The sequence below is a fragment of the Micromonospora nigra genome, from assembly GCF_900091585.1.
Lineage (GTDB): Bacteria > Actinomycetota > Actinomycetes > Mycobacteriales > Micromonosporaceae > Micromonospora > Micromonospora nigra.
The window spans coordinates 1-115343 of record NZ_FMHT01000003.1; the positions used below are offsets into that span (position 1 = coordinate 1).

Genomic DNA, 115343 nt, shown 5'->3' on the forward strand with positions numbered 1-115343 from the left:
GGTCGGCGAGCCGCCGCCAGAACAGCCGCCCGACCTCACGGGGATCGATGTCGGCGGCGGCGAGGTCGGCCAGGGCGGCGCGCTGCTGGGCCTCGACGCGGCCGACGACGGCGGCGAGCAGGCCCTCGCGGCTGCCGAAGTGGTAGAGGAGCATGCGGTGGCTGGTGCCTGCGGCGGCGGCGATCTCGCGCAGGCTGAGCTGGCTGAATCCCGCGTCGGTGAGGGCGTCGACGCACCGGTCGAGCAGCGCTTCGCGCGGGTCGGTCACCGGTGGGGGTGCCGGGCTTCGGCTGCAGCCTTCAGGCCGGCGGCCTCCATGCGCACGTAGCGGCGGGTCTTCGCGCCGACGAGCAGGGCGAGCAGCCCGGCGAGAGGGCCGCGCTGGCGCAGGCCGATGCGGATGCGGGTGGTGCCGTCGGCCTGCGGTTCCACGTGGTGGTAGGCGACGGTACGCACGCCGGGAGCGGCGTTGACCCAGGTGAAGCTGACGCCGGGGTGCACCTCGTCGACCTGCCAGACGGTCGTCGGCAGGCCGGGTTGCCGGATCCGGAACCGCGCGCCCGCGTCGAGTCGGGGGCCGTCGAGGGGTTCCACCGACGTCATCGAGGCCGTCCAGCGGGGGTACGCGGTCACGTCGGCCAGCGCCGACCAGGCGTGCGCGGCGTCCGCGCTGGTGCTGATGGTCCGCTCCACGTCCATGTACCAGATGGTACATGGACCGCCGTGCAGGCCACTCTCCCCTCCGCCCGCGGGGGCACGGGTTAGCGGACGACAGCCCTCGGCGGTTGCCGAGGAGCCGTCGGGTGACCGTGCCCACCCCGCGCGGCGGCCCCTCGGTCCGGGGTTTGACCTGCGGGCACACTGGAGAACAAGAGCGTCAAGCTCGAACCGAGGGAGATCTCGCGTGTCCGAAACAGCCGCCAGCCGGCCCAGCCGCACCGCCGACCGTCCCGACGAGGTCACCGACCCACTGCTGTGGGGCCTCGCGCTGGACGTCGCCGACGCCCACGCGCCGGCCGAGGACGGCACCTGCACCCACCTGCTCTGCGCCGGGCAGGAGTGGCCCTGCGGGCCGTGGAACAACGCCCAGCGGGCCCTGATGCTGGCCCGGGGCGGCGCGAGCCGATCGTCGTCGACGCCTCAGCAGCAGCGTCCGCAGTCCGGTCCGGTGCTGCACGGCTGGACCCCGGCGGCCGAGCAGTCCCGCCGCGAGTCCAGGGCGGCCTGACCGACGGGTTCGGCAACCCGACCGACGGCACGCGGGCGGGCTCCGGCACCCGCGCACCGTCGCGGTCCGGTCACCGACCGCAGGTCACCGAGACGGCGTCGGGTGGCACGCTGGCTGCGGCGAGCAGGCCGAACGTCGTCGAGCCCTCCACGGACACGGTCCCGTTGTACGCAGCGTTACGCACCGTCACGTCGGTACCGGTAACCTCCACCACTCCGCCCCAGACCGACTGGACGCGCTCGTCACCGGACCAGCGCCAGGAGACCCGCCACCCGTCGAGCGGTTCGTCGCCGGTGTTGCGGACGGTGACCGTGGCGACGAAGCCACCGCTCCACCCGGCGTCTACCACCGCCGTCGCGTCACAGGCCGACTGCGGCAGGGTCCGCGCCGGCCCGCCGAACACGTACGGGTCGCGGTTGCCCTCGGGGTCGCTGAACCGGAACCAGTACGCCGTGTCCGGGGTCAGCCCTTCGACGGTGATGGTCCCGTGGCGGTCCCGCCCGGAAACCCCCTCGGCCACCGGATCCCGCCACTGCTCGGAGTCCTCCTGGCTGGTGAACAGACTGACCGTGATCGGCGGGTCGTAGCCGCAGGGCGGGGAGAGGGTGATCCAGTAGCTGAAGGTGAGGCTCGTGGTGGTGGCCCCCGTCGCCCGACCGCCCATCGGCAACGCCGGTGGGCACGGAAACGGAGTCAACGACGCCGTCGGGGACGCGACGAACGCGGGCTCGACCGCGCTGGCCGCTGTCAGCCCACCGGTGAGGGCGACGGTCGCGGCGGTCAACACCACGCCGAACGTGCGGAACATGGACAACACCTCCGGATCGCAGACGGTGGTCGGCAGGAGGCTCGCCGAAGAAGGGGCTGCCCGACGCGGGCGACACTGCCCGCGCTTCCCCTGCCTGAGCAAGCCGCACCGGCTCCCGAACACGACCTGCGGCACAGTCTTCCAGTCGACGATGGTCGATGCAATCCGTCGACCCGGGCGGCACCCGGCGTGCCGCGCCGCCCGCTCTTCCCGCACCCGGCACCCGGCACCCGGCACCCGGCACCCGGTCAGGGTGACGCGTCGACGCCCTCGCCGCTGTCCCCCTCGGGACAGCAGACGGTCAGCGCGGCGGGCACCACCCGTACCTTCAGCTTCCTGGTTGCGACACGGGCACCGCCGTCCAGCTCGTAGGTCTTCGACTCGGCGAAGCGGACCTTGATCCTGCGTCCCCGGGTGATCCGTACGAAGGGTGAGTTCTCGGAGCGGCCGGCCGCCATCCTGCCGAGGGTGCGTGCCCAGTCGATGGCACCGCTGGCGGTGGACACGCCGACCTGAAGCGCCCCGTCGTCGGGGCGGGCGTCGTCGAAGGCGGGAATGCCGCCGGTGATGGTGCCGACGTTACCGAACAGGACGCAGCTCGCCGCATCGTCGAACCAGTCGCTGCCGTCGACGGTGATCTGGGTGCGGGTCGCCTCCCCCTGGACGTGCCGCAGCCCCGTCCACACATAGGCGAGCCGACCCAGGCGGCCCTTCATGTCACGGTCGGCCTCGCGGATCAGGTCACCGTCGAAACCGGCCCCGGCCATCACCGCGAAGTGTTCACCGTTGAGCTTGCCCAGGTCCAGACGCCGGCGGCGGCCGTGCAGACCGATGCGGACGGCCTCGGGCAGGTCCTCGGGGATGCCGAGGTTGCCGGCGAACAGGTTGGCGGTGCCGGCGGGCAGGATCGCCATCGGCACGTCGGACTTGGCGAGGGTGTCAGCGCAGCGCTGCACCATGCCGTCGCCGCCCCAGACGAAGACCAGCTCGGCACCCTTGTCGAGCGCCTTGCGCAGTTTCTTCGGCGCCTTGCGGCTCTTGGGCACCTCGTACCACAGCAGCTTGTCGACCCCCGCGCCGACGAGCGCGGCGCGCAGTTCGTCGAGCCCACCACCGAGGACCTTCTTCCGATGGGCGACCACGGCCACCTTACCCGGGCCGGTCGTCGCCACAGTCGTGGCGGACCGCGTCGTATCCGTGCTCATGGCCGACGGTGTTACCCACTCCCCGGCCCCCGCACGCCCGCAGACACCGGCGCCTGCGGCCACCCGCCGACGGGACCACGCGCCACGGATCGTGCCCGGCGCCGGGTCGGGGTGGCCTCGGCGTGGCGGCGGGGCCACCCCGACCCGGAATCACCGGGGGCGGGGCGTCAGAGGGTACGGGCGAGCCGGTCGGCGAGAATCCGGGTGAACCGGGACGGGTCGGCGAGGTCGCCGCCCTCGGCGAGCAGCGCCATGCCGTACAGCAGCTCGGTGGCCTCCGTCAGCGACTCCTCGGTGCCGCCGGACTCCTTGGCCTTGCGCAGCCCCGCCACGAGCGGGTGCCCGGGGTTGAGCTCCAGGATCCGCTTGACCTGCGGCACCTCGTGCCCCATCGCCCGGTACATCTTCTCCAGGGTGGGCGTGATGTCGTGGGCGTCGCCGACGACGCAGGCCGGCGAGGTGGTCAGCCGGGACGACAGGCGAACCTCCTTGACGGAGTCGGCCAGCACTCCGCCCATCCAGGTGAGCAGGTCGGCGTACTCGGCGCGCTGCCGCTCCCGTTCCGCCTCGGCCTCGGCCTTCTCCTCGGCGGTGTCGAGGTCGACCTGCCCCTTGGCGACCGAGCGCAGCGGCTTGCCGTCGTAGCTGCCGACGCGCTCCACCCAGACCTCGTCGACCGGGTCGGTGAGCAGCAGCACCTCGTAGCCCCTGGCGCGGAACGCCTCCATGTGCGGGGAGTTCTCGATGGTGGCGCGGTTCTCGCCGGTGGCGTAGTAGATGTCGGCCTGCCCGTCCTTCATCCGGCTGACGTAGCCGGCGAGGTCCGTGGGCTCGGACGGATCGTGGGTGGACGCGGCCGAGACGATCTCCAGCAGGGCGTCCCGGTTGTCGGTGTCGTCGACCAGCCCCTCCTTGACCACCCCGCCGAACTCGGTCCAGAAGGTGCGGTACTTCTCCGGCTGATTGACCTTGAGGTCCCTGACCGTGGCGAGCACCTTCTTGACCAGGCGGCGACGCACGGCGCTGATCTGCCGGTCCTGCTGGAGGATCTCCCGGGAGATGTTCAGTGACAGGTCGTGGGCGTCCACGACACCCTTGACGAAGCGCAGGTAGTTGGGCATGAGCGCGTCACAGTCGTCCATGATGAAGACGCGCTTGACGTAGAGCTGCACGCCGCGGTGACCCTGCGGGGAGAACAGGTCCAGCGGCGCGTGGGAGGGGACGAACAGCAGCGCCTCGTACTCGAAGGTGCCCTCGCCACGCATGTGGACGGTCTCGAGGGGGTCCGCCCAGTCGTGGCTGACGTGCTTGTAGAACTCGTGGTACTCGGCCGGCTCGACCTCGTCGCGGGGGCGGGCCCACAGCGCCTTCATCGAGTTCAGCGTCACCGTCTCGGTGGTGGCGTCGGCGTCCCCCTCGCCCGGGCGCTCCACGGTCATCCGGATCGGGTGGGCGATGAAGTCGGAGTACCGCTTGACGATCTGGCGGACCGTCCACTCGGCGGTGTAGTCGTGCAGCTCGTCCTCGGCATCGGCGGGCTTGAGGTGCAGGGTGACCGAGGTGCCCTGCGGAGCGTCGTCGAGCGCGGCCACGGTGTAGGTGCCCTCGCCGCTGGACTCCCAGCGGGTGCCGCCGGTCTCGCCGGCCCGACGGGTGACCAGCTCCACCCGGTCGGCGACCATGAAGGCGGCGTAGAAGCCGACGCCGAACTGGCCGATCAGCTCCTGGGAGGCACCGGCGTCCTTGGCTTCGCGCAGCTGACGCAGCAGCTCGGCGGTGCCGGACTTGGCGATGGTGCCGATCACCGAGACGACCTCGTCGCGGGTCATGCCGATGCCGTTGTCCCGCACGGTCAGGGTGCGGGCCTCCCGGTCGATGTCGATGGCGATGTGCAGGTCGTCGGCGTCGACGGCAAGATCCTTGTCTACCAGCGACGCCAGCCGAAGCTTGTCCAACGCGTCAGAGGCGTTGGAGATCAACTCGCGGAGGAAGACGTCCTTGTTCGAGTAGATCGAGTGGACCATCAGCTGGAGCAGCTGACGCGCCTCGGCCTGGAACTCCAACGTCTCGGCCCGGTCGTTCACACCGTGTCCCTTCTCGTGGCTCAGCCCACAGCGGTTCGCGGAAAGGATACGAGCTGTCGCCGCCCGCGCGCGGGGGTGGGTGGGTGTGGCGCGACGGGCGTCGGGGTACTGACGGAGTGGTCGGCCCGGGTGCGGGGCGGACAAGGGGCGGGATCGGGGCAGGCCAGGGGTGCGGCCGCGCCCGGAATGTGAGGCGACGATGGTGTTCGGTCGCATGGGGCGACAGATGAGAGTCAGTCGCGTGGGGCGACACATGCGAGCCGGTCGCGTGGGGCGACGGATGAGAGCCGGTCGCGCGTGAGCGCCGGGCCGGGCCGGTCGAAGGCTGCGCGGGTGACCACCGGGTGGACGTACCCGGCGCTGCCGGTGTCCGCGGCGCGGATGCGCCAGGACGTGCGCGCCGCCCTCGCCGCCCTGGACGCCGACCCCGATGCGGTCGACGACCTACTGGTCGCCACCTCCGAGGCGATCAACAACGCGGTCGAGCACGCCCAGCGCCCGTCGCGGCCGGAGGTCCGCGTCGGGCTGCGGGTGGTCGGGGACACCGCCTGCGTCTCGGTCCGCGACTTCGGCACCTGGCGGGAGGGCAGCCCGTCGCGCGACCGGGGTCGCGGGGTGGCGCTGATGCAGGCGTACGGGCGGGTGCGCACGGAGTGCACGGCGCAGGGCACGACGGTGACGATCGAACGTCGCCTCCACGACCGGCCGCGCTGAGACCGGCACCGTCGCACTGGGCCCGGCACGGACCGGCACCGTCGCACTGGACCCCGCACAAGTCGTGCGGGCCGGGCAGGACCAGACAGCCAGGCAGGCAGGCAGGCAGGCAGGCAGGCAGGCAGGCACAGCGTGACCTTTTCATCCAGTTAAGTCCGGTTTGTGCATAATTGCGGTGAGGATGGTCACGGCCGCGGCGGACATGACCCGGCGCCACCCGTCGTTGTACGGGGCATGACCCAGGTGAGCCCCTCGCCGGCGCACCGGCCACTCCCGTGAACCGTGCGTTCGCCCCGTGACGCGATCGGGGCGACGAGGTGATCGAGGCTCGGCCGCCCCCGGGACGCCGCGCCCCGGTGCTGGCGGGAGCCGGGGAATGGCTCTGCGGCCAGCCTGGTTACATCTGCCGGGACACGGGCCACGGCCCTGCCGCAAGGGTGGGACGGTTCGTCGCGTCCCCACGAGGATCCGGGCTGGTCCTCCCCCGCCCGTGCGTGCTCCTTCAACCTGCTCGCGGCACTCCCCCGGTGTCGTGCACCCCCGACAGGAAGGCGTGACCGATCATGACTGCTCTGATCCGTAAGGCCGCCCTGAGCGCCGCCGGTGCCGTCTTCGCCGGCGGGATGATCGCCGGACCGGCCGCCGCGATCGCGGCCCCCGAGAGCCCCACCACCACGTCGGTGGCGGTCGCGGAGCGTGCCGGCAACAACGAACGGCAGCTGCCCGTGCGCTACGAGGCCCAGCCGAACTTCTACTACTGCGGCCCCGCCGCGGCCCGAAACGCCCTGACCACCATGGACAAGCACGTCACCCAGGACGAGCTGGCCAAGATCATGGGCACTACCGAGAACGGCACCGACTCCGCCCACCTGATCACCAAGGCGCTGAACACCACCGCCGGCACGGACCTCTACCGCACCGTGGAACTCCCCGACGCCAGCGCTGACGACGCGCAGACCGACAGGCTACGTACCGACCTCACCCGGGCCATCGACAACGGTCGCGCCATCGTGGCCAACATCGCCGGCACCGCCACCGACACCGACGGCGACACGCACTCCTTCGAAGGCGGCCACTACATCTCCGTGACCGGCTACCGGGACCACGGCAACCAGGCCAAGATCGCCGACTCGGCCGACCCCGACAAGGCCGAGTACTGGATCACCACCGAGGACCTCGCCGACTGGATCGCCACCCGCGGCTACTCCGCCTGACACCCATCCACCACTGAGGGCCGGCCCCCACACAGGGGGCCGGCCCTCAGCCCGTCACCACCAAAACCCCCGTCCCTCTTACCCCAACCACACCCCACCTATTCGAGCCCGTTCCGGAACCGACCACGCGCCGATCGTTGACGGCCCGCCCGTCCGCCGGGCCGGCCGGGTGGCTGGGCCGGCCGGCCCCGAACTGGATCGACGCGCCCGGCAGCAGCCTCCGCTGGTGACGGCGCGGCCTCAGCTGCTGACGGCCGGAGGGAGGATGCCGCGCCGGTCCCGGCGGAGCCGGCGGATCAACTCGTTGGCCTCGACCATCGGCAGGCCGGTTGCCCGCAGGACGTCGGTGGCCATGGTGCGCAGGTCACCGACGATGATGGTGCCCGAGAAACCCAGCCCCGCGTCGACGGCCTCGGTCGACAGGGCGACCGAGCGCAGCACGATCCGGCGGGTGCGGTCCGGGGGCCGCAGGAAAGCGAACTCGACCTGCAACAGATCGACCGCCTCGGCCATGCTGCGAACAGCCGCCGGCAGGGCCTCCGGGATGGGCTCCTCGTCGTCGATCGCGGTGATGGCCCGGCGGATCAACCCGCGGCTGGCGCGGACGGCCCGGTTCATCTGTTCCACGCCGTGCTCGTAGAGCACGATCGCCTGCCGACGGCGGCGGCGCAACGGGGACAGGTTGACCACCTCCCGGGCACCGCCGAGCGCGTCGCGCAGCCGCTCCAGGTCGGGTTCCATCGAGCGCAGGTCGTGCAGCGCCTGCCAGGCCCCGTCGCTGTCGCGGTCGGACAGCGCGTCGGCGGTCGCCATGAGCTGCCGGTTGAGGTTCTCCAGTGCGGGCGCGGCGGCTCGCCGGACCGTTCGGGTCGGGTTGAGCGGCAGCAGCACGATCACCACGAGCAGGCCGGCGAAGCCGCCGGCCAGGGCGTCGATGAACCGGGGAGCCTCGAGGTCGCGGACCGTCGGCGACAGGGTCGCGACCAGCACGGCCGTGCTGGCGGCCTGGGCCACCAGCGCGCCCTGTCCGCTCACCCCGATCGCCAGGGTCACCGCCAGCGTCACGACCGCTCCGGTCTGCCAGGCCCCGGTGCCGGCGAGGGCGATGAAAAGGTCGCCGATCGCGATGCCCACGGCCACCCCGAAGATCAGTTCGACGGTACGCCGCAGCCGCTGCCCGACCGACGACACGATCGTGCCCACCGCCGCCACCGGGGCGAAGACCGGCCGCTCGTTGCCGATCACCGTGAAGGCCAGTTCCCAGGCCAGCGCGGCGGCGACACCCGCCTGCACGGCCACGATGAGGCCGGCCTGCAACTGTCGCAGCCGGTCCCGGGCCGTGGCCCGCCCCCGTTCGCGCAGCCCTTCGAGAGCCCGGTTGACCCGCTCGGTGCACGGGTCGGGCCTTCCCTGCGGCGGTGCGCGGAACGCCTTCCACGGTGGCGGCACGACCGGCTGTACCCGTCTGGCGTCGGCTCACACCGACCACCCCCGCGCGGCTGCGTGCGTCCCGCAGTCAGCGGCGGCTGACCAACTCGGCGTAGTCGGCTGCGGTCAGTGGCTGCGCCGACAGCGCGCCGTCGGCGCGGGGCACGGCCAGCGCCGCCCCGTCGCGCAGGAACGTGACGGCGTCGACGTCGGCTCGGGCGGTGAGGGTGCACACGATCTGCCCGTACGCCAGGACCTCGTCGCTGCGCCCGGCCTCCGCACCGGCCGGGGCGACGGCGACCCGCGCCAGGCCGCCGCTGATCTCCACTCCGACGGCGCTGACCGCTCCCGGCAGGGCGCTGGTCAGTCCGTCGTCGCGCTCACTGGCGGTCGGGCCGGCGAGCAGGTCGCGCAGCAGCGCCCCGGCCGCGGGAACGCTGTCGACCCGGCGCGTCACCGGCACCAGCCGTGCGTCGCGCACCAGGTAGAGGGTCTCGACGACCCGGCCGGTCTCCGGGGTGGGGGCGGCCGTGGCCGTGTAGGGGAACGGCCCCGGCGGCGGGGTGACCGCGCGGGGAACGTCCTCGGCGGGCACCCCGCAGCCGGCGAGCACCACCGCCAGCGCCACCACGGCCCCCGCCCGGCGGCTCACGACAGGCTCCCCGGCAGGGTGACGCGGAACCGGGCGCCGCCGCCGGGCCGGTCGGTCACATCCGCCGTGCCGCCGTGCGCGGCGGCGTGCTGGGCGACGAGGGCCAGCCCCAGGCCGGTGCCGTCGCCCCCGCCCCGGTAGTTGGCGGCCCGACCTCTGACGAACCGGTCGAAAATCGCTTCCCGGTCTTCCACGGGCACCCCCGGCCCCTCGTCGTCGACCTCGATGACGCCGGTGCCCCCGTCGTCGGCCAGTCGCACCGCCACCGGGCCCGCGCCGTACCGTACGGCGTTGTCGAGCAGGTTGGCCAGCACCTGTGCCACCCGACGCCGGTCCACCTGCCAGGTGGGCGGGGCGTCCGGGGCGACGACCACCAGGGACTCGGGCAGGTTCCGGTACCGGCACGCCTGGCGGGCCAACGCCGCCACGTCGACCGGAGCCCGCAGCGCCGGCTGGTCGCTGCGGGCCAGGTCGATCAGGTCGTTGACCAGCTGCTGGAACCGTTCGATCTCGTCGGCGACCAGCCGGGTGGCGGTGGCCGTGCGCTCGTCCTGGTTGTCGCGGCGGCGGGCCAGGACGCTCGCGGCCGCGGCGAGGGTCTGCAACGGCGAGCGCAGCTCGTGGGCGACGTCGGCGGCGAACCGGCGGTCCCGTTCGATGCGCTGGGCGAGCTGGTCGACCATCCGGTTGAACGAGGTCGACAGGCGGGCCAGGTCCGGGTCGGTGGTCGGGTCGAGGCGGATGGTGAAGTCACCGGCGGAGATCCGCTCGGCGGCGTCGGTGACGGCCGTCAGCGGGCGCAGCCCGTTGCGGGTGGCGTACCAGCCCAGGGCCGCGCCGGAGCCACCGATCATGATCGCCACGGCGGTCAGTGCCAACGCGAGGACACGGAAGGTCTCCTCCAGTTCCCGCAGCGAGGTGATCTCGTAGAAGCTCGCCGAGTCCGACAACGGCACCCCGACCAGCACCGCGGGCTGCCCGTCGACGTGCACCCGCTGCACCGCCGGTTCGCCGCCGCTCACCAGTTCCCGCAGCCGGTCGGGGATGGCCGCGGTCAGCCCGACGTCGGCGGTGCGGGCGTACCAGTCGCCGTCGATCTCGATGACGGCCCGGCGGGCGGTGCCGGTGTCCAGCGAGCGCAGCACCTCCACCACGTCGGGGGTTTCGGTGTCCAGGCCGGCGCGTACGACGGCGGCGTCGTAGTAGGTGGCCCGCAGGGCCGTGCGTTCCCGCTCGTCGAGCAGGGAACGCCGGGTCAGCTCGTACGACACCAGCGCCATCGAGGCGGCCAGCAGCAGCGCTCCGACGGCGAAGGCCGTGGTGACCCGGGCCCGAAGTCCGAGGCGTCTCATCGTTGCAGCTTGTAGCCGAGTCCCCGGAGGGTGACGAGGTGCTTCGGGTTCGCCGGGTCGGCCTCGATCTTCTGCCGCAGCCGGCCCACGTGGACGTCCACCAGTCGCTCGTCGCCGGTGTCGTAACCCCAGACGCGGCTGAGCAGCTGCTGGCGCGACAGCACCCGGCCGGCGTGCTCGGCGAGTTCGCACAGCAGCCGGAACTCGGTGCGGGTGACCGACACCAGCTCCCCGTCGCGGCGCACCTCCCCGGCCTCGGGGCTGACCTCCAGCGCGCCGAACGTCAGGACGGGCACCGGCGCGGCCGGGGCGACGGTGCGTGCCCGCCGACGCAGCGCCCGCAGGCGTGCGGTCAGTTCCTTGATCGCCACCGGCTTCACCACGTAGTCGTCGGCACCGGCCTCCAGCGCGGCGACGATGTCGTGGGTGTCGTCGCGGGCGCTGACCACCACGATCGGCACGTCGTCGTCGCGGCGCAGCTGGCGGATGCACTCGAAGCCGTCCAGGCCGGGCAGCATCAGGTCGACCAGGACGTAGTCGGCCGGGTCCCGGCGCTGCGACCGCAGCCCCTCCTCGGCGGTGGCCGCACCCCGGGCGTCGTACCCCTCGTCCTCCAGGGCGAGCAGCAGCGCCAACCGGATGCGGTCGTCGTCCTCGATCACCAGTACGGCCGTCATACCCGCATCATCCCCAAGGCCGGTCCGGGCGGCCAACCACGCCGACGGTACCGGGTATTTGTCACTGAACTGTCATACGTCCGCGCGGTGGCCGCCAAGGCTGCTCGGCAGGGTGGGTCCGACCGTTGACGCGACCAGGAGGGGGTCACCGACGTGACCGCACCACCACGCCCCGAGTGCACGGTGCCGCTGGTCGAGGTGTGCATCACCGAGTTCGACCTGGCCTGCCTGCCGGAGACCGGCGCGGTCTTCGACCGGCTGCTCGCCCTGCATCCCGGCCAGGTGGTGGTGGATCTGTCCGGCTGCCGACACATCGACGCCGCCGCGATCGGCATGCTGCTCGACGTGCACCGTCGTCTCGTGCGCGTCGGTGGTGTCCTGGCCGTGCGCAACCCCAACCCACGCATCGCGCGGATCCTGCAGACCGCCCGACTCGACCAGGTCCTGCCGGTGCGCACCGAGCCGGCCGGCCCGCCGGCCGCCCCCGGCCCGGTCACGCCGCGCCCCGCCGCCGTGTACGGCCGGGCGGCGGTCAGCACCGGCGGCTGACGGCGGGAGGAGGAGCATGACCCTGGCAGGAATCGTCACCGCGCTCGTCATCGGTCTCGTCGTCGGCGCGCTCGGTCGACTCGTGCTCACCGGTCGGGCCCGCGTCCCGCTCTGGCTCACCCTGACCATCGGAGGTGTCGCCGCCCTGCTCGGCGCCATCACAGCGCGTCTCGCCGGGGTCGACGGGCTGACCCTGCGGGGGATGATCGTCCAGGTCACCTTCGCCGGCACGGCCGTCGCGCTGGTCGTTGCCACCACCGGTCGGGAACGCTCCGGCTCCGTCTGACCCGTCCGAGCCCGGCGCGGGCCACGCCCGCCGCCACCGCCCAGGTCCCGACCCACCGGTCCCGGCACCGGAGAGGAACAGCAGGATGACCGTCGTACCGGACGACAACCTGATGACGTTGATCTGTGACAGCTGCGGCGAGACCACCACCAGCACCGCGTGCGTACTGCCGGACGCGGAGGTCGTCTGGACCCTGGTCTCCGAACACGGCTGGAGCGGATCGCCGTTCGCCACCGGCCCGCACCGCTGCCCCCGGTGCAGCCTGCTGCCGATCGGCGCACGGCTGACCGATGCCGGCCCGCAGGCGGACGGCGGCGGGCTCCTCGCCGTCGACCACGTCGACGACGTGGCCGTCCTCGCTGCCGCCGGGCACGTCGCCCCGGACACGGGCGAGGCGCTGCGGGCCGCGCTGGACGACGTGGTCGAGGTCGCCGGCACCATCGTGGTCGACCTGTCCCAGGTGCAGGTGATCGATCCGGTCGGGCTGGGAATGCTGGTCCGCGCCCACCGCGACGCCCGCGAGCGCGGCGCGGGACTGTGCCTCGCCGCCCCGTCGCGGTTCGTCCGCACCGTCCTGCACACCATGAAGCTCGACGGCGTCTTCCCCACCTACGACAGCCTCGACGAGGCCCTCGCCGACCTCGGTCCGGCGAGCCCGCACCGCACCGTGCCGCAGGCCCGCCAGCCGGCCGCCAGCGTCCCGGTCTGACCACACCGCCCTCCCCCGGAGCCGCGCCCGTCCCCCGAGCGGCTCCGCCGACCCGCACGCCCTGGCCGGTGGCACCCCGGCCGGGGCGTGCGGGTCGGCTCACCCGACCGGGTCCCGCACCCCCGCCCGGCGGCGGAGCAGGTGTTCGCGTGCCACGTCGTTGGTGGTCAGCGCGAGCGCCGCGTCGTACGCGGCACCCGCCTCGGCGGCCCGGCCCGCCCGGGTCAGCAGTTCGGCGCGTACGACGTGGTACGGCTGGTAGCCGGGAGGGTGAGCAGGTGGTCGTAGGGCGAACGGCCCGTCGGTGGTCAGCACCGTGCCGTCGTCACCGACACGACGGTGGCGGTCTCCGGCGGTCAGAGTCCGCCGGCGAACACCCCGGCGCCCGCGTCCTGCAGGCGCGTGTCGAACGCCTCGACCGTCATCGTCATGCCTCCACGGTGCCGAACGCAGGCTCACCGGCGCTGTCGTAGGTCACCATCACCCGACCGGATCGTCGAAGTGCGGTGGCAGCCAACCACCCGGGTCGAACCCGCCGCTACGGTCCTCGTCCGGGGCGCCGGGCCCCTGCACGACGCCGTCCAGGGTCAGGAACGTGGTGAGCGTGAGTCGCACGTGGTGCCTCCCTCGGTAGCCGGTCTCGTGCCGCCTCTCACCATGTCCACGGCGCCGCCGCCTCCGGATTCGACACCACGACCGGTCCGGTACTGTGATCCAGGTCACTCCGCTGTCGGCTCGTCCTGCCGTGACCCGGCCGAACCGGCGGAGACGCCCACCGGCAGGGGGCGGTACGCCTCGGCGGGCGCGATCGTGGCGTCGGCGGTGACCGCCAGGGCACCCACCGACGGGTAGAGGGCCGTCACGAGGTCGGTGGTGACCACCTCGGCGGGCGGCCCGTCGGCGACGAGCCGCCCGGCACGACCCAGCGCCACCGCCCGGTCGCAGAACCACCGCACGTGGTTGGGCTCGTGGGTGCACACCAGCACCGCCCGACCCGACCGGGCCAGCTCACGGACGGTGCGCCACACCCACATCTGGTTGCCGAAGTCGAGGCTGGCGGTGGGCTCGTCCAGCAGCAGCACGCCGCAGTCCTGCGCCAGGGCGCGGGCGATCAGCACGAGCTGGCGCTGGCCGCCGCTGAGGGTGTGGTAGAGCCGGTCCCGCTGGTCGGCCAGGCCGACCTGGTCGAGCACCCCCGCGCAGAAGGCCACGTCGGCCGGGCGGGGCCCGAACACCCCACCCAGGTGCGGGGTACGCCCCATCAGCACCATGTCCAGGACGGTGAACGGGAACGGATTGCTGTGCTGCTGCGGCACGTACGACACCTTGCGGGCGACCTCGGCGGGCCTCAGCCGCCCCAGGTCGACACCGTCGAGAGTGACCGTCCCGCCGTGGCGCAGGTGCCCGAGCAGGCACCGGTACAGCGTGGACTTCCCGCTGCCGTTGGGGCCGAACAGGGCGCAGAGTTCGCCCGGGCGAAGATCCAGGTCGACGCCGTCGAGCACCCGGTGCTCGCCGTAGGCGAAGGTCAGGTTGCGTACCGACAGGGTCACGACTGCGCTCCCAGGAAGGTGGACCGGGTGCGCAGCAGGTAGACGAGGTACGGCGCCCCCAGGATGGAGGTGATGATGCTGATCGGTACCTCGCCGGAGTGAATCGTGCGGGCCAGAACGTCGCAGACCATCACGAACACCGCGCCGAGGGTGGCCGACAGCGGGACGACGAACCGGTGGTCGGGCCCGACGAGCAGCCGCGCGGCGTGCGGGATGAGCAGGCCGACCCAGGCGATGATGCCGGAGACCGACACGGCCAGCGCCGTCAGCGCGGTGGCCAGCACGATCACCTTCCGGCGCAACGGCTCGGGGTCGACGCCGAGCGACCGGGCCTCGTCGTCGCCGAGGCTGAGGATGTTCAGCCCCCACCCCGCGCGCCACAACAGGGCGCAGCCGACCAGGGTGGCCGGCAGGACCACGGCGACGTCGCCCCAGGTGGCCCGGTAGAAGCCGCCCATGATCCAGAAGACGAGGCGGCGGAGTTGCTCGTCGGTGCCGACGTACTGGAACAGCGAGAAGAGGGCGGAGAAGAACGAGCCGACCACCACCCCGGCGAGGATCAGGGTCACGGTCGGACGTTCCCCGCGCACCCGGGACAGGGAGTAGGTGAGCCAGACGGCCAGCATGCCGAACACGAAGGCCATCACCTGCAACGACAACGGCAGATCGACCATGACCGACAGACCCGCGCCGAAGGCGGCCCCGGCGGACACGCCGAGGATGAACGGCTCGACCAGCGGGTTTCGGAAGGTGCCCTGGTAGGCGGCGCCGCTGCACGCCAACGCCGCGCCGACCGCACCGGCCAGCAGCACCCGGGTCAGCCGCAGGTCCCACACGACGGCCTCGTTGAGGGTGCCGCTGCCGTCGCTGAGGCCGGCCTTCGCGGCGAGCACCGCGAACACGTCGCCGACGGGGATGACGTACGCGCCGACCATCACGGAGATCACCGCGACGACAACGACTCCGACGGCGGTCACGGCGAGCAGGACGATCCGGGGCCGGTTGCCGCGCGGGGCCGCGACGGCGGGCAGAGAGCCGGGGCCCTCCCCCCGGGCCGGCGTGCCGGCCGGGGGGAGGGTGCGGGACGGAGACGTCACTTGACCTCCAGGTCGCCGACGTACTTCTGCGCCTCGATGGCCGCGGTGGCCTGCGCCTCGTCCAGGCCGTAGACGTCGCGGTAGAAGGTGACCTCCTCGGCGTCGACGTCGACGTCGGCGAACCTGTCCGGGTAGGCCAGCTTGGCGATCTTCAGCAGGGCGATCGGGGTCTCGATGGTGGCCCGCCACTCGTCGTAGCCGAGGGCCACCAGCCGCTTGTCCCTGACCGCCCGCAGTTCGGCGAGGTTGGCCCAGTTAAGGCCGGCGTGCTTCCCGCCGTAGATCAGGGACAGGTCGAGGTAGCCCTCGTGCCCGGCGACGACCATGGCGTCGGGGTCGAGGGCGAGCAGCTTCTCCTCGGAGACGGTCACGAAGGTGCCGTCGCCGGCCACGTTGCGGGCGCGGACGATCTCGGTGAGCAGGTACGACTGGATGCTCTTCGTCCCCATCACGTTGTTGATCGTGGCGAAGTACGCCACCGGGGTGCGTTCCGCCTCGGGGATGTCCTTCGTCCGCTCGGTGACCCGCGCCAGGCCGGCGTCCAGCCGCGCGACGAGCTTTGCCGCCTCGGCCTGCTTGCCGAAGACCTGGCCGGTGATGGTGATGTACTCCCACGCCCTGCGGATGTCGGGCTGGTCGAAGTTGGACGGCGAGATGAGCACCACGACCGGCAGGCCGAGCGACTCGATCTTGTCGATGACCTCCTGGTGCATCGCGCGGTTCTCCTGGGTGGCGACCCAGGCCTCCATGAACACCACGTCGGGCTGGAGGGCGAGCATGCGCTCGTAGTTGACGCCGCTCCACGGCGAGCCGAGGGCCTCGACCTTGTCGATGTCGGGGGCGAGCTTGGCGCGGTAGCCCATCTTCTTCGTGGCCGTGTCGACACCGACCAGCCGGTCGGAGATGCCGAAGATCCGCATCGACTTGGTGATCAGGCCCTCCCACTCCAGCACCACCACCCGCTTCGGGTCGGCGGGCACCTGCACGGTGCGGCCCCAGTGGTCGGTGACGGCGACGGGCGGGGCGGCGGGCTCGGCGGCGGATCCGGCGGTGTCACCGGCACAGGCGGCCAGGGTCAGGGTCAGCGCCGCGGCCATCGAGCCCGCCAGACGGCGAAGGGTGTTTCTCATCGGTACCTTTCGGGTCATCAGGGAACGTGCAGCGCGTCGGCCGGTTGGTCGACGGCCGCAGGGGATCGGCGGGGAGCGAGGACGCCGGGCCAGGCGGCGAGGACGGCGGCGGCACCGGCCGCCGCCGCGCAGGCCAGGAAGCCACCGGCCGCGCCGGCCGGGCCGTCGACGATCGCGCCGGTCACGGCGGAGCCGAGCGCGGCCAGCGACAGGTTCACGGTGGTCAGCCAGGTGTACGCCTCGGTGAGCATCGACGGTGGCGCGATCCGGGCCATCAGGCCCGCCTGGACCGTCATCGCCGGGGCGATCACCGCGCCGCTGAGCAGCAGCACCACGCCCAGCACCACACTGTTGGGCGACAGCGCCCACGCGGCGTAGCCGACGGCCAGGCCGGCCAGCAGCCACACCAGTTGCCGGGTCAGCGGGGTGGTCCACGTGCGCGCGCCGTACCAGAGCCCGGCGGCGGCACTGCCGAGACTCCACACCGCGATCAACGCACCGGTGACCGCCTCGGCGTGGGCGCCGTCGTGCTCGACGGCGAAGGCGGCCACCGCCACCGGGGAGGCCCCGAAGGAGAACGCGACCCCGGCGGCGCACGCCAGCAGCGCCGGCATCCGGGGGGACCGCAACGGCCCGAGCCCACGGGTGGGGGTGGCGGTGCCGTCGGGCCGCAACGCCCGCATCGCCCGGCCCCGGGCCAGCATCGCCGTGCCGCCGGCGGCGCAGACGGCGGCCAGCACGATGGCGGCGGTCGGTCCGGCCACGCCGGGCTTCGAGCCGGTCAGCGTGGCGAGCGGGCCGGCGACCAGCATCGCGGCCGACAGCAGCAGCGGCCCGACGACGAAGACCAGCTCGAACAGGGTCGACTCGGCGGCCATCGCGGTGCTGCGCACCCGTTCCCGGCCGGTGCCCTCGCCGGTGAGCACCGCCCACGCGGCGCGCAGCGCGGGGCTGGTGGCCGGGAACGCGGCACCCGACAGCGCGGCGAGCACACACAGCAGCAGCAGCGGCTGGCGGGTCAGCACGGCGGCGAGCAGCAGCAACTGCGCGGTGGCGTAGGTGGCCCCGTAGGCGGGCAGCACCCGGGTGGCGCCGAACCGGTCGGTCAGCCGCCCCGCGACCGGTGCGGCGGCGGCGGTGGCCAGGGACACCGACGCCGCGACCAGGGACGCGGCGGCGAACGACCCGGTGGTCTCGCGGACCAGCAGGATCCACGCCAGGACGGTGACGCCCTGGCCCAGCCGGGCGACGACCCCGCCGGCGAGCAGCAGCGGCGCGCCGGGCACCCGCCACAGCGCCGCGTACCGGGCCCTCACCGCACACCGGCCAGGTCGGTCGCCGCGCTCACCCGGGCGTCGCGGGCGGTGGCCACCACCGCCGCGTGGACGGCGGCGCTGCCGGATCCGCGGAACCGGTAGCGGGCACCGACGTGCTCGTAGTAGGCGTCGGCGGCCGGCAGGACGTCGCCGACGCGGGGCACCACCTCCGCGTACGGGCCGGGATCGCGGCCGATCATGGAGGTGGCCTCGGTGATGCGGCAGGGCCGCCGGGCCGGGGCGGGCAGCAGCAGCCAACCGGCCACCTCGGGGCGAGGTGGCGGTGGTGGTGGCGGCGGGTGGCCCAGGGCGAGCGCGAACGCCGCCGCGGCCAGGTCGTAGCCGTGCACGTCCCGCCACACGAACGGGATCTCCGCGCCGCCGAACCGCGCCCCCACCTCCAGAAAGGTGCACCGGGGCGATCCGTCGTCGGCGCGGCCGAGGAACAGCTCCAGGTGGAAGACGGTCGGCCGGTCGGTGAGGGCGCGCAGCACCCGGAGGGTGAACGCCCCGACGGTGTCGCGTACCACCGGGTCGTCCTGCTCGACCGAGCCCAGCGGCCGGCCGTCGCGGAAGGCCAGGCAGGTGTCGAGGTACGCCGACACCCGCCACGGGCCGAGGGCGTGGCCGTCGAACACGCCGTCGACGTGGTGGATCGGGTCCGGGTGGTACGCCTGCACCAACCGGCCGGGATCGTGACCGACCCGGGCCGCCCCGTCGGGGTCGGCGACGAGGCGCACGCCGGCGCTGGAGCTGCCGAGGCGGGGCTTGAGCACCACGGGCCAGCCGTGCCGGGCGGCATGTGCCCGCACCGCCGCCGGGTCCGGCGCGGGTGCCGTGGCCGGCACGGGGAGGCCGGCGGCGGCGACCCGCCGGGCCATGATCAGCTTGTCGCGGAACGGGGTCAGCTCCTGCGGTGTGCGTCCCGGGCATCCCCACCGCTGCCCGAGCACGGCCGCGGCGAGCAGGTCGTCCTCCTTGAGGGCGACGACGGCGGCGGGCCGGCCCAGCCGGGCGGCCAGCTCGCGGATCCGGGCGTCGACCTGCTCGACGTCGTCGGTGGCGTCGACCAGGGCCACGGCAACCGCGACCGGTGGCACCCCGGCGGCGCCCACGTCGGTGGTCACGTAGCTGACGGCGTACTCGTCGTGGTCGAGGTAGCGGTCGTAGTGGGCGTACGCGTCGCGCCAGCGGTGCAGCACCACGACGTGCGGTCGGGCGCTCACGCCGGCTCCCCCGCCGACCCGGGCTCGACGTCGTAGAAGCCGTGCCCGTCCAACCAGCCGACGGTGGCGAGGTCACGCTCGACCACCTCGGGCCTCGGGTGGGCGAGCACCACCATCATCGGCTCGGTGGTGTCGTCCACGGTCAGCGGCAGCCGCTGCCCCGGCCGCACCCCCACGTGGATCTCGTGCAGGCTCTCCAGCTCCCGCACCCGGTCCAGCAGCGGGTAGCCGCGTAGCACGCCGGTCACCGGCGAGGTGAGGAAGGCCATCGCCACGTGCGTGCCGACCTGCTGCGGGGCGTCGACCCCGGCGAGGAACGCGGCCGGGTCGAGGTACGCCTGCACGGTGCGCTCCACCTGGGACTCGCCGAGCGCCAGCAGCGCCTGCGCGGCCGTGTCCGCGCCGCACAGCCGCACCCCGACCTCCACCAGCCGGGGTCCGCCGGCGGTCAGCATGATCTCGTGGTGGGCGGGGCCGTGCCGCACGTCGAGGGCGTCGAGCACCTGGGCGGCGTACCGGACGAGGGTGTCCCGTTCGGGCGCGGCGGGCGGCACCAGGACGGCGGCGCAGATCCGGTCGCGGACACCGTTGGCGTCGATCTTGGCGTACCGCCACACGTCGGTGGCCCGGTGCCGGCCGTCCCGGCTGACGGTGTTGACGACGTACTCGACGCCGGCCAGGTACTCCTGGGCCACCACCGCCTCGTTGCACTGCGAGAACAGGTTCCGTGCCCCGGCCACCGCCCGGTACGCGGACACCGACTCCTGCGGGGTGTCGCAGAAGAACACCCCGTCGTTGCCGGCGCTGCGCACCGGTTTGACCACGACCCGGCCACCGAGGCCGCGATGCCAGTCGGCGAGTTCGTCGGCGTCGGTGACCAGCAGTTGCCGGGCGGTCGGCAGGCCGGCCGCCCGCAGCGCCTCGATCTGGAGGTACTTGTCGCGCCGGGCGGCGCTGCGCCCGGTGCCGTTGCTGGTCAGGCCGAGGGCCTCGCTGAGCCGGTCGGCCAACTCCACACCCAGTTCCCCGCCGGTGACCACGGCGACCGGCGCGTGCGCGGCCACCGCCTTGGTCGTCACCTCGAGATCCCCGGCGTGGACGACGGTGTCGGCGAACAACGCCTCGGCCGCGGGGTCGTCGTGCCCCCGGTAGACGGCGGGCACCTCGGGGGTGCTGCGCAGCCGCACGACGGCACAGCCGGCGTCGGCGAACGCCCGGGCGAGCCGCATCGTCGGCGCGTACACGTCGACCATCACGACGACCGGTGGTGGGCTCACGACGGCCGACGGCGACGGGCTCTCGGCGACCGACGGCGACGGGCTCTCGGCGAGCGGTGTCACAGGATGCTCCTCAGTGGTGGGACGATGCGTCGAGGCGGGCCAGCACGTCGAGGAGCCGGTCCACCTCCTCGACCGTGTTGTAGACGTGCAGGCTGACCCGCACCGAACTCTCCCGCTCCCCCGCCGGGCCCTGGCAGTGGGCGTTGGCGCGCACCATCAGCCCGTGCTCGGCCAGCACGAACCCCAGGTCGGCGGCGCTGATCGCGGGGTGGCGGAAGGTCACCAGGCCGTGCCTGCGCTGCACGGTCGAGTCGAGGGTGAGGCTGTCCTGGCAGCCGAGCACCTGGAAGCCGGGCAGCCGGGCGAGCCCGTCGGTGAGCCGCGCGCCCAACGCCACCGTCCACGCCTCGATCCGGTCCAGCCCGGTGGCGTCGAACCAGTCCACGGCGGCGGCGAGGCTGGCCGCTCCCGCCGTGTGCGGGCTGCCCTCCCAGCCCCGGTGCGCGTAGCGCGGGCCACGCCGGTTGGCCGCCCACAGCACGCCGATGCCCGACAGGGCCATCGCCTTGTGGCCGGAGAACGCCAGGAAGTCCACGTCCAGGTCCGGCGCCGACACCGGCAGGTGCCCGACGCTCTGCGCCGCGTCGAGGCAGAGCACCACGTCGTCGCCGACCAGCCGGCGGACCCGGTGCACGTTCATGTCCACCCCGTACACGTGGTGGACGTGGGTGAGCGCGACCAGCCGGGTCCGCTCCCCCACCAGCGGCGCGAGGGCGGCGAGGTCGTAGTCACCGGACGGCTCGTAGGGCATCTCGACCAGGCGTACGGTCACGCCGCGGCGGGCGGCGAGGTCGCGCGCCTCCCGCCACGGCAGCACGTTGGCGAGGTGGTCGGCGGCCGGTACGACGATCTCGTCGCCGTCGGCGAGGATGTCGACCAGCCAGTCCAGCGCCACCCGGCGCAGCGCCTCGGTGGTGCCGCCGACCAGGTGCACCGCGTCGGGTTCACCGGCGCCGATCAGGTCGGCGACGCGGGCCCGGCAGTGTGACACCAGGTCGGTGGTGCGGTTAGCCCATCGGTAGGTGCCCCGCCCGGCGTTGGCGTTGCCGGTGGTCAGGTAGTGCTGCACCGCGTCGAGCACCACCTGTGGCTTCTGCGCGGTGGCGGCGCTGTCCAGGTACGCCTCGTCGGTGCCGGCGAGGATGGGGAACTGGGCGCGGACGCCGCGCTGCCAGTCGGCCAGCCCGGCGAGCACCCGGTCCTGGTGCGACGCGTCGGCCGACGGCCGGGCGGGCTGCCCCGGTCCGCCCGGCCGGTCGCCGGTCCGGGTCGGGGCGGACATCAGGTGCGCACCAGGGGGGCGCCGGCGTCCCGCCAGGCCACCACCCCACCGTCGAGGCTGCGGGCGTCGGTGTGGCCCATCCGGGTGAGCAGGGCCGCGTACCGGCGGGACTTCTCCCCCACCGGGCAGGCCAGCAGCACGGGCCGGCCCCTGTCGAAGGGCAGCCCGCCGCGCAGCAGGTCGTCGAACAGCTCGTCGACGATGTTCACCGAGCCCTCGATGTGCGCGGCACCGTAGGCGAAAGTGCCCCGCAGGTCGACCACGAGCGGGTGCGCCGCGGCGATCCACTGCCGGGCGGCGGCCACGTCGAGCGCCGGCGCGGCGTCGGCCTCGGTGTCGGTGACGGTGGCCACCGAGTCGGCGCGGGCCGGCTGGTTCAGCAACTCCGGCCGACGGCGACGGATGTAGCTCAGGTAGCTCTCCACCCGGTCGCAGACGATGAACACGGCGCTGCGCCGTTCGGGGTCGTGTCCGGCTGCGGCCTGCGCGGCCAGCTCGTCGTCGACGGCGCGCAGGTACCGCACCGCCCCGGTGTACGCGCCGCCGCCGGTCGGTCCGGCCAGCACCCCGCAGCGCCGGTTGAGGGCCAGCAGCCCGTCGATGGCCTCGTCGGCGGTGACCGCCTCGATGGTGTCGTAGGTGGCGGGGTCGAACAGCCCCACCTCGTGTACCTCGTCGATGTTGCGGATGCCGGGGATGAAGTCGCTCTTGGCGGCGACGAGACCGACCACCGTGACCGACGGGTCGTGGTCGCGCAGCGCCCGCGCCACGCCGGTGGACGAACCGGCGGTGCCCACGCAGGCGACGAAGTAGTCCGGCGCCCGCCCGTCGAGGTCCTTGACGATCTCGGGGCCGGTGCCGGCCAGGTGCGCCCGGGTGTTGCGGGGGTTGTAGTACTGGTCGGTGTGCAGGTACGCCGAGCCGGCCTCACTGATGGTGCGGTGGATACGGGTCAGCGGGTCCTCGGTGTTGGTCGGGTCCAGGCACTCGGCCTGGCCGGGCAGTTCCTCGATGGTGGCGCCGAGCAGAAGCAGCAGGTCCTTGATCTCGGGGACCTTCATCCGGTTGGTGATGCTGGTGAACGGCAGCCCGTGCATGCCGGCGATCACGGCGAGCGCCTTGGCGGTGTTGCCGCTGGACAGTTCGACGACGGTGGCGCCGGCCTCCCGGGCCTCGCCGAGCCGGGGCGCGGCCATCGACCAGGCCGCCCGGTCCTTGACCGAGCCGAACGGGTTGAGCAGCTCCAACTTGGCGTACAGGTCGACGTGGCGCAGCCCGTGCACGGCCGGGTCGAGCCGGACCAGCGGGGTGTTGCCGATGACGTCGGTGATGCTGTCGTATCTCATGCGGCGGCGATCTCCTGAGGGCGCGGACCGGGTGTGGTGGCCGTACGGGTCGAGTCCTGGGTTCGCTGACCGACCTCCACCGGCCAGTACTGCTCGTCGAGACACCAGCGCCAACGGCCGGAGTCCTGCCAGGCGGCCACCATCCGGGCCACCGGCTGGTGCAGGGCGTGGTCGGCGCTGAAGTCCATGAAGTAGCCGGCGGTGTTGGCGAAGACGAGCAGGTCGCCGACGCGGGGCAGGGCGGGCAGGTGGACCATCCGCCGGGTGATGAGGTCTGCCTCGAGGCAGAGGTTGCCCAGCAGGTAGACCGGGTGCGCGCCGCCGGCCGGGCCGGCGGTCACCGGGGCCGTCGCGGCGGTCGGGTCGTGGCCGGGGGACGGGGCGGGCAGCAGCAGCGGGTCCATCATCACGCCGTGCTCCTCCAGGCTGACGTCGCCGGCGTTGAGGTCGAGCCGGACGAGGTGGCAGCCGGCGTCGGTGGGGCGTACCTCCAGCACGCGGGCGAGGACGGCGCCGCACTGGTCGACCAGGGCCCGACCGGGTTCGACCCACAGGTCGTAGAGGTGTTCCTGGAGCAGGGTGGCCAGGGTCCGCCCGCCCAGGCCGGCGGCGGGAGCGTCGAGCAGATCGGCCAGGTAGCGGTGGCCGGCGGAGGGCCGGTGCGCCGGGTAGAGGCCCAGCGCGCCGCGCAGTACGCCCGACTCGGCCCGCCAGCCGTAGCCGTGGCCGCCCCAGGTCAGTTCGGGGCGGCGGCCCAGCACGGCGAGGGCCAGTTCGCTGGTCCAGCGCTCCCACTGTGCGCCGTCGGCGAGGTAGTCGACGCCGAAGCCGCCACCGATGTCGACGACCCGGGGGTGCAGGTCGTGGCGGTGCGCGCCGGCCAGAACGGTCAGGCACGCCTCCAGCGCGGTGGCCTTCTCCGCCACGCCGATGGTGTCCAGGTGGTAGGCCACCCCGACGAACTCGACGGCGTCGCGGGCGGCGGCCAGGCGGGCGAGCAACGCGTCGGCCTCGGCCAGCGGGGTGCCGAACCGGCTCGGCCGTGACAGCACGGTCGAACCGGCGCTGGTGAACGCCGACAGCCGGGCCAGGACCCGGACCGGGGGCAGCCCGTGCCGGCGGACGATGTCGACCAGATCGGCCAGTTCGGCGGGTGAGTCCAGGTTGACGGTGATTCCGCAGCGCGCGGCGAGCCACAGGAACTCACGGGTCTTGGGGCCGGTGGCCATCACCCGGTCCGGGGTGAACCCGGCGCCGAGGGCGTGCTGCAACTCCCCGAGGCTGGCCACGTCGATCGTCGCCGGGCTGGCGGCGAGGCGGCGCAGCAGGGCCGAGGAGCGGTTGGCCTTGTGCGCGAAGTACACCTCGCCGCGCAGGTGTCGCCGCCGCTGCACGTCGGCGAACGCCGCTGCGTTGTCGGCGATCTGGTCGGGCAGCACGACGTTGAGCGGTGAGCCGAGCGCCCGGACGAGGTCGTGCAGCAGGGCCGGCTGCCGGAGCAGCTCCCCCAGTCGACCCTCGACCCGCGGGTGCAGGTACAGCGGGAAGTCCATGAACGTGTCCCTCCGATCCACAACTGACAACGATAGTCGTTTCCAATTACGGAAGGAAGGCCCGAACGGACGGGGAGCACCGACCGGACGCGCTCCGCGATCACCCCGACGGCCGACCCCGCCCGCTCCACCACGGTCGACCGCCCCACCCTCCGGAAAGGACGCACCCGCCGGAGGCGGCACGCCCTTTCCGGAGTGGAACCGTCAGGCGGGAACGGGAGGCAGTTGCGTGGTGACGTCGCCGTACGCGTGGCGCACCCAGCGCTGCCCGGCCAGGCGCAGGTGCAGGGTGCGCAGCAGTTCCTCGCGGCGGTGTGCCGGCATCGGCCGGGCCCTCGCGTACTCGACGATCCGCGCCAACGGGGACACGTCGTCCAGGTCGTCGGGGCGGGGGCAGGCGCCGGACTGCCGCGCCCGGCGCAGGCCGGCCTGGGTGGACAGCACCGCCAGCGGCTCGTCGGACAGTTCGCGGACGAGGTAGTCGCGGTCGAGGTCGTCGGCGACCTTGTTGCCCACGACGACGACGAGGTCGCCCACCCCGGCGGCCCGCGCCAGTTCCCGGTAGCGGCGGGCCACCGAGACGGACTCTGGGGTCGGCTCGGCGACCACCACGATGACGTCGAACTGGGCGTGCAGCGAGTTGGCGAAGGCGTCGGTGCCGGCGACCATGTCGCAGACCACCCAGTCGTCGGCCGCCAGGCGCAGGTGCGACAGCAGGTTCTCCAGGATGGCCAGGTGGCCGTGGTAACAGCCCGCGCCGATGTCCGCCGGCTCGTAGGTGCCGACGTGCAGCACGTGCGTGCGGGAATCCAGGGCCGTGGCGTGCCGGAGCAGCACCGGGTCGCTCGCGTCGAGGCTGACCAGCCCGGACCCCGGCCCGGGCGGCGTGGTGGGCACGAAGTGCTCCACCCCGGCGACGCGCGGGTTGGTGCCCAGCAGATGGCGTCGTACGGCGACGACGTTGTCCGGGTGCGACAGTGCGGCAGCCGGCGCGGCGTCGACTCCGAGCAGGGGCGCGAGGTGGACGTTGACGTCGGCGTCCACGGCGAGCACCCGCTGCCCGGTGGCCCGCAACTGCCCTACGAACAGCGCGGCGAGGGTCGACTTTCCGCTGCCACCCTTGCCGGTAAAAGCGATTCTCATTTTCAAAAGGGTAGGGTGCCGGGTTCCGTGTCCACAAGCGCGACGCGCCGTGACCACCCGATCGGGACCCCGGCGCCGCTGCGGCGAGGAAACGGCCGCCAGATTGAACGACCCGCCGCCGCCAGCCGTATCCCCCCGTGAAGGGAGTGGCCCATGAAGCGCCTGACCCCGTTGCTCACCCTCCTGTCGGGGGCCGTGACGGCTGCTGTCCTGTTCACGATGAGTGCACAGGCTGCCCCACCCGCCCCACCGGCGGCGGAGACCGGACCACCGGCCACCGCCCCGTCGACCGAGGGCCTCGGCGACGCCCCCGCCGACCCGGACCCCGCCGGGACCCGGCCCGCCGCCACGTCACCGCCGGCGTCACCCGAGGCGCGATCCGGCGGCGCGGAGGCGACCGTGGAGCAGAACTGGACCGGTCGGTTGGAGAACGGCGCCACCATCGCCATCACCGTCGCCGCCGACGGCAAGGCCGAGGCGTACGTCTGCGACGGCCGGAAGATGGAGCTCTGGCTGTCCGGCACCGTGACCGACGGCAGGATCGAACTGACCGGCAGGGACGCGAAGCTGACCGGGGCCATCAGGGGCAACAGCGCGTCCGGCGAGATGATCGTCGGGGTACGGCGGTGGAAGTTCACCGCGAAGCCGACCGGCAGCACCGCCCCGGCCGTCTACCGCGCCACCGCCGACGTGCGCGACGCCGGCGTCGACGGCGGTTGGATAGTCCTGCCCGACGGCACCCAGATCGGCATCGTCACCTGGAACGGCACGCCGGTCCCCGCACCGCCGCTGGATCCGGCGTTCTGGAGCACCGTCGTCGACGACGTCACCATCACCGCCGCGCCGGTCGTCCCCGGGGCCCGGTGATGGCGGGACACCGCAGCGGCGTCCGCACGGCCCCCCGCCGGCCGGCTCCGGAACCCGTCGTCGAGGAGCTGCGCGACCTCGACGCCCCGGCACCCGAGCCGTCCGACGGGCCCCGGGCCTCGCTGGTGGTGCCGCTGCTCGTCGGCGCGGGCGTGGCCGTCGCGCTCGGCGTCTACGGCCGCACCCACCCGCCGACCGGGATCGCGGTCAACGTGGCCGGCTTCTCGTCGCCCATGACGGTCAAGGTGTGGCTGGGCACCGGCGCGATGTTGTTCGCCGTCGTCCAGCTCCTCTCGGCGCTGGCCATGTGGGGTCGCCTCGGCGGCCTCTCGCCGACCTGGGCCGGCGCCGCCCACCGCTGGTCCGGTCGGGTGGCGTTCCTGCTGAGCGTGCCCGTCGCGGTGCACTGCCTCTACGCGCTCGGCCTCGCCGATGACGACGTGCGCACGCTCACCCACTCGGTGCTGGGCTGCCTCTTCTTCGGGGCGTTCGCGACGAAGATGCTGGCCCTGCCCAGGCGCGGGCTCGCCGGCTGGGTGCTGCCGGCAGTCGGCGGGGTCGTCTTCGCCGCCCTGGTCGGCGTCTTCCTGACCTCGTCGGTCTGGTTCTTCACCACGTTCGGCGTCCAGCTGTAGACCACGCGAAGGGCAACGGAATGAACGACGACCCGGCCGGCTGCTGCCGGTCCCGGCGGGCCATCCTGGCCGGCACCGGCGCGGCGGGCGTGACCGCGCTGCTGAGCGGCTGCCAGACCTACGGCGAGCCGGCGGCTCGGCCCGCCGCGCCCGCGGCGGCGGGCCCGGGCGACAGCGCGACGCCGACCGACGACACGCAGACCCCGGCCCTGACCACGGTGGCCGACATCCCGGTCGGCGGCGGGCGGATCTTCGCCGGGGCCGCAGTGGTGGTGACCCAACCGGTGGCGGGCACCATCAGGGCCTTCTCGGCCCGCTGCACCCACCAGGGCTGCACGGTCACCTCGGTCACCGACGGAAGCATCGTGTGTGCCTGCCACAACAGCGTCTTCGACATCGCCGACGGCTCGGTGAAGAGCGGCCCGGCGGCTTCCCCGCTGCCGGTGGCGGCCGTCGACGTCGAGGGGGACGCCATCCGGCTGGCCTGAGACCCCCGCGGGTGGTCGTACGCGGCGGGCGCGGCCCCTCCAGGCCCGGGCCGCGAGGGGTCGTCCGGGGCCGTGACCGGCTCCCGGGCGGCCCCTGCCCCGCCGGATGCCGGCGGGGCGGGGGCCGCGCTCAGGACGCGGTACGGCTCAGGACGCGGTACGCGCTCAAGACGCGGTACGGCTCAGGACGCGACGCAGCTCAGGTCGCTCGGCACACCGGAGCCGGTGCCGGTGAACCCGAAAGTGGTGCTCCCCTCGGGCGGGAGCTGCCCGTTGTGGGCCTCGTTGCGCACCGTCACCGTGGAGCCGGACGTGGTCAGCTTCCCGTTCCACAGCGAGGAGATCGCGGTGCCGGCGGGCGCGGTCCAGCTGACCGTCCAGCCGCCGGTGGCCGCCGTGCCGGTGTTGCGCACCGTCACCTCCGCCTGGAAGCCCCCCGGCCACGAGTTGAGCACCCGGTAGGTCGCGGCGCAGCCCTCGTCGCCACCACCACCGCCACCGGGCGCGAGGGTGGTGACGGTCGACGCGGGCGAGGCCGCCGACACGTTGCCCGCCGCGTCGCGGGCCCGCACCGTGAACGTGTACGACGTCTCCGCGGTGAGGTTCGTGGCGCGGAAGGTGGTGCCGGACACGGTGCCGACCACGGTCGCCGCGCCGGTGCCGGTGGCGCGCAGCACCTCGTACGAGGTGACTCCCACGTCGTCGGTCGACGCGGCCCAGTTCAGCGTGGCGGCGGTGGCGGTGACGTCGGTGGCCGCCGGGCGCCCCGGAGCCGTCGGGGCGGTGGTGTCGCCGGGCCCACCGCCGCCGGCGTAGCGCTCGGCGAGGCTGATACCGGTGGTGGAGTTGACGCCGCCCAGGCGCACCTGGTGGTCGAGGCCGACGAACCTGCCGTCGTGCTGCCACAGCACCGGCTTGAGGATCTCGTTGTACTTGGTCTCGTCCCAGGTGGTCCAGTCACCCTCGAGCAGGCCACCGGTGTCGCCGGAGTTCGGGTTCAGGCACCAGAAGGTGTGGTGGATGCCGTACTCGCCCATCATGTCGCGCAGCGCGGCCATCCACCTGTCCTGCCGCTCGTCCTGGCCGAGCCGGCCACCCCACTCGCCGACCAGCAGCGGCGCGGTGTCGTTCTCGTGGATGTAGAGCCAGTTGGGCCGCCACACGTCGTCGATCAGCGACTCCTTGTCGAAGTCACCGGTGAACCAGGGCTGCTCGAACACCAGCGGTCCGTAGTCGTGCGGAGAGTAGACAAGTTGGTCCTGGTTGGCCCCCAGGTCGACCGGGTGCTCGGCGACGCCGCGCAGGTTGCCGCCCCACCAGTTGTAGAAGTAGTTGGGACTGCGGTCCGGGTCGGTGTTCGGCGAGTCCCAGGTCTCGCCGGGGCGCGGGTAGACCTCGATCCCCTCGCACAGGATCAGCAGGTTCGGGTTGATCGCCAGGATGCGCCGCCCGGCGGTCTCGCAGGCGTACTTGAAGTTGTCCTGGTCGGTGCTGGAGTCCCACTTGGCGCGCGGCGGCTGGGTCGGGGTGCCGTGGGGCTCGTTCTTGATGTCCATCGCGATGATGGTGTCGTTGGTCCTGTAGCGGTCGGTGATCCACTCCCAGCCCTGGTAGAACAGCTCGGGGGTGATCGTGCCCTTCCACCAGACCGGGTAGACGTGGCCGGAGTTGTCGGCCTCGGCGCTGTGCACGTCGAGCATGACCTTCAGGCCGTACTTCTCACACAGTTGGAGCCAGTGGTCGAAGACCTGGAGGTTGTTCTTGCCGGCCAACTCCGGGTTGACGTAGGTGTTGACGTTCGGCACGACCGTCTGGCCGGCCTTCCACTCCAACAGCAGCTCGGTGGAGATCGGCACCCGGACGATGTTCATGCCCCGCTCGGCCATCTGCCGGGTGATCGTCTCGATGTTGGCCGACCACAGGCCGTGGAAGACCCGTTCGGAGGCGTTGAAGCCGAACCAGTTGACGCCGGTCAGCCAGACCTGGTTACCGGCGGAGTCGACGATCTGGTTGCCGTCGGTGTGCAGCCAGTCGGCCGTCGGCGCGGCGGCGGCGACCGCACCGGGCTCGGGGGCGGCGCTGGCCGCCGGCACGGCGGCGGTCAACCCCATCATGATGCCGGCCGCCGCGCCGGCGGCCAGCAGTGTCGTGCGTACGGACATGTGCGTTCCTCTGGTGGTGGAGGTGTGCGAAGGGCAGGGCGGACGAACCACCCCGTCGAAATGGGAGCGCTTCCATCGACAGACTATGACGTCCGGGTGATACACGGAAGACACATCCCCGCGTCGACCGCCTAACCCGCGCGGGGAGCAGCTGCGGAGCGAGCGATGTCACGCAACCGTCATGCGGTCGCGGTCTTTCCGCGACGTGGCGGGGAATGAGAGTAGGGACCGAACCGTGAGGAGGCCCAGCGATGCCCACTCGTCCCCGGCTGCTGGCCGTGGCGCTGGTCGCGGCGCTGTCCGCCGTCGGCTGCTCGGACGATCCCGAGCCGCAGCCCGCTCCCGAGCTGTCACGTAAGGGACCGACCAGCACGATCGCGCGGGCGGAGCTGGGCGATCGGCTGACCGTCACCGCCTCCGTCGGGGAGGTCGTCGCCGACGGGGCGTTCGTGGTGCGCGACGTGGACCTCACCAACGGCGTCCTGCTGGTGCTCACCCCCGACGTGCCACCGCAGGCCCCGCAACTGGTCACCGTGCGCGGCACCGTGGTCAGCTTCGACTACGACGACCTCACCGACCGCTACCGGCTGGGCGGGCCGGCCGCCTACCGGGACTTCGAGGGGCGGCGGGTCCTCGCCGCCGAGGACGTACAGGTCTGGCGGTGACGGGCGAAGGCCCCGCCGCCGGTGGACGCACCGGGGGCGGGGCCGCATTGCCGATCGTCAGGGCAGCCGGATGGTCTCGTGTCGGGGAAGCCGCACGGGCAGGAGTTCGACGAACCCTCGGCGGTGACGACCTACCCGGCGGGCACCGGCGAGCTCTTGCAGATCCTCGTCGTCGTCGCCGCACTGGCCGGTGCCGCGATCGCCACCGCGGCGGCACCGCCGGCGACGACGGTGGCCAGGGCGGTCGCCGCCATGCGCAGCAGCGCCAGCGGCCAACCGGCCGACGTGGGGGCCACGAGACGTCGCCACACCCGTTCCATCCGATTCATGTCGGACCCTTCCTCAGACGCGCGTCACACACAGCATCATCGCTGTGACTTTGCGCAATCATGATGGGGGTTCGCATCCCCGCCGGGCAACATCGGCGGCCATCATGAACAGAAGAAGTCGACCGGTGGGCTTCGCACACCCGCGACCTCCACCGATTCCCGGCCGCGTGGGCAACCCGACGGCAACATTCCCATCATCCGGAAACCGGGGGCGCCCCGGTGGCACACCCCCACGACGCGGATCCCGGCTCAGCCGGGCACGGGACCGATCAGCGAGTCGGCCGGGCCGCGGCTGCCGGCCGGGTACTCGGTCAACGGCACCTCGTCGGCCCGCCAGGCACCGAGCACCGGCTCCACGATCCGCCAGCACTCCTCGGCGATGTCACCGCGCACCGACAGCGTCGGGTCACCCTCGAACACCGCCCGCAGCACCTCGCCGTACGGGGGCAGGTCACCCGGGCCGAAGTCGGCGGCCAGCCGCACCTGCTCCAGCTCGAACGGGTTGCCGGGGCCGTTGATGTTCACGTCCAGGCCGAGGCGGTCCGGGCCGAAGCCGATGCGCAGGCGGTCCGGGTGCTCGTAGCCGACCAGGCCGTCGGGCACCCGGGCGGGCTGCCGGAAGGTCACGATGGCCTCCTTGCGGGTGGCGGCCATCGCCTTGCCCGAGCGCAGCCGGAACGGCACCCCCGCCCACCGCCAGGTGTCCACGGCCAGCACCACCTCGGCCAGGGTCTCCGTACCTCGGGCCGGGTCGACGCCCGGCTCCTGCGCGTACGCGGGCAGCCGCCGGCCGGCGACCTCCCCCGCCGCGTACCGGGCCCGGCGGCTCCAGGCCGCCGGATCGTCGTCCCACAGCCGGGTGGCCCGCAGCACCTGCGCCTTGCGGTCGCGCAGTTCCCGCGCGGTGAGGGTGGGTGGGGCGTCCATCGCCAGCAGGGCGAGCACCTGGAGCAGGTGGCTCTGCACCATGTCGACCATCGCGCCGGCCCCGTCGTAGTAGCCGGCCCGTGCCTCCAGGCCCAACGTCTCGTCGAAGACGATGTCGACGCAGGCGACGTGGGACGCGTTGAGCACCGGCTCGAAGATCCGGTTGGCGAACCGCAGGCCGAGGATGTTCAGCACCGTCGACTTGCCCAGGAAATGGTCGATGCGGTGCACCTGTTCCTCGGGCACCAACTCGGTGAGCAGGTCGTTGAGCGAACGCGCGGAGATGCTGTCGGTGCCGAACGGCTTCTCGAGCATCAGCCGGGTGCCGGGCGGCAGCCCGGCACGGCACAGCGCGGCGGCCGACCGCGCGGTGACCATGGGCGGCAGCGCGAAGAAGATCACCAGCTGTCCCTGGCACAGGGCGAGCAGCCTGCGCAGGTCGTCCTCCCGGGTGACGTCGGCGGACAGGTACCGGGCCTCGCGGATCAGGGCGGCCTCGCGGGGCCCGTCGGCACCGACGGTGGCGAACGAGTCGGTCACCCGCCGCTGCCACTGCCCGTCGTCCCAGTCGTCGCGTCCGCTGCCGATCAGCGTGATCTCCGGTGCCGTGCCGCTGGCCACCAGCCGGCCCAGGCCGGGCAGCAGCAGCCGGGCCGTCAGGTCACCGCTGGCACCCAGGATCAGCAGGGTCTGCCGGGCGGCGGAGGGTTCACGGTCGGGCGCGCTCGGGATCACGGTCGTCATTCCTCCACCTTGCCCTACCGTCCGGGTGGCTAAGCCGGTGACCCGGCGACCACCATCCGGTCACCTCGTCGCGTCGAAGTCGCGGGACGATCTTCGTGATGGCAGGCTGGGATCACCCGCCCGTCGGCGCACCCGCGCCGAGGCACCCCATTCCTGCGAGGGAGACGATCGACCCGATGGCTGCGGATGTCACCACCACCGCCGAGTGGCAGGCCCTGCGCACGCACGCGGACGAGATCCGCGAGACCCACCTGCGGGACCTGTTCGCCGCCGACCCGACGCGCGGCGAGCGGTTGACCGCGGAGGTGGCCGACCTCTACGTGGACTACAGCAAGAACCTGGTCACCGACGAGACGCTGCGCCTGCTGACCGCGTTGGCCGAGCGGGTCGGCCTGGCCGAGCGGGTCGCCGCGATGTTCTCCGGCGCGCACATCAACGCCACCGAGGACCGGGCGGTGCTGCACACCGCGCTGCGGCTGCCCCGGAGCGCCTCGCTGACCGTCGACGGGCAGGACGTCGTCGCCGACGTGCAGGCCGTGCTCGACCGGATGGCCGCGTTCGCCCGGCGGGTGCGCTCCGGGCAGTGGGTGGGGCACACCGGCGAGCGCATCCGCACCGTGGTCAACATCGGCATCGGCGGCTCCGACCTGGGGCCCGTGATGGCGTACGAGGCCCTGAAGGCGTTCGCCGACGGCGGTGTGAGCTGCCGGTTCGTGTCGAACATCGACCCGACGGACATCCACGGCGCCGTCGCGGACCTGGACCCGGCCAGCACGCTGTTCGTCGTGGTGTCGAAGACCTTCTCCACTCAGGAGACCCTGGCCAACGCCCGGGAGGCCCGGCGGTGGCTGGTGGCGGGCCTGGGTGGCGACGAGGCCGCCGTGGCCCGGCACTTCGTCGCCGTCAGCACCAGCGACCAGCGGGTACGCGACTTCGGCATCGACCCGGAGAACATGTTCGGCTTCTGGGACTGGGTGGGCGGCCGGTACTCGCTGCCGTCAGCCGTGGGCCTGTCGGTGATGCTGTCGGTCGGGCCGGAACGCTTCGCGGAGATGCTGGCCGGCTACCACGCCGTCGACGAGCACTTCCGCACCGCGCCGCTGGAGCGCAACGTGCCGGTGCTGATGGGCCTGCTCAACGTCTGGTACACGAACTTCCTGGGCGCGCAGACCCACGCGGTGCTGCCGTACTCGCAGTACCTGCACCGGTTCCCGGCGTACCTGCAACAGCTGACCATGGAGAGCAACGGCAAGTCGGTGACGGTGGACGGCACCCCGGTGTCGTACGACACCGGGGAGATCTTCTGGGGCGAGCCCGGCACCAACGGCCAGCACGCCTTCTACCAGCTGATCCACCAGGGCACCCGGCTGGTGCCGGCGGACTTCATCGCGTTCAGCGAGCCGAACCACGACATCGGCGACATGCACGACCTGTTCATGTCGAACTTCTTCGCCCAGACCGCCGCGCTGGCGTTCGGGCGCACCGCCGAACAGGTGGCGGCCGAGGGCACCCCGGCGGAGCTGGTGCCGCACAAGGTCATGGCGGGCAACCATCCGACGACCTCGATCGTCGCCGACAGGCTCACCCCGGCCACGTTCGGGCAGCTCGTCGCCCTGTACGAGCACATCGTGCTCACCGAGGGCGTGATCTGGAACATCAACCCGTTCGACCAGTGGGGGGTGGAGCTGGGCAAGGTGATGGCCAACCAGCTCGCCCCGCTGCTCACCGGGCAGGACGCGGAGTTCGCCGACGTGGACTCGTCCACCGCGACCCTGATCCGCCGCTACCGCCGCCACCGCGGACGGCACTGACGCCCACCCGCACCGGTGGCGGTCCGGTGACCGAGTAGGGTCACCGGACCGCCACCGGCCGGCGCGGCTCAGGCCGCGGGGCGGAAGCCGCGCAGGCGCAGGCTGTTGGCCACCACGAAGACCGAGGAGAAGGCCATCGCCGCGCCCGCGATCATCGGGTTGAGCAGCCCGGCGGCGGCCAGCGGCAGGGCGGCCACGTTGTAGGCGAACGCCCAGAACAGGTTGCCCTTGATGATCCGCAGCGTGCGGCGGGACAGCCGGATGGCGTCCACGGCGGCGGTCAGGTCACCCCGGACCAGGGTCAGGTCCGAGGCCTCGATCGCCGCGTCCGTGCCGGTGCCCATCGCCAGGCCCAGGTCGGCCTGGGCGAGCGCGGCGGCGTCGTTGACGCCGTCGCCGACCATCGCGACGACCTTTCCCTCGCCCTGCAGTCGCGTGACGACGTCCACCTTGTCGGCGGGCAGCACCTCGGCGATCACCTCCTCGATGCCGACCTCGGCGGCGACCGCCCGCGCGACGGTGGTGTTGTCGCCGGTGAGCAGGACCGGGGTCAGACCCAGGCCACGCAGTCCGGCCACCGCGGCCCGGCTGGTCGGCTTCACCCGGTCGGCCACCGCGAACACCCCACGGGCCCGGCCGTCCCAGGCGGCCAGCACCGCCGTCCGCCCCGCGGCCTGCGCGTCGGCGGCGGCTCGGGCCACCTCGGCGGGCACCTCGACACCGCGCTCGGTGAGCAGGCGCGGCCGGCCCACGGTGACCTCACGGCCGGCCACGACGCCGGTGACGCCGAGGCCCTCGACGTTGGCGAACCCGGTCACCGACGGCAGCGGACCGGCCTCGGCGGCACCGGCGGCGACCGCCCGGGCGATGGGATGCTCGGAGGCGGCCTCCAGCGCCCCGGCCAGCCGCAGCAGCTCGGCGGCGTCCTCGCCGGCGGCGGGGACGACGTCGACCAGGGTCATGGTGCCGGTGGTGACCGTGCCGGTCTTGTCCAGCACGACGGTGTCGACGGTGCGGGTGCTCTCCAGCATCTCGGGGCCCTTGATGAGGATGCCGAGCTGGGCGCCCCGGCCGGTGCCGACGAGCAGGGCGGTCGGGGTGGCCAGCCCGAGGGCGCAGGGGCAGGCGATGATCAGCACCGCCACGGCGGCGGTGAACGCGGCGGTCGGCCCGCCGCCGTTGCCGAGCCAGAAGCCGAGGGTGGCGACGGCGAGGGCGATCACGACGGGCACGAAGACCCCGGAGATCCGGTCGGCGAGGCGCTGGACGGCGGCCTTGCCGGTCTGGGCCTGCTCGACCAGCCTCGCCATCTGGGCGAGCTGGGTGTCCGCACCGACCCGGGTGGCGGTGACCACCAGCCGGCCGCCGGCGTTGACGGTCGCGCCGACGACCGGGTCACCGGGACCGACCTCGACCGGCACGGACTCGCCGGTGAGCATGCTGGCGTCGACCGCCGAGGTGCCCTCGTCGACCGTACCGTCGGTGGCGATCTTCTCGCCCGGTCGCACGACGAACCGGTCGCCGACGGTGAGCCGGTCGACGGGGATGCGCGTCTCGACGCCGTCGCGGAGCACCGCGACCTCCTTCGCGCCGAGTTCCAGCAGGGCCCGCAGGGCCGACCCGGCGGTGCGTTTCGCCCGGGCCTCGAAGTAACGGCCGGCGAGGATGAACGTGGTCACCCCGGCGGCGGCCTCCAGGTAGATGTTGCCCGCGCCGCCGCCGCGGGTGATGTCGAAGCTGAACGGGTGGGTCATCCCCGGCGTGCCGGCCGTGCCGAGGAACAGCGCCCACAGCGACCAACCGAACGCGGCGAGGGTGCCCAGCGAGACCAGGGTGTCCATGGTCGCCGCGCCGTGACGCAGGTTGACCAGGGCGGCGCGGTGGAACGGCAGGCCGCCGTAGACGACGACGGGGGCGGCCAGGGTCAGCGACAGCCACTGCCAGTAGGTGAACTGCCAGGCCGGCACCATCGCCAGCAGGACCACCGGCACGCTCAGCGCCACCGACACCCACAACCGGGTACGCAGGCCCCGCAGCTCGTCCACCGGTTCGGCGACGGCGTCGGTCGCGTCGGGGGTGGGCGGGGGTGGCAGGGCGGCGGTGTAGCCGGTCTTCTCGACGGTGGCGATCAGGTCGTCGGGGGTGACGTCGTCGGCGTACCGGACGGTGGCCTTCTCGGTGGCGTAGTTGACGGTGGCGCTCACCCCGTCGAGGCGGTTGAGTTTCTTCTCGATCCGGGCCGCGCAGGAGGCACAGGTCATCCCGCCGATCGCCAGTTCGATCTGGTTCGGTGCGACGCGCAGCGGCTTGGCGGGTGTGGTCATCTCAGGGGCTCCGGGTTCAGTCGTGGCCGTGGCCGGGCTCGCCGTGCCCGGCGGTGACCGTCGGGGCGGGCACGGCGGCGGGACCAGCCGGCGCGGCGGCCGGGGCGTCACCGACGGTCAGGGTGAACTCCGCGGTGCGGACCGTCCCGCCGTGCTGGAAGTCGAGGAACAGGCGGTACGTGCCGGAGGACGGCACCTCGGCGTGGAAGGTGACCTGCGGGCCGGGCCGGGTGCGCCCGTCGCCGGGCTCACCGTCCGGGTGCACGTGCAGGTAGGCCAGGTCGCCCTGACGCAGCGCGACGAGGTGCCCGTACGCGCCGAGGTAGGGCTCCAGGTCGGTGACCGGGACGCCGTCGCGGCTGACGGTGAGGGTGAGTCGGGAGCTGCGGCCCGGTTCGGGGGCGGCGTCGACGGTCACGGTGTACCCGTCGACGGTGGTGGTGGCCGCCGGGGCGGGCAGGGTGCGCGGGGTGAACGGGCCGGGCACCGCCACGTCCGTGCCGAGGGTCAGTGGTTCGCCACCGGTCGGGGTGAAGTCGGCGAAGGCACGCCAGCTGCCGGGCTCGCCGAGCGGCGAGGTGACGCGCCAGGTGCCGTCGGGGTCCATCTCGGGGTGTACGTGCCGGAAGCCCGACAGGTCCCGCCGGACGACGATGAGGTGCATGCGCTTGTCGTGGGCCTCGTCGAAGTCGGTGACGGGACGACCGGCTGGCCCGATGATCCGGAAGGCGAACTCACCGGCCGGCGCGGCGACGGGGGTGAGGGTGTGGCCGCGGTCGGAGACGAGCAGCCCGCCGGGAAGGTGGGCGTCCGTGTCCGTCGCGCTGGCGTCGTGGTCGGTGCCGCCGTGGCCGGCGGCCTCCTCGTGACGGGTCTCGGCGGCCGGGGCGACGGGGTCGGCGGCCTGGCCGACCCCGTACGCCGCGCCGAACACCGCCGCGAGGCCGAGCGCGAAACCGCTCAGCTTCGTCGCCGTGTTCATAGCTGCTACCTCGGTTTCTGCGGGTGGGGTGGGTCGGTCAGGCGTCGACGAGTTCGTAGCCGGCCTCGTCGACGGCGGCCCGGACGGCCGCCGGGTCCAGGGGCGCCTCGCTGGTCACGGTGACCTGTCCGCTGCCGAGGTCGACGGTGACGTCGCGCACGCCGTCGATGCCGCTAATCTCGCTGCTGACCGAGTTGACGCAGTGCCCGCAGGTCATGCCCGTCACCCGGTAGGTCGTGGTGGTCATCGCTCGCTCCTCTCGCCGTCCCGACCATATACCCCTAGGGGTAATGACGGGACGCAGGTGTCCGATTCCTCACGGCAACCATACCCGCCAGGGGTATCGCCGCGTCGACCGTACCATACCCCCGAGGGGTACGTTATCCTCGTTCCATGACCGCACCCACGCCGCCTCCGACCCGGGGTTACACCGCCACGAAGGACCAGCTGCTCGGCCGGCTGCGCCGCATCGAGGGGCAGGTCCGGGGCATCGAGAAGATGGTCGACGAGGACCGCTACTGCATCGACGTGCTCACCCAGATCTCGGCCATCCAGGCCGCCCTCGACAAGGTCGCCCTCGGCCTGCTCGACGGGCACGCCCGGCACTGCATGCACGAGGGCGCCGTCGAGGGCCGCGCCGACGAGATGGCCACCGAGATGATGGCCGCCGTCGGCCGTCTGATGAAGCGCGGCTGAGCGCGCCGCCGCCGGGGCCGACCGTCGCGCTGCGAGGCAGTCCCGGGCCCTCGACATCGTGACGGGCCGACCCGAAGCTCGCGTGGCGCCGCCGTCAGGCTGCCGGGGGTCGCGCCCCGGCACGGCGTCAGGCAGCCGGCGTGAGCCGCACCCGCCGCAGCAGTTGGGCGTTGAGCGCCACCACGATGGTGGACGCGGACATCAGCACCGCGCCCACCGCCGGGCTGAGCGTCAACCCGGCCCAGGCCAACACCCCGGCGGCGAGCGGGATCGCCACCACGTTGTAGCCGGCCGCCCAGGCCAGGTTCTGGACCATCTTGCGGTACGAGGCCTGCGACAGTCGGATCACCGCGAGGACCCCGCGCGGGTCCGAGGAGGCCAGGATCACCCCAGCGGACTCGATCGCCACGTCGGTGCCGGCACCGATGGCGAGTCCCACGTCGGCGCGGGCCAGGGCCGGGGCGTCGTTGACGCCGTCACCGACCATCGCCACGGTCAACCCCTGCGCCTGCAGGTCGGCCACCGCCCGGTCCTTGTCGGCGGGCAGCACCTCGGCGAACACCTCGTCCACCCCCGCCCGGAAGCCCAGGTCGGCGGCGACGGCCTCGGCGACCGGCCGGGCGTCCCCGGTGATCATCGCGATCTTGCGCACGCCGTGGCGACGCAGCTCGGCGACGGCCTCCCGAGCCTCGGGTCGGACCTCGTCCTCGAGAGCGAACGCCCCGATCACCGCCGGCGGCGCACCCTCGGACAGCCGGAGCAGGTGCAGCACCGCCGCACCCCGCGCCGACCAGTTCCGCTCGGCTCCCGCCAGTTCCTGCGGCACCGTGACGTCGAGGTCGCGCAGCAGGGCCGGCCCGCCGACGGCGTACGCGGTGCCGTCGACCGTCGCCTGCACCCCACGGCCGGTCAGCGAGCGGAAGTCGGTGGCCCGCGCGGGCAGTCCCCGGTCCCGGGCCACCGTCACCAGTGCCCTGGCCAGCGGGTGTTCACTGTCGGACTCGACGGCCCCGGCGACCCGCAGCACATCGTCCTCGCTCATGCCGGTCACGGCGGCGACTCCCTTGACCGTGTGCGCCCCCTTGGTCAGGGTGCCGGTCTTGTCGAACAGCACGGCGTCGACGGTACGCATCCGTTCCAGGGCGATACGGTCCTTGACCAGGATGCCGGCCCGCGCCGACAGCGCCGTGGACAACGCGATCACCAGTGGGATGGCCAGCCCCAGCGCGTGGGGGCAGGCGATCACCAGGACCGTCACGGTCCGCACCACGGACTGGTCGACGTCGCCGAGGAACCCCCAGACCACGAAGGTGAGCACGGCGGCGGCGCTGGCGACGTAGAACAGCGTCGCCGCGAACCGGTCGGCGAGCACCTGGGCCCGCCCGCTGGAGGCCTGCGCCTGCTCGACGAGCCGACCGATGCCGGCCAGCGTGGTGTCCTCGCCGACCGCGTCGACCCGGACCCGCAGGGCCGAGTCGGTGGCCACGGTGCCGGCCACCACCCTGTCCCCCACCCCCCGCGAGACCGGCCGGGACTCCCCCGTGACCATGGACTCGTCCAGTTCGGCGACGCCGTCCACCACGACCCCGTCGGCCGGTACGCGGGCGCCCGAGCGGACCAGCACCACGTCGTCGACGCGCAGCTCGGCGACCGGCACCCGCTGCACCTCACCGTCGGTGGTGACGCGCTCGGCGTCGTCGGGCAGCAGCGCGGCGAGGGCACTGAGCGCCCCCCTCGCCTGGCCGATCGCCTTCATCTCCTGCCAGTGCCCGAGGAGCATGATGGTCACCAGCGCGGCCAGCTCCCACCAGAAGTCCAGGTCGAACGCGCCGAGGCTGGTGGCCATGGAGGCGACGTACGCGACCGTGATGGCCATCGAGATCAGCAGCATCATGCCGGGGGCCCGGTCCCGGACCTCGCGGATGGCGCCCTCCAGGAACGGCCAGCCACCGTAGAGGTAGACGACCGAACCGAGGACGGGCCCGACCGCCTCGATGCCGGGGAAGTCCAGCTCGTAGCCGAACCAGTCCATCACCATGTGGCTGGTGACCACGATGGGCACGGTGAGCGCCAGGCTCAGCCAGAACTTGCGGCGGAACTGCTCGGGGTCGTGTCCGGCGTGCTTGTCGTGCCCGCCACCGTGGGGGCCGCCGCCGGGAGACTGGTGATGTGCCCCCGCGGGCGCGTGTTCGTGGGTCATGACGTCACCTCCACCCCGACCGTATACCCCCCAGGGGTATCAGATCAAGTACCCCCAGGGGGTACTTGCGTCCCACCTCTCCGACCATCATCAGCCCGCGCGGCACCCGCCGGCCGGACAACCGGCCCCGACAACCCGGTCGACGCGGCCGACACCCGGCCGGAACGACGACCGTCGGCCCTTGCCGCCGGGACGGGCGTGATAGATAATCGTCGATGTTCCTGAGCCGGAATCGGTCGGGTGCCGGGCAGCCCCGACCGGAACGACGCACCCGTCCGCGATCCTTCCGGAGGAACAGTCCATGAGACGACAGTTGAGGCTGCTGTGCGCCGCCCTGGCCACGGCGGCCCTGGCCGCGCTCGCCGCCGTGTCGGTGCCCGCCCCCGCGACGGCCGCCACGCTGACCGAGGTCACCAACTTCGGTGCCAACCCCAGCAACCTGCGCATGTACCTGTACGTGCCGGACGCCGTGGCGCCCCGACCGGGGCTGGTGGTCGCGGTGCACTACTGCACCGGAACCGGCCCGGCCATGTACTCCGGCACCCAGTTCGCCGCCCTGGCCGACCGGTACGGCTTCATCGTCGTCTACCCCTCGGTCACCCGCAGCAGCCAGTGCTTCGACGTCTCCTCCCCGCAGGCGCTGCGCCGCGGCGGCGGCAGCGACCCGGTCGGCATCACATCCATGATCGACCACGTCCGGCAGCGCTACCCGGTGGACCCGGACCGGATCTTCGCCACCGGCATCTCCTCCGGGGCGATGATGACCAACGTCCTGCTCGGTCTCTACCCCGACGTGTTCAGCGCCGGGGCCGCCTTCTCCGGCGTCCCCTTCGGGTGCTTCGCCACCACCAACGGTTCCGAGTGGAACAGCGACTGCGCCAACGGCCAACTCGTCCGCACCCCGCAGCAGTGGGGCGACCTGGTACGCAACGCCTACCCGGGCTACACCGGACCGCGCCCGCGCATGCAGACCTGGCACGGCACCGACGACGAGGTGCTGCGCTACCCGAACTTCGGCGAGCAGATCAAGCAGTGGACCAACGTGCACGGGCTGAGCCAGACGCCGACGTACACGGACACGCCGCAGGCCGGCTACACCCGCACCCGCTACGGCGGTAGCGGCGGCACCGCGCCGGTCGAGGCGATCAGCATGCAGGGGGTGCCGCACAACCTGCCGGTCGACGCCGCCCAGGCGATCCGCTTCTTCGGCCTCGACGGCACCCCGCCGCCGACCAGCCCGCCGCCCACGACACCCCCGCCGAGCACGCCCCCGCCGAGCACGCCCCCGCCCAGCACGCCGCCGCCCAGCACTCCCCCGCCAACCACGCCGCCGCCAACCACGCCGCCGCCCAGCACGCCGCCGCCCAGCACGCCGCCGCCGTCGACGGGCCAGTGCCGCGTCTCCTACACGGTCAACGCCTGGAACACCGGGCTCACCACGGCGATCACCGTCACCAACACCTCCACCAGGGCGGTCGACGGTTGGTCCCTGGCGTTCCCGCTGCCCGCCGGTCAGACCATCACCAACGGCTGGAACGCGACGTACGCACCGTCCAGCGGCGCGGTGACCGCCCGCAACCTCTCGTACAACGGCGTCATCGCACCGGGGGGCTCGGTCGGGTTCGGCTTCCAGGCCACCCACACCGGCACCACCGGCCGTCCGTCCTCGTTCACGCTCAACGGCACCGCCTGCACGATCGCCTGACCGCGCCACCCAACGCCCGCGCGGCGCCCGGCCACGATCCCCGGCCGGGCGCCTGCCCGGCGTCCACCCGAAAGACCCGGGGGCGGCGCCGTCAGCTGCGCCGTGCCGCGCTGCTGTCGCGCACCACGAGCAGCGGGTCCACCAGGGGATGCCCGGTGCGCGTCGGGCCGACCCCGTCGTCGAGCAGCTCCAGCAACGCCGCCACACACCGACGGCCGACCTCGTCGAAATCCTGGCGGACGGTGGTCAGCGGCGGGGTGAGGTACTCCGACTCCGGAATGTCGTCGAAGCCGACCACGCTGACGTCCTCGGGCACCCGCACGCCGTACTGGTGCAGGGCCCGCAGCAGGCCGAGCGCCTGGTGGTCGTTGGCGCAGAAGACCGCCGTCACGTCCCGCCGCGCCGCCAGTCGCTGCCCGATCTCGTAGCCGGCCCGCGGGCTCCAGTCCCCGGTGACGACCGACGGCACGGGCCGCCCGGCCCGCTCCAGGGCCCGGCGCCACCCGTCGGCCCGGTCCCGCGCCTCCAGCCAGTCCTGCGGGCCCGCGAGGTGCCACACCGTCTCGTGCCCCAGACCGAGCAGGTGTTCGACGGCCATGCGGGCGCCGGCCACCTGGTCGACCGAGATGCTCGGCAGTTCGCCGGTGCCGACACCGGACTCGACCACCACCGCCGGCACCCCCGTGGGCAGCCCGTGCACGGCCAGGGCCGCCGTCATCATCGGGGCGATGATGACGACCCCGGCCACCGACTGTTCGGTCAACGCGTCGATGGCGGCCGTCATCCCGACGCGGTCGATCCGCTCCAACGCCACGATGTTGATCCCGTAGCCCGCGGCGCGGGCGGCACGTTCGACGCCCAGCAGCGTGGCCGCCGGACCGTACAGGATGGTGTCGAAGCTGACCACGCCGATGACCCGGGAGCGCCGGCCGGCGAGGCCCCGGGCCATGGCGTTGGGACGGTAGTTGAGCTGGCGTGCGGCCCGCAGCACCCGCTCCCGCGTCTCGGGCCGCACGCTCGGGTGGTTGTTCAGCACCCGCGACACCGTCTGGTGCGACACGCCGGCGAGCCGGGCGACGTCGCTCATCACGGCGGCGCGGACGACCGGCGTCTGGCCCATCACAACTCCCCCGTCGCCGGTGGTGCGCCCGGCCTCAGAACCCTCGCGCCAGGCGGTAGTAGGCCTGGTTCCAGCGGATCTCCTGGGCGAGCCGGCGCGGGTTCGTGTCGGCGTCGATGACGACCAGCTCGGTGGTCACCATCTCGGCGAGATCGTGCAGCTCCTCCACCCCGACCGCCTGCGACAGGACGGTGTGGTGCGGCGCGCCCGCCGTCAGCCAGGCCTCCGCCGAGGCCGCCAGGTCCGGTCGGGGCCGCCACACCGCACGGGCCACCGGCAGCTTCGGCAGCGGCTGCGGCGGGGCGACCACGTCGATCTCGTTGGCCACCAGCCGGAACCGCTCCCCCATGTCGGCCAGGCCGAGCACCACCGCCGGACCGGGCCGGGCGTCGAAGACCAGCCGCACCGGGTCCTCCCGGCCGCCGATGGACAGCGGGTGGATCTCCACGCTCGGCGTCGCCCCGGCGATGCTGGGGCAGACCTCCAGCATGTGCGCGCCGAGGACCAGCTCCCGGCCCGGGGTCAGGTCGTAGGTGTAGTCCTCCATGAAGGAGGTTCCGCCGTCGGCACCGACGGACATCGCCTTGAGGGTGCGCACCAGCACGGACGTCTTCCAGTCACCCTCACCCCCGAAGCCGTACCCGTCGGCCATCAGCCGCTGCACCGCGATGCCCGGCAGCTGCCGGAGTCCACCGAGGTCCTCGAAGTTGGTGGTGAACGCCCGGAAGCCCCCGGCCTCCAGGAAGTCACGCAGCCCGGCCTCGATGCGGGCGGCGTAGCGCAGGCTGTCGTGCCGGTCACCGCCGGGGCGCAGCTCGGCGACCAGGCGGTAGCTGTCGTCGTACTCCTTGACCAGCTCGTCGACGCGGGAGTCCGGCGCGGCGTCCACGGCGGCGACCAGGTCGTTGACGCCGTACGTGTTGACCGAGACACCGAAGCGCAGTTCGGCCTCGACCTTGTCGCCCTCGGTCACCGCCACGTCGCGCATGTTGTCACCGAAGCGGGCCAGTCGCAGCGAACGCATCTCGGCGTACCCGAGCGCGGCCCGGGTCCACGCCCCGATCCGGGCGCTCACCCGGGGGTCGCTGACGTGGCCGGCGACGGTCTTGCGGGCCACCCCCAGGCGGGTCTGCACGAACCCGAACTCCCGGTCACCGTGGGCGGCCTGGTTGAGGTTCATGAAGTCCATGTCGATGTCGGACCAGGGCAGCGCCACGTTGGCCTGGGTGTGCAGGTGCAGCAGCGGGGTGCGCAGCGCATCCAGGCCGGAGATCCACATCTTCGCCGGGGAGAACGTGTGCATCCAGGCGATCACCCCGACCGCCCCGGAGACGGCGGCGTCGCGGCAGACGGCCAGGATCTCGGCGCTGGAGGTGAGCACCGGCTTCCAGACCACCCGGGCCGGGATGGCCGGGTCGGCGTCGAGCTGCTCGGCGATCCGCCGGGACTGCTCGGCGACCTGGTGCAGGGTCTCCGGGCCGTACAGGCCCTGGCTGCCGGTCAGGAACCAGATCTCGGCGGTTGAGGAGCGGGTCATGGTGTTGCCTTCCTGCCGGGTGGGGGTCACTTCGTGCGGATGCCGACGAGGCGCTGGAGGAGGATGAACACGAACAGCAGGCCACCGATCACGATCTTGGTCCACCAGGAACTGAGGGTGCCGTCGAAGGTGATCAGCGTCTGGATCACGCCGAGCACCAGGACTCCCAGGACGGTGCCGAACACGTATCCCGAGCCGCCGGTGAGCAGGGTTCCGCCGATGACCACCGCAGCGATCACGTCCAACTCCATGCCCACCGCGATCAGCGGGGCCCCGGAGAGGGTGTAGAAGGACAGCATGATGCCGCCGATCGCCGAGCAGAGCCCGCTGATCGTGTAGACGGCGATCTTCGTACGCCCGACCGGTAGGCCCATCAGCAGCGCCGACTGGGGGTTGCCGCCGACGGCGTACACGTTGCGGCCGAGCCGGGTGTACGCCAACGTCACCGCCGCCACCAGCACCACCGCCAGGGCGATCAGGACGCTGACGCTGACGAAGTTCTCCCCGATGCGGATGCGCTCCTGCGCGACGCCCGTCCAGAACCCGTCGGTGATCGGGATGGAGGTCGAGCTGATCCAGGTGCACATGCCACGGGCGAAGAACATCCCGGCGAGCGTGACGATGAACGGCTGGATGTCGAAGAAGTGGATGACGCAGCCCATCGCGAACCCGAGGGTGGGGCCGATGAGCAGTGCGATCACCAGCACCAGCGCCGGGGGCATCCCGCCGCGCAGCAGCGACGCCGACACCATGGCGGTCATGGCGACCACCGACCCGACCGACAGGTCGATGCCGCCGGTGAGGATGACGAAGGTCATGCCGACGGCGACCACCAGCAGGAAGCCGTTGTCGATGAAGATGTTGAACACGACCTGCACGTTGGAGAACGCGCGGTACTGCGATACGCCGACGCCGTACATGACCAGCAGCAGGGCGAGGGTGGCCAGCACCGGGACGTGCCGTTGCGGCAACCGCCACCACGCCCGGGCGGCGGGGGCGGCCAGAGGTGTCGTGGTCATGCCGGAACCTGCTCCTTCTGCTTCTCGGCCGGCGCGACCGGGGTCACGACCGGGGTGCGGCGGCGCCGGAACCTCGCCCGGAAGGCCGGGGCCTGCACGAGGCAGACGGCGATGACCACCACGGCCTTGAACAACAGCGCCGTCTGCGGGTCGATGTTCATGGCGTAGACGGAGGTGGTCAGGGTCTGGATGATCAGCGCCCCGACGATGGTGCCGCCGAGGTGGAACCGGCCGCCGGCCAGGGAGGTGCCCCCGATGACCACGGCGAGGATCGCGTCCAGTTCCACCCACAGGCCGGCGGCGTTGCCGTCGGCGCTGGAGACGTTGGCGGTCATCATGAACCCGGCGACGGCGGCGCAGGCCGCGCTGACGACGTACACCAGGAAGGTGATCCGCCGCGAGCGCACGCCGGCCAGCCGACTGGCCTCGGCGTTGCCGCCCACCGCTTCGATGATCATGCCGAGGGCGGTGCGGCGGGTGAGCACCGCGACGAGCAGGGTCACCGCCAACGCGATGATGATCGCGAACGGCAGGGCGAACAGGTGCCCGACCCCGATCATCTTGTACGGATCACTGTTGATCGTGATGATCTGCCCGGAGGTGATCAGCTGGGCCAGGCCCCGACCGGCGACCATCAGGATCAGCGTGGCGATGATGGGTTGGATGCCGATGACGGCGACCAGTGTGCCGTTCCAGGCTCCCAGCAGCAGGGCGACGCCGAACGCGAGCGCCAGGGCGGTGAGCACCCCCCCGATGCTGTTCTGGTCGGGCTGCTCGCTGATGTAGAGGCAGGCCACCGCGCCGCTGACCGCGACCACGGAACCCACCGACAGGTCGATCCCGCCGGTGGCGATCACCAGGGACATTCCGAGGGCCACCAGGATCAGGGGCGCGCTGAGCCGGACGATGTCGATGAGGCTGCCGTACAGGTGCCCGTTCTTCAGCTCGACCGACAGGAAGCTGGGTCGGTAGACGGTGTTCGCCGCCAGCAGCACCAGCAGCACGACCAGCGGCCAGAACAGCCGGTGGCCGGTGGCCGCCGTGAGACGTGTCCGCGCGGTGCTCATGGCGTCACCGCTCCTTCCTGCTCGGAGTTGGCGATGGCCCGCATGACCCGGTCGGCGTTGAGGCTGTCGTCGTTGGTGAGCTGGGCGACCATCTGCCGGTCGCGCATCACGGCGACCCGGTGGCTGAGCCGCAGCACCTCCTCCAGCTCGGCCGAGATGAACAGCACGGCCATCCCCTCGTCGGCGAGCCTGACCACCAGACGCTGGATCTCGGCCTTCGCGCCGATGTCGATGCCCCGCGTCGGCTCGTCCAGGATCAGCAGCCGTGGCTCGGTGATCAGCCAGCGGGCCAGCAGCACCTTCTGCTGGTTGCCGCCGGACAGGTTGCGCACCGGCATGTCGGGGTCGGCCGGCCGGATGCTGAGCGCGTCGATCCAGCGCTGGACCAGCTCGTCCTGCCGGCGGCGCGGCACCGGGCGCAGCCAGCCGCGGGCCGCCTGCATGGCCAGAATGATGTTCTCCCGCACGGACAGGTCGCCGACCAGCCCCTCGGTGCGGCGGTTCTCCGAGCAGAAGGCGATGTTGCGATCGATCGCGGCCACCGGGTTACGGATCGCGGCCGGCTCGCCCTCGACGGTGAGCCGCCCCCGGTCCGCCCGGTCGGCGCCGAAGAACAGCCGGGCCACCTCGGTACGCCCCGAGCCGAGCAGCCCGGCCAGGCCGACGACCTCGCCGGCGCGGATGGTGAGGCTGAACGGTGCCACGGAGCCGGTGCGGCCGAGCCCGTCCGCGGTCACCAGCGGCGCGCCGACAGCCTCCGGGTCCCGACCGGCAGCGGCGTCGATGCGCCCCAGGTCGTCGAGTTCCTTGCCGATCATCTTCTCGACGAGCGCGAGCTGTGGCAGCTCCGGGGTCAGGTACTCGCCGACGAGCTGGCCGTTGCGCAGCACCGTGATCCGGTCGGCGATGCCGTACACCTGGTCGAGGAAGTGGGTGACGAACAGGATCGCGATGCCGTCGTCGCGGAGCCGGCGCATGATCCGCAGCAGCTGCGCGACCTCGTCGGCGTCCAGGCTGGAGGTGGGCTCGTCGAGGATCAGCACCCGGGCGCGCACGTCGACGGCCCGGGCGATGGCCACCATCTGCTGCACCGCGAGCGAGTAGCTGCCGAGCAGCTCGGTGACGTCGATGTGCAGGTCGATGCGGGCCAGCAGCTCGGTGGCCCGGCGGCGGGCCTCGCGCCAGTTCACCATGCCGAGCCGACGCGGCTCGCGCCCGATGAAGATGTTCTCCGCCACCGACAGGTTGGGCAGGAGGTTGACCTCCTGGTAGACGGTGCTGACCCCGCCTGCGGTGGCCTGCATGGGGCCGCTGAAGGAAACCTCGGCACCATCTAGGGTGATGACGCCCGCATCGGTGCCGTACACGCCCGTCAGCACCTTGATCAGGGTGGACTTGCCGGCGCCGTTCTCGCCCATCAGGGCGTGTACCTCACCGGGGAAGAGTCGGAAGTCGACGCCGTCGAGGGCGCGCACTCCCGGGAAGTGCTTGCTGATTCCGGTCATCGTGAGGACCGGTTTCTGCTGCGCCATCCCATCAGGCCTTTCTCGTCGCCGCGGCCGGGGGCCGCCGCGCGGGTGTGCGCGGCGGCCCCCAGGTCGGTCAGTACTTCCGGTTCGGCAGGACGGCCTTGGCCTGCTCCTGCGTGAACGTGGTCTCCTCGGTCTCGACGCGCGCCGGGACCTCCTCGCCGGCGTGCACCTTCTTGACCAGCTCCATCAGCTGCGGGCCGAGCAGCGGGCTGCACTCCGCGATGAAGTTGAACTTCCCGTCGGCCAGGGCCTGCATCCCGTCCTTGACAGCGTCGATCGTGATGATCTTGATGTCCTGGCCGGGCACCTTGCCGGCCGCCGTGATGGCCTCCAGCGCGCCGAGGCCCATGTCGTCGTTGTGCGCGAACAGCACGTCGATCTTCGGGTTGGCCTTGAGGAACTGCTCCATGACCTGCTTGCCACCCGCCCGGGTGAAGTCACCGCTCTGCGAGGCGACGATCTTCAGGTTCGGGTTGGCGGCGATCGCCTCGGCGAAGCCCTTCTTACGGTCGTTGGCGGGTGCCGAGCCGGTGGTGCCCTGCAACTCGACGATGTTCACCGGGCCGGTCGCGTCGGCGGTCTGCTCGACCAGCCACTCGCCGGCCAGCCGGCCCTCCTTGACGAAGTCCGAGCCGATGAAGGTCTTGTAGAGGCTCTTGTCGGCCGAGTCGACCGCCCGGTCGGTCAGGATGACCGGAATGTCGGCGTCCTTGGCCTCCTTGAGCACCGTGTCCCAACCGGACTCCACCACCGGCGAGAAGGCGATCACGTCCACCTTCTGCTGGATGAAGTTGCGGATGGCCTTGATCTGGTTCTCCTGCTTCTGCTGGGCGTCGTCGAACTTCAGCTCGATCCCGGCCTCACCGGCCGCGTCCTTGATCGAGATGCTGTTCGCCGTCCGCCAGCCGCTCTCCGCGCCGACCTGGGAGAAGCCGAGGACGATCTTGCCGTCGTCCCCGGCGTCGCCGCCGGTGTCGCTGTTGCCGCAGCCGACCAGCCCGCCGGCCAGCAGGCCGGCGGCGAGGATCGTGCCGAACGCGCGGCGGGTGAACGTGGTGCCGGTCTTCACCATGGGAGGGACTCCTTGTTCGGGGGTGGGTGGGGGTGGGGTTGCGCCCCCGCCCCGCCGGGGACGGCGGGCCGGGGGGTCGGGGCGGTGGAGCGGGCCCCGTGACACGGGAGCGGGGTCAGGCCGGGGTGGACCCGGCGCCCTGCTGCCCGTACACGTTCTGGTAGCGCTGGTAGAGCGAATCGATGTCGGCGGGAGCGATCGGCAGCGGCTCGCCGAGCGCCCTCGTCAGATGCGCGGTACGGGCCACGTCCTCGCACATCACGGCGGCCTTGACCGCGGCGCGGGCGTCCCGACCGATGGTAAAGACCCCGTGGTTGCGCATCAGCACCGCAGGCGAGCGGTGTCCCGACAGGGTGGAGACGATCCCCTTGCCGATGTCGTCACCACCGATCAGGGCGAACGGGCCGACCGGGATCTCCCCGCCGAACTCGTCGGCCTGGGCGGTCAGGTGACACGGGATCGCCTCGCCGCGCGCCGCCCAGGCGGTGGCGTACCCGCTGTGGGTGTGCACCACGCCGCCGACGTCGGACATCGCCCGGTAGACGTACGCGTGCGCGGCCGTGTCGCTGGACGGGGACAGGTCGCCCTCGACCACCACCCCGTCGAGATCGCAGACGATCATGTTCTCGGCGTCGAGGTCGTCGTACGACACCCCGCTCGGCTTGATGACCATGAGGTCCCGGCCCGGCACCCGGGCCGAGACGTTGCCGGCCGTCCAGGCCACCAGGCCGTACCGGACCAGTTCGCCGTGCAACGTCGCGACCTGCTCGCGCAGCCGTGCCACCGCTTCGCGCAACTCGGGGTTCATGCCACCACCTCCAGGGGGCCTGCGGCCTCGTCGGCCGGATCGGTGAGTACGGCTTCTCCGGCCGGATCGGGACCTGCGGCCCCGCCACCCGGAACAGGGAGGGTGGCCTCGTCGGCCGGAACGGGAAGGGTGGCGCTCTCGGCCGGCTCCGGGTCGGCCGCCGGGCGGCGCGCGGCGTTGCGGATGGTGCGCAGCCGCAGCAGCACGTCGTCGCCGCCCCGGCCGAAGTGGTCGTGCAGCCGCCGGTACTCGGCGTACAGCGCGTCGTAGGCCCGGGCCCGTTCCGGGTCGGGCAGGTAGACGTCCCGGTCCACCCGGCCCATCGCCGCCGAGGCGGCGGGCACGTCCGGGTACGCCCCCGCGGCCACCGCCGCGTGGATCGCGGAGCCCAGGGCGGGGCCCTGGGTGGAGCCGATGATGCCCAGCGGGCGGCGGGTCACGTCGGCGTAGATCTGCATCAGCAGCGCGTTGCCGGTCAGCCCGCCCGCGACGATCAACTCCTCGACGGGCACGCCGGCGTCGGCGAACGCCTCGATGATCATGCGGGTGCCGTAGGCGGTGGACTCCAGCAGGGCACGGTAGACGTCCGGAGGGCGGGTCGCCAGGGTGAGCCCCACGAGCACCCCGCTGAGGTCGTGGTTGACCAGCAGGGACCGGTTGCCGTTCCACCAGTCGAGGGCGATCAGGCCGTGCGCGCCGACCGGCTGGCTGGCGGCGGCCTCGGTCAGGGCCTCGTGCGAGGCGAACCCGGCCGGGGCCGCCTGCTGCACGTACCACCCGAAGATGTCCCCGACCCCGCTCTGGCCCGCCTCGTAGCCCCAGTGGCCGGCGCTGATGCCGCCGTCAACGACGCCGCACATACCGGCCACCTCGGCCAGCTCGGTGCCGTTGACCACGTGGCAGGTGGAGGTGCCCATGATGGCGACCAGCCGGCCGGGGGCCAGCGCCTGCGCGGCGGCGGCGGTGACGTGTGCGTCGACGTTGCCGACCGCGACGGCGATCCCCTCGGGCAGGCCGGTCCAGGCCGCGGCCTCGGCGCTCAGCCCGCCGGCCCGCGCGCCCAGCGGCGCCAGCGGACCGTCGATCTTGGCGACGAAGTCGGCGAAGCCGGGGTTCAGCGCGGCCAGGTACTCCCGGGAGGGGTAGCGGCCGTCCTGGTGGATGCCCTTGTAACCGGCGGTGCACACGTTGCGCGTCTCGACGCCGCACAGCTGCCAGACGATCCAGTCGGCCGCCTCGATCCAGCGGTCCGCGCGGGCGTAGACCTCCGGGTCCTCCTCCAGCAACTGCAAGCCCTTGGCGTACTGCCACTCGGCGGAGATCTTGCCGCCGTAGCGGCCGATCCACGCCTCGCCACGGTCGTGGGCGAGGGCGTTGATCCGGTCCGCCTGGGGCTGGGCGGCGTGGTGCTTCCACAGCTTCACCCAGGCGTGCGGACGGGTCCGCAGCTCGGGCAGCTCGCACAGCGGGGTGCCGTCGGCGAGGGTGGGCAGCACCGTGCAGGCGGTGAAGTCGATGCCGACGCCGACCACCTGTCGCGGGTCGATGCCACTGTCGGCCAGGGCCGCCGGGACCGCGTGCCGCAGGACGTCCCGGTAGTCGTCCGGGTCCTGAAGGGCCCAGTCGGCGGGCAGCGCGCGCCCGTCCGCCGAGTCGAGCGCGGTGTCCATCACCCCGTGCCGGTACGGGTGCACCGCCGTGCCCAGTTCGGCACCGTCGGCGACCCGCACGACCAGGGCCCGGCCGGACAGTGTCCCGAAGTCGACGCCCACGACGTATCGTTCGTCGGCTTCTGCCCTTACGCTCATCTGAACCTCCGCTGCCGCGTTCGCGCCCTAGTGTTAGCGCTCACATGAACTCCCGTCAAGACGCGCCGGAAACATTGCCGAAATGGTCGGGTGCCCCGGTCACCCCCGCCGCCCCTCCGAATCAGCGAAGCCTGACGATGAACTGCGAGGCCGGCACCCCCGTTAGCGCTCACACGGAGGCCGGCACGGCACGGTCCCGGACCACGTCCGGGCCGGAACCACCCACCGCAGGCCCCTCTCCGTGGGCGATTCGCGGACCCCGCCCGGCCGGTCGACCACCTCGCGTCACACGCGCCGCCGGCGGCGATCCGTGGGCGGCGTCGGACAACCGTCGGGGTTCACCCGGGCGCCGTCAGGGGCGTTGACACCACCCGGGCGACCAACGACACTGGCGCGGCTCGATGAGGCCGCCCGTCGCCCCGCACGGGCGACCGCCCGCCCCCGCGCGGGTGTGCCGGGCCGCAGGTCGCCGGCTGGCAGGGACGCCGGGCGACGCGTCCGTCGACCCGACCGAGAATCCGCCGACCCCGGCCGAGAAGGAGTCGCCATGAGGATCACCGACGCCCGGGTGGTGGTCACCTGCCCCGGCCGGAACTTCGTCACCCTCAAGATCGTGACCGACGAGGGGGTGACCGGGGTCGGCGACGCCACCCTCAACGGCCGGGAACTCGCCGTCGCCAGCTACCTGACCGAGCATGTGGTGCCGCTGCTGATCGGCCGCGACCCGGCGCGCATCGAGGACACCTGGCAGTACCTCTACCGCGGGGCGTACTGGCGGCGGGGACCGGTGACGATGAGCGCCATCGCGGCCGTGGACACCGCGCTGTGGGACATCAAGGGCAAGGTCGCGGGGCTGCCGGTGTACCAGCTGCTCGGCGGGCGCAGCCGCGACGGCGTGACGGTCTACGGGCACGCCAACGCGGCCACGGTGGAGGAGGTGCTCGCCGAGGTGGCGCGGTACGCCGACCTCGGCTACCGGGCGGTACGCGTGCAGGTCGGGGTTCCGGGGCTGGCCGCCACCTACGGCGTGGGTCGCGACCGGCTGTTCTACGAGCCGGCCGACGCGGCCGTGCCCACCGAGACGGTGTGGAACACCGAGCGGTACCTGCACCACGTGCCGTCGGTCTTCGCCCGCGTCCGCAGCGAGTTCGGGCCCGAGCTGAAGCTGCTGCACGACGTGCACCACCGGCTCACCCCGATCGAGGCCGCGCGGCTGGGCAAGGCACTGGAGCCGTACGCGCTGACCTGGCTGGAGGACCCGGTGCCGGCCGAGTTGCAGGAGGGTTTCCGGCTGATCCGGCAGCACACCACCACCCCGATCGCCGTCGGGGAGGTGTTCAACACCGTCTGGGACTGCCAGCAGCTCATCACCGAGCAACTCATCGACTACGTGCGGACCACGGTGGTGCACGCCGGAGGCATCACCCACCTGCGGCGCATCTTCGACCTGGCGCACCTCTACCACGTACGCAGCGGGTCGCACGGCGCCACCGACCTGTCGCCGGTCTGCATGGCGGCGGCGCTGCACGTGGACGTGTCCATCCCGAACTTCGGTCTGCAGGAGTACATGCGGCACACCCCGGAGACCGACCAGGTGTTCCCGCACTCGTACCGGTTCGCCGACGGTCTGCTGCACCCGTCGGAGGAACCGGGGCTCGGCGTCGACGTCGACGAGGAACTGGCGGCGCGCTACCCGTACCGGCCGGCGGCGCTGCCGGTCAACCGGCTGGAGGACGGCTCGATGCACCACTGGTGAGCGGCACGCCGGTGCCCGGCACGCGACCTGCGTGCCGGGCACCGGGGTCAGGTCAGCTCGCGGTGCAGGTCGGGGTGCCCGTGGGGCCGGTCCCGGTGCCCTGGAAGCCGAACTCGGTGCTGGTGCCGGCCGACACCCGGCCGTTGTAGGAGACGTTGCGCAACGTCACCGAGCCGCTGGTGCCGGAGTTGGTGGCGTTCCACGTGTTCGTGATGTTCGCGCCGCCGGGCAGGGTGACCGTCACCACCCAGCCGTTGATGCTCGACGAGCCGGCGGTGACACGTACGGTGGCCACGAAGCCGCCGTTCCACTGGTTCAGCGTCATCGACGCCGTGCAGCCTCCGCCGGTCGGCGGCGGAGTGGTCGGCGGCGGGGTCGTGGGCGGCGGGGTGGTCGGCGGAGCAGTGGTGGGCGGCGGGGTGGGGTTGCCGGCGTTCAGGGCCTCCAGGGTCGCGGTGTACGCGGGCTTCTTGTTGCCGTTGCCGTCGAACAGCAGCGGGGTGCCGCTGGCCCGCCACGAGTCGGTGTCCCGGATGCCCCAGACGGTGATCCCGGTGCAGCGGGGCACGGCGAGGCAGTCGGCCACCACGTTGCGGTAGGTGTTGGCCTGGGTGGTGCCGGAACCCTCGATGTCCAGTTCGGTGATCTGCACGTCGACGCCGAGGGCGGCGAAGCTGGACAGGGTGGTGCGGTAGTTGCTGGGGTACGGCGAGCCGCTGTTGAAGTGCGACTGGAGACCGACGCAGTCGATCGGCACGCCCCGGGCCTTGAAGTCGCGGACCAGGTTGTAGACGGCCTGCGTCTTGGCGTGGCTCCAGTTGTCGGTGTTGTAGTCGTTGTAGCAGAGCTTCGCGCCCGGGTCGGCGGCCCGCGCGGCGCGGAACGCCGCCTCGATCCAGTCGTTGCCGGTGCGTTGCAGGTTCGAGTCGCGCCGAGCCCCGGTGGAGCCGTCGGCGAACGCCTCGTTCACCACGTCCCAGGAGTCGATCTTGCCTCGGTAGTAGGTCGCGACCTGGGTGACGTGGTTGAGCATCGCCTGACGCAGCGCGGTGCCCGACATGTTCTGCATCCAGCCCGGCTGCTGCGAGTGCCAGGCCAGGGTGTGGCCGCGCACCTTCATGCCGTTGGCCCGCGCGTGGTTGACGATGCGGTCGGCGTTGGCGAAGGAGAACTGGCCCTGCTGCGGCTCCGTCGCGTCGATCTTCATCTCGTTCTCGGGCGTGACCGAGTTGAACTCGCGGTTCAGGATGCCGACGTAGGTGGAGTCGGAGAGCTTGTTCGCCGCGACGGCGGCGCCGAAGTAGCGCCCCTTCTCGGCTGCCGACGCCCCGAGGGTCGTTCCGGCGCTGGCGCTGGTGGCCACCGCCACCGTCGAGGCGACGACGGCGAGGCCGACCGCGACCGACGCGAACGCGGCGCGGTACCGCCGTCCGGTGGTCGGGCGCCCGCCGGCGCGGGCGTGCACGTTGTCCATGACAAGGCCTTTCGATGAAGCGTACGGGTGGTGAGCCACGCTCCGGCCACTGCCCTGCGCGGTGTGGACACCCGGCTCGGCCGCCCGGAGGCCGCCCGTGGTCACATTGCCCGGCACCGCGAGTAGATCGAAGCAACTCTCTATCGGAAGATTATCGAAACACTATCGACACATCAACGCGAGCCGGCTGGCGGTTTTTCCGGAAATCCGGCGGGGGCGGCCCCGGCCGGCCCGACCAGGCCGGCAAGCCAGCGTAGTTGCCGCCGGACGTGCACGGCCTCGCCGCCCTCGTGCTGGTTGAACGGGTACACGTGGATGTCCCGCGCGGGCGGGACGGACCGCCCGTTGCCGGCACCGTACTGGTTGTAGGCCGCGAAGGTGGTGCTCGGTGGGCACACCGTGTCGCGCAGGCCGACGCCGAAGTGCGCCGGCGCGGTGGCCCGGCGCGCGAAGAGCACGCCGTCGACGTAGGACAGCGTCCGGCGTACCCGGACCTCCGCCTCCCGGTCGACGGCGAGGTAGCGGGCGATCTCGCCGTACGGGTCGGCGTCGGTGATCTCGATGGCCCGCTGGACGTGGCAGAGGAACGGGGCCGTGGTGAGCACCGCGGCGAGGTCGGGCACCAGTCCCGCCACCGCGAGGGCCAGCCCGCCACCCTGACTGTTCCCCGCCACCACCACCCGGGCCGGGTCCACTCCGGGCAGGGTGCGGACGGCGTCGACCGCCCGCACGGCGTCGGCGACCAGCCGGCGGTAGTAGTACCGGGCCGGATCGAGGATGCCCCGGGTCACCGGCGCCGGTCCGCCCGGCCCGCCGTGCGGGTCGGGGGTGTCACCCGCCCCGTAGAGACCCGCCTGGCCCCGCGCGTCCATCAACAGGTGCGCGTAACCGGCGACCGGCCAGGTCAGCCGCTCGTGCGGCAGTCCCCGACCGCGCCCGTAACCGACGTACTCGACCACCGCCGGCAGCGATCCGGCGGCTCCCGCCGGACGGGTGTACCAGGCCCGCACCGGCTCGCCGTCGTAACCGGCGAAGGTCACGTCCCAGCTCTCGACCAGACGCAGGTCGGTCGGCTCGGGACGGACGTCGACGAGCACCGGCGCGGCGGCGGCCGCCCGCAGGGTCGCCCGCCAGAACGCGTCGAAGTCGTCCGGCTCGGTGACGGCCGGGCGGTAGCCACGCAGCTCGGCAAGGGGCAGGTCGAACAGGGCCACGGCACACCTCACCGCCACGCACGCGCCGGCCGGCGGCGAGCCCTCAGCCCGACTGTCGGTCGGTGGTTCCGGAAGTTTCGGTGGACCATAGCACGCGGGACGGGCTCCGCTATCACGTCGTTCGATGGCTGGCAGCGCGCGGACAGGGGATCCTCGCCCGCGCCGGCCGCGATTCCCACGCGGCCACGACCGACCTGACGCACCCTTGACACGCCCTGCGACGGCCCATAGTTTCCCCGAAACAGATCCGCTCGCACTTCCGGAAGTTCCGGAGCGCGAGCGTGGTCGCCAGGTCGGGGCGTCCACCGGGGACGATCACAGGTCCGACCGGAGAGGTCCGGCATGACAAGTCAGGTGCCCGTCGACAACCGCCCGACCGTCCGCGACATCCCGCCGTGGCGTGACCCGCAGCGGTGTCCCGCCGAGCGCGCCGACGCGCTCATCGCGGTGATGACGCTGGAGGAGAAACTCGCCCAGCTCGTCGGCGTGTGGGTGGGCGCGGACGCCTCGGGCGCGGGCGTGGCCCCCCATCAGCACGACATGGTCGACGCCGCCCCCGACCTCGACGCCGTGATCCGGCACGGGTTGGGGCAGCTGACCCGCCCGTTCGGCACCGCGCCCGTCGACCCCGTCGCCGGGGCCCGGTCCCTCGCCGCCTCCCAGGCGCGGATCGTCGCGGCCAGCCGGTTCGGGATCCCCGCCCAGGTGCACGAGGAGTGCCTGACCGGCTTCGCCGCCTGGCGTGCCACCGTCTACCCGGCCCCGTTGGCCTGGGGTGCCGCCTTCGACCCGGAACTGGTCGAGCAGATGGCCGCCCGGATCGGCCGGTCCATGCGGGCCGCCGGGGTCCACCAGGGCCTGGCACCGGTGCTCGACGTGACCCGCGACTACCGCTGGGGCCGCACCGAGGAGACGATCGGCGAGGACCCGTACCTGGTGGGCACGGTCGGGGCGGCGTACGTACGCGGTCTGGAGCGGGCCGGCGTCGTCGCCACCCTGAAACACTTCGCCGGCTACTCGGCCTCCCGCGGCGGACGGAACCTGGCCCCGGTGTCCATGGGTGCCAGGGAACTCGCCGACGTCGTGCTGCCGCCGTTCGAGATGGCTCTGCGCCTGGGCGGTGCCCGGTCGGTGATGAACTCCTACGCCGAGATCGACGGCGTGCCGGTGGCCGCCGACAAGGCCCTGCTCACCCGCCTGTTGCGGCAGCACTGGGGGTTCACCGGGACGGTGGTGGCCGACTACTTCTCGGTGCGGTTCCTACAGACCCTGCACGGGCTCGCCGACGGGCCGGCGGAGGCAGCCGGGCTGGCCCTGCGGGCCGGCATCGACGTCGAACTGCCCACCGTCGACGCGTTCGGCGAACCGTTGCGGGCGGCGGTCCGCTCCGGCGCGGTCGACGAGGATCTCGTCGACCGGGCCCTGCACCGGGTCCTCGTGCAGAAGGCCGAACTGGGGCTGCTCGACGAGGACTGGGACGCGCTGCCCGCCGGGGCGGAACGGCTCGACCTCGACGACGAGACCGGCCGGCAGGTGGCGCTGCGGCTGGCCCGACAGTCGGTCGTCCTGCTGCGCAACACCGGCGGGCTGCTGCCCCTGGCCGGCGACCTGCGGGTCGCGCTGGTCGGGCCCGTCGCGGACGACCCCCTGGCGCTGCTCGGCTGCTACTCCTTCCCGCTGCACGTGGGCGTGCAGCACCCCGCGCACGGCATCGGCGTGGAGATCCCCTCGCTGCGCGCGGCCCTGACCGCGCGGCTGCCCACCCTGACCCACGCTCCGGGCTGCCCGGTCACCGGCGAGGACACCTCCGGCTTCGCCGCGGCGGTCGAGGCCGCCCGCGCCGCCGACGTGTGCGTCCTCGCCGTCGGCGACCGGGCCGGCCTGTTCGGCCGCGGCACCTCCGGGGAGGGCTGCGACGTCGCCGACCTGCGCCTGCCCGGGGTGCAGGGCGACCTGGCCCGCGCCGTGCTGGCCACCGGCACCCCGGTGGTCCTGGTCCTGCTGGCCGGGCGGCCGTACGCGCTCGGCGCGGAGTTCGACCGGGCCGCCGCCGTGGTGCAGGCGTTCTTCCCCGGGCAGTGCGGCGGCCGGGCGCTGGCCGAGGTGCTCACCGGGGCGGTCGAGGTGTCCGGGCGGCTGCCCGTCAGCGTCCCCCGCGACGCCGGGGGCCTGCCCGCCACCTACCTCTCCCCCGTTCTGGGCCACCGCACCCAGGTGTCGTCCGTCGACCCCACGGCCGCGTTCCCCTTCGGGCACGGGCTGAGCTACACGACGTTCGACTGGACCGACGCCACCGTCGTCGGCGGTGCCGCCGGGGTCGCCGCGCCGTGGCCCGTCGACGGCGCGGTGGAGGCGGCGGTGACCGTGCGCAACACCGGCCGCCGGGACGGCACCGAGGTGGTCCAGCTCTACCTGCACGACCCGGTCGCGCAGACCACGAGACCGGTGGTCCGGCTGGTCGGCTACGCGCGGGTGCCGCTGCCGGCGGGCACGGCCGCCCGGGTCACCTTCACCGTGCCCGCCGACGTCACCTCGTTCACCGGCCTGCGGGGACGGCGGATCGTCGAGCCGGGCGACGTCGAGCTGCGGCTGTGCCGGTCCAGCGCCGACCCGGTCGCCACGCTGCGGCTGCGGCTGGTCGGCGCGGAACGGGAGGTCGGCCACGACCGCGAGCTGCTGACCCGGGTACGGGTGGAACCGGCCGTCGGGACCGGCGCGCCGGCCGGTCCCGCTCTGGTGGACGGCGTGGCCGGCGGGGGCGGGCCGCGATGAGCGTGACCGGCGCACCGGCGCCCGTGACCCGCGTGGCCCCGCCCCCCACCCCGGCGACGCCGCGACGGCGACGCTCCGGTCGCACCTGGCGGCAGGCACTGCGCCGGGACTGGCAGCTGTACTCGCTCGCCGTGCTGCCGCTGCTGTTCTTCGTGGTGTTCCGCTACCTGCCGATGGCCGGCAACATCATCGCGTTCCGCCGCTTCACCCCGGGCGGGAGCATCTTCGGCGAGCAGTGGGTGGGCCTGCGGTACGTGCGGCTGTTCCTGGCCGACCCCACGTTCTGGGAGGTGTTCACCAACACCCTCGTGCTGGGGGCGCTGACGCTGCTGTTCTGCTTCCCGCTGCCGATCGTGCTGGCCCTGCTGCTCAACGAGGTGCGCACCCGGCGACTCAAGCGGTTCGTGCAGTCCGTGTCCTACCTGCCGCACTTCCTGTCCATCGTGATCGTGGCGGCCATGGTGATGCAGCTGGTGTCCGTGGACGGGACGGTGAACCAGATCGTCGTCGCGTTCGGCGGTGACCCGGTGCCGTTCCTGCAACGACCCGAGTGGTTCCGGACCATCTACGTCTCCTCGGAGGTGTGGCAGACGGTCGGCTGGGGCACGATCCTCTACCTCGCCGCGCTCACCACCATCGACGAGGACCTGTACGAGGCGGCGCGCATCGACGGGGCCAACCGCTGGCGACAGACCTGGCACGTGACCCTGCCCGGCATCCGCCCGACCATGGTGACCCTGCTGATCCTCAACATCGGCACGTTCCTGGCCGTCGGGTTCGAGAAGATCCTGCTGCTGTACAACCCGCTGACCTACCCGACCGCCGACGTGATCTCCACGTACCTGTTCCGGATGGGCTTCGGGTCCAGCAACTTCAGCTACGCCGCCGCGATCGGGCTGTTCGAGGCGGTGATCGGGCTGATCCTGGTGCTGTCGGCGAACCTGATCGCCCGGCGCACGGTGGGCACGAGCCTGTGGTGACCGTCGACGCGCCCGCGCGCAACGCCACCGGCGGCCGGCCGCCCACCCGTCGGCGGCGCGGCATCCGGCAGACCCGCGGTTACCGGGTGTTCCAGGTCGTCAACGCGGCCGTCCTGACCGGAGTCGTCGTGCTGACGTTGTACCCGTTCGTCAACATCGTGGCCCGCTCGCTCAGCGAGGAGGCCCACATCATCGCCGGCGAGGTCAGCCTGGTGCCGCGCGGGTTCAACCTGGACACCTACCGCCTGGTGATGTCCGACTCGCTGTTCTGGACGAACTACCGCAACACCGTCGTCTACACGGTCGTCGCCACGCTCATCTCGATCGTGCTGACCACCTGCTACGCGTACGTGCTGTCGAAGAAACAGCTCAAGGGCCGCACCGCGCTGGTCGGCATCGCCGTGTTCACCATGTTCTTCTCCGGCGGGCTGATCCCCAACTACGTGCTGGTCACCAGCCTCGGCATGAAGAACAGCGTCTGGGCCATCGCGGTGCCCAACGCGATCAACGTGTTCAACCTGCTGGTGATGAAGGCGTTCTTCGAGAGCCTGCCCGTCGAGTTGGAGGAGGCCGCCGCCGTCGACGGGCTGAACACGTACGGCACGCTGCTGCGGATCGTGCTGCCGCTGTCGAAGGCCATCGTCGCCACCATGGTGCTGTTCTACGCCGTCGCCTTCTGGAACTCGTGGTTCGCCGCGTTCCTCTACCTCGACCGGCAGGAACTGTGGCCGGTGACCGTGTACCTGCGCAACCTCATCGCCGGTGCCACCGGCGCGGAGAACGTCGGGGCCGTCGCCGCGGCCGACGAGGTGCAGGCCGAGGCGACCCTCAAGGCGGTGACCATCGTGCTCACCACCCTGCCCATCCTCCTGGTGTACCCCTTCGTCCAGCGGTTCTTCGTCTCCGGCGTGATGCTCGGCGCGGTCAAGGGCTAACCCAGCGTGTCCACCCGTTCCCATCACCGAACCGAAAGGACCGCCATGTTCCGCAGATCGTGGCGCCGCGTGTCGACAGCCACCGCCGCCCTGCTCGCCGTCACCACCCTCGCCGCCTGTAGCGACGACCCGTCCGACTCCCAGGACCTGTCGGGCAACCGGGTCGGCGCGATGGCCGACTACGCCGCCGGTACGCAGTTCAGGGCCACCGAACCGGTGTCGTTCTCCATTCTGTACAACAACCACCCGAACTATCCGCTGAAGAACGACTGGCTGTTCTGGTCGGAGTTGAAGTCGCGGACCAACGTCACGCTCGAACCGGTCGCCGTGCCGCTGAGCGACTACGAACAGAAGCGCAGCCTGCTGGTCGGCGCGGGTGACGCTCCGTACCTCATCCCGAAGACCTACCCCGGCCAGGAGGACACCTACGTCTCCTCCGGCGCGGTCCTGGCCGTCAGCGACCACCTCGACCTGATGCCGCACCTGCGGGACAGGATCTCGCGGTGGAACCTCAAGCCCGAGATCGACACGCTCCGCCAGGAGGACGGCAAGTTCTACCTGCTGCCCGGGCTGCACGAGAAGCCCTGGCACGACTACTCGCTGGCGGTACGCACCGACGTGCTCGACGAACTCGGGCTGGCCGTCCCGAGGACCTGGGACGACCTGTACACCGTGCTCAAGGCGATGAAGGCGAGGTATCCGGACACCTACCCGTTCTCGGACCGCTGGAGCAAGCCCAACCCCGGGGGCAACCTGCTGAACCTGCTGGCCGTGTCGTACGGGCTGCAGGGCGCCGGCTGGAACTTCCAGCACACCAGTTGGAACGCCGAGACCGGGACGTTCGAGTACACCGGCGCCACCGAGAGGTACAAGCAGATGCTGCAGTACCTCAACAAACTCGTCACCGAGGGGCTGCTCGACCCGGAGAGCTTCACCCAGACCGACGACCAGGCCCGGCAGAAGCTCGCCAACGGCAAGTCCTTCGTCATCAGCGCGAACGCGCAGGTCGTGGTCAACGACTACCGGCCGGACCTGGCACAGACCAACCCCGCCGCGACGATTGCCAAGATCCCGCTGCCGATCGGCCCCGCCGGTGAGATCAACCCGGCCAGCCGGCTGGAGAACGGCATGATGATCTCCTCGAAGGCCCGCGAGGACAAGAACTTCGTCGCCATGATGCAGTTCATCGACTGGCTGTGGTATTCCGACGCCGGCCAGGAGTTCGCGAAGTGGGGCGTCGAGGGCACGACCTTCGTGCGGGACGCCGCCGGCAAGCCCACGCTGGCCCCCGACGTCAACGTCATCGGTCTCAACCCCGACGCGCCCAAGCACCTGCAGAAGGACTTCGGCTTCTACAACGGGGTGTTCGCCTACGGCGGCAAGCCCGAGCTGGTGCAGGGGTTCTTCTCCGCCGAGGAGCAGCAGTTCCAACAGGTGATGAACGCCCGTACGCCGATCGCCGTGCCACCGCCGTACCCGTTCTCCGACGCCGAACGGGAGCAGGCGTCGCTGTGGGAGACGCCGCTGCGCGACCACGTCACCCAGGCGTCCCTGCAGTTCATCCTCGGCCAGCGCGACTTCGGCCGGTGGGACGCCTACCTGGCCGAACTGAAGGGCAAGAACCACGACGCCTACCTGGAGATGGTCCACAAGGCCCACGACCGCTACCGCAAGGCCAACAGCTGACCGACGCCGGTCCGGCGTGCCCCGGGGCACGCCGGACCGGCCGGCCTTACCCGGACGACGCACCGAGCACGAGGGACGACGATGCGGATCACCGTTGCGGAGCACCCCCACGCCCGACTGTCCGACGCCTGGCGGTTCGCCGTGGGCACCGGCCGGTTCGACCTGGCCCTTCGGCGCGACTACCAGGAGTCGCTCGCCCTCGTCCAACGCGACATCGGGTTCCGGCACATCCGTGGGCACGGGCTGTTCAGCGACGGGGTCGGCATCCACCGCCCGTACGAGTACCGGGGCGAGCGGCACGTCCGGCACGCCTTCACCTACCTCGACCAGGTGGTCGACGCGTACCTCGACCTGGGGGTGCGGCCCTTCCTGGAACTGGGCTTCATGCCCTCGGGTCTGGCCAGCGGCGAGCAGACGGTGTTCTGGTGGCAGGGCAACGTGACACCACCACGCTCGTACGGGCAGTGGGCCGACCTCGTCCGGGCCACCGTCGGCCACCTCGTCGACCGGTACGGCCTCGACGAGGTGCGCGGCTGGCCGATCGAGGTGTGGAACGAACCCGACCTGACGGAGTTCTGGCAGGGTGCGGACGCCGACGCCTACCACCGGCTGTACGAGGTGAGCGCACACGCGGTCAAGGAGGTGGACGCCGCGCTCCAGGTCGGCGGCCCGGCGCTGTCCCCCGGCGCCGACGACGACTGGCTGCCCCGGTTCGCCGAGTTCGTCGACGCCCGTTCGGTGCCGGTGGACTTCGTCAGCCGGCACGCGTACACCTCGGGACCGGCCCGGCACGTGCCGTTCGGCGTCCACCAGAGGCTGGCCCCGGCGCGGCGGCTGCTGGAGCAGTTCGCCAGCCCACGCCGGCAGCTCGCGGGCACCTGCCTGGCGGGGCTGCCGGTGCACGTCACCGAGTTCAACTCCTCCTACCGGCCGGACAACCCGATCCACGACACCGCGTTCCACGCCGCCTACCTCGCTCCGGTGCTGGCCGGCGGGGGCGACCTGGTCGACTCCTTCGCGTACTGGACGTTCAGCGACGTGTTCGAGGAGGTGGGGATCCCCACGGCGCTGTTCCACGGCGGCTTCGGCCTGCTCACCCACCGCCAGGTCAGAAAGCCCACCTACCACCTGTACGCCTTCATGGCCCGCCTCGGTGACCAGGTGCTCGCCCGGGGCCCCGACCACCTGGTCACCCGCGACGACACCGGGCGGGTGTCCGTGCTGGCCTGGGCGCCGGTCGACGTCACCGGGCGCGACCCCGTCGACGGGCACGCCGTACGCCTGTCCCTGCCGGTGCCCGGCGCCCACACCGCCTTCCTGCTGCGCTCCTCGGTCAGCGATGAGGCGGGCAACGCGTGGCGGGCCTGGGGTGAGCTGGGCCGGCCGGCCGCCCCCACCCCCCGGCAACTGGACGTGCTGCGCCAGGCCGCCGAGCCGGTCCGCCGGCACGCGTCGCTGCCGGTGGTGGCCGGCCGCGTCGCACTGGACCTGCATCTGAACCGGCACGAGGTGACCCTCGCGGAGGTGACGCCGGTGGTCGACGAGACGCCGCCGTGGTGGGACGAGGCCCGGTTGCTCGGCACCGACGACCCGGCCGCGACGCATCGCCGGATCACCGCGGCACCGGACCGCCAGGTCACCACGGCACCGGGCCCGGCGGGGACGGCGTGAGCACCGCCGCCGGGCACCAGGTCGGCGACGGACCGCTGTCGCGTGCCGCCGCGCTGGTCTACACGCTGCTCGTGGTCGAGCTGTTGTTGCTGGTCGGCGCGGCCCCCGGCCTGGTCGCGCTGGTCGCGCTGGACCGGCACGTGAGCAATCTGCCGCTGGTCGCGCTCTGCGCGGTACCGCTCGGCCCCGCGCTGTCCGCCGCGGTGTACACGCTGCACCACCAACATCCCGACACGACCGACCTGCACCCGTGGCGGCGGTTCCGGCGCGGCTACCGGGCCAACCTGGGTGGCGCGCTGCTGGTCTGCGTACCGCTGTTGCTGTGGCTGACCGTCATCGCGGTCAACCTCGCCCACCTGCCGGTGGCGGGGGTGCCCGGCTGGTGGGCCGTACCGTTGGCGCTGGTCGGTGTGAGCGTGACCCTGGTCGGGGCGAACGCCCTGGTCATCACCTCGCTGTTCACCTTCCGGCGCCGCGACGTCGTCCGGCTCGCCGGGTACTTCCTCGTCCGCTGCCCGGGCGGCACGCTCACCAACGCCTGCCTGCTCGCGGGCACGGTCGGGCTGACGGTGCTCACCTCCGAGGCGGTGGTGGCGGCGCTGGGCTCGGTGCTGGTTCTGGCGGTCCTGCGCGGCAGCGCACCGATGGTCGCCGCGATCCGGAAGGAATTCACGTGCTGACCGACGGTCCGCCGCCGGGGGTGCACGCCGCCTGGCTACCGGCGGAGGCGTTCCACGCCGTCGGGTCGCGCCGGGTCATGGTGCACGGCGCCGGATCGCTGGTGGACACCGTCCGCGAGGAGGTCGTCGCGGCCTGCGCGCGCCACGGTGGCCGGCTCGGGGGCCGGGGCCGCGGGGCGGACCTGGTGCTCGCGCTGCGCGGCGTCGGCCCGCCCCCCGTGCCGGCGGCGCGGGCCGCGCTGGCTCGGGCGCAGGGCGTGGCCGGCGACGGGCTGGGTGGGGAGGGCTTCCTGCTGGTCCGCGCCGACGGGGTCACGGTGGTCCTCGCCGACGCCCCGGCCGGCCTGCTGTACGGGCTGTTCTACGTGGTCCGCCTCGGCGAGGCGGCCTTCACGGGGGACCTGCCGGTGGCCCGGCACCGGCCGGCGACGGCGCTGCGGATGCTGGACCACTGGGACAACGTGGACGTCCACCCGGTGATGGGGCAGGTGGAGCGGGGCTACGCCGGCGGATCGATCTTCTGGCGGGCCGGGGCGGCGCGCGGCGACACCGCGCGGGTGCGCGCGTACGGCCGGCTGTTGGCTGCCTGCGGGGTCAACGCGGTGGCGGTCAACAACGTCAACGTGCACGCCACGGAGGCCCGGCTGCTGACCGACCGGCTCGGCGAGGTGGCCGCGATCGCGGACGTGCTGCGCCCCTACGGGGTGCGGGTGCACCTGTCCGTCGGCTTCGCCTCTTCCGTCGCCCTCGGTGGCCTGCCGACGGCCGACCCGGCCGACGAGCGGGTGCGGGCATGGTGGGCGGCCACCACCCGGGCGGTGTACGCGCTGATCCCCGACTTCGGCGGGTACGTGGTGAAGGCCGACTCGGAGGGGCAGCCGGGTCCGTTCGCGTACGGGCGGGACCACGCCGACGGGGCGAACGTACTGGCCGAGGCGCTCGCCCCGCACGGGGGTGTGGTGCACTGGCGGGCCTTCGTCTACGACCACCGGCAGGACTGGCGGGACCGGTCCACCGACCGGGCGCGGGCCGCCTACGACCACTTCGCGCCGTTGGACGGGCGGTTCCGGGACAACGTGGTGCTCCAGGTGAAGTGCGGGCCGATCGACTTCCAGGCGCGGGAGCCGGTGTCGCCGGTGATCGCGGCCATGCCGGCCACCCGGGTGGCGGTGGAGGTCCAGGTGACCCAGGAGTACACCGGGCAGCAGCGGCACGTGTGCTACCTGGGTCCCTGTTGGAGTGAGGTGCTCCGGTTCGCGCCATGGGGGCCGGACGGGCCCACCGTCGCCGCGATCACGGCCCGGGGCGGGCTGGTGGGGGTGTCCAACGTGGGCGACGACCCGTTCTGGACCGGCCACCCACTGGCGCAGGCCAACCTCTACGCGTTCGGTCGGCTCGCCTGGGATCCGACGCTGGCGCCGCGCACCGTGCTCGACGAGTGGATCTCGTTGACCTTCCCGCCGGGCACCACCGCCCACCCGGCGCTGGTGCGCCGGACTCTGCACGAGGTCATGGACGACTCGTGGCGCACGTACGAGCGGTACACCGCGCCGCTGGGGGTGGGGTTCATGGTCCGGCCGGGGGACCACTACGGGCCGGACGTCGACGGGTACGAGTACACGCCGTGGGGCACCTACCACTTCGCGGACCGGGACGGGGTGGGGGTGGACCGCACCCGCGCGACGGGGACCGGGTTCACCGGCCAGTATCCCGAGCCCTGGCGGGAGGTCTACGAGTCGCGGGAGCGGTGCCCCGACGAACTGCTGCTGTTCTTCCACCACGTGCCGTACGGGCACGTGCTGCACAGCGGCAGCACGGTCATCCAGCACATCTACGACACGCACTTCGCCGGGGTGGCCGAGGTGGAGGCGACGTGCCGGCGGTGGCGGCGGCTGTCCGGGCTGGTCGATCCGGTGCTGCACGCCCGGGTGACCGAGCGCCTGGCCGAGCAGGTGCGCTGCGCGCGGGAGTGGCGGGACCAGGTCAACGCGTACTTCCACCGCAAGTCCGGGGTGCCGGACGCGGGTGGCCGGCAGATCCACTGACCTGCGCAGCCATCGTCCGTTACCAATTGACAAAGTTTAGAACTTAAACTTAATCTGCGATTCACTCGGTGGAGTCCGCCCGGCGGAACCACCTCAACCGACAGTGAAGCGCGAGGAGCGTCATGACCGGCCTTCGGAGCACGTTGAGACGAACACGGTGGCGGTTCGGCCTGGCCACGGGCGGCATCACCACGCTGATGCTCGGCCTCGGCGTGGCCGTCGCGGGCAGCGCACAGGCAGCGGCGGGCTGCCGGGTGGACTACGCCGCGCCCAGCCAGTGGCCCGGCGGCTTCACCGCCAACGTCAGCGTCACCAACCTCGGCGACCCGGTCAACGGCTGGCGGCTGACCTGGCGCTTCCCGTCGGGCCAGCAGGTGACCCAGGCGTGGAACGCCACGGTCACCTCCTCCGGCGCCGACGTCACCGCCACGAACGTCGGCTACAACGCCGCCATCGCCACCAACGGCACGGTCTCCTTCGGGTTCAACGGCTCCTGGACCGGCGCCAACACCGCGCCGACCACGTTCGCCCTCAACGGCGTGACCTGCACCGGCCGCGTCGACGGCACCACGCCCCCGCCGAGCAGCCCGCCGCCGAGCACGCCGCCGCCGTCCACCCCGCCGCCCACCACCCCGCCACCCACCACTCCCCCGCCGACCGGCGACCCGATGGCGGCCGTCGCGGCCATGCAGCCCGGCTGGAACCTCGGCAACACCTTCGACTCGATCGGGGGCGACGAGACCGCCTGGGGCAACCCCCGGGTCACCCGCGCGCTGATCTCGAACATCAAGGACCAGGGCTTCAACAGCATCCGCATCCCGGTCACCTGGACCGAGCGCACCGGTCCCGCCCCCACCTACACCATCGACCCGACCTGGCTGAACCGGGTGAAGGAGGTGGTCGACTGGGCCCTCACCGAGGACCTCTACGTGATGATCAACATTCATCACGACTCGTGGCAGTGGATCTCGAACATGCCGGCCGACCGGGCGGGGGTACTGGCCCGCTACAACGCCATCTGGACCCAGGTCACGTCGACGTTCCGCAACCACTCGCCGAAACTGACCTTCGAGAGCGTCAACGAGCCGCAGTTCACCAACAGCTCCGGTGACGCCCAGAACGCCGAGCTGCTGCACGAGCTGAACACGTCGTTCCACCGCATCGTGCGCCAGTCCGGCGGCGGCAACGCCACCCGCCTGCTCGTGCTGCCCACCCTGCACACCTCGTCCGACCAGGCCCGCGTCGACGAACTGGTCGCCACGATCGACCAGCTCGACGACCCCAACATCATCGCGACCACGCACTTCTACGGTTACTGGCCGTTCAGCGTCAACGTCGCCGGCGGCACCCGCTTCGACGCCGTCGCCCAGCAGGATCTGGTCGACTCCTTCGACCGGGTGCACGACGCGTTCGTCGCGCGGGACATCCCCGTGATCATCGGCGAGTACGGGCTGCTCGGCTTCGACCGGCACACCGGCACCATCCAGCAGGGCGAGAAGCTCAAGTTCTTCGAGTTCCTCGGCCACCACGCCCGCAGCAGGCAGATCACCACCCAGCTGTGGGACAACGGGCAGCACCTCGACCGCACCAGCTTCGTGTGGAAGGACCCGGAGCTGTTCGCCCAGATCAAGTCGAGCTGGACCACCCGCTCCGGCACCGCGTCCACCGACCAGGTGTTCGTCGGGCGCACCGGCGGCGTGACCGCCAGGACGATCACGCTCAACCTCAACGGCACGACCTTCCAGAGCCTGCGGCACGGCAGCACGGATCTCGTCCGGGGCACCGACTACACGGTCTCGGGCAACCAGCTGACGCTGACCGCGTCCGCGCTGACCCGGCTGGTCGGCGACCGGGCGTACGGCGTCAACGCCGTCCTGCACGCCCGGTTCTCGGCCGGCAAGCCGTGGCGGATCAACGTGATCACGTACGACACCCCGGTGCTGCGGAACGCGACCGGCACGACGAGCGACTTCGCCGTCCCGACCACCTTCCGGGGCGACGTACTGGCCACCATGGAGGCGAAGTACGCCGACGGCAGCAACGCCGGCCCGCACAACTGGACGTCGTACAAGGAGTTCGACGTGACGTTCGCGCCGAACTACGAGGACGGCACCATCGCCCTGAAGCCGGAGTTCTTCGCCGAGGTGCGCGGGGACGAGCCGGTGACCCTCACCTTCCACTTCTGGAGCGGCGCGACGGTCACCTACCGGGTCACGAAGTCCGGCAGCAGCGTCACCGGCACCACCGCCTGATCGGTCGGTCACGAGGCGGACGTACCTCGTGACCGACCCCACCGGCCGGCCGGCCCCGTTCGGGGTCGGCCGGCCGCGTCTCTTCCCGCCCGGGGTCGCGCGCCCGCGTGGCGCACCACCGGGTCACGCCGGCTACCGGCAACGCGCCCGCGTCGAGGCCGGAGCGTCGACGGGGACCGGAGCGTCGGAGGGCCAGCTCCGGCGGGGCAGGCTTGCCAGGAAGAACTGAACGCTGGTTCAATCCTTGGATGGCGTACCGGACGACGGAGCGGGTCAGGGCCCGGCTCACCGCGTCCCGCGAACGGACGGTCGCGGCGGCGCTGGAGATCATGGCCGAGCACGGGTACGCCGGCTGCACCGTCGCCGCCGTCGCCCAGCGCGCCGGCATGGCCACCGGCAGCGTCTACCGCCACTTCCCCACCAAGGGCGACCTGTTCGCCGAGGTGTTCCGCACCGCGTCGCAACGCGAGATCGACGCGGTCACCCGTGGGGCGGCCAGGCAGACCACGGCCGCCGCCCGGATGTCCGCCGTCGTGGCGACCTTCGCCGGGCGGGCGCTGCGGTCACCCCGCCTGGCGTACGCGCTGCTCGCCGAACCCGTGGACCCGGCCGTGGACGCGCAGCGCCTCGTCTTCCGCCGGGCGCACGCCGACCTCGTCGCCGGCTTCGTGGCACAGGGCGTGGCGAGCGGCGAACTGCCCCCGCAGAATCCCGAGCTGACCGCCACCGCGCTCGTCGGTGCCCTCGCCGAGGCCATGGTCGGCCCGCTGGCCGCCGGGGTCGCGGGTCCGGACACCATCACGGAGCTGACCACGTTCATCCACCGCGCGCTGGGAGTGCCGACGTGACGACGCACGAAGTGTTCAACCAGGTCCCGCCGCTGGCCGGCCACGACACGGCCGACGACCCGGCGCTGCTGGACGGGCTCGACCGGGAGGGCGCCGGCTGGGCGACCGCCGAGCTGCACGAGCTCGGTCGGCTCGCCGGGAGCACGGAGGCGATCGAACACGGCCGACTGGCCAACGACCACCCACCGGTGCTGCGCACCCACGACCGCTACGGCCACCGGATCGACGAGGTGGAGTTCCACCCGTCCTGGCACGAACTCCTGGGGACCGCCGTCACCTACGGGCTGCACGCCGCCGCGTGGGCCGACGACCGCCCCGGCGCACACGTCGCCCGCGCCGCGAAGTTCTACGCCTGGCGGCCCGACGCCGGCCACGGCTGCCCGATCTCCATGACGTACGCGGCGGTGCCGGCACTGCGGCACGCCCCGGACCTGGCCGCGCGGTACGAACCGCTGCTCACCGCCACGGCGTACGAACCGGGGCTGCGTGCGCCGCACAGCAAGCGGGGTCTGCTGGCGGGCATGTCGATGACCGAGAAGCAGGGCGGCTCGGACGTCCGGGCCAACACCACCACCGCCCGCCCCGAACCGGACGGCAGTTACCGGCTCGTCGGGCACAAGTGGTTCACCTCGGCCCCCACGTGCGACCTGTTCCTCACCCTGGCCCAGGCACCCGACGGACTGACCTGCTTCCTGGTGCCCCGGGTGCTGCCCGACGGCACCCGCAACCCGATGCGGTTGATGCGCCTGAAGGACAAGCTGGGCAACCGGTCCAACGCGTCCTCCGAGATCGAGTACGAACACGCCGTGGCCTGGCGGGTCGGCGACGAGGGCCGGGGCGTACGCACCATCATCGACATGGTCAACCTCACCCGGCTCGACTGCCTCGTCGGCGCGGCCGCCGGTATGCGTCAGGGCGTGACCACCGCCGCGCACCACGCCGCGCACCGGCGGGCCTTCGGCCGGCACCTGGTCGACCAGCCGCTGATGCGCAACGTGCTCGCGGACCTGGCCGTGGAGTCCGAGGCCGCCACCGTCCTCATGATGCGGCTCGCCGGAGCGACGGACCGGTCGGCGCGCGGCGACGCCGACGAGTCGGCGTTCCGACGCCTCGCCGTGGCGGTCGGCAAGTACTGGGTCTGCAAGCGGTGGCCCGGCCACGCCGCCGAGGCCCTGGAATGCCTGGGCGGCAACGGCTACGTGGAGGAGTCCGGCATGCCCCGGCTGTTCCGGGAGTCGCCGCTGAACTCGATCTGGGAGGGCTCCGGCAACGTCGCCGCCCTGGACGTGCTGCGCGCCCTCACCCGGGAACCGGAGGTGATGGCCGCGTTCGAGGCGGAACTGGCCGCGGCGGCCGGCGCGGACGCCCGCCTCGACGCCGCCGTGCGGCGGCTGCGCGCCGACCTGACCGACCCGCACGAGGTGGAGCTGCGGGCCCGCCGCCTGGTGGAGCGTCTCGCCCTGGTCGTGCAGGGCTCGCTGCTGGTGCGCCACGGTCACCCGGCGGTGGCCGACGCCTTCTGCGCCTCCCGACTCGGTGGCGACCACGGCTACGCGTACGGCACCCTGCCGGCCGGCGTCGACACGGCCACGATCATCGCCCGAGCGACGCCGAAGGTGGGATGACTCATCCGACGGTGCCTCGCGGCGGCGGAACCCGCGGCGGAGCCACGTCGTACCCGGCCGCCTGGAGGGTGAACAGCTCGGCGTACCTGCCACCCGCGGCCATCAGCTCGTCGTGGCTGCCGGACTCGACCAGGGCACCCCGGTCGAGCACGAAGATGCGGTCGGCGTGCCGGACGTTGGCCAGCCGGTGGGTGATGAGGATCGTGGTCAACCGCCCCTGCCGGTCCCGGATGGACTGGAAGAGGGCGTCCTCGGCGCGCGGGTCCAGCGCCGAGGAGGGTTCGTCCATGATGAGCAGCTCCGCGTCACGGAGGAACCCGCGGGCCGCGGTGATCCGCTGCCACTGGCCACCGGAGAGGTCCTGCCCCTTGGCGAAGGTCCGGTCGAGCAGCGTCTCGTACCCGTAGGGCAGCTCGACGATCGTGTCGTGCGCGGCGGCCCGGGCGGCAGCCGCCTCGATGCGGTCCTGCCGGGCCTCGGCCTCGACATCGCCGATGGCGATGTTGGTGGCGGCGGTGAAGGGCCACTTGTGGTACTCCTGGGTGACCACGGCGATCCGGTCGCGCAACCGGTCGGCGTCCCACTCGGCGTACGGCCGCCCGTTCCACTCGACCACCCCCGCCGACGGCATGCGCAGGGTGGCGATCACGGCGGCGAGGGTGCTCTTGCCGGAGCCGTTCTCCCCCACGAAGGCCACGGTCTCGCCGGCCCGGACGGTCAGGGTGACGTCGTCCACGGCCGCCTCCTTGCGATCGGGATAGCTCAGGGTGACCTCTCGCACGGAGAGTTCCCGCAGCGGCGGCGGGGCCGCACCGGAGCCGGCCGCCGGCAGGTAGTCGGCGGCGCGGTTCATGAAGCCGGCATAGTCGCCGAAGTGCTGCCCCTCGCTGTAGACCTGGTCCACCTGGTAGGTGGCCACGGCGAGCGACCGCTGCGCCGCCTGTACCGCGATCACGCAGGTCGCCGCCGCTGCCAGCGGAATCCGGCCGTCGACGAGCAGCAGGCCCAACAGGACGTACACCGCGCCGGTGGCGATCCCACCGACGACCGCGCCGAGGCTGGTCATGGTGGTCACCCGGCGGGCGAGGGCGAGCTGGATGCCGGTCTCCACCCCCATCACCCGGTCGTACTGGTCCAGCAGGAACCGGCGCAGCCCGTACGAGCGCAGTTCCGGTGCGGAGACCCGCTCGGCCATCAGCCCGTGCAGCAGCCCCCGGCGCCGCCGCCGCACCGACCCGGCTGCCCACGTCTGGTACGTCAGGTGGCCCGCCCGCAGCGAGGCCCAGGCCCTCGGCAGCGTGGCGACCAGCAACGCCGGCAGCAGCAGCGGATGGATCAGCACCACGGCCACGGCCACCGCGAGCAGCCCGGCCAGGCCGGCGAGCAGGTTCGTCACCGCCTGCACCAGGCTGACCGTCGACTCGGTGCCCCGGGAGGCGCGTTCCATGTCGTCGGCGAAGGCGTCCGCGTCGAAGGCGTCGAGCCGCACCGCCGTGGTCACCTCGAACAGGCCCCGCTCCACCTCCTGACGGACCCGGGGTGCCAGGCCGTTCTGGGCGTAACCGGTGACGATGCCCAAGCCGCCGCGCAGCGCGGTCACCGTGGCCAGAACGGCGAGCGCCGGCAGCGCCGCGACCACCTTGTCCGGGGTGGGGCCGGCCGCGAACAACTCCACCAGCACCCGCTGGGTGGCCAGCAGCCCACCGCCGGCCATCACTCCTGAGCCGACGGTCGTCAGGGCCACGATCGAGGTGCGCAGCCGGTCCGCCCGCCAGCTGACCCGCACCGCCTCCGCCACCAGCCGGGGCAGCTCGGCGAAGACGGCGAGGACGCCGGCCTCCGCGCGGGCCCGCACGCCCGCCTCCCACCACACGGCCCGCAGCTCCGGCAGCAGCGGCTCCGCCGCCGCGGCGCCGTCACGGGTCGCCCCGCCCCGTTCGATGGCAGTCTCCGTCACCGATGGCCTCCCTCGCGCCGCACAGCCGATTCGACTCTAGGTGATGGGTCGGACACGGTGAGGGAGTCGGACTTCGGCACGTCGCCGAGCGCCGACACCTGCGGGGCTACGTGCGGCCGGAGGCCACCCGGCGGCTCGGCCTGTGTCACGGGCGCCGCCCGTCGCCAGATCCAGGCCGACGGGCCGGTGCAGCGCGGAGCAGGTCCTCGTCCATGCAGTGGTACGAGGTCCGCCAGCTCACGCGTGAGCGTCTCCTCCACGCCGGCAGGTGATTGCAGTCCGTCGATGCCTTTGGTTGACTGTGGCGGGAGCAAGGGCCGTCACACGACCATCCGACCTGTGACAGGAGTTCATCACCCATGCTCCGAAGGCCCCTGATCCACGCCCTCGTCGCCACCCTGGCCGCGGTGCCCCTGGCCCTGGCCGCCCTGACCACCCCCGCGCAACCCGCCGCGCACGCCGCCGCGCCCGCGCGGCCCGCCGCCGCGCCGGTGCGCGTGATGCCGCTCGGCGACTCGATCACCGGCTCGCCGGGCTGCTGGCGGTCCATCCTGTGGAACCGACTCCAGGCCACCGGCCACACGAACGTCGACTTCGTCGGTACGCTCGGCCCGCAGGGTTGCGGGCAGCCGCACGACGGGGACAACGAGGGCCACGGCGGCTACCTCGTGACCAACGTGGCGAACCAGAACCTGCTGCCCGGCTGGCTGGAGGCCACCCGACCCGACGTGGTGCTGATGCACTTCGGCACCAACGACGTGTGGAGCAACATCGCGCCGGGCACGATCCTCTCGGCGTACGGCCGGCTGGTCGACCAGATGCGGGCCAGCAACCCGGCGATGAAGGTCCTCGTCGCGAAGATCATTCCGATGGCCCCGGGCACCTGCCCGGAGTGCGGCCCGCGGGTGGTGGCCCTCAACGACGCCATCGACGGCTGGGCGGCGGCCAAGACCACCACGGCCTCGCCGGTCGTGGTGGTCGACCAGTGGACCGGGTTCAGCACGGCCACCGACACCTACGACGGCGTGCACCCGAACGCGGCCGGCGACCAGAAGATGTCCGACCGGTGGTACCCCGCGCTGGTCGCCGCGCTCGACGGGGCCACACCCACCCCGACCGGCTCGCCCACCCCGTCACCGACCGCCACCCCGACGCCGACCACCAGTCCGACGCCGCCGCCGGCCGGATGCACCGCCACCTACCGGCTGGTCAACCAGTGGCAGGGCGGCTTCCAGGGCGAGGTCACCGTCCGCAACAGCGGCACCGCCGCGTTGTCCGGCTGGACCGCCCGGTTCACCTACGCCGACGGGCAACGGATCACCCAGGCCTGGAACGCCACGGTCACCCAGGACGGCACCACCGTCACCGCCCGCAACGTGGGCTGGAACGGCACCCTGGCACCCGGGGCGCAGGCCAGCTTCGGGTTCCTCGCCAGCAGCGCCGGCACCAACACCGTCCCGGCGGTGGGCTGCACGGCCGGCTGACCCGGCCCCGTCGGTCGGCCGCCCACACCGGCCGGCCGACGGGCCACCGCGACACCCGTCCGTCCGCCCGGCCGGGGCGGCGCGTCGTGGTCAGCGCAGCAGGCCCACCCGCGGGTACGTGCGGGAGTGGGTCAAGGTCTCGTCGGTGTGCGGGGCGTAGATCCAGGTACGCAGGGTGTCCCGCGCCGTGTCGACCTCGACGAGCCGGACGGGGTTGGTGCGCCGGGAGTGGAACGTCTGCAGGAAGGAGTGGATCCGGTTGCCGTGCACGCCGACGTCGACCCGTTGGGTCGCCGACCCGGTGTGGCCGGAGAAGACGAGGCGGATGTTGGGATACCGGCTCACCAGGTGGTCGTACAGGTACTGGGGGCTGGTCGCCCCGTAGCCCGCGCTCTGCCCGATCGTGCCGTCCTCCTCCAGGTAGTGGTGGGTCACCACGACGACGTTGTGTCGCGGGTGGGCGGCCACCACCGCCCCGGCCCAGGCGACCGCCGCCGGACGGGGCCACAGTTCCAGCGTCAGCACCAGCCACCGCACACCACCGGCCTGGTAGGTGGCGTACGCGTTGTCGATCTTGCCTGCCTCGAACTGGCCGCGCACCGCGCCGAACCGGGCGGCGGTGAAGTACCGGTTGAACACGGTGGTGTCGCGCAGCAACCGTCGGGCGGGGGACCGCCGGCTGCCGTCCGGGCCGGCCGCCTGGGTGTCGTGGTTGCCCACCGCGAGGGTGTACGGAATCTCGGCCGCCTCCAGTGGCCGCAGGGCGTCCCGGGCCCGGACGTACTGCACGTGGTCCGGGGTGTCGTAGTTGACGACGTCGCCGGAGTGCGTGGCGAAGCGCAGGTCCAGCGCCTCCCGGTTGGCCACCAGCCAGTCGATGCGCTGACGGAACCGGCCGTCGCCCGCGGCGAGAACCTCCTCCTGCGTGTCGGGCACCACCGCGAAGGCGAACCTGCTGTCCACCGCGCCCGGCGGTGTCTCCATCCGGGCGTACGCCACGTGGACGTTGCGGTCGCACTCACTGGTGTACCGGTCGTGCACCATCTCGATGGTGACGGTCCGGGTGCCGTCGGCCAGCTCGGGGCCCACCGGGTGGCTGCCGTAGTCGGTGGCGCTGTCGATCAGGGCCTCGCCGACCGCCGCCCCGTCCACCCGGACCCGGATCGTCGGCCAGCCGTCACAGTGGTCGCCGATCGCGCCGACCAGGACCCGACCGGACCCGTGCACCACGGTGCTGGCGGAGCTGACGGTCCGCCACAGCGTGGCGTGCGTGCCCGACGGCGGCACCGGCGTGCCCGTGGCGGGCTGGACCGTCCCGTTGACGACGGTGAACGGCGAGGACACGGCCGCGCCGGCCACCCCCGCCACAGCTCCGGCCGCCAGTACGACAACGACCGCCACCACGGTCCGCATGATCCGCATCCGGTCTGACCTCCCAGCACACGCCTCGTCTCCGGGGCGATGCTATGGGAGCCCGGCGGGCAGACGGTGAACCCGCGACGACCGTGCGTGTACGGCGTGTCCACGAGAAGTAGTCGGATTCCCGCGGGCCTCGGGTCAACGGCACGCCAGGTCGACGCCGATGGCGTCGTCGGCGCCCGGCTTGGCTTCGTCAGCAGGGACTCCGCCGAGGGCTGCCGCCCGTCGATCGGCTACCTTTGCCCGGCCGGCGTTCGTCCGCAGCTCGGGCGCCGAGTCCCGGGGACCCGCGCGGCGACCCATCCGCGACCGCCGACCCCGCCGTGCGGTCTTGGCGGTCCCGGGCCGGATGACGCGGGACGGAAAGCGAGCGACAGTGGCCCACGACCTGCCCCGCACCCTCGCCAAGGAGCTGGACGCCACCGATCCGCTCGCCGACCTGCGGGACCGGTTCCAGATCGCCGACGATCTCATCTACCTCGACGGCAACTCGCTGGGCCGGCTGCCGGCCGCGACCCCGGCACACCTCGACCGGCTCGTCCGGCACGGCTGGGGCACCGAGCTGGTACGCGGCTGGCCGACCTGGATCGAGTGGAGTCGCCGGCTGGGCGACCGGCTGGCCGCACACGCCCTCGGGGCACGTCCCGACGAGGTGGTGGTCTGCGACTCGACATCGGTCAACCTGTACAAGCTGGCCGCCGCCGCGTTGGACGACCGTCCGGGCCGGAGGACGATCCTGGCCGACGCCGAGGACTTCCCCACCGACCGCTACATCCTGGAGGGGCTCGCCGCGCAGCGCGGGCACACGCTGCGGCTGATCCCGTCGCACCTGGACGGTGGCCCCGAACCCGACACCCTCGCCACCGCGCTGGACGACGACGTGGCGCTGGTGGTGCTGTCCGCCGTCTCGTACCGCTCCGGGGCGCTCGCCGACATGGCAGCGGTCAACGCGGCGGCCCGCCGCGTCGGGGCCCACGTCCTGTGGGACCTGTCCCACGCGGCGGGGGCGGTGCCGGTGGAGCTGACCGCCAGCGGCGCGGACCTGGCGGTGGGCTGCACCTACAAGTACCTCAACGGCGGCCCGGGCGCGTCGGCGTTCCTGTACGTGCGACGGGAGCTCCAGGACACGCTGCGCCAGCCCGTGCAGGGCTGGTTCGGACGGCGCGACCAGTTCCGGATGGGGCCCGGCTACGAACCCGCCGAGGGGCTGGACCGGTTCCTGGTGGGCACCCCGTCGATCCTGGCCATGGCCCCGCTGGATCCGGCGTTGGACGTGCTGGCCGAGGCCGGCATCGACCGGGTCCGGGCCAAGGGCGTCCGGCTCGGCGAACTGATGGTCGCGCTGGCCGACGCCTGGCTCGCCCCGTACGGTTTCGCCCTGGCCTCCCCGCGCGACGCCGCCCGGCGCGGCAGTCACGTCTCGCTGCGCCACCCGGAGGCGCTGCGGGTCTGCCGGGCGCTGGCCGCCGCCGGGGTGGTCGGCGACTTCCGGGTCCCCGACCGGCTGCGGCTGGGTGCGGCCCCGCTGTACACCCGGTTCGTCGACGTGTGGGACGCCTTCGACCGGCTACGGGACATCGCCGAACGACGGGCCTGGGCGTCGGTCCCCGTCGAGACGCCACGGGTCACCTGACGGCTCCCACCGCCCCAGACCGGACCGGGCCGGAACCGACGTGACGGTCGGCGGACCGGCCGGGTGAGCCGGCAGGATGCCCGGCAGGAGCGCTCCTGCCGGGCGTCCTGCCTGGGCCCGCGCCCCTGCCGCCGGTTGGCTCCAAGGCATGACACAGACCTGGAAGTTGCTGTCCCGAGGCGCGGCCGTCGGGCTGCTCGCGGCGACCGCCGCGCTGGTGCCGGCCGGCGGGCCCGCCGCCGGCCGGGCCGCCGCGCCCGAGCGGAACGCCTCCGTGCTCGACCTGATCCCCGCCGACACCCGCGCCGCGATGCTGGCGCAGGCACCGCTGGTCGACGCCGCCACCGGCCTGAAGGCCACCGTTGACCGGGGTGGCGCCCGTGGCTTCGCGGGCCTCGGCCTGGTGGACGACCACGTGACCCTCTGGTGGAAGGGTGCCCTACCGGCCGACGTCCGCGCCGCCGTGGCGACGGCCCGCCGGATCGCTCCGGTCGAGGTGGTCGCCGCGCGGTACTCGCGCGTCGAACTGTCGGCCGCCGCGACCCGGCTCGCGCCGGTGACCGACCGGCACGACGCGGTGCACCGGGTGCGGTTGCGCGCCGACGGCAGCGGCGTCGAGGTCGCCGTCGAGCCGGGGATCGCCGTGCCCGCGCTCCCGGCGACCGGCGTGCCCACCGCCGTCGTACGCACCGAGGAACTGGCCCCCCGGTCACGGGAGGACGACGCCGCGCCCTGGAGCGGCGGGGCCCGGATCTGGGCCGGGGCGGGGTGCACCAGCGGTTTCGGCGTCCGCGACGCCGGCTCCACCGACACCTACGTGCTCAGCGCCGGGCACTGCGGTGATCTCGGCGCCCAGTGGACCGACGGCGCGGGTGAGCCCATCGGCGTACAGACCCACAGGAACGCCGACCACGACACCATGCTGATCACCACCGCCTCCCCCGGCGGCCACCTGTACGTGGGCGGCTCGCACGACAACGTCCGGGCCCGGGTGGTCGGCTGGACCGAGGTCTTCCCCGGTCAGTTGCTCTGCCAGTCCGGGGCGACGTCGGCGTGGACGATCGGGCGGCCCGTCTGCAACCTGCGGGTGGAGTTCCACTACGACGACCGGGAGGACCTGGTCGAGGCGACCCAGCTCGACGGGGAGGATTCGGCACGCGGTGGCGACAGTGGCGGTCCCGTGTACGCGGTGAACGCCGACGGCACGGTGCTGGCGGCCGGCACGACGACTCGCTCGGCCGGGCCGGGTTTCGGTTTCCAGGACTTCGCCACCGCCCGTGACGACTACGGCGACATCGTTCCCGTGACGGGCGTGGACACCAGCACCTGCCGGGTGTCGTACGTGGTCACCGAATCGTGGGCCACCGGATTCGCCGCCGCGGTGACGGTCTACAACGACGGCCCGACGCGGGCCGGCTGGAACCTCGGCTGGACCTTCGGAGCCGGCCAGGTCGTCCAGGGCCACTGGGGCGGCACGTTCACCCAGTCCGGCAGCAGCGTGCAGGTGAGCAACGAGGCGTGGAACGCGACCCTGCCGGCCGGCGGTTCGGTGAGCTTCGGCTTCACCGCCGACGGTCCGGCCACGGCGCCGACCGCGTTCCAGCTCGACGGCGAGACCTGCTCCTGATCCGGTTCCCCACCGCAGGTACGGGCCCGGCCGCTTACGCGGTCGGGCCCGTAGCCTGGGCCGTCGATCCCGGCACTCGGCCTGCCGGGCCCCCGCTCACTCGGCCAGTTCCCGCCGCAGCCGGGCGCGCAGGCCGTGGACCTCGGGGGCGTCCAGTTCACCGCACCTGTCCAGGGCCCGCCGCCGCAGCAGCCGGGCGTCGGCCGTGCCGTCCGGGCCGGCCGGCGCCACCGTGGCCAGTGCCGCCAGCGCCTGCGCCTCCCACCAGGGGCTGGACACGGAGGCGAAGAGCCGCTGCGCCCGGCGCAGCTCGGTGCGGGCCGCCCCGGTGTCGCCCAGTTCCCGCAGCGCCAGGCCGTGCCGGTACGCGGCCGTGGCCTCGCCGAACGTCGAACCGGCCTGCCGGAACATCTGCCCGGCGCGGGCGTACTCCCCGGCGGCCTCCCGCCACCGGCCCAGCCCGGCCAGGGCCGCCGCCAGGCTCATCGTCGTGCTCGCCTGGCCGACGAGCGCGCCGGTGCCGCTGAGACCGGTGTCGCCGCGGTAGAACACCAGCGCGGCCCGGTGCAGCTCCGCCGCCTCGGCGAACCGGCCGGCGGTCGTCAGGGCGACGCCCTGCACGTTGGCCGCACACCACTCCCCCAGCTCGTAGCGGACCTGACGGAACAGGGCCAACGCCCGGCGGGCGGCGGGCACGGCGAGGTCAGCCCGACCGGTACGCACCCCGATGGCGGCGCGGTACGTCAGCGCCCACGCCTCCTCCCGCAGGTCACCCGACCGCGCGGCCAGATCCAGGGCGCGGTCCAGGGCGTCGAGTGCCTCGGTGTGCCGGTCCCGGCAGTGGTAACGGGCCCAGCCGAGGAAGTTGAGCAGCACGACCTCGTCGTGCGGGTTGCGCAGGGCCTGCGCGGCCGTCACCCCGAGGGAGAAGATCTCGTCCCAGCCGTGCCGGTGGGTGGCGACGTCGGAATACCAGTGCAGGGCCCGGGCGACCCGGACCACGTCGGCGTGCCGGCCCTGCCGGGCGGCGTCGCGCAGCGCGGCGAGCCAGTGCCCGGCCTCACGATCCAGCCAGTCGGCGGCGGCCCGGTGCCCCGCGAACGGGGAGGCGGTGCGGCGACCGGCCGGGTCGAAGGTGGCGGCGGCCCGCTCGGCGCGGGTGAGCAGCCAGGTGACCATGCCGTCGTGGGCGTCGCGCCGCCGCTGCGGGCTGTCGTCGGCGTCGAGGCGTTCCTGGGCGAAGAGCCGGACCAGGTCGTGGAACTGGTACCGGTCGCCGCAGGACGACAGCAGGCCCGCGTCGACGAGTTCCTCGGCGGACGCCAGCGCGGTGTCGGTGTCGGTGCCGGCCACCGCAGCGACCAGGTCGACGTCGAAGTCGGAACCGGGGATCAGCGAGGCCCGCCGGAACACCGCGGCGACCGGGGTGCCGAGCTGCCGGTACGACACCGCGAACGCGGCCCGCACCCCGACGTCGCCCGCGGTGAGCGCGGTGAGCCTGCGGCGCTGGTCGCGGAGCTGGTCGACCAGGTGCCGCACCGGCCAGCCGGGACGGGTGGCCAGCCGGTTCCCGGCGACCCGCAGCGCCAGCGGGAGCCGCCCGCAGAGCATCACGAGCTGGTCGACACCCGCGGGGTCGGCGGACACCCGGTCGGCGTCCACGATGCCGCTGAGCAGCTCCCGGGCGGCGGCCGGGTCGAGCACGTCCAGTGGGAGGCGGACGGCACCGGCCAGCCCGGCCAGCGGCCGGCGGGCCGTGACCAGCACGAGGCACCGGGAACCGGCCGGCAGCAGGGGCCGTACCTGGGCCTCGTCGGCGGCGTCGTCGACGACCAGCAGCAGCCGGCGGTCCCGGGTGAGGGTGCGGAACAGGTTGCCGCGCTGCCGGGCGTCGGCGGGGATCCGGTCGTCGGGGGCACCGAGTGAACGCAGCAGCCCGGCGAGGGCGTCGGTGGGTTCGACCCGCCCGGACGGGGTGGCACCGTGCAGGTCGACGAAGAGCTGGCCGTCGGGATAGGCGGAGCTGATCCGGTGCCCGGCGGCGACGGCGAGGCTGGTCTTGCCGGTGCCGGCCGGGCCGTGCAGCACCGCCACCCGTGGCCCGGTGTCGTGACCGGTGTCGGGCCGGTCGGCGGCCAGCCGCCGCACCGCGGCGAGTTCGTCGGCGCGGCCGGTCAGGTCGGGAATGGCGGCGGGCAGCTCGGCGGGGGGTGGCGGGTGGTCGGCGGGCCCGCCGGCCGCGAACGCGCCGGGCGGCTCGGGCTCCGTCGGCCGGGTCGTCGGGCAGCCGTCCCCGGGTGGGGCGGGGGCCGGTGGGCGGGCCCGGTCGAGGAAGTGCCGGCGCTGCGTGGCATCGAGGTCGAGGGCGTCGGCGAGCAGCGCCACCGTGCGGCGTTGCGGGGAGCGGACCCGGCCGTTCTCCATCTCCCGGATGCCGCGGACGCTGGACCCGGACGCCTCGGCCAGGTCCTCCTGGGTGAGGCCGCGCCGACGGCGCAGGGCACGGAGCAGGTCGCCGAAGCCACCGTCGACGGGCACGTTCCCCCCAGCACCACACCGTCCACCATCACGTAGCGCACCGATGATCGCACGCAGTGTTCCGGCCCGGCAGGCCGGTCCCACGTGAACCTCGCCATAGGACGGTCGGTGGGCGCGAACTCAGACCGGCTGAGGATCGGGGACCGCCGGCTCGGGCTCGCCGACGTGGCGCAGGTCGGGCACGGCGCGCACCGCCCGACCGGCGGTGCTGGCGACTGCGAGCACCAGCAGGATCGCCGCGAAGACCAGGAACACCGCCCGGGTCGGGGTGTGGTCGAGCAGCAGCCCGGCCAGCGCCGGGCCGAACGGTGACACGACGAGGGCGAGGAAGCTCGTCGCCGCGTTCGCCCGGCCCTGGAGATGGTCGGGGGTGAGCAGGGCCTGCAGGGTCAGCATGCTCACGTTGGCGGCGGGCACCAGCAGGGCGCAGGTCCCGGCGAGGGCACCGAGGACGTACCCGTCGTCGGTGCCGGCCATGGCCGCGACGAGCAGGGCGCAGGACCAGATGACCGCGAGGATCAGCCAGCGGGTGGGGATCCGCGCGGTCAGCCAGGACGCGACCAGAGAGCCGATGACCGCCCCGAGGCCGACGCAGGCCACGATGGAGCCGGCGGACAACCCGGACGCGCCGTTGCGTACGGGCACCACGAGGATCGCCAGCAGCACCCCGGCGAAGGCGAAGTTCATCACCGCCCCGCCGACGAGGGTGTAGCGCAGGGGCGGCTGCCGCCACAGGAAGCGGACCCCGGCGACCGCCTGCCGGGGCAGCGAGTCGCCGGTCTCGGCCCGGCCCCGGCCCAGGGGCCCGCGCAGCAGCACCACCCCGACCAGCGCAACCGCGTACGACGCGGCGTCGACGAGGAACGGCAGGGCGGGGTTGAGCCCGAACAGCAGGCCACCCAGGGGCGGGCCGGCCAGGTAGACCATCCCGTTGCGGGTCTCGTTGAACACCGTCGCGGCGCGCAGGTCACGGGGCGCCACGACGGCCCGGGTGGCCGCGGCGGCGGCGGGTTGCAGGGCCGCGCCCAGCGCGGCGGACGCGGCGGCCAGGATCGCGATGACGAGCACCGGGGCGTCGCCGGTCAGCGCCAGCGCGGCCACGGCGACGGCGGCGAGCAGTGCCCCGGCGTCGCAGACGAGGATGATGATCCGGCGGTCCCGCCGGTCGGCCAGCAGCCCGGCGGGCAACAGGACGAGGACCAGCGCGACGCCCTCGGCGAAGGCGACCAGGCCGGCGTCGGTGGCCGACCCGGTCATCGCGAGCACCAGCAGCGGCATGGCCACGGCGGTGACCTGCGTGCCCAGCTTCGACACGGTGCGGACGACGGCGAGCAGCAGGAAGTCGTGGTTGTGGCGCAGGCCGGCGGTCGGCATCGGGTCTCCCGGAAGGAGTCGGGGCAGCGGGTCGGGGCGGTCCGCCGCCGACGGCCCGGTCGGGCCGTCGGCGGCGGTGGCGCCGGTCACGCGTACCGCGACCGGCGGTTGCCCGGGTGGACGGGTGCCGCCCACCCGGACCGTCGTACCGGTCAGTTGCAGTTGCAGAGCACGCTGACCGTGCTCGACAGCGCCGGCACGCGGGTCACGGCGGTCTGCGACCGCAGGCCCTGCAGGTTCAGGATGCTGCTCATGAGGTTCACCTCCCTTCGGGTCGGTCGGGTCCGTGGCGACACCCCCGGTCGGGGCGCCACCCGGGTTGCTCAGCGGCAGTTGCAGCCGAAGCTCAACGTGCTCGACAGGGCGGGGGCGGCCTGGCGCACGGGAGTACGCAGGCCCTGGAAACCGAGGACGGCGGTCATGGATGGTCACCTCCTTGCGGTGTTCGTCGGGTCCGTCGCCGCTCCGTCGCGGCCACGGTGGTCGGGGTGGGCGCCGCCGGGTCAGCCGGCGACGCGCAGGGCTGCCGTGGCGACCGCCGGGGCGGTCGGTGCCGGCAGGTCGAGGAACGGCAGGGTGGCACCGGTGTGCCGCAGCGCCGCGTGCACCGCCAGCAGCACGCCCGCGCTGCCGGAGGCCAGGTCCGTCGACAGGCGCAGCATGGTGTCGCCGGGGAAGGCGGGCCGGCCGTCGAGCGCGACGGCGTGCCAGGCCAGGCGGTCCAGGTGCAGGTCGACGCAGCGACCGGGGTCGGATGCCGCGCCCACCGGCCGGTACGGGGTGGGCAGCGCCGGCCCGGACGGGCGACCGCCGGCCGGGTCGTGGCCGACCAGCAGGGCGGCGGTGGCGAGCAGACCCGCCCGGCCGTGGAACAACCCGGGCATGATCACGAACTCGGCCGCCAGGGCCCGACCGACCCGGGACACCACCTCGCGCAGCCAGGGGTGCTCGCCGTGGCGCAGCAGCGCCTGGGCCGCGACCGCGACACCCGCGCTGCCCTCGTCGAGGTAGACCAGCATCCGTGGGCCGTCCGCCACCTGGAGGTTGCCGCGGGCGTCGGTCACGCAGTGCGCCAGGTCGCGGTGCAGCGCCGCCCGGGCGGCCCGCAGCCAGGACTCCTCCCCGGTGAGTTCGTAGAGGCGGGTGAGGAAGACCGCCGGGCCGGACCAGCCCCGAAGCAGGCCGGGGCGGCGCGGTTCGGCCACCGGCCGGGCGGCGTCGCCGGCGAGGGTACGGGCCAGCCGCTCGCCGATGGCCAGCGCGTCGTCGGGCCGGTCGGGGGTGAGATGTGCCAGCGCCAGCCCGATGCCGGCCAGTCCGCTGTGCAGGGACACGCCGTGCCGGTCACCGGTGCGGCACCGCTCGATCAGTTCCCGCGCCTGCTCCCGCCGGCCGGCCGCGTCGAGGACGACGGCGACGCCGGCCGTCCCGTCGTAGAGGCCGAGGTACGCGTCGGGCAGGCGACGGGCGGCGCGCACGAGCCAGTCGAGGTGTTCCTCCCGCTCCGGGTACGGCGTGCCCGCGCGGGTCAGGGCCCAGATGACGCCGGCCGCGCCGTGGGCGACGGTGGCGCCGCCGTGCGGGAACTGGCCGGGATCGCCGGGAAAGAGGCGGTCTTCGCGGTGCGGGGTGGCGGTGGCGCGGATGCCCTCGGCCAGCGCCTCCAGCAGCGGGCCACGCGCCTCGGGACGGCCGACGGGCCACGGGAACGCCGTGAGCCGCCGCGCCGCCGCCGACCGGTCGGGGTCCGGGTCGTCGTCACCGGCCGCCAGCGCGGCGCGCAGGTCCGCTCGGACGCGCCGGATCCAGCCCGTGGGCAGCGGGAACCGTTCGGCGATCTCGACGAGGTGGTCGAGCTTGCCGGCTGACAGGGCGAGGATCGGGGTTAGCGGTGCGAAGACACCGAGGCGCAGGCAGGCCAGCGCGTACCGGTCGACGGCCACGCCGCGGCGCACCCGGGGGGTGGCGAAGCCGGGGTCGCCGAGGGTCGGCGTGTAGTCCTCGTCGACGCCGTAGGCCTGTTCGAAGTCGACCAGCACGACCCGACCGTCGGGGCGGATCATGACGTTGGCGGTGTGCAGGTCGCCGAAGACCACTCCCCGTCCGTGCACCCGCTCCAGGGCCCGGGCGACCCGTTCGACGACGTCGACGGCCCAGGTCGTGTACGTGTGCAGGTCGTCGGGGGACGGGTCGGGATGGATCAGCGGGTGCCGCATGGCGAGGTGGTGCTGCAACGTCTCCCCCTCGACGAACTCCTCGACCAGGAACTCGTGCTCCCACCAGGTGAAGTGGTCGAGCAGCCGGGGCACGCAGTCCAGCCCCGCCAGGCGGGTCAGCGCGTCCCGCTCCCGCCGCAGCCGGGTCACCGCGTCGGTGCCGGCACCGTCCAGGCCGGCCAGCGGGCGGGCCTCGCGCAGCACGACGGCACGCCCGTCCCGCAGGTCGGTGGCGCGGTAGACGCCGCCGCCGTTGGAGTGGTGCAGGGCCTCCTCGATGCGGTACGGCTGCTCGGCGACCGCCTCCTCGGCCACCGCCCGCATCCGCTCGGCCACGAAGTCCGGCACCGGCGCCCAGTCGGGAACGTGGAACACCGGTTCCCGCTCGTCGGGCACCAGCACGCCGTCGGGGCGCTCCACCGCCGGGACCGGTTCGTCACCGTCGACACACCACCGCTCGGCGAACCCGCCGTAGCGCAGGTACAGCGGGCCGTCGTGCCAACGCAGGTCGCTGAGCACGTACGGGCCACGGTGGCCGGTCAGCCGGTCACCCAGCTCGTCGAGGACGACCCGCAGCGCGGCCTCGTCGACGGGGTAGAGGGCGGCGAGCTTGCCACTGCCGCCCCGGTGTGCGTACTTCTCGTTGTGGGCCAGGGCGAGCCGGCGGCTGCGCAGGAACTTGAAGGCCACCCCGTGGCGGACACAGTGGTCACCGACCAGCTCCAGCACCTGCGCGGCGTCGTCCAGCCCCACCGAGACGTGCACCTTCCAGCCCTGGCGGGGCAGCTCCGCGTCCTGTGGGTGCCACATCACCCAGCCGCCCTGCTCGACGGCCCGCCAGCCGGGTGGCGGCGTGCGGTCGGCCAGCGGGAAGCGGGTGCCGGCGTCGGCGGTGTATGCGGGCGAGTCGACGAAGATGGGGTCGGCGAGCAGGAAGGCGCCTGGCGTGGGCATGGCACACCTCGGGGACGACGGATCGGGAAACGTCCCGGAGACCGCCTCGGCGGGCCGCTCGGAACAACACCCATCGTGGTCGTCGGGCCGCCCTGGGGCGTCCGGCTGCGGGGCGATCTCCACGCTCCCCCGCCGGACGGACGGCGGGCGGGTCCGCATCCGTCCGGAGTCGGACACCGAGGATCACCCCGTACGGGGACCCGGTCCGCCGCCGGCCCCGCCACAATCGGTGCCGTACCACCGCCCACCACCGGAGGTTGTCGATGAAGACCGAGACCCGGCGCCCGCCGGTCGTCGTGCTCCTACAGGTTCACCGCGAGGACGAGGGCTGGACGACGCAGGCCTGGGGGGTACCGCTCGACGGGCGGCGGTGCCTGCTGCGCGCGGCGGACCCCGGCGCGGTGCGCCCGGCCGACCGGGTGCGGCTCCTCGCCGTCTCCGGCTCCGGGCCGCGTCCGCGACGTACCGCGTTGGAGGCCGCCGGCGTGTCGGTGCTGCGGCGCGGCGGCACGGGCCGCCCGGACCTGCTGGCGGTCACCCTCGCCGCCGACCTGCCGGTGGACGGGCCGGTCGGGCACGGCACGGACGCCCGGGCGGTCCGCGACGTCGTCGCCCTGCTCGCCGACGACGACCGGACGCCGTGGCGGCTCGCCGACGGTCCGGATGACGGGGACGGCCCGGCCGGTGGCCCGGTTCCGGTGACCGTCGAGGGCTCCGCAGCCGACCGGACGGTCGGGCCCGCCGCCGCGCCGGACGACGGTGGGGACGACGGTGGGGACGCCCCGCTGTCGTGGACCTGCCGAATCCTCGGGATCGGCTGCCCCGATCCGCAGTGACCGATCCTGAGGCGACCATGACGACACCCGACGGCGGATCCGCCGCACCGGCGTCGCGGCGGTTCCGCGGCTGGCTGCGCCGGGACGTCCTGCTGCTACCGGTGCTGTGCCTGCTCGACCTGTTCACGGCGTCCTCGGTGGTGGTCAGCGACCATCCGGTGAGCCCGTCGGCGCGGGCGTGGCAGGTCGCCGCGGCCGTGGCCGCCTTCGCCGTGCTGGCCTGGCGGCGTCGCGCCCCGGTGGTGGTCTTCGCCGTCGAGTGCGCCCACGGGGTGGCGGTGTGGTTCCTGCTGCACGACTACCGGCCCACGCTCGCGCTGATCGTCGCCCTCTACGCGGTGGCCGCGTCACGCCCCGTCGCCGTGTCGGCCGGCGCGTACGCGGCGGCGTGCGGGCGCGGCCTGCTCAACGCGGTGGACTCGTTCCGGGTGGAGCCCAACCCGGGCGCGCGGCCCGGCGAGTTCGCCGTCACCGCCCTGATGTTCGCCGTCATCTACGGCACCGCCTGGGCCGTGGGCCTGCTGACCCGTCGCCACCACTGGCGGGTGGAACAGCTCGAACGGGACCGGCGCACCGCGCGGGCTGAGGCGGTGGCGTTGGAGCGGCGGCGGATCGCGGCGGAGCTGCACGACGTGGTGTCCCACTCGGTCACCGTCATGGTGTTGCAGGCCGCCGGGGCCGCCCGGCTCACCGAGACCGACCCGGAGCGGGCCCGGCAGGCGCTGCTGCACATCCAGCAGGCCGGGCAGCAGGCCATGGCCGAGCTGCGCCGGCTGCTGGACGTGATGCGGGTCGACGCCGGGCCGGACGTGGAGCGGCTGGACCCGCAGCCGAGCCTGGACGACGTGGAGGTGCTGCTCGCCTCGATGGCGCGGGCCGGGCTCTCGGTCACCAGCACGGTGTCGGGTGTTCCCACGAGCATCGACCCGAGCGTGGGGCTGGCCGCGTACCGGACGGTGCAGGAGAGTCTCACCAACACGCTCAAGCACGCCGGGCCGGGGGCCCGGGCCACCGTCCGGCTCGCCTGGGAGCAGCAGGTGCTGCTGGTGCGGGTCGAGGACGACGGCGGGTCCGCGCGCCGCCCGGCCGTGGCCGACGGTCTGTCCGCCGGTCACGGGTTGGCCAGCCTCACCGAGCGGATCCACCGCGTCGGGGGACGGCTGACCGCCGGTCCGCTCGCCGCCGGCGGGTTCCGGGTAACCGCGAGCCTCCCCATCGCCCACCGGCCCGACGTCGTCCTTCCGTCGGGCCGGGACCGGCGGTCCGGGGAGCCCGCGTACCCGATCGGAGATCATCCGCGTCCGCTGTCCGACAGCTGACTTCCCGACCGCCGGGGCGGGGCGGACGATCGGCGGTGCCGCCCCGGCCGTCGTGGGCGGTCGCACGGGCGCGCCGCCACCGCGCCGACGACCCACGGGAGGCGTGATGCAGATCCGGGTGCTGCTCGCCGACGACCAGCCGCTCGTCCGCGCCGGGATCGCGATGCTGTTGTCCGCGGAGCCGGACGTCGAGATCGTGGCGGAGGCCGACGACGGGGCGCAGGCCGTCGAGCTCAGCCGCCAGCTCCGCCCGGACGTGGTGCTCATGGACGTGCGGATGCCGCACATCGACGGGGTGGCCGCGACCCGGGCGCTGGCTGCGGAACACCTGATCGACGATCCCGACCGTCCGGTACGGATCATCATCCTGACGACCTACCACGTGGACGAGGCGGTGCACGCCGCACTGCGCGCGGGGGCCTCCGGCTTCGTCCTCAAGGACGCGGCGCCGCAGGAACTGGTGGCGGCGGTGCGGGCGGTCGCCGCGGGTGAGGCCTGGCTGGACCCGGCCGTCACCCGGCGGCTGCTCGACGACCTGGTGACCCGCCCGGATCCGGGCCTGCCCTCCCCCGTGCAGATGGCCCAGCTCACGCCCCGCGAGCGGGAGGTCCTGGTGCTCATGGCGTACGGGATGTCCAATCGGGAGATCGCCGAGCACCTGGTGCTGGGCGACGCGACGGTGAAGACCCACGTCAGCCGGGTGCTGATGAAACTGGGCCTGCGGGACCGCACACACGCCGTGGTCGCCGCCTACCAGAGCCGCCTCGTGCAGCCGGGCACCGCGCCGCCGGCCCCCGCCAGGGCGGCGGGGCCGGCCTGGCGGGGGCCGGCCCGCGCCTCACTCACGTGACGGCTCCGCCATCGTCCGCCGCAGCTCCCGCTTGAGCACCTTGTGGCTCGGCCCGAGCGGCAGGGCGTCGACGTAGCGGATCCGACGGGGGTACTTGTGGCGGCCCAGGCGCTCCCGGGACCAGTCGACCAGGTCCTGTTCGGCGGGGCGGGGCACGGTCGGGTTGGGCACCACCACCGCGCAGATCTCCTCACCGTGCAGCGGATCGGGGATGCCGATCACCGCCACCTGGTCGACCGCCGGATGACGGGCCAGGACCTCCTCCACCTCCCGGGGGTGGACGTTGAACCCACCCCGGATGACGAGGTCCTTCTTGCGGTCCGCGATCGTGACGAACCCGTCGGCGTCCCGCCGGCCGAGGTCGCCGCTGCGGAACCAGCCGTCGACGAGCACCTCCGCGGTGGCCTCGGGCCGGCCGAGGTAGCCGGCGAAGACGTTGTGACCCCGGATGACGATCTCGCCGATCTCCCCGGCGGGCAGCAGCTCGATCCGGTCGTCCAGGTCGGCGCGGGCGATCTCCACCTCCACCCCCCACACGGGGTGCCCGACCGTGCCGGCGCGGGTGCCGAAGGCGGGCTGGTTCTTGGTCGCCGTGGGCGAGGTCTCCGACAGGCCGTACCCCTCGTAGACGGTGGTGTCGAAGGAGTCGGAGAACCGTTCCAGCACGGCCACCGGCAGCGACGCCCCGCCCGAGATGCACATCCGCAGGCGGGGCAGCGGCTGCCGGCCACGGGCCGCGTCGAGCAGCGCAACGTACATGGTCGGCACCCCGTGGAAGACGGTCACCTGTTCGCGCAGCATCAGGTCGATCGCCGCCGGCCCGGTGAACCGGCCGAGCAGCACCAGCGTCGCGCCGACCCGGAAGGTGCCGTTCATCGCCACGGTCTGCCCGAAGCTGTGGAACAGCGGCAGGCAGCCCAGCACCACGTCGTCGCTGCGCGCGTCGTTGGCGTCGAACACGTTGACGGTGGCGTTCAGGACCAGGTTGAGGTGGGTCAGCTGGGCCCCCTTGGGGGCGCCGGTGGTGCCGCTGGTGTAGAGGATCACGGCGGTGTCCTCGGCCTGTCGCGTCTCGTACGTCGGCAGCGGGGCCAGCGCGGTGCCCGCGTCCTCCAGGCGTACGACGTCCGGTGGGGTGGGGGCCGGCCCGACCGTCACCAGGGTGACACCGGCCAACGCCGCCGCCCGTGCCCCCATCTCCAGTTGGGAGGTGTGGCAGACGAGCAGCTTCGCACCACTGTCGCGCAGCAGCCGCGCCGCCTCCTCGGCCGTCAGCAGCAGGTGCACCGGGACGACCACCGCGCCGAGGGCCAGGGTGGCGTAGTAGACGCGCGGGAAGTCGACCACGTTGGGGGCGAGCAGCGCCACCCGGTCGCCGGGAGCCACGCCCGCCGCGCGCAGCCCGGCCGCGTGGCAGCGGGCCTCCAGCCACAGCTCGGCGTACGTGACCCGGATGTCGCCGTCGACCACGGCGACGGTGTCCGGGTGCCGACGGGCGGACTCGGCCAGCACCATGGCCAGCGACAGGGCGGTCACCGTGGCTGCCCGGGGTGCAGCCGGCTGACCGTCTCGGCGACGCAGACCGGCTTGCCGCCGGCGTCGCTGTCCACGGTGACCGTGGTGACCACCTGGACGCCGCCCTCGACGGGGGTCACCGCGCCGATGGTGGCGGTGGCGCGGACCGCGCCCCCGACCCGGACCGGGGCGGGGAAGCGGACCCGGTTCAGGCCGTAGTTGACCCCCATCTCGACGCCGTCGACCCGGTACAGCCGACCGACGAGCGCCGGCAGCAGGGACAGGGTGAGGTAGCCGTGGGCGATGGTGCCGCCGTACGGCCCGGTGGCGGCGCGGGCCGGGTCGGTGTGGATCCACTGGTGGTCGTCGGTGGCCTCGGCGAACAGGTCCACGCGGCGCTGGTCGACCGGATACCACGGGCCGGGGCCGATGCTCTCGCCGACGGCGGCGGCCAGCTCGTGCACGGAGGCGAAGGTTCTCATGCCAGGTGTCCTCCCAGTCGGGTGTAGCCGCGCAGCAGGTCGCGGGCGATGATGAGCCGCTGCATCTCGTCGGTGCCCTCGAAGATCCGGTACAGCCGGACCTGCCGGTACCAGCGTTCGATCGGCAGTTCGCGGGTGTAACCCATGCCGCCGTGGATCTGGAGCACCCGGTCCACCACGCGGTTGACCATGCCCGCGCCGTACAGCTTCCCCATCGAGGACGCGTGCCGGGGGTCGAGGCCGGCGTCGACGGTCCAGGCGGCCCGCAGGATGAGCCAGCGGGCGGCCTCCAGCTCGGTCTCCGAGTCGGCGATCATCCACTGGATGGCCTGGTTGGTGCCGATCTTCGCGCCGAAGGTCTCCCGGGTGTTGGCGTGCTCGATGGCCATTGCCAGGGCCCGCTCCGCGATGCCGACCGCGTGCGACGGGATGGTGTACCGGCCCTTGCCGATCCACTCCATGGCGAGGGCGAAACCCTGGCCGACCTCGCCGAGGACGTTGCGGTGCGGCACCCGGACGTCGTCGAAGACCAGCGACGCGGGCCCGCCCTCGCCCATGGTCTGGATGAACTCGGACCGCCAGCCCATCGCCCGGTCCACCAGGAAGGCCGTCGCGCCGCCGTCGCGGACGCTGCGGTCGGGGTCGGTGACCGCGATGACGATGGCGAAGTCGGCCTCGTTGCCGCCGGTGATGAACGTCTTCTCACCGGTGAGGACCCAGTCGTCGCCGTCGCGGCGGGCGCGCAGCCGGATGTTCGCGGCGTCGGAGCCCGCACCGGGCTCGGTGATGGCGAAGCAGCTCGACCGCTCGCCCTCGATCGTCGGGACCAGGTACTCGCGCCGCTGCGCCTCGTTCGCCCGGAACAGGATGTTGTCGGCCTCCCCGCCGAACCGGAACGGCACGAAAGACCGGCCGAGTTCCGTCCAGATCAGCGACTGGGTGACGGCCGGCAGGTCCATGCCGCCGTACTCCTCGGGGTGGCCAGGCCCCAGAAGCCGAACTTGCGGGCCTTGCGTTGCAGTTCGCGCAGCTCGCTGCGGTCCAGCCCGGGGCGGTGCTCCCGCTCCCGGCGCAGCAGTTCCTGTTCGAGCGGCATCACCTCCCTGGTGATGAAGTCCCGGGCGGTGTCCCGGATGGCCCGTTCCTCGTCCGACAACGCGAAGTCCATGTCGCCTCCTGGGGTGGGTGCGCGGCGCGGGTCAGCGCGCGCCGCCGTTGACGTACAGGGTCTGGCCGCTGACGTACGAGGCGTCGTCGCTGGCCAGGAACGCGATCACCGAGGCGATCTCGGCTGGTTGGCCCACCCGGCGCAGCGGCGTCTGCTCCGCCACCCGGCGCTGGTGTTCCTCGGGGCTCGCGCCGACCCGCTCGGCCGTGGCGGCGGTCATGGCGGTGGCGACGTAGCCGGGGGCGACGGCGTTGACGGTGATGCCGAAGGGGCCGAGTTCGAGCGCCAGGGTGGCGGTGAGTCCCTGCACTCCCGCCTTGGCGGCGGCGTAGTTGGCCTGGCCCCGGTTGCCGAGCGCGGAGCGGCTGCTGAGGTTGACGATCCGGCCGTAGCGGGCCCCGACCATGTGTTGCTGGGCAGCCTGGCAGCACAGGAAGATGCTGGTGAGGTTGGTCGTCAGCACCGCCTGCCACTCGGGCAGCGGCATCTTGAACATGAGGTTGTCGCGGGTGATCCCGGCGTTGTTGACCAGGACGTGCAGGCCGCCGTACGTACGCACGACCCGGTCGGTGGTGGCGGCGACGGCGTCGGGGTCGGTGACGTCGCAGCCGAGCCCGACCGCGCGCCCTCCGGCGGCGGTGATCTCGTCGGCGACGACCTGGCTGCGCGCGGCGTCGAGGTCGACGACGGCGACGGTGGCGCCCTCGGCGGCGAGCCGGCGCGCGGTGGCCGCGCCGATGCCCTGCGCTCCGCCGGTGACGACGGCGATCCGGTCGGCGAATCTGGTCACGGGGTGTCCCCTCAGGTCTAGAAGGCGTTGACGCCGGTGAGCGCGCGGCCGATGAGCAGTTGCTGGATCTGGCTGGTGCCCTCGTAGAGGGTGGCGACGCGGGCGTCGCGCAGGTACTTTCCGACGGGGTACTCGTCGATGTAGCCGTACCCGCCGAAGACCTGTACCGCGTCGTTGGCCGCGCGGACGGCGGCCTCGCTGGCGAACAGTTTCGCCATCGACGCCTCGGTGGCGAACGGCTCGCCGCGGTCGATCAGGTCGGCCACCCGCCAGACGAGCATCCGGGCGGCGGCGGTGTCGACGGCGATGTTCGCCAGCAGCCGCTGCACGAGTTGGTGGCCGGCGATCGGCTTGCCGAACTGGGTCCGCTGGTTGGCGTAGCCGACGGCGGCGTCGAGGCAGCCCTGGGCGATGCCGACGCAGCCGGCGGCCACCGACATCCGCCCCTTGGCCAGGGTGGCCAGCGCCAGCCGGAACCCGCCGCCCTCGTCGCCGAGGCGGGCGGTGTCGGGCACCCGCACGGCGTCGAGGACGAGTTCGCCGGTCGCCTGGCCGCGCAGGCCGAGCTTGCCGTGGATCTCCCGGCGGTCGAGGCCGGGGCTGTCGGTGGGGACCAGGAACGCGGTGACCCCCCGGGGGCCGGGGCCGCCGGTGCGGGCGAACAGCAGGGCGACGTCGGCGGTGGTGCCGTTGGTGATGAACGTCTTGCGGCCGGTGAGCAGCCAGTCGCCGCCGTCGCGGACCGCGCGGGTGGTCAGGGCGGCGGCGTCGGAGCCGCTGTCGGGTTCGGTGAGGGCGAAGCAGCCGAGGGCGTCGCCGGAGCAGAGCCGGGGCAGCCACTGCTGCCGCTGCTGCGGGGTGCCGTGGGCGGCGATCGACTTGGCGACCAGGCCGAGGGAGACCGAGACGATGCCGCGCACGGCCGAGTCACCCCGGCCCAGTTCCTCCAGCACCAGGCAGTACGACAGGTGGTCGCCGCCGGAGCCGCCGTGCCCGGGGTCGATGGTCAGGCCCAGGAAGCCGACCTCGCCGAGCTTGCCGACGACGGCCGGGTCGACCGCTTCGCGGCGGTCCCAGGCCGCGGCGTGCGGGAGGACCTCGCGGTCGACGAAGTCGGCGGCGAGCTGCCGTACCGCGGCCTGCTCGGGCGAGAGACAAAGGTCCATGACCGTTAAACTAGCGCTGCAAGTTTTACTCTGTCCAGAGCCGGCTGTGGCAGAGTTCGGACTGCGCCCGCGCCCCGGGCGCACCCGCCGCGCCCCGCACGTCGGGGCGGCCCGAGCCACAGGAGAGACGACATGCCCCGGCCACGACAGGCGCTGCTGAGCCGGCAGCGGATCGTCGAGGCCGCCGCCGCGCTGATCGACGGCGAGGGCCTGGAGGCGTTCTCCACCCGCAGGCTCGCCGCCGACCTCGGGGTGCGCGGCCCGTCGCTGTACAACCACTTCGCCACGAAGGACGAGATCCTCGACGCGGTGGCCGACTCGGTCACCGCCCAGGTCGACGTCTCATTCTTCGGCACGGTCGACTGGCGGGAGGCGCTGCGCCGCTGGGGGCACTCGTACCGGGCGGCGCTCGCCGCCCACCCGAACATCGTGCCGTACCTCGCCCGGGGCCCCCGGCGACGACCGGCGGCCCTGGCGATGGCCGACGCGGTCTACGGCGGGCTGGTCGACGCCGGCTGGCCGCCGGCCCGCGCCACCCACATCGGCGCGCTCATGCGGTACTTCGTGGCCGGCTCGGCGCTGGGCTCCTTCGCCCGCGGCTTCGTCGAGGACCCGTCGCTCTACGCCGACCAGTACCCCCACCTGGCTCAGGCCCACCGCCTCGCCGAACACCAGCAACGCGTCGACGAGGGCGCCTTCGCCCTCGGACTGGACGCGCTGATCGACGGCCTCTCCCGCACCTACGAGGCCACCGTCGGCCCACTGCCGCCTCTTCCGCCGGCCGGCGACGCGCACTAAAGTCCAAACTTGCACCGCTAGTTTTAGCGACGTGAGGGGCGACATGGAGCTGGCACGGACCGACCTCTACCTCGACGGACGCTGGGTTGCGGCCACCAGCGGGCAGACCCTGCCGGTGCACAACCCGACCACCGAGGAGGTCGTGGCGAGCGTGCCGGCCGGCACGGCGGCCGACGTCGACCGGGCCGTGTCCGCCGCGCGGGCCGCCTTCGACGGCTGGGCCGCCACCCCGCCGGTCGAGCGGGCCGCCGCCCTCGACCGGCTGCACACGGCCCTGACCGCCCGCGCCGACGAGATCGCCCGGACCGTCACGCTGGAACTGGGCACGCCGCTGAAGGTGTCCGCCCGGATCCAGACCGGCCTGCCACTGACCGTCCTGCGCGGCTACGTCGACCTCGCGGCCGAGCCGCCGGCCGCGCAGCAGATCGGCAACTCGCTGGTGGTGCACGAGCCGGTCGGGGTGGTCGGGGCGATCACCCCGTGGAACTACCCGCTGCACCAGGTGACGGCCAAACTCGCCCCCGCCCTCGCGGCCGGCTGCACGGTCGTGCTCAAACCGAGCGAACTGACCCCGCTGGTGGCGTACCTCCTCTTCGACGCCGTCGACGAGGCGGGCCTGCCGCCCGGCGTGGTCAACCTGGTCACCGGCACCGGGCCGGAGGTCGGCGAGGCCCTGGCCGGGCACCCCGACGTCGACCTGATCTCCTTCACCGGCTCCACCGCCACCGGCCGGCGGGTGGCCCACCTCGCCGCCGACCGCATCGCCCGCGTCGCCCTGGAACTCGGCGGCAAGTCGGCCAACATCGTGCTGGACGACGCCGACCTCGCCACGGCGGTCCGGGTCGGGGTCGGCAACGCCTTCCTCAACTCCGGGCAGACCTGCACCGCCTGGACCCGGATGCTCGTCGCGCGCAGCCGCTACGAGGAGGCCGTCGACCTGGCCGCGAAGGCGGCCGAGAGCCACCGACCAGGCGACCCCTTCGACCCGGCCACCCGACTCGGCCCGCTCGTGTCGGCCGACCAACGGCAGCGGGTCCGCGACCACGTCGACCGGGCCCTGGCAGACGGCGGCCGACTGGTCACCGGCGGACCACAGGCGCCGGTGCCGGACCGGGGCTGGTTCGTCGCCCCCACCGTCGTCGCCGACGTCGACCCCGACAGCGCCCTCGCCCAGGAGGAGGTCTTCGGGCCGGTGCTCGCCGTCATCCCGGTCGACGACGACGACCACGCCGTGGCCGTGGCCAACAACTCCCGGTACGGGTTGGCGGGGGCGGTGTGGTCCGGCGACGAGGAGCGGGCGCTGCGGGTGGCGCGGCGGATGCGTACCGGGGCCGTCGACATCAACGGCGCGCCGTTCAACCCCCTCGCCCCGTTCGGCGGCTACAAGCAGTCCGGCATCGGCCGGGAACTGGGCAGCCACGGGCTCGCCGAGTTCCTCGAGACCAAGGCCATCCAGCGATGAGGGCGCTGGTCGTCCGTGGCGTCGGGCAGCCGCCCCGCGTCGAGGGGATCGAGTTGCCGCCCACCGGGCCCGGCGAGGTGCGCGTCGCCGTCCGGGCCGCCGGCGTCTGCCACTCCGACCTGTCCATGGTCGACGGCACCGTCGCCGCGTCGTTCCCGCTGGTCCTCGGGCACGAGGCGGCCGGCGTGGTGGTCGAGGTCGGCGACGGCGTACGCCGGGTGGCGCCCGGGGCGCACGTGGTGCTCAACTGGGCGCCACCGTGCCGTGAGTGCTGGTACTGCGGGCACGGCGAGCCGTGGCTGTGCGAACACGCGGGAACCCCGTCCACCCCACGCGGGCGCACCGACGCCGGGGAGCCCCTGCACGTCACACTCGGCCTCGGCGCCCTCGCCGAGGAGGTGGTCGTACCCGAACGCGCCGTCATCGGGGTTCCCACCGACCTGCCGTTCGACGCCGCCGCGCTGCTCGGGTGCGCCGTGCTCACCGGCGTCGGCGCGGTCCGGCGCACGGCCGCCGTCGCCGCGGGCGACACGGTGGCGGTGATCGGCCTCGGCGGAGTGGGCCTGTCCGCGGTCTCGGCCGCCCGCGCGGCCGGCGCCGCGCTCGTCATCGCCGTGGACGTGTCGCCGGCGAAGGCGGACCTGGCCGTCGCCGCGGGCGCCACCGACTTCCTCGTCGCCGACGAGACGCTGTCGCGGGCGGTCCGGGGGCTCACCGACGGGCGGGGCGTCGACCACGCGCTGGAGTGCGTCGGGCGCAGCGCCACCATCCGCGCCGCCTGGCGGGCCACCCGCCGGGGCGGCCGGGTGACGGTCGTCGGCATGGGCGCCAAGGACGACGTCCTGGGCCTGAGCGCTCTGGAGATCTTCCACTCGGCGCGCACCCTGCGCTCCTCCGTCTACGGCTCCTCCGACGCCGACCGGGACGTGCCCGACCTGGCCCGGGCCGTGCTCGACGGCACCCTGGACCTGGTGCCCCTGATCACCGACCGGGTGACGCTCGACGAGGCCGCGCAGGCGCTGGCCCGGATGGCCCGGGGCGAGGGCGCCCGAACCGTGGTGCTGTTGCCCTAGGCGAGCACGCGGGCCAGTTCGGTACGCGACCGGATGCCCAGCCGGTGGAAGATGTTGCGCAGGTGGTGGTCGACCGTCCGGGTGGACAGGAACATCCGGGCCGCGATCTCCCGGTTGGTGGCGCCCTCCGCCACCAGGTGTGCGATGCGCAGCTGCTGACCGGTCAGCAGCCGCGCCGCCGGCCGGTCGGGCGGGCCGACGGACTCCCCCGCCGCCCGCAGCTCCGCCGTGGCCTGCTCGGCCCAGACGTCCGCGCCGAGCAGGGTGAACGTCTGCCGGGCCCGGTGCAGGTGCGCCCGCGCGTCGCGGGGACGTCGGCTGCGACGCAGTTCCCGGCCGAGCAGCAGTTCGGTGCGGGCCCGTTCGAAGCTGACGTCGTCGGCCGGGTGCCACCGTAACGCCGCCCGGAACTCCCGCTCGGCTGCCACGCTGCCGCGCTCGGCCAGCAGCGCGTGGCAGCGGGCCGACAACGCCCGGCGAGACGGGCTCGCCGTGCTGCTGGCCCATCTGTCGAAGACCGCCAGGGCGGCCCCCGCCTCCGCCCGCCGGCCCAGGTGTGCGGCCGCCTCCACCAGGTGCGGGGTGGCCATCACCTGGACCAGGACCTGGCCACGGCCGGTGCCGGGCCGGGCGAGCGCGGCCAGCCGCGCCGCGGCGTCGGCGTACCGCCCGTCGACCAGGTCGAGCACGGCCAACGCCCACTGGGCGAGGGCGTGCGGCCGGCTACCGGCGGGTGCCGTGTCGCCGATCCCCGCGACGTGCCGCAGGCTCGCCTCCCGGTCGGCGCGTACGGCGGCCAGCACGGCCAGCATGCCCAGGTGGACGCCGGCGGCCGGGTGCTGTCCCGTGGCGCGGGCCACCCGTAGCCCCTCGCGGGAGGTGGCGGTCGCCGCCTCGTGCCGGCCCAGCCAGTACTCGGCGACCGCCCGCAGTTCCAGCGCACGGGACAGCGTGGACAACTCCCCCCGGGCGCGGGCCAGTGCGACGGCGCGGTCGGCCAGCCGGTGCGCCGCCGCGTCCACCGCCACCAGCAGGCCGGCCACGGCCGCGCCGGTCAGCGCCGTCGGGCTGAGCGCCGACCCGGTCAGCCGGTCGCCCAGCACCACCGCCCGGCGCAGGAACGGCCCGCCCCGCTCGTGGTCGCCGCGCAGGGTCGCCGCCACCCCGGCGACGAGAGTGGTCAGCAGGACGGTCTCCGGCGGGTCCCCGGGGCGACGCAGGGCCGTCACCCGCCGGGCCACCTCCGCGTAGCGGTACTGGTCACCGCTGAAGCAGATCGCCTCCCCCGCGCGGACCAGCCCGACCACCGCCGCCGCCCGGTCCGTCCCGGCGATCACGTCGGCACCCGCCAGCAGGGTGGCCACGGCCTCGGACGGGGCGTCGCAGCGCAGTTCCAGCTCGCCGCGCAGCAGTGTGGCGCGGCCGACGACGGCCGGGTCGGCAGGGAGGGCGTGCAGCAGCCGGCGTGCCTGGTCGGGCCGGCCGCCCCACCAGGCGTACCGGGCGGCGGTGACCAGCCGGTCGGCGGCCCGGACGGGGTCGTCACCGAGTTCGGCGGCGCGGCACAGGGCCACCGAGGCGACGCTCCAGCCGCCCTCGCCGTGGGTCGCCGCCTGTTCCAGTTCCGCGGCCAGCTTCGGGTCGGGTCCGTCCGCGGCGGCGGCGAGGTGCAGGGCTCGGCGCAGCCGGCGGCCGGTGCCGTCGAGTGCCCCGGCGAGCAGCCGGTGGGCGGCGCGCCGCTCGGCGGGCGGCGCGGTGACCGCGACCATGAGCCGGGCGAGCGGGGGCGGGAAGGTGACGCCCGACGTGTCGACCCGGACCAGCCCGGCCGCCTCCGCCGGGGCGAGGGCCGCGACGCTGCTGCCAGCGGCGCGGGCGGCCCGGGCCAGGGTCACGGGATCGCCGTCCTCGTCGATGAGCGCGGCGAGCAGCAGCGCCCGCCGGGTGGCGCGCGGCAGCCGGGCCAGCCGTGACCGGTACGCGCGGGCCAGCGCGCCGTCCGGCGGCGGCGCGGCGGGCAGTGGCTCCTCGCCCCGCCACTGCCCCTCGGTCAGCGTGCCGGCGAGGTCGACCAGAGCCTGCGGGTTCCCGGCGGCGACGCCGGTCAGCGCCGCGGCTACCGCCGCCGGCACCGGGCCGCCGTGGTGGTCGGCGAGCAGGGCGAGGCTGTCGGGCTCGTCGAGCGGGCGGAGCCGGTGGGCGGGGATCCCGGCGACTGTCGTGTCGTCGGCGGCGGTGAGCAGGAGGGCGACCGGCAGGTGGCCGACCCGGCGGGCCACGAAGGCCAGGGTCTGCGCGGTGGGTCGGTCACCGGAGTCGACGTCGTCGACGGTGCACAGCAGCGGACGGTCCCGGGCGGCGTCGGTGAGCAGGCCGAGCACGGCCATGGCGAGGACCAGGCGCTGGTCGGTGGGGCAGCCGTGGCCGGCCAGGGCGCGGTGCAGCACGGCCCGCTGCCGGTGCGGCAGCGCGTCGGCCCGGCCCAGCAGCGGGTCGAGCAGGCGTTGCAGTCCCGCGTAGGGTAACGCCGCCTCGTCGGTCAGCCCCGCTCCGGCGAGGGTCAGGCGGGTGCCGGCGTGCCGGTGCGCGTACGCCAGCAGGGCGCTGCGCCCGGAGCCCGGTTCGCCGTGCAGCAGCAGCGCGCCACCGGCATGGTCGTCGAGCAGCCGGCGGATCTCACGGCACTCGTCGTCACGCCCCCGCAACCCGGTTATTTGCACTCTGAATGCAGTAACCATGCATCCAGTTTTACCTATCGGTAACCTGTTGGAAAGAGGAAACGCTCACCGGCGGTGGTCAGCGCCGGCGGGTTCGGCCAGCAGGGCCCCGACCGTGCGGGCCATCACCGCCCGGGCCTGGTCCACCCCCAGCCCGAGACCGTCCCGCAGCATCGACCACGCCGACCACATGCTCGCCGCCACCAGGGCCTGCACCAGTTGCTCCCGCCCCGCCCCGGCCCGGTCCAGTTCGCTGGCGAACAGCTGCTCGACCTCGTCACGGACGCGGGCGATGTGCTTGAGCCGGTTGCGGTGCAGCTGCGCGGAGACCGGCTCGCGCATCTGCGCCGCCCGTGCCGAGGGCGCGATGAGCTGGAGCAGCTTGGCCCGCTGCCGGCAGTACGCGTCGACACGCCGGGGCAGCGGCAGCGTCGGGGAGATCGGCCGCCACACCGCGTCCTGCTGCCGCAGCAGTTCCGCGCCGCTGGCCTCGAACAGCGTCTCCATGTCCTTGAAGTTGGTCCACAGCGTCCGCAGGGAGATGCCGGCCCGCTCGGCGATACGCTCGCCGGTCGGCCGCAGGTCGCCCTCGGAGATCAGAGCGAGGTGCGCCTCGACGATGGCCGCCCGGGTCCGCTCGGCGCGGGCCGTACGCCCGTCCACCCGCGCCGGCGGGTCGGCCGCCGTCTCCGCCGCCGGCGGCGTGCCAACTCCCGCCGACCCGGCCTGTCCCGGCGCCCCGGCCCTGCCCATCCGCGCCCGCCTCCTTCAACCACACCGCCACCGCGAGGGTGTTACCGGGGCCGCCCTGCGAACGGCCCCACCCGTCGGGGCCGCCTGCGGACGGTCCCGACGCACGCCGAGTCTAGACGCGCCCCACCGCGGGATCCGGAGCCGCGTGGCGGCGCAGTTCCCGCCGGGCCAGCGACTGCCGGTGCACCTCGTCCGGGCCGTCGGCCAGCCGCAGGGCCCTCGCCCGCGTCCACAGCCGGGCCAGCGGGGTGTCCTGGCTGACCCCGGCCGCGCCGTGGGTCTGCACCGCCCGGTCGACGATCCACTCGACCGCCGCCGGAACCGCGATCTTGATCGCCTGGATCTCGGTGTGGGCCTGCCGGTTGCCGACGGTGTCCATGAGCCAGGCCGTCTTGAGCACCAGCAGGCGGGCCTGTTCCAGGCGCACCCGGGACTCGGCGATCCAGTCGCGCACCACACCCTGCTCCGCCAGCGGCGCGCCGAAGGCCCGCCGGTCGACCACCCGCCGGCACATCAGCTCGATCGCCCGTTCGGCCATGCCGATCAACCGCATGCAGTGGTGCACCCGGCCCGGCCCGAGCCGGGCCTGCGAGATGGCGAACCCCGACCCCTCCGCCCCGACCAGGTTGGCCGCCGGGACGCGGACGTCGACGAAGTCGATCTCGGCGTGGCCGCCGTGGTCGCTGTCGTCGTACCCGAAGGTCGTCATACCCCGGCGGACGGTGACCCCGGCGGCGTCACGGGGCACCAGGATCTGGCTGTGCTGCCGGTGCCGGGGCGCCGCGGGGTCCGTCCGGCCCATGACGACGAACACGACGCAGCGCGGGTCCATCGCACCGGTGATGAACCACTTGCGACCGTTGACGACGTAGTCGTCGCCGACCCGCTCGATGCGGGTGACGATGTTGGTGGCGTCGGAGGAGGCGACCGCCGGTTCGGTCATCGCGAACGCCGAACGGATCCGGCCCTCCAGCAACGGAGTGAGCCAGCGCTCCCGCTGGGCGGAGCTGCCGAACTGGGCCAGCAGTTCCATGTTGCCGGTGTCGGGTGCCGCGCAGTTGAGGGCCACCGGGGCGAGCCACGGACACCGGCCGGTGATCTCGGCCAGCGGCGCGTACTGGAGGTTGGTCAGGCCCGCGCCGTGCTCACCCGGCAGGAACAGGTTCCACAGGCCGCGCCGGCGGGCCTCGGCCTGGAGGTCGGCCACCACCGGCGGCACAGCCCACGGGTCGACCCGTCGTGCGGCCTGCTGCTCGAACACCGGCTCGGCCGGGTGGACGCACTCGGCCATGAAGCGCAGCAGGCGCTCGCGCAGCCGTTCGGTCGTCTCGTCGTAGCGGAAGTCCATCATGTCCTCCGGATCGTCGCCAGTCCCTGGGCCACCAGCGGTGGCACCCGCACGCCCACGGTGTCGAAGCCCTCGCCCACGGTCCGACCGAGCACGAACCGGTAGTGCACGCCCTCGAGGATCACGGCGAGCTTGAACGCGGCGAAGGCGAGGTACCAGTCGAGGTCGTCGAGACTCAGGCCGGTGCGGTCGGCGTACCGGGTGGCCAGGGTGTCGGCGTCCGGCTGACCGGGCACGTCGACGCGGCCGGCGTACACCAACGACAGCCCCAGGTCGGCCAGCGGATCGCCCAGCGTGGACATCTCCCAGTCCAGGACGGCACGCACCGTGCCGTCCTCGCCGACGAGCACGTTGTCGAGCCGGAAGTCGCCGTGCACGACGACGGCGGCGGGGCCCGACGGCACGGCGGCCGCCAGCCGGCTGTGCAGTTCGTCGACGCCGGGCAGGTCACGGCTGCGGGAGGCGTCGAGCTGCTGCTTCCAGCGCCACACCTGACGGGCGTTGTAGCCGGCGGGGCGACCCAGGTCGGCCAGCCCGACGGCGGCCGGGTCGACCGTGTGCAGGGCGGCGAGGACGTCCATCAGCTCCAGTGCCAGCGCCCGCACCTGTCCGGGTGACAGTCCGGCCAGGTCGGCCGACTCGCGGTACACCAGGCCGGCGACGTGACCCATCAGGTAGAACGGGGCACCCAGTACCGCCGGATCGGGGCAGTGGTGCACCATCGGCGGCACCGGCACGGCGGTCGGGGCCAGCGCCCCCATCACCCGGTGTTCCCGGCCCATGTCGTGCGCGGTCGCCAGGACGTGCCCCAGCGGCGGCCGGCGCAGCACCCAACGGGTCCGCCCGTCGGTGAGCGCGTAGGTCAGGTTCGACCGCCCACCGGGCAGCAGCGCGGCGCGCAGCGCACCGGCCCGCAGCCCGGGCAGCGCCTCGTCGAGGTGGGCCGTGAGCCGGCGCAGGTCCAGCCCCGGCGGGTCAGGCACCACGCCGCTCCACGTCCCGCTGGGTGCGGTTCATCGCGCGCAGCCAGCGGTCCGGGTCGGCGGCGCGACCGGCGTACCAGTCGGCCACCTCCGGGTGGGGCAGCACCAGGAACCGATCCCCTGTCAGGGCGTCGACGGCACAGTCCGCCACCTGTTCGGCGGTGACGGCGGTGGCGTCGAGCAGCGCGGCGCTCATGCCGTCGGCGGCGGCCAGCATCGGGGTACGGACCCCCTGGGGACACAGTGCCTGGACGGTGACACCCCGGTGGGCGTACGTGGCACGCAGCCACTCGGCGAAGCTGAGGGCGGCGTGCTTGGTCACCGAGTAGGGGGCCTTACCGAGCAGGGTGAGCAGGCCCGCGGCGGAGACGGTGACCAGGAGCCGGCCGCGCCCGGTCGCCAGCCAGTGCGGCAGCAGCTCGCGGGCGGCGTACACGTGGGACATGACGTTGACCCGCCAGGCCCGGTCCCAGGCCTCGGCGGGGGCATCGGCGCCGCCGCCGGGAGCCACACCGGCGTTGGCGCAGTACAGGTCGACCGTGCCCAGCCTGGCGCGGGCGAAGTCGACCAGGTCCGCCACCCCGGCGGGGTCCGCGGCGTCGGCGGGGAACGACAGGCCGCCGATCCGGGTGGCGACGGCACCGGCCGCGGCCGGATCGAGGTCGTTGACGACCACCCGGGCGCCGGCGGTGGCGAACCGCGCCGCCAGTGCCGCCCCGATGCCGGAGCCGGCACCGGTCACCACGACGGCCGCCCCGGGCAGGGGCAGGCCGGTGGTCATCCGGCGCTCCTGCCGGCGAGGGTGACGCCCCCGTCGACGACGAGGGTCTGACCGGTGATCCAGGCCGCGTCGGGCGCGGCGAGGAAGGCCACCGCCCCGGCGACGTCCTGCGGCTCGCCGAGCCGCCCGAGCGGGTACGCCCCGGCGACCTCGTCCTCCCGGCCGGCGTAGAGGGCCTGCGCGAAGCGGGTCTTCACCACGGCGGGCGCGACCGCGTTGACCCGTACGGCGGGGGCCAGCTCCACCGCCAGGCACGCGGTGAGGTGGTTGACGGCGGCCTTGCTGACCCCGTAGAAGGCGATGCCGCTCGGCGGGGTGAACCCGGCGATCGAGGAGACGTTGACGACGCACCCGCCGCGTTCGGCCATGCCGGCGGCGCAGACCTGCTGCACCCAGCCGAGGGTGCCGAGCAGGTTCACGTCGAGGATCTTGCGGGCCGCGGCGAGGTCGAGCCCGAGCAGCGGCCCGTGCACGGGATTGATACCGACGTTGTTGACCAGGACGTCGACGGGCCCGAACGCCTCGCCGACGCGGCGGACGGCCTCGGCCCGGTGGTCGGGGTCGTCGGCGCGGCCGGACACGCCCACGGCGTGCGCGGAGCCGCCCAGGGCGGCGATCGCTTCGGCCAGCGGTTCGGGCTGCCGGGCGGTGAGGCCGACCCGGGCCCCGTCGGCGACGAGCCGGCGGGCGATGGCCAGCCCGATGCCGCGGCTGGCGCCGGTGACCAGGGCGACCCGTCCGGCCAGCGGACCCGAAGTTGCATTCACGGTGCAGATAGTAGGGAGCGCCGCGCACGGAAGTCAACGGCGGTGACGGGCGCCACGCGTGCCAACCGTTGACTTGACATCCCGATAACCGCACTGTCACTGCATAAACATCAGTCGTGCTCGGAGAGGACCGTCCATGCCCGAAGCCGTCATCGTCGCCGCCGCCCGCTCCCCCATCGGGCGCGCCACCAAGGGATCCCTGCGCGACGTGCGCCCCGACGACCTCGCCGCTGCCATCGTGCGGGCCGCCCTCGACCAGGTGCCGCACCTGGACCCGGGCGAACTCGACGACCTGATGCTCGGCTGCGGCCAACCCGCCGGCGAGCAGGGGCACAACCTCGGCCGCGTCGTCGCCACCCTGCTCGGCCTCGACCACCTGCCCGGCACGACCGTCAACCGGTACTGCTCCTCGTCCCTGCAGACCACCCGGATGGCGCTGCACGCCATCCGGGCCGGCGAGGGCCACGCCTTCGTCTCGGCCGGTGTCGAGTGCGTCTCCCGCTACCCCAACGGCCGCGCCGACGGCCACCCGGGAACCACCAACCCCACCTTCGCCGGGGCCCTGACCCGGACCGCGACCCGGGCCGGCGGCGACGCCCCGCCCTGGCAGGACCCGCGCCGGGAGGGACTGCTGCCGGACGTCTACATCGCCATGGGACAGACCGCCGAGAACGTCGCCCAACTGCGCGGCGTGACCCGCCAGCGGCAGGACGAATTCGCCGTACGGTCGCAGAACCTCGCCGAGAAGGCGCTCGCCGACGGATTCTGGGCGCGCGAGATCACCCCCGTGACCGTGCCGGACGGCACGGTCGTCGCCGCCGACGACGGCCCCCGCGCCGGCGTGACCATGGAGTCCGTTGCGGCGCTGGCGCCGGTGTTCCGGCCGGACGGCACCGTCACCGCCGGCAACTGCTGCCCGCTCAACGACGGGGCCGCCGCCCTCGTCGTCATGTCCGACGTGCGGGCCCGCGAACTGGGGATCACCCCCCTGGCGCGGATCATCGCCACCGGACTGAGCGCCCTGTCCCCCGAGATCATGGGGCTCGGCCCCGTCGAGGCGTCCCGGCAGGCGCTGCGCCGCGCGGGCATGTCCATCCGGGACGTCGACCTGGTGGAGATCAACGAGGCGTTCGCCGCGCAGGTCGTGCCGAGCGCCGAGGAGCTGGGCGTGGACTGGGACCGGCTCAACGTCAACGGCGGCGCGATCGCCGTCGGGCACCCGTTCGGCATGACCGGTGCCCGGATCACCACCACGCTCATCAACTCGCTGCGCTGGCACGACCGGCAGATCGGGCTGGAGACGATGTGTGTCGGCGGCGGCCAGGGCATGGCGATGATCGTCGAACGGCTGAGCTGACGCCACCGCCGGGCGGGTCGTCGACCCGCCCGGCGGTCGCCGGTCAACCGCCGGGCACCTCCGCCCGGCGCAGCCGCGTCAGGTCGTCGGGATCCCGTTCGCCGGCGGGGCCACCGGCGGCGTCTGGTACTCGTTGACCGGCCCGTCGCCCTCGTCGGTCTCGTACGCCGGGCCGAAGTACGCCTGGACCCCGCCGCTCACCCGGGTCAGCCGCCCGCCACCGTAGCCGGAGTGGTCGCTGTCGGAGAACCGCAGCGGGGCCAGCCCGGGTCCCTGGTACCCGCCCCGGGCGACCGCCTCCAGCAGCCCCTCCCGGGTCAGGTCCTTGCCGGCGGCCAGCAGCACCTGCACGAAGAGGTAGCCCACGGCCATGCCGTAGACGGTGTTGCCGTCGAACGCCGTGTCCCCGTTGTGCTCACGGTTGATCTTCGTGAAGAGCTGGATCCACGGGTCGGTGCTGTCGGTCTGCGCCGGCAGGTAGTTGACCCCGACCATGCCCTCGAGCAGCCCGGCGGCGTCACCGAGCTGGCGGGCCAGGGTCGGGTGGTCCGCGCCGACGTTGGAGACCAGCCACTGCGGCTGGAACTGCAGCCGGGCCGCGGTGCCCACGGCCAGGGCGGTGAACCCGGGCACGGTGGCGAGGATGACGACCTCGCAGCCCGCCGCCTTGAACGCGCCGATCTGGGGTGCCACGTTGGTGTTGCTGGTGACGTACGTCTGCCGGGCCACGATCGCGTCCGCGCCGAGCACCTGCTCCACGCCGACCAGGCTGTCGCGGCCGAAGTCGTCGTCCTGGCCGAGGAAGCAGACCTTGCGTCCGGGCAGCGTCGTCTTCACGTGGTTGGCGAGGATCTTGCCCTCGACCGTGTAGTCGGGGTTGAACCCGAACGTGCCCGGATACTTGTCGGGCTGGTCCCAGCTGCGGCTGCCCGAGGCGACGAACAGGTCGGGCACCCGGTTGCTGTGCAGGAAGTCCAGCACCCCGGTGTGGGTGGGGGTGCCGAGGCCGTTGAGGATGGCGAAGACCCGGTCCTGCAGGACGAGCTGGCGCACGACCTGCTGGGTGTTCGCCGGGTTGTACCCGTCGTCCATGACCTTGTAGGTGATCTTCCGGCCGTGCACGCCGCCGTTGGCGTTGACGTAGTCGAAGTACGCCTTCGTGGCTGGGGCGATCTTCGAGTATCCGGCCGAGGCCGGACCGGTCAGCGGCATGTGGGTACCGACGACGATCTCGGTGTCGGTCACGCCGGGCACCGCGGCGGAGCCGGAACCCTCGTCGTCGGAACTGCAGGCGACGGAGGTGACGAGCAGGGTGAGGGAAGTGGCGATCGCGAGACCGCGTCGTGCCGTGCGTCGCATCGGTACACCGACCTTTCATCGGTCCGGTTGTGCGGTGGTGGGTGGGGACCGGCCGCGCGGCGGCCGGGGTTCGGGGTCGCGACGGAGGGGCCGTCACGGGGTGTGCCGACGTGCGGCGTCAGGACCGGCGGGACCGCCATCGGGCCCGCAGCGGCGCGACGGCGCGGGACAGCAGGCCCTGCAACCCGCCGGGCGCGGCGATCATGACGACGATCAGCGTGATCCCGAAGATGGCCAGCGGAAGGTTGCCCTCCAACCGCTGCGCCGCCGCGGGCGAGAGGGTGAGCAACCCGGTCAGGGTGTGTGTCAGGTCGGGCAGTGCCACCAGCAGGACGGCCCCCCACAGCGCGCCGGCGAGCCGGCCGAGGCCGCCGATGACGACGGCCATCAGCAGGAACAGCGACAACGTCAGGGAGAACGCGCCGGGTGACACGCTCTGCGCCAGGACCGCGAGCAGCCCCCCACCGAGACCGGCGCACGCGGCGCTGACGACGAAGGCGAGCACCTGCGTCCGGGCGACGTGGATCCCGGCGAGGCGGGCCGCCACCTCGTCGTCGCGGACCGCCCGGAAGGTGCGCCCGTACCGGCTGCTGACCAGGTTGCCCAGCAGCACCAGGCACAGCAGCGTCGCCGCGCCGGCGATCCAGAGCTGCCACCGCTCGTACGGGAACGCCAGGCCCAGGGCCTCGGGCGGGGGCCCGACCGGCACGGGCAGGCCCTGTTCGCCGCCGAGCAGGTCGTCGAAGGTGACGGTCAGCGCCGGCACCACCACGGCGACGGCCAGGGTGACCCCGGCGAGGTACGGGCCCCGTAGCCGGGCAGCCGCCGTGCCGACCACCGCGCCGACCGCGACGGAGACGAGCACCGCCGCGCCCAGCGACGCCACCAGCGCACCGCCACCGGTGACACCACGGTCGGCGAACCCGGCCAGGCACAGCGCCACGGTGTAGGCGCCGGTGGCCATCAGCGCGCCGTGCCCGAGCGAGAGCTGCCCGTTGAGCCCGGTGAGCACGGTCAGCCCGGCCGTGGCGCACAGGTAGGCGGCGACGGTGGCGAGTTGGTAGTTGCGGAAGGGGTCCACGGCGTCGCCGATCGCCAGCAGCACCACCGCGCCGACGAGCGCGATCCCGACGTGACGCAGCAGCGTCGGCGGACGCCACCGGCCCGTGCGGCTCCTGCGCGGCTCGACCCGCTGCGCGGGCGGGGCCGCCGCCCGGGTGGCGCTCACACCTGCCTCGCGGTGGCCGGGGCGAACAGGCCGCCGGGGCGGATCAGCAACACCGCCAGCAGCAGGGCGAGCACCGCGAGCGGGATCAGGTCACCGCCGGCGTACCCGCTGATGTAGGACAACAGCAGGCCGACCCCGAGCCCGCCGACCACCGCGCCCGGTGGGCTGTCCAGCCCGCCGACCACGGCCGCGGTGAACGCCGACACGAAGACCAGATCCATCGCGTGCGGGTGCAGCCCCAGCTCGGTGGGGATGACCAGCATGCCGGCCAGGGCGCCCACGCCGGAGGCCAGCGCCCAGCCGAGGGTGAGCATGCCGCCGACGTTGACGCCGAGCAGGCGGGACACGTCGGGCGCGAAGGCGGCGGCGCGCATCCGCAGGCCGACCGCCGTGCGGGTGAAGGTCCACACGAGCGCGGCCCCGACGGCGCCGACGGTGGCGAAGACGAACAGGTCGTACGGGGACAGCACCGCGAGCCCGCCGACGGTCAGCGCGGTCCGGCTGAACGGTGCCGGGGCCGGCAGGAACTCGTTGCCGTACACCATGCCCAGCACGGCCTGGATCAGCAGGACCAGCCCGAGCGCGACGATCACCGGGTTGAGCGGCGACCGGTGGTCGACCAGGCGCATGACGGCGATGTCGACGACCGCGCCGAGGACCAGGCCGGTGGCGAGCGCGGCGACGAAGCCGAGCCAGTACGAGCCGGTGGCGGCGGTGACGCTGTACGCGGCGTACGCGGCCGCGACGGCCATCGCGCCCTGGGCGAAGTTGACGATCCGGGCGGCCCGCCAGATGAGCACCAGGGCCAGGGCGAACGCGGCGTAGACCGCTCCCCTCGACAGGCCGTCGAGGGTGAGGAAGACGAAGCGGTCCAACGGTCCTCCTTCCGGCAGGACGGGGTGGTCAGAATCCGAGGTAGGCGTGGCGCAGGTCGGCGTCGTCGCGGAGCCGGTCGGCCGGGGCGGTGGTGACCACGCGGCCGAGGGACATCACGACGCCCTGGTCGGCGACGGCGAGCGCGCTGCGTACGTTCTGCTCGACGAGCAGCACGGTGAGCCCGGCGTTGTCCCGCAGGTTCCGCAGCAGGGCCATGGTCTGGGCCACCACCCGGGGGGCCAGGCCGAGCGACGGCTCGTCGAGCAGCAGCAGCCGCGGCCGGGCGACCAGCGCCCGACCGAGGGCCAGCATCTGCCGCTCGCCGCCGGAGAGCTGGTGGCCGAGGTGCCGCCGCCGCCGGGCCAGGGGCTCGAAGAGCTGGTAGATCTCGTCGAGGGCACGGGCGGCGTCGGTGCGGTCCCGCCGCCACAGCGCGCCCAGGCGCAGGTTCTCCTCGACGGTGAGTTCGCCGATCACGCCGCGTCCCTCGGGGACGTGCGCCATGCCACGCCGGACCAGTTGCTCGACCGGCGTGCCGCGCAGGTCCTCGCCGTCGAGCAGGACCCGGCCGGCGGTGGGGCGCAGCATGCCGGACAGGGTGCGCAGCAGGGTGGTCTTGCCGGCACCGTTGGCACCGACGACGGCGGTGATGGTGCCGGCCGGGACGCGCAGGTCGACGGCGTGCAGGACGGGTGCTGCCCCGTAGCCGGCGACGAGGCCGTCGACGGCGAGCAGGTCGGCGCTCATGCGGTGGCCTCGTCGACGGCCGCGCCGAGGTAGGCGTCGGCCACGGCCGGATCGTCGCGGACCTCGTCGGGGGTGCCGGTGGCGACGACCCGGCCGAAGTCGAGGACCACGATCTCGTCGCAGACCGACATCACCAGGTCCATGTGGTGCTCCACGAGCAGCACCGCGCACGGGTCGACGGCACGGCGGGGCAGCTCGCGCACCAGCTCCGACAGCTCGGCGATGTCCTCGGCGCCGAGGCCACCGGCCGGCTCGTCGAGCAGGAGCAGCCGGGGCCGGGCCGCGAGGGCGCGGGCCAGGCCGACCCGCTGGCGTACGGCGAAGGGCAGGGTTCCCGGTGCGGCGTCGGCGTGCCCGGCGATGCCGAGGGTGTCGAGGACGTCGAGGGCGTGCTGGCGCAGGCGGCGCTCGTCGCGGTCGCTGCGGGGCAGGCCGAGCACGGCGGACGCCAGACCGGCGCGGGCGGTGTGGGAGGCGCCGGTCATGACGTTCTCCAGCACCGTCAACCCGGCGAACAGACCCGTGCCCTGCAGGGTGCGGGCGATGCCCGACCGGGTGAGCCGGTGGGGCCGGGGCCGGAAGGGCCGACCGTCGAGGGTCATCGTCCCGGTCTGCGGCGGGACGAAGCCGCAGACGACGTTGAACAGGGTGGTCTTGCCGGCCCCGTTGGGGCCGATCACGCCCACCACCCGGCCCGGGGTCACCCGCAGCGAGACGTCGTCGAGGGCGGTCAGACCACCGAAGCTCACCCCGATGTGGTGCAGTGCGAGCCCCTGCTCCGTCATCCGTCCCCCACTCCCGGGAAGTTATTACACTGGCAGTGTACGTTTCTCGACTGCCTCGTCAATACCTCGGACCGCCTGCTCACGACGCGACCGGTCCGGGCAGGTCGACCAGCCGCGCCAGGCACGCGCGGTGCCGGTCGGCGGTGCCGAAGGCGATCGCGGCGCTCTTGGCGCGCTTGAGGTACAGGTGCGCCGGGTGCTCCCAGGTGAACCCCAGCCCGCCGTGCAACTGCACGGCGGCCTCCGCGGCCCGCACCGCCACCGGCCCGCAGTAGGCCTGCGCCAACGCCGCCGCCACGGCCGTGTCCGGGTCGGCCGTGGCGAGGCAGTCGGCGGCGTACCGCGCCACCGCCCGGGCCTCGGAGACCTCGACCCACACGTCGGCCAGCCGGTGCTTGACCGCCTGGAAGGAACCGACCGGACGGCCGAACTGGTGTCGCGCCCCGACGTGCTCCACCGTGGCGTCCAGACACCACTGGGCCACCCCGACCTGTTCCGAGGCGAGCAGCACCGCGCCCGCGGTCAGGGCGTCGGCCACCGCCGCCCGGGCGTCGGCTCCCCCGGCGACCAGCCGCGCGGGCGCGTCGGCGAGCGTGACGTCGGCCAGCGTCCGGGTCGGGTCGAGCGAGACGACCGGGGTGGTCCGCACGCCGGGGCCGGCGGCGTCCACGGCGTACAGACCGTCGCTGGCCGGCACCAGCAGCACGTCGGCGGGCAGGGCGTCGGCGATCCCGGCCACCTCGCCGGACAGCGCCGGCCCCGGGCCGACCGCGACCGGACGCGGCCCGAGGTCGGGCCCCGCCGCGAAGGGCACCGCCAGCACCGGGTTGCACCGCCCGGCCGCGAGCGGGCCCAGCAGGTCGGTCGCGCCGCCGGCCAACAGCGCCCGGGTCGCCACGGCGACGCCCAGGTACGGCACCGGCGCGACGGCCCGACCGAGTTCCTCCAGCACCACCGCCACCTCGCGGAAGCCGGCTCCCGCGCCGCCGTGCCCCTCGGGCACCGCGAGGCCCGTGACCCCCAGGCCGGCCAGTCTCGCCCACAGTGCGGCGTCGTACGGCTCGTCGCCCTCGATCCGCGACAGCGTCCGCTGCCACGGGGCGTGGGTCGTCAACAGGGCGCGGACGCTGTCGCGCAGCGCCTCCTCGTCCTCGCTGTAGAGCAGGTCGGTCATCGGTCCACCCGGGGTTCGGCCGGCAGGCCGAGGACCCGCTCGGCGATGATGGTGCGCAGGATCTCCGAGGTGCCACCCTCGATCGAGTTGCCCCTCGCCCGCAGGTAGCGGTAGGTGGCCGTACGCCCGAGCAGGTCCGGCTCCTCGGGGCGGTGCATGGTCCACTCGTCGTGGCGCAGCCCCTGCCCGCCGAGCAGCTCCACCTCCAGGCCGCTGATCCGCTGCGCCAGCCCGGCGAAGGAGATCTTGAGTGCCGAGCCCTCCGGCCCCGGCTCCCCCGCGGCGAGCTGCTGGCGCAGGCGCAGGGCGGTCAGCCGGGCGGCCTCGGCGCGCACCCACGACCGCAGCACCTCCTCGTGCAGGCCGGCCGTGCGCAGCTCGGGCCGTTCCCGCCAGCGGCGCGCGAGCAGGCCGATCATCCCGCCCTCGCGGGGCAGGGCCCGCCCGCCGATCGCCACCCGCTCGTTCATCAGGGTGGTGCGGGCGACCCGCCAGCCCTCCCCGACCGCGCCGACGCGTCGGGTGTCGGGGATCCGGACGCCGGTGAGGAAGACCTCGTTGAACTCGGCCTCGCCGGTGAGCTGCCGCAGCGGCCGCACCTCGACGCCCGGCGCGGTCATGTCGCAGACGAAGTAGGTCATGCCCCGGTGTTTCGGCGCGGCCGGGTCGGTGCGGGCGAGCAGGATGGCCCACCGCGCCCGGTGGGCCAGCGACGTCCACACCTTCTGCCCGTCGACCACCCAGTCGTCGCCGTCGCGCACCGCCCGGGTGGCGACGGCCGCCAGGTCGGAGCCGGCGCCCGGCTCGCTGAACAGCTGGCACCACACCTCCTCCCCGGTCCACATCGGTCGCAGCCAGCGGTCACGCTGCTCGACGGTGCCGTGCCGGAGCAGGGTCGGCGCGGCCATGCCGAGGCCGATGCCGTTGCGCCGGGGGCGGTTGTCCGGCGCACCGGCGCGGGCGAAGGCTTCGTCGACCACCGGTTGCAGGTGCTGCGGTGCACCGATCCCGCCGAGCCCGGGCGGGTGGTGCACCCAGGCCAGCCCGGCGTCGAACCGGGCGCGCAGGAAGCCGAGCCGGTCGCCCCGCTGGTCGTGCGTTCGCAGGAACGCGGCGACCCGGGCGCGCAGGCGGTCGGCGGTGTGCTCGGACACGCGCACCTCCGATCAGGTATTTTGCACTGGCACTGCAATATAGTGCCGCCGACCCGGCGAGCGGAAGACGGCGGCGCGGACGCGGACCGGGGCGGCCGCCGTCCGGCGACCGCCCCGGGTTCGGATCAGGAGTGCGGGCAGGTGTCGCGGTACTCCTCGATCGCCAGGCCGGTCGGCCCCGGGCAGAGGAACTGCTCGTAGCGGGTGTCGTTGTCGACGAACCGCTTGAGCCAGGAGACCATCTGCTTCGCGGTGGGGGTGTTCACCGACTGCGGGAAGAAGTGCCCGGCGCCGTTCAGCTCCAGGTAGGCCTTCTCCGACGACG

At 73.5% G+C, this 115343-nt stretch carries 95 protein-coding genes and 1 pseudogene (1 of these 96 running past the window's edge); 34 read left to right on the top strand and 62 right to left on the bottom strand.

Features of this window, described 5'->3' with window-relative positions:
- A partial coding sequence (locus GA0070616_RS00725; RefSeq protein ID WP_139128816.1) for a TetR/AcrR family transcriptional regulator occupies positions 1-268 on the bottom strand: 268 nt, incomplete at its 3' end.
- A complete protein-coding gene (locus tag GA0070616_RS00730; RefSeq protein WP_091074837.1) occupies positions 265-699 on the bottom strand; it encodes an SRPBCC family protein in 435 nt (144 codons plus the stop codon). The genes GA0070616_RS00725 and GA0070616_RS00730, both read right to left, overlap by 4 nt.
- Positions 700-904: 205 nt before the next feature.
- On the opposite strand from GA0070616_RS00730, the gene GA0070616_RS00735 reads away from it, so the two are divergent.
- On the top strand, positions 905-1228 hold the full coding sequence (locus GA0070616_RS00735) for a hypothetical protein (protein ID WP_091074840.1): 324 nt from the start codon (positions 905-907) through the stop codon (positions 1226-1228).
- 70 nt (positions 1229-1298) lie between these two features.
- Here GA0070616_RS00735 and GA0070616_RS00740 read toward each other — a convergent pair whose 3' ends face one another.
- The 3 genes from GA0070616_RS00740 to htpG all read right to left on the bottom strand — a co-directional run bounded on the left by GA0070616_RS00740 (position 1299) and on the right by htpG (position 5325).
- Complete coding sequence (locus GA0070616_RS00740) at positions 1299-2036, bottom strand: cellulose binding domain-containing protein (protein WP_091074842.1); 738 nt, start codon at positions 2034-2036, stop codon at positions 1299-1301.
- 248 nt (positions 2037-2284) lie between these two features.
- Positions 2285-3241, bottom strand: a complete 957-nt coding sequence (locus tag GA0070616_RS00745; RefSeq protein ID WP_091074844.1) for a diacylglycerol/lipid kinase family protein — start codon at positions 3239-3241, stop codon at positions 2285-2287.
- A 167-nt stretch (positions 3242-3408) separates the two neighbouring features.
- Entirely contained in the window at positions 3409-5325 is a 1917-nt protein-coding gene (gene htpG, locus GA0070616_RS00750; protein ID WP_091074846.1) for a molecular chaperone HtpG, read from the bottom strand.
- 333 nt (positions 5326-5658) lie between these two features.
- Between htpG and GA0070616_RS00755 the strand changes: the two genes are divergently transcribed.
- Positions 5659-6039 (top strand): ATP-binding protein, encoded by a 381-nt coding sequence (locus GA0070616_RS00755; RefSeq protein ID WP_245712591.1) that lies wholly within the window; start codon positions 5659-5661, stop codon positions 6037-6039.
- Positions 6040-6599: 560 nt separating this feature from the next.
- Complete coding sequence (locus tag GA0070616_RS00760) at positions 6600-7253, top strand: C39 family peptidase (protein ID WP_091074848.1); 654 nt, start codon at positions 6600-6602, stop codon at positions 7251-7253.
- A gap of 240 nt (positions 7254-7493) precedes the next feature.
- On the opposite strand, the gene GA0070616_RS00765 is transcribed toward GA0070616_RS00760, so the two are convergent.
- From GA0070616_RS00765 to GA0070616_RS00780, 4 genes are all read right to left on the bottom strand, one after another.
- A complete protein-coding gene (locus GA0070616_RS00765) occupies positions 7494-8702 on the bottom strand; it encodes an FUSC family protein (RefSeq protein ID WP_245712592.1) in 1209 nt (402 codons plus the stop codon).
- A 67-nt stretch (positions 8703-8769) separates the two neighbouring features.
- Entirely contained in the window at positions 8770-9333 is a 564-nt protein-coding gene (locus GA0070616_RS00770; protein ID WP_091074850.1) for a GerMN domain-containing protein, read from the bottom strand.
- Positions 9330-10685, bottom strand: a complete 1356-nt coding sequence (locus GA0070616_RS00775; RefSeq protein ID WP_091074852.1) for a sensor histidine kinase — start codon at positions 10683-10685, stop codon at positions 9330-9332. The genes GA0070616_RS00770 and GA0070616_RS00775 overlap by 4 nt, the downstream gene beginning before the upstream one ends.
- Positions 10682-11362, bottom strand: a complete 681-nt coding sequence (locus GA0070616_RS00780; protein WP_091074854.1) for a response regulator transcription factor — start codon at positions 11360-11362, stop codon at positions 10682-10684. The genes GA0070616_RS00775 and GA0070616_RS00780 overlap by 4 nt, the downstream gene beginning before the upstream one ends.
- Positions 11363-11515: 153 nt before the next feature.
- Here GA0070616_RS00780 and GA0070616_RS00785 point away from each other — a divergent pair, with 153 nt between their 5' ends.
- The 3 genes from GA0070616_RS00785 (at position 11516) to GA0070616_RS00795 (ending at position 12906) form a co-directional block, all read left to right on the top strand.
- Positions 11516-11911 (top strand): STAS domain-containing protein, encoded by a 396-nt coding sequence (locus GA0070616_RS00785; protein ID WP_091074856.1) that lies wholly within the window; start codon positions 11516-11518, stop codon positions 11909-11911.
- A 16-nt stretch (positions 11912-11927) separates the two neighbouring features.
- Positions 11928-12197, top strand: coding sequence for a GlsB/YeaQ/YmgE family stress response membrane protein (locus GA0070616_RS00790; RefSeq protein WP_091074858.1), 270 nt, complete (start codon positions 11928-11930; stop codon positions 12195-12197).
- Positions 12198-12282: 85 nt separating this feature from the next.
- Positions 12283-12906 (top strand): STAS domain-containing protein, encoded by a 624-nt coding sequence (locus GA0070616_RS00795; protein WP_091074860.1) that lies wholly within the window; start codon positions 12283-12285, stop codon positions 12904-12906.
- Positions 12907-13005: 99 nt separating this feature from the next.
- Here GA0070616_RS00795 and GA0070616_RS00800 read toward each other — a convergent pair whose 3' ends face one another.
- The 12 genes from GA0070616_RS00800 to GA0070616_RS00855 all read right to left on the bottom strand — a co-directional run bounded on the left by GA0070616_RS00800 (position 13006) and on the right by GA0070616_RS00855 (position 25892).
- A complete protein-coding gene (locus GA0070616_RS00800) occupies positions 13006-13221 on the bottom strand; it encodes a hypothetical protein (protein ID WP_091074862.1) in 216 nt (71 codons plus the stop codon).
- Positions 13222-13386: 165 nt separating this feature from the next.
- The gene (locus GA0070616_RS28525) at positions 13387-13521 is read right to left on the bottom strand and encodes a hypothetical protein (RefSeq protein WP_425412910.1); all 135 of its coding nucleotides are present in this window, start codon (positions 13519-13521) and stop codon (positions 13387-13389) included.
- Between the two features lie 104 nt (positions 13522-13625).
- Positions 13626-14459 carry an ABC transporter ATP-binding protein gene (locus GA0070616_RS00810; protein ID WP_091074864.1) on the bottom strand — a complete coding sequence of 278 codons (834 nt, stop codon included), beginning with the start codon at positions 14457-14459 and terminating at the stop codon, positions 13626-13628.
- Positions 14456-15556: a FecCD family ABC transporter permease gene (locus tag GA0070616_RS00815; RefSeq protein ID WP_091074867.1), complete on the bottom strand. Its 1101-nt coding sequence runs from the start codon at positions 15554-15556 to the stop codon at positions 14456-14458. Before GA0070616_RS00815 ends, GA0070616_RS00810 begins: the two co-directional genes overlap by 4 nt.
- Entirely contained in the window at positions 15553-16686 is a 1134-nt protein-coding gene (locus GA0070616_RS00820) for an ABC transporter substrate-binding protein (protein ID WP_175439935.1), read from the bottom strand. Before GA0070616_RS00820 ends, GA0070616_RS00815 begins: the two co-directional genes overlap by 4 nt.
- Positions 16687-16703: 17 nt before the next feature.
- A complete protein-coding gene (locus tag GA0070616_RS00825) occupies positions 16704-18002 on the bottom strand; it encodes an MFS transporter (RefSeq protein ID WP_091074870.1) in 1299 nt (432 codons plus the stop codon).
- The gene (locus tag GA0070616_RS00830) at positions 17999-19228 is read right to left on the bottom strand and encodes an ATP-grasp domain-containing protein (protein WP_091074873.1); all 1230 of its coding nucleotides are present in this window, start codon (positions 19226-19228) and stop codon (positions 17999-18001) included. The genes GA0070616_RS00825 and GA0070616_RS00830 overlap by 4 nt, the downstream gene beginning before the upstream one ends.
- The gene (locus GA0070616_RS00835; protein ID WP_245712593.1) at positions 19225-20568 is read right to left on the bottom strand and encodes an ATP-grasp domain-containing protein; all 1344 of its coding nucleotides are present in this window, start codon (positions 20566-20568) and stop codon (positions 19225-19227) included. The genes GA0070616_RS00830 and GA0070616_RS00835 overlap by 4 nt, the downstream gene beginning before the upstream one ends.
- Before the next feature lie 10 nt (positions 20569-20578).
- Positions 20579-21850 carry an aminotransferase class V-fold PLP-dependent enzyme gene (locus tag GA0070616_RS00840; protein WP_091074875.1) on the bottom strand — a complete coding sequence of 424 codons (1272 nt, stop codon included), beginning with the start codon at positions 21848-21850 and terminating at the stop codon, positions 20579-20581.
- Positions 21850-23196: a pyridoxal-phosphate dependent enzyme gene (locus GA0070616_RS00845; RefSeq protein ID WP_091074877.1), complete on the bottom strand. Its 1347-nt coding sequence runs from the start codon at positions 23194-23196 to the stop codon at positions 21850-21852. Before GA0070616_RS00845 ends, GA0070616_RS00840 begins: the two co-directional genes overlap by 1 nt.
- The gene (locus GA0070616_RS00850) at positions 23193-24749 is read right to left on the bottom strand and encodes a type III PLP-dependent enzyme domain-containing protein (RefSeq protein WP_091074879.1); all 1557 of its coding nucleotides are present in this window, start codon (positions 24747-24749) and stop codon (positions 23193-23195) included. The genes GA0070616_RS00845 and GA0070616_RS00850 overlap by 4 nt, the downstream gene beginning before the upstream one ends.
- Positions 24750-24953: 204 nt before the next feature.
- Positions 24954-25892 (bottom strand): nucleotide-binding protein, encoded by a 939-nt coding sequence (locus GA0070616_RS00855; protein WP_091074880.1) that lies wholly within the window; start codon positions 25890-25892, stop codon positions 24954-24956.
- A gap of 153 nt (positions 25893-26045) precedes the next feature.
- Between GA0070616_RS00855 and GA0070616_RS00860 the strand changes: the two genes are divergently transcribed.
- Genes GA0070616_RS00860 through GA0070616_RS00870 form a run of 3 tightly spaced genes read left to right on the top strand, consistent with a single transcriptional unit; the run spans position 26046 to position 27882 of the window.
- Entirely contained in the window at positions 26046-26759 is a 714-nt protein-coding gene (locus GA0070616_RS00860) for a hypothetical protein (RefSeq protein WP_091074882.1), read from the top strand.
- Entirely contained in the window at positions 26759-27394 is a 636-nt protein-coding gene (locus GA0070616_RS00865) for a DUF6529 family protein (protein ID WP_091074884.1), read from the top strand. Before GA0070616_RS00860 ends, GA0070616_RS00865 begins: the two co-directional genes overlap by 1 nt.
- A 20-nt stretch (positions 27395-27414) precedes the next feature.
- Complete coding sequence (locus tag GA0070616_RS00870) at positions 27415-27882, top strand: Rieske (2Fe-2S) protein (RefSeq protein WP_091074886.1); 468 nt, start codon at positions 27415-27417, stop codon at positions 27880-27882.
- Positions 27883-28064: 182 nt separating this feature from the next.
- On the opposite strand, the gene GA0070616_RS00875 is transcribed toward GA0070616_RS00870, so the two are convergent.
- Positions 28065-30044: a cellulase family glycosylhydrolase gene (locus tag GA0070616_RS00875; protein ID WP_091074888.1), complete on the bottom strand. Its 1980-nt coding sequence runs from the start codon at positions 30042-30044 to the stop codon at positions 28065-28067.
- Between the two features lie 251 nt (positions 30045-30295).
- On the opposite strand from GA0070616_RS00875, the gene GA0070616_RS00880 reads away from it, so the two are divergent.
- A complete protein-coding gene (locus GA0070616_RS00880; protein WP_091074890.1) occupies positions 30296-30709 on the top strand; it encodes a hypothetical protein in 414 nt (137 codons plus the stop codon).
- Between the two features lie 131 nt (positions 30710-30840).
- Here GA0070616_RS00880 and GA0070616_RS00885 read toward each other — a convergent pair whose 3' ends face one another.
- The gene (locus GA0070616_RS00885; protein WP_139128817.1) at positions 30841-31038 is read right to left on the bottom strand and encodes a hypothetical protein; all 198 of its coding nucleotides are present in this window, start codon (positions 31036-31038) and stop codon (positions 30841-30843) included.
- A gap of 249 nt (positions 31039-31287) precedes the next feature.
- Positions 31288-32709 (bottom strand): glucose-6-phosphate dehydrogenase, encoded by a 1422-nt coding sequence (locus GA0070616_RS00890; protein ID WP_091074894.1) that lies wholly within the window; start codon positions 32707-32709, stop codon positions 31288-31290.
- Between the two features lie 176 nt (positions 32710-32885).
- On the opposite strand from GA0070616_RS00890, the gene pgi reads away from it, so the two are divergent.
- Positions 32886-34520: a glucose-6-phosphate isomerase gene (gene pgi / locus GA0070616_RS00895; RefSeq protein ID WP_091074896.1), complete on the top strand. Its 1635-nt coding sequence runs from the start codon at positions 32886-32888 to the stop codon at positions 34518-34520.
- Between the two features lie 68 nt (positions 34521-34588).
- Here the strand turns inward: pgi and GA0070616_RS00900 are convergent, their stop codons facing one another.
- The 3 genes from GA0070616_RS00900 to GA0070616_RS00910 are packed head-to-tail and all read right to left on the bottom strand — an operon-like array spanning position 34589 to position 38073.
- Entirely contained in the window at positions 34589-36844 is a 2256-nt protein-coding gene (locus tag GA0070616_RS00900; RefSeq protein ID WP_091089590.1) for a heavy metal translocating P-type ATPase, read from the bottom strand.
- A gap of 16 nt (positions 36845-36860) precedes the next feature.
- Complete coding sequence (locus GA0070616_RS00905) at positions 36861-37826, bottom strand: hypothetical protein (protein WP_091074899.1); 966 nt, start codon at positions 37824-37826, stop codon at positions 36861-36863.
- A 37-nt stretch (positions 37827-37863) separates the two neighbouring features.
- A complete protein-coding gene (locus GA0070616_RS00910; protein WP_091074901.1) occupies positions 37864-38073 on the bottom strand; it encodes a heavy-metal-associated domain-containing protein in 210 nt (69 codons plus the stop codon).
- Positions 38074-38219: 146 nt separating this feature from the next.
- Here GA0070616_RS00910 and GA0070616_RS00915 point away from each other — a divergent pair, with 146 nt between their 5' ends.
- Positions 38220-38522, top strand: coding sequence for a metal-sensitive transcriptional regulator (locus GA0070616_RS00915; RefSeq protein ID WP_091074903.1), 303 nt, complete (start codon positions 38220-38222; stop codon positions 38520-38522).
- Between the two features lie 127 nt (positions 38523-38649).
- On the opposite strand, the gene GA0070616_RS00920 is transcribed toward GA0070616_RS00915, so the two are convergent.
- Complete coding sequence (locus GA0070616_RS00920) at positions 38650-40722, bottom strand: heavy metal translocating P-type ATPase (RefSeq protein WP_091074905.1); 2073 nt, start codon at positions 40720-40722, stop codon at positions 38650-38652.
- Between the two features lie 301 nt (positions 40723-41023).
- Here GA0070616_RS00920 and GA0070616_RS00925 point away from each other — a divergent pair, with 301 nt between their 5' ends.
- Positions 41024-42427 (top strand): extracellular catalytic domain type 1 short-chain-length polyhydroxyalkanoate depolymerase, encoded by a 1404-nt coding sequence (locus GA0070616_RS00925; protein ID WP_091074907.1) that lies wholly within the window; start codon positions 41024-41026, stop codon positions 42425-42427.
- Between the two features lie 91 nt (positions 42428-42518).
- On the opposite strand, the gene GA0070616_RS00930 is transcribed toward GA0070616_RS00925, so the two are convergent.
- The 8 genes from GA0070616_RS00930 to araB form a co-directional block, all read right to left on the bottom strand.
- On the bottom strand, positions 42519-43547 hold the full coding sequence (locus tag GA0070616_RS00930) for a LacI family DNA-binding transcriptional regulator (RefSeq protein ID WP_091074909.1): 1029 nt from the start codon (positions 43545-43547) through the stop codon (positions 42519-42521).
- Between the two features lie 34 nt (positions 43548-43581).
- A complete protein-coding gene (gene araA, locus GA0070616_RS00935; RefSeq protein WP_091089594.1) occupies positions 43582-45084 on the bottom strand; it encodes an L-arabinose isomerase in 1503 nt (500 codons plus the stop codon).
- A gap of 26 nt (positions 45085-45110) precedes the next feature.
- Positions 45111-46103 carry a galactofuranose ABC transporter, permease protein YjfF gene (gene yjfF, locus GA0070616_RS00940; protein ID WP_091074911.1) on the bottom strand — a complete coding sequence of 331 codons (993 nt, stop codon included), beginning with the start codon at positions 46101-46103 and terminating at the stop codon, positions 45111-45113.
- Positions 46100-47170, bottom strand: coding sequence for an ABC transporter permease (locus GA0070616_RS00945; protein ID WP_091074913.1), 1071 nt, complete (start codon positions 47168-47170; stop codon positions 46100-46102). The genes yjfF and GA0070616_RS00945 overlap by 4 nt, the downstream gene beginning before the upstream one ends.
- The gene (locus GA0070616_RS00950; RefSeq protein ID WP_091074915.1) at positions 47167-48702 is read right to left on the bottom strand and encodes a sugar ABC transporter ATP-binding protein; all 1536 of its coding nucleotides are present in this window, start codon (positions 48700-48702) and stop codon (positions 47167-47169) included. Before GA0070616_RS00950 ends, GA0070616_RS00945 begins: the two co-directional genes overlap by 4 nt.
- A 70-nt stretch (positions 48703-48772) precedes the next feature.
- Positions 48773-49774, bottom strand: a complete 1002-nt coding sequence (locus GA0070616_RS00955; RefSeq protein ID WP_091074917.1) for an ABC transporter substrate-binding protein — start codon at positions 49772-49774, stop codon at positions 48773-48775.
- Positions 49775-49889: 115 nt separating this feature from the next.
- Positions 49890-50582, bottom strand: coding sequence for an L-ribulose-5-phosphate 4-epimerase (locus GA0070616_RS00960; protein WP_091074919.1), 693 nt, complete (start codon positions 50580-50582; stop codon positions 49890-49892).
- Positions 50579-52390, bottom strand: coding sequence for a ribulokinase (gene araB / locus GA0070616_RS00965; RefSeq protein ID WP_245712594.1), 1812 nt, complete (start codon positions 52388-52390; stop codon positions 50579-50581). Before araB ends, GA0070616_RS00960 begins: the two co-directional genes overlap by 4 nt.
- A gap of 547 nt (positions 52391-52937) precedes the next feature.
- Here araB and manD point away from each other — a divergent pair.
- Positions 52938-54146 (top strand): D-mannonate dehydratase ManD, encoded by a 1209-nt coding sequence (gene manD / locus GA0070616_RS00970; protein WP_091074921.1) that lies wholly within the window; start codon positions 52938-52940, stop codon positions 54144-54146.
- Positions 54147-54198: 52 nt separating this feature from the next.
- Here the strand turns inward: manD and GA0070616_RS00975 are convergent, their stop codons facing one another.
- Both GA0070616_RS00975 and GA0070616_RS00980 read right to left on the bottom strand, forming a co-directional pair.
- Positions 54199-55620 (bottom strand): glycoside hydrolase family 10 protein, encoded by a 1422-nt coding sequence (locus GA0070616_RS00975; protein WP_091074923.1) that lies wholly within the window; start codon positions 55618-55620, stop codon positions 54199-54201.
- A 173-nt stretch (positions 55621-55793) separates the two neighbouring features.
- Positions 55794-56834 (bottom strand): acetylxylan esterase, encoded by a 1041-nt coding sequence (locus tag GA0070616_RS00980; RefSeq protein WP_091074924.1) that lies wholly within the window; start codon positions 56832-56834, stop codon positions 55794-55796.
- Positions 56835-57176: 342 nt separating this feature from the next.
- Between GA0070616_RS00980 and GA0070616_RS00985 the strand changes: the two genes are divergently transcribed.
- The 10 genes from GA0070616_RS00985 to GA0070616_RS01030 all read left to right on the top strand — a co-directional run bounded on the left by GA0070616_RS00985 (position 57177) and on the right by GA0070616_RS01030 (position 72328).
- Positions 57177-59606 carry a beta-xylosidase/alpha-l-arabinosidase gene (locus GA0070616_RS00985; RefSeq protein ID WP_091074926.1) on the top strand — a complete coding sequence of 810 codons (2430 nt, stop codon included), beginning with the start codon at positions 57177-57179 and terminating at the stop codon, positions 59604-59606.
- On the top strand, positions 59603-60586 hold the full coding sequence (locus GA0070616_RS00990; protein WP_091074928.1) for an ABC transporter permease: 984 nt from the start codon (positions 59603-59605) through the stop codon (positions 60584-60586). The genes GA0070616_RS00985 and GA0070616_RS00990 overlap by 4 nt, the downstream gene beginning before the upstream one ends.
- Positions 60583-61521, top strand: coding sequence for a carbohydrate ABC transporter permease (locus GA0070616_RS00995; RefSeq protein ID WP_245712595.1), 939 nt, complete (start codon positions 60583-60585; stop codon positions 61519-61521). Before GA0070616_RS00990 ends, GA0070616_RS00995 begins: the two co-directional genes overlap by 4 nt.
- 69 nt (positions 61522-61590) lie before the next feature.
- Positions 61591-63207 carry an ABC transporter substrate-binding protein gene (locus GA0070616_RS01000; protein WP_245712596.1) on the top strand — a complete coding sequence of 539 codons (1617 nt, stop codon included), beginning with the start codon at positions 61591-61593 and terminating at the stop codon, positions 63205-63207.
- An 81-nt stretch (positions 63208-63288) separates the two neighbouring features.
- Positions 63289-64878 carry a GH39 family glycosyl hydrolase gene (locus GA0070616_RS01005; RefSeq protein WP_091074934.1) on the top strand — a complete coding sequence of 530 codons (1590 nt, stop codon included), beginning with the start codon at positions 63289-63291 and terminating at the stop codon, positions 64876-64878.
- Positions 64875-65558, top strand: a complete 684-nt coding sequence (locus GA0070616_RS01010) for a YesL family protein (RefSeq protein ID WP_091074936.1) — start codon at positions 64875-64877, stop codon at positions 65556-65558. The genes GA0070616_RS01005 and GA0070616_RS01010 overlap by 4 nt, the downstream gene beginning before the upstream one ends.
- Positions 65552-67603, top strand: coding sequence for an alpha-glucuronidase (locus GA0070616_RS01015; protein ID WP_245712597.1), 2052 nt, complete (start codon positions 65552-65554; stop codon positions 67601-67603). Before GA0070616_RS01010 ends, GA0070616_RS01015 begins: the two co-directional genes overlap by 7 nt.
- A 122-nt stretch (positions 67604-67725) precedes the next feature.
- Positions 67726-69855: a cellulase family glycosylhydrolase gene (locus tag GA0070616_RS01020; RefSeq protein ID WP_091074938.1), complete on the top strand. Its 2130-nt coding sequence runs from the start codon at positions 67726-67728 to the stop codon at positions 69853-69855.
- Positions 69856-70103: 248 nt separating this feature from the next.
- Complete coding sequence (locus GA0070616_RS01025; RefSeq protein WP_091074940.1) at positions 70104-70703, top strand: TetR/AcrR family transcriptional regulator; 600 nt, start codon at positions 70104-70106, stop codon at positions 70701-70703.
- Positions 70700-72328 carry an isovaleryl-CoA dehydrogenase gene (locus GA0070616_RS01030; RefSeq protein ID WP_091074942.1) on the top strand — a complete coding sequence of 543 codons (1629 nt, stop codon included), beginning with the start codon at positions 70700-70702 and terminating at the stop codon, positions 72326-72328. Before GA0070616_RS01025 ends, GA0070616_RS01030 begins: the two co-directional genes overlap by 4 nt.
- Position 72329: 1 nt before the next feature.
- On the opposite strand, the gene GA0070616_RS01035 is transcribed toward GA0070616_RS01030, so the two are convergent.
- Entirely contained in the window at positions 72330-74270 is a 1941-nt protein-coding gene (locus tag GA0070616_RS01035) for an ABC transporter ATP-binding protein (RefSeq protein ID WP_245712919.1), read from the bottom strand.
- Positions 74271-74644: 374 nt separating this feature from the next.
- Between GA0070616_RS01035 and GA0070616_RS01040 the strand changes: the two genes are divergently transcribed.
- A complete protein-coding gene (locus GA0070616_RS01040; protein WP_091074945.1) occupies positions 74645-75769 on the top strand; it encodes a cellulose binding domain-containing protein in 1125 nt (374 codons plus the stop codon).
- A gap of 90 nt (positions 75770-75859) precedes the next feature.
- Here GA0070616_RS01040 and GA0070616_RS01045 read toward each other — a convergent pair whose 3' ends face one another.
- Positions 75860-77191, bottom strand: coding sequence for a metallophosphoesterase (locus GA0070616_RS01045; protein ID WP_091074947.1), 1332 nt, complete (start codon positions 77189-77191; stop codon positions 75860-75862).
- A 373-nt stretch (positions 77192-77564) separates the two neighbouring features.
- On the opposite strand from GA0070616_RS01045, the gene kynU reads away from it, so the two are divergent.
- Both kynU and GA0070616_RS01055 read left to right on the top strand, forming a co-directional pair.
- On the top strand, positions 77565-78821 hold the full coding sequence (kynU, locus tag GA0070616_RS01050; protein WP_091074949.1) for a kynureninase: 1257 nt from the start codon (positions 77565-77567) through the stop codon (positions 78819-78821).
- Between the two features lie 148 nt (positions 78822-78969).
- The gene (locus GA0070616_RS01055; RefSeq protein ID WP_091074951.1) at positions 78970-80448 is read left to right on the top strand and encodes a cellulose binding domain-containing protein; all 1479 of its coding nucleotides are present in this window, start codon (positions 78970-78972) and stop codon (positions 80446-80448) included.
- 96 nt (positions 80449-80544) lie between these two features.
- On the opposite strand, the gene GA0070616_RS01060 is transcribed toward GA0070616_RS01055, so the two are convergent.
- The 3 genes from GA0070616_RS01060 to lanKC form a co-directional block, all read right to left on the bottom strand.
- Positions 80545-82986, bottom strand: coding sequence for an ATP-binding protein (locus tag GA0070616_RS01060; RefSeq protein ID WP_175439937.1), 2442 nt, complete (start codon positions 82984-82986; stop codon positions 80545-80547).
- Positions 82987-83106: 120 nt separating this feature from the next.
- Positions 83107-84495, bottom strand: coding sequence for an MFS transporter (locus GA0070616_RS01065; protein ID WP_091074955.1), 1389 nt, complete (start codon positions 84493-84495; stop codon positions 83107-83109).
- A 368-nt stretch (positions 84496-84863) separates the two neighbouring features.
- On the bottom strand, positions 84864-87530 hold the full coding sequence (lanKC, locus tag GA0070616_RS01070) for a class III lanthionine synthetase LanKC (RefSeq protein ID WP_175439938.1): 2667 nt from the start codon (positions 87528-87530) through the stop codon (positions 84864-84866).
- Positions 87531-87793: 263 nt separating this feature from the next.
- Between lanKC and GA0070616_RS01075 the strand changes: the two genes are divergently transcribed.
- The 3 genes from GA0070616_RS01075 to GA0070616_RS01085 all read left to right on the top strand — a co-directional run bounded on the left by GA0070616_RS01075 (position 87794) and on the right by GA0070616_RS01085 (position 90535).
- Positions 87794-88366, top strand: coding sequence for a hypothetical protein (locus GA0070616_RS01075; RefSeq protein ID WP_091074958.1), 573 nt, complete (start codon positions 87794-87796; stop codon positions 88364-88366).
- Positions 88367-88383: 17 nt separating this feature from the next.
- Complete coding sequence (locus tag GA0070616_RS01080) at positions 88384-89685, top strand: sensor histidine kinase (RefSeq protein ID WP_139128818.1); 1302 nt, start codon at positions 88384-88386, stop codon at positions 89683-89685.
- A gap of 106 nt (positions 89686-89791) precedes the next feature.
- On the top strand, positions 89792-90535 hold the full coding sequence (locus GA0070616_RS01085; protein ID WP_091089601.1) for a response regulator: 744 nt from the start codon (positions 89792-89794) through the stop codon (positions 90533-90535).
- On the opposite strand, the gene GA0070616_RS01090 is transcribed toward GA0070616_RS01085, so the two are convergent.
- The 5 genes and pseudogenes from GA0070616_RS01090 to GA0070616_RS01110 all read right to left on the bottom strand — a co-directional run bounded on the left by GA0070616_RS01090 (position 90524) and on the right by GA0070616_RS01110 (position 95656).
- The gene (locus GA0070616_RS01090) at positions 90524-92071 is read right to left on the bottom strand and encodes a long-chain-fatty-acid--CoA ligase (RefSeq protein ID WP_091074963.1); all 1548 of its coding nucleotides are present in this window, start codon (positions 92069-92071) and stop codon (positions 90524-90526) included. The genes GA0070616_RS01085 and GA0070616_RS01090 overlap by 12 nt on opposite strands.
- Positions 92068-92532 carry a MaoC family dehydratase gene (locus GA0070616_RS01095; protein WP_091074965.1) on the bottom strand — a complete coding sequence of 155 codons (465 nt, stop codon included), beginning with the start codon at positions 92530-92532 and terminating at the stop codon, positions 92068-92070. Before GA0070616_RS01095 ends, GA0070616_RS01090 begins: the two co-directional genes overlap by 4 nt.
- Positions 92529-93700 (bottom strand): annotated as a pseudogene (locus GA0070616_RS01100) (acyl-CoA dehydrogenase family protein). The gene GA0070616_RS01095 and the pseudogene GA0070616_RS01100 overlap by 4 nt, the downstream one beginning before the upstream one ends.
- Positions 93701-93731: 31 nt before the next feature.
- Positions 93732-94490, bottom strand: a complete 759-nt coding sequence (fabG, locus tag GA0070616_RS01105; protein WP_091074967.1) for a 3-oxoacyl-ACP reductase FabG — start codon at positions 94488-94490, stop codon at positions 93732-93734.
- 17 nt (positions 94491-94507) lie between these two features.
- On the bottom strand, positions 94508-95656 hold the full coding sequence (locus tag GA0070616_RS01110; protein ID WP_091074969.1) for an acyl-CoA dehydrogenase family protein: 1149 nt from the start codon (positions 95654-95656) through the stop codon (positions 94508-94510).
- Positions 95657-95788: 132 nt separating this feature from the next.
- Between GA0070616_RS01110 and GA0070616_RS01115 the strand changes: the two genes are divergently transcribed.
- Genes GA0070616_RS01115 through GA0070616_RS01125 form a run of 3 tightly spaced genes read left to right on the top strand, consistent with a single transcriptional unit; the run spans position 95789 to position 98989 of the window.
- On the top strand, positions 95789-96454 hold the full coding sequence (locus GA0070616_RS01115; RefSeq protein WP_091074970.1) for a TetR/AcrR family transcriptional regulator: 666 nt from the start codon (positions 95789-95791) through the stop codon (positions 96452-96454).
- A 43-nt stretch (positions 96455-96497) separates the two neighbouring features.
- Positions 96498-97916, top strand: a complete 1419-nt coding sequence (locus GA0070616_RS01120; protein WP_091074972.1) for an aldehyde dehydrogenase family protein — start codon at positions 96498-96500, stop codon at positions 97914-97916.
- On the top strand, positions 97913-98989 hold the full coding sequence (locus GA0070616_RS01125; protein ID WP_091074974.1) for an alcohol dehydrogenase catalytic domain-containing protein: 1077 nt from the start codon (positions 97913-97915) through the stop codon (positions 98987-98989). The genes GA0070616_RS01120 and GA0070616_RS01125 overlap by 4 nt, the downstream gene beginning before the upstream one ends.
- On the opposite strand, the gene GA0070616_RS01130 is transcribed toward GA0070616_RS01125, so the two are convergent.
- The 6 genes from GA0070616_RS01130 to GA0070616_RS01155 form a co-directional block, all read right to left on the bottom strand.
- Positions 98986-101727: a helix-turn-helix transcriptional regulator gene (locus GA0070616_RS01130; RefSeq protein ID WP_091074976.1), complete on the bottom strand. Its 2742-nt coding sequence runs from the start codon at positions 101725-101727 to the stop codon at positions 98986-98988. The two genes, GA0070616_RS01125 and GA0070616_RS01130, sit on opposite strands and share 4 nt — an antisense overlap.
- A gap of 45 nt (positions 101728-101772) precedes the next feature.
- Entirely contained in the window at positions 101773-102459 is a 687-nt protein-coding gene (locus GA0070616_RS01135) for a TetR/AcrR family transcriptional regulator (protein ID WP_245712600.1), read from the bottom strand.
- Between the two features lie 112 nt (positions 102460-102571).
- Positions 102572-103807, bottom strand: a complete 1236-nt coding sequence (locus tag GA0070616_RS01140; RefSeq protein ID WP_091074978.1) for an acyl-CoA dehydrogenase family protein — start codon at positions 103805-103807, stop codon at positions 102572-102574.
- Positions 103807-104790: a phosphotransferase family protein gene (locus tag GA0070616_RS01145; protein ID WP_245712601.1), complete on the bottom strand. Its 984-nt coding sequence runs from the start codon at positions 104788-104790 to the stop codon at positions 103807-103809. The genes GA0070616_RS01140 and GA0070616_RS01145 overlap by 1 nt, the downstream gene beginning before the upstream one ends.
- On the bottom strand, positions 104783-105571 hold the full coding sequence (locus tag GA0070616_RS01150) for an SDR family NAD(P)-dependent oxidoreductase (protein WP_091074982.1): 789 nt from the start codon (positions 105569-105571) through the stop codon (positions 104783-104785). The genes GA0070616_RS01145 and GA0070616_RS01150 overlap by 8 nt, the downstream gene beginning before the upstream one ends.
- Positions 105568-106338 (bottom strand): SDR family oxidoreductase, encoded by a 771-nt coding sequence (locus GA0070616_RS01155; protein WP_091074983.1) that lies wholly within the window; start codon positions 106336-106338, stop codon positions 105568-105570. Before GA0070616_RS01155 ends, GA0070616_RS01150 begins: the two co-directional genes overlap by 4 nt.
- 136 nt (positions 106339-106474) lie before the next feature.
- On the opposite strand from GA0070616_RS01155, the gene GA0070616_RS01160 reads away from it, so the two are divergent.
- Positions 106475-107695: an acetyl-CoA C-acetyltransferase gene (locus GA0070616_RS01160; RefSeq protein ID WP_091074985.1), complete on the top strand. Its 1221-nt coding sequence runs from the start codon at positions 106475-106477 to the stop codon at positions 107693-107695.
- A 78-nt stretch (positions 107696-107773) separates the two neighbouring features.
- On the opposite strand, the gene GA0070616_RS01165 is transcribed toward GA0070616_RS01160, so the two are convergent.
- From GA0070616_RS01165 to GA0070616_RS01200, 8 genes are all read right to left on the bottom strand, one after another.
- Positions 107774-109054: an ABC transporter substrate-binding protein gene (locus GA0070616_RS01165; protein ID WP_091074987.1), complete on the bottom strand. Its 1281-nt coding sequence runs from the start codon at positions 109052-109054 to the stop codon at positions 107774-107776.
- Between the two features lie 118 nt (positions 109055-109172).
- On the bottom strand, positions 109173-110282 hold the full coding sequence (locus GA0070616_RS01170; RefSeq protein WP_091074989.1) for a branched-chain amino acid ABC transporter permease: 1110 nt from the start codon (positions 110280-110282) through the stop codon (positions 109173-109175).
- Positions 110279-111157, bottom strand: a complete 879-nt coding sequence (locus GA0070616_RS01175; RefSeq protein WP_091074991.1) for a branched-chain amino acid ABC transporter permease — start codon at positions 111155-111157, stop codon at positions 110279-110281. Before GA0070616_RS01175 ends, GA0070616_RS01170 begins: the two co-directional genes overlap by 4 nt.
- A gap of 28 nt (positions 111158-111185) precedes the next feature.
- Positions 111186-111905: an ABC transporter ATP-binding protein gene (locus tag GA0070616_RS01180; protein WP_091074993.1), complete on the bottom strand. Its 720-nt coding sequence runs from the start codon at positions 111903-111905 to the stop codon at positions 111186-111188.
- A complete protein-coding gene (locus GA0070616_RS01185; protein WP_091074995.1) occupies positions 111902-112690 on the bottom strand; it encodes an ABC transporter ATP-binding protein in 789 nt (262 codons plus the stop codon). The genes GA0070616_RS01180 and GA0070616_RS01185 overlap by 4 nt, the downstream gene beginning before the upstream one ends.
- A gap of 79 nt (positions 112691-112769) precedes the next feature.
- Entirely contained in the window at positions 112770-113864 is a 1095-nt protein-coding gene (locus GA0070616_RS01190) for an acyl-CoA dehydrogenase family protein (RefSeq protein WP_091074997.1), read from the bottom strand.
- Positions 113861-115018, bottom strand: a complete 1158-nt coding sequence (locus GA0070616_RS01195) for an acyl-CoA dehydrogenase family protein (RefSeq protein WP_091074998.1) — start codon at positions 115016-115018, stop codon at positions 113861-113863. Before GA0070616_RS01195 ends, GA0070616_RS01190 begins: the two co-directional genes overlap by 4 nt.
- A gap of 125 nt (positions 115019-115143) precedes the next feature.
- Positions 115144-115343: the end of an alpha/beta hydrolase family protein gene (locus tag GA0070616_RS01200; RefSeq protein WP_091075001.1), read on the bottom strand. It continues 700 nt past the right edge of the window; only the last 200 of its 900 coding nucleotides appear in the window; its start codon lies beyond the right edge, outside the window; the stop codon is at positions 115144-115146.

Coding starts and splice junctions, on each gene's coding strand:
- GA0070616_RS00865 (WP_091074884.1), top strand. CDS start 26,759: ATGGCGGGACACCGCAGCGGCGTCCGCACGGCCCCCCGCCGGCCGGCT.
- GA0070616_RS00905 (WP_091074899.1), bottom strand. CDS start 37,826: ATGAACACGGCGACGAAGCTGAGCGGTTTCGCGCTCGGCCTCGCGGCG.
- GA0070616_RS01075 (WP_091074958.1), top strand. CDS start 87,794: ATGAAGACCGAGACCCGGCGCCCGCCGGTCGTCGTGCTCCTACAGGTT.
- GA0070616_RS01080 (WP_139128818.1), top strand. CDS start 88,384: ATGACGACACCCGACGGCGGATCCGCCGCACCGGCGTCGCGGCGGTTC.
- GA0070616_RS01180 (WP_091074993.1), bottom strand. CDS start 111,905: ATGAGCGCCGACCTGCTCGCCGTCGACGGCCTCGTCGCCGGCTACGGG.
- pgi (WP_091074896.1), top strand. CDS start 32,886: ATGGCTGCGGATGTCACCACCACCGCCGAGTGGCAGGCCCTGCGCACG.
- yjfF (WP_091074911.1), bottom strand. CDS start 46,103: ATGACCACGACACCTCTGGCCGCCCCCGCCGCCCGGGCGTGGTGGCGG.
- GA0070616_RS01135 (WP_245712600.1), bottom strand. CDS start 102,459: ATGGGCAGGGCCGGGGCGCCGGGACAGGCCGGGTCGGCGGGAGTTGGC.
- GA0070616_RS01045 (WP_091074947.1), bottom strand. CDS start 77,191: ATGCGGATCATGCGGACCGTGGTGGCGGTCGTTGTCGTACTGGCGGCC.
- GA0070616_RS00795 (WP_091074860.1), top strand. CDS start 12,283: ATGACCGTCGTACCGGACGACAACCTGATGACGTTGATCTGTGACAGC.
- GA0070616_RS00945 (WP_091074913.1), bottom strand. CDS start 47,170: ATGAGCACCGCGCGGACACGTCTCACGGCGGCCACCGGCCACCGGCTG.
- GA0070616_RS01025 (WP_091074940.1), top strand. CDS start 70,104: ATGGCGTACCGGACGACGGAGCGGGTCAGGGCCCGGCTCACCGCGTCC.
- GA0070616_RS00985 (WP_091074926.1), top strand. CDS start 57,177: ATGACAAGTCAGGTGCCCGTCGACAACCGCCCGACCGTCCGCGACATC.
- GA0070616_RS00840 (WP_091074875.1), bottom strand. CDS start 21,850: ATGTCCGCCCCGACCCGGACCGGCGACCGGCCGGGCGGACCGGGGCAG.
- GA0070616_RS00790 (WP_091074858.1), top strand. CDS start 11,928: ATGACCCTGGCAGGAATCGTCACCGCGCTCGTCATCGGTCTCGTCGTC.
- GA0070616_RS00870 (WP_091074886.1), top strand. CDS start 27,415: ATGAACGACGACCCGGCCGGCTGCTGCCGGTCCCGGCGGGCCATCCTG.
- GA0070616_RS00990 (WP_091074928.1), top strand. CDS start 59,603: ATGAGCGTGACCGGCGCACCGGCGCCCGTGACCCGCGTGGCCCCGCCC.
- GA0070616_RS01120 (WP_091074972.1), top strand. CDS start 96,498: ATGGAGCTGGCACGGACCGACCTCTACCTCGACGGACGCTGGGTTGCG.
- GA0070616_RS01185 (WP_091074995.1), bottom strand. CDS start 112,690: ATGACGGAGCAGGGGCTCGCACTGCACCACATCGGGGTGAGCTTCGGT.
- GA0070616_RS01130 (WP_091074976.1), bottom strand. CDS start 101,727: ATGGTTACTGCATTCAGAGTGCAAATAACCGGGTTGCGGGGGCGTGAC.
- GA0070616_RS01040 (WP_091074945.1), top strand. CDS start 74,645: ATGCTCCGAAGGCCCCTGATCCACGCCCTCGTCGCCACCCTGGCCGCG.
- GA0070616_RS01115 (WP_091074970.1), top strand. CDS start 95,789: ATGCCCCGGCCACGACAGGCGCTGCTGAGCCGGCAGCGGATCGTCGAG.
- GA0070616_RS01095 (WP_091074965.1), bottom strand. CDS start 92,532: ATGAGAACCTTCGCCTCCGTGCACGAGCTGGCCGCCGCCGTCGGCGAG.
- GA0070616_RS00855 (WP_091074880.1), bottom strand. CDS start 25,892: ATGAGAATCGCTTTTACCGGCAAGGGTGGCAGCGGAAAGTCGACCCTC.
- GA0070616_RS00745 (WP_091074844.1), bottom strand. CDS start 3,241: ATGAGCACGGATACGACGCGGTCCGCCACGACTGTGGCGACGACCGGC.
- GA0070616_RS00915 (WP_091074903.1), top strand. CDS start 38,220: ATGACCGCACCCACGCCGCCTCCGACCCGGGGTTACACCGCCACGAAG.
- GA0070616_RS01165 (WP_091074987.1), bottom strand. CDS start 109,054: ATGCGACGCACGGCACGACGCGGTCTCGCGATCGCCACTTCCCTCACC.
- GA0070616_RS00955 (WP_091074917.1), bottom strand. CDS start 49,774: ATGGTGAAGACCGGCACCACGTTCACCCGCCGCGCGTTCGGCACGATC.
- GA0070616_RS01005 (WP_091074934.1), top strand. CDS start 63,289: ATGCGGATCACCGTTGCGGAGCACCCCCACGCCCGACTGTCCGACGCC.
- GA0070616_RS00925 (WP_091074907.1), top strand. CDS start 41,024: ATGAGACGACAGTTGAGGCTGCTGTGCGCCGCCCTGGCCACGGCGGCC.
- GA0070616_RS01110 (WP_091074969.1), bottom strand. CDS start 95,656: ATGGACCTTTGTCTCTCGCCCGAGCAGGCCGCGGTACGGCAGCTCGCC.
- GA0070616_RS00890 (WP_091074894.1), bottom strand. CDS start 32,709: ATGACGACCGTGATCCCGAGCGCGCCCGACCGTGAACCCTCCGCCGCC.
- manD (WP_091074921.1), top strand. CDS start 52,938: ATGAGGATCACCGACGCCCGGGTGGTGGTCACCTGCCCCGGCCGGAAC.
- GA0070616_RS00845 (WP_091074877.1), bottom strand. CDS start 23,196: ATGAGATACGACAGCATCACCGACGTCATCGGCAACACCCCGCTGGTC.
- GA0070616_RS01140 (WP_091074978.1), bottom strand. CDS start 103,807: ATGGACTTCCGCTACGACGAGACGACCGAACGGCTGCGCGAGCGCCTG.
- GA0070616_RS01160 (WP_091074985.1), top strand. CDS start 106,475: ATGCCCGAAGCCGTCATCGTCGCCGCCGCCCGCTCCCCCATCGGGCGC.
- GA0070616_RS00775 (WP_091074852.1), bottom strand. CDS start 10,685: ATGAGACGCCTCGGACTTCGGGCCCGGGTCACCACGGCCTTCGCCGTC.
- GA0070616_RS00920 (WP_091074905.1), bottom strand. CDS start 40,722: ATGACCCACGAACACGCGCCCGCGGGGGCACATCACCAGTCTCCCGGC.
- GA0070616_RS01085 (WP_091089601.1), top strand. CDS start 89,792: ATGCAGATCCGGGTGCTGCTCGCCGACGACCAGCCGCTCGTCCGCGCC.
- GA0070616_RS00740 (WP_091074842.1), bottom strand. CDS start 2,036: ATGTTCCGCACGTTCGGCGTGGTGTTGACCGCCGCGACCGTCGCCCTC.
- GA0070616_RS00930 (WP_091074909.1), bottom strand. CDS start 43,547: ATGGGCCAGACGCCGGTCGTCCGCGCCGCCGTGATGAGCGACGTCGCC.
- lanKC (WP_175439938.1), bottom strand. CDS start 87,530: ATGCCCACGCCAGGCGCCTTCCTGCTCGCCGACCCCATCTTCGTCGAC.
- GA0070616_RS00950 (WP_091074915.1), bottom strand. CDS start 48,702: ATGGCGCAGCAGAAACCGGTCCTCACGATGACCGGAATCAGCAAGCAC.
- GA0070616_RS01125 (WP_091074974.1), top strand. CDS start 97,913: ATGAGGGCGCTGGTCGTCCGTGGCGTCGGGCAGCCGCCCCGCGTCGAG.
- GA0070616_RS00910 (WP_091074901.1), bottom strand. CDS start 38,073: ATGACCACCACGACCTACCGGGTGACGGGCATGACCTGCGGGCACTGC.
- GA0070616_RS00780 (WP_091074854.1), bottom strand. CDS start 11,362: ATGACGGCCGTACTGGTGATCGAGGACGACGACCGCATCCGGTTGGCG.
- GA0070616_RS00820 (WP_175439935.1), bottom strand. CDS start 16,686: ATGAGAAACACCCTTCGCCGTCTGGCGGGCTCGATGGCCGCGGCGCTG.
- GA0070616_RS01020 (WP_091074938.1), top strand. CDS start 67,726: ATGACCGGCCTTCGGAGCACGTTGAGACGAACACGGTGGCGGTTCGGC.
- GA0070616_RS01150 (WP_091074982.1), bottom strand. CDS start 105,571: ATGACCACCGGCCTGCCCCTGCCCGGGGCGGCCGTCGTGGTGACCGGT.
- GA0070616_RS00975 (WP_091074923.1), bottom strand. CDS start 55,620: ATGGACAACGTGCACGCCCGCGCCGGCGGGCGCCCGACCACCGGACGG.
- GA0070616_RS00860 (WP_091074882.1), top strand. CDS start 26,046: ATGAAGCGCCTGACCCCGTTGCTCACCCTCCTGTCGGGGGCCGTGACG.
- GA0070616_RS00960 (WP_091074919.1), bottom strand. CDS start 50,582: ATGAACCCCGAGTTGCGCGAAGCGGTGGCACGGCTGCGCGAGCAGGTC.
- GA0070616_RS00900 (WP_091089590.1), bottom strand. CDS start 36,844: ATGACCACACCCGCCAAGCCGCTGCGCGTCGCACCGAACCAGATCGAA.
- GA0070616_RS00875 (WP_091074888.1), bottom strand. CDS start 30,044: ATGTCCGTACGCACGACACTGCTGGCCGCCGGCGCGGCGGCCGGCATC.
- GA0070616_RS00850 (WP_091074879.1), bottom strand. CDS start 24,749: ATGGACTTCCCGCTGTACCTGCACCCGCGGGTCGAGGGTCGACTGGGG.
- araA (WP_091089594.1), bottom strand. CDS start 45,084: ATGACCCGCTCCTCAACCGCCGAGATCTGGTTCCTGACCGGCAGCCAG.
- GA0070616_RS00730 (WP_091074837.1), bottom strand. CDS start 699: ATGGACGTGGAGCGGACCATCAGCACCAGCGCGGACGCCGCGCACGCC.
- GA0070616_RS01055 (WP_091074951.1), top strand. CDS start 78,970: ATGACACAGACCTGGAAGTTGCTGTCCCGAGGCGCGGCCGTCGGGCTG.
- araB (WP_245712594.1), bottom strand. CDS start 52,390: ATGAGCGTAAGGGCAGAAGCCGACGAACGATACGTCGTGGGCGTCGAC.
- GA0070616_RS00885 (WP_139128817.1), bottom strand. CDS start 31,038: ATGAATCGGATGGAACGGGTGTGGCGACGTCTCGTGGCCCCCACGTCG.
- GA0070616_RS01190 (WP_091074997.1), bottom strand. CDS start 113,864: ATGACCGACCTGCTCTACAGCGAGGACGAGGAGGCGCTGCGCGACAGC.
- GA0070616_RS00880 (WP_091074890.1), top strand. CDS start 30,296: ATGCCCACTCGTCCCCGGCTGCTGGCCGTGGCGCTGGTCGCGGCGCTG.